101 protein-coding genes, 1 tRNA gene and 2 other RNA genes (1 of these 104 running past the window's edge) are annotated in these 115,343 nt (G+C 43.4%); 68 read left to right on the top strand and 36 right to left on the bottom strand.

Annotated elements, in window-relative coordinates:
* From atpA to JEY82_RS11340, 15 genes are all read left to right on the top strand, one after another.
* Window positions 1–1,407 carry the 3' portion of a F0F1 ATP synthase subunit alpha gene (gene atpA / locus JEY82_RS11410; RefSeq protein ID WP_304085520.1) on the top strand. The gene continues 102 nt to the left of window position 1, outside the view, so 1,407 of the gene's 1,509 nt are visible here — the last part of the coding sequence; the start codon falls outside the window, past its left edge; it ends in the stop codon at window positions 1,405–1,407.
* Window positions 1,408–1,422: 15 nt separating this feature from the next.
* Entirely contained in the window at window positions 1,423–2,301 is an 879-nt protein-coding gene (locus JEY82_RS11405) for a F0F1 ATP synthase subunit gamma (protein ID WP_304085518.1), read from the top strand.
* A gap of 17 nt (window positions 2,302–2,318) precedes the next feature.
* Window positions 2,319–3,722, top strand: a complete 1,404-nt coding sequence (gene atpD / locus JEY82_RS11400; RefSeq protein ID WP_304085516.1) for a F0F1 ATP synthase subunit beta — start codon at window positions 2,319–2,321, stop codon at window positions 3,720–3,722.
* 14 nt (window positions 3,723–3,736) lie between these two features.
* Window positions 3,737–4,165 carry a F0F1 ATP synthase subunit epsilon gene (locus JEY82_RS11395; protein WP_092158553.1) on the top strand — a complete coding sequence of 143 codons (429 nt, stop codon included), beginning with the start codon at window positions 3,737–3,739 and terminating at the stop codon, window positions 4,163–4,165.
* A gap of 364 nt (window positions 4,166–4,529) precedes the next feature.
* Window positions 4,530–5,912 (top strand): bifunctional UDP-N-acetylglucosamine diphosphorylase/glucosamine-1-phosphate N-acetyltransferase GlmU, encoded by a 1,383-nt coding sequence (gene glmU / locus JEY82_RS11390; RefSeq protein ID WP_304085513.1) that lies wholly within the window; start codon window positions 4,530–4,532, stop codon window positions 5,910–5,912.
* Between the two features lie 31 nt (window positions 5,913–5,943).
* Window positions 5,944–6,120 (top strand): hypothetical protein, encoded by a 177-nt coding sequence (locus JEY82_RS11385; RefSeq protein ID WP_170830301.1) that lies wholly within the window; start codon window positions 5,944–5,946, stop codon window positions 6,118–6,120.
* Window positions 6,121–6,217: 97 nt separating this feature from the next.
* Window positions 6,218–6,466 carry a cell division protein ZapA gene (locus JEY82_RS11380; RefSeq protein WP_092158557.1) on the top strand — a complete coding sequence of 83 codons (249 nt, stop codon included), beginning with the start codon at window positions 6,218–6,220 and terminating at the stop codon, window positions 6,464–6,466.
* Window positions 6,467–6,506: 40 nt separating this feature from the next.
* A non-coding RNA gene (ssrS, locus tag JEY82_RS11375) (6S RNA) lies at window positions 6,507–6,688 on the top strand.
* A 194-nt stretch (window positions 6,689–6,882) separates the two neighbouring features.
* On the top strand, window positions 6,883–8,439 hold the full coding sequence (gene rny / locus JEY82_RS11370) for a ribonuclease Y (RefSeq protein ID WP_092158559.1): 1,557 nt from the start codon (window positions 6,883–6,885) through the stop codon (window positions 8,437–8,439).
* Window positions 8,440–8,534: 95 nt separating this feature from the next.
* On the top strand, window positions 8,535–9,326 hold the full coding sequence (locus JEY82_RS11365) for a TIGR00282 family metallophosphoesterase (RefSeq protein WP_304085509.1): 792 nt from the start codon (window positions 8,535–8,537) through the stop codon (window positions 9,324–9,326).
* Window positions 9,327–9,391: 65 nt separating this feature from the next.
* Window positions 9,392–10,660, top strand: coding sequence for a tyrosine--tRNA ligase (gene tyrS / locus JEY82_RS11360; protein WP_304085507.1), 1,269 nt, complete (start codon window positions 9,392–9,394; stop codon window positions 10,658–10,660).
* Window positions 10,661–10,805: 145 nt separating this feature from the next.
* Window positions 10,806–11,249 carry a DMT family transporter gene (locus JEY82_RS11355; protein ID WP_304085505.1) on the top strand — a complete coding sequence of 148 codons (444 nt, stop codon included), beginning with the start codon at window positions 10,806–10,808 and terminating at the stop codon, window positions 11,247–11,249.
* 39 nt (window positions 11,250–11,288) lie between these two features.
* Window positions 11,289–12,173, top strand: a complete 885-nt coding sequence (locus tag JEY82_RS11350; RefSeq protein WP_304085503.1) for a 4-hydroxybenzoate octaprenyltransferase — start codon at window positions 11,289–11,291, stop codon at window positions 12,171–12,173.
* A 13-nt stretch (window positions 12,174–12,186) separates the two neighbouring features.
* Window positions 12,187–13,506, top strand: a complete 1,320-nt coding sequence (locus JEY82_RS11345) for a mechanosensitive ion channel family protein (protein ID WP_304085502.1) — start codon at window positions 12,187–12,189, stop codon at window positions 13,504–13,506.
* Window positions 13,507–13,852: 346 nt separating this feature from the next.
* The gene (locus JEY82_RS11340) at window positions 13,853–15,430 is read left to right on the top strand and encodes a methyl-accepting chemotaxis protein (RefSeq protein WP_304085501.1); all 1,578 of its coding nucleotides are present in this window, start codon (window positions 13,853–13,855) and stop codon (window positions 15,428–15,430) included.
* A gap of 121 nt (window positions 15,431–15,551) precedes the next feature.
* Here the strand turns inward: JEY82_RS11340 and JEY82_RS11335 are convergent, their stop codons facing one another.
* From JEY82_RS11335 to JEY82_RS11325, 3 genes are all read right to left on the bottom strand, one after another.
* A complete protein-coding gene (locus tag JEY82_RS11335) occupies window positions 15,552–16,871 on the bottom strand; it encodes a histone deacetylase (RefSeq protein WP_304085500.1) in 1,320 nt (439 codons plus the stop codon).
* Between the two features lie 12 nt (window positions 16,872–16,883).
* The gene (locus JEY82_RS11330) at window positions 16,884–18,548 is read right to left on the bottom strand and encodes a hydantoinase/oxoprolinase family protein (protein WP_304085499.1); all 1,665 of its coding nucleotides are present in this window, start codon (window positions 18,546–18,548) and stop codon (window positions 16,884–16,886) included.
* Window positions 18,549–18,791: 243 nt separating this feature from the next.
* Complete coding sequence (locus tag JEY82_RS11325; protein WP_304085498.1) at window positions 18,792–20,342, bottom strand: sigma-54-dependent Fis family transcriptional regulator; 1,551 nt, start codon at window positions 20,340–20,342, stop codon at window positions 18,792–18,794.
* A 320-nt stretch (window positions 20,343–20,662) separates the two neighbouring features.
* Here JEY82_RS11325 and JEY82_RS11320 point away from each other — a divergent pair, with 320 nt between their 5' ends.
* The gene (locus JEY82_RS11320; protein ID WP_304085497.1) at window positions 20,663–20,896 is read left to right on the top strand and encodes a hypothetical protein; all 234 of its coding nucleotides are present in this window, start codon (window positions 20,663–20,665) and stop codon (window positions 20,894–20,896) included.
* A gap of 223 nt (window positions 20,897–21,119) precedes the next feature.
* Here JEY82_RS11320 and JEY82_RS11315 read toward each other — a convergent pair whose 3' ends face one another.
* Window positions 21,120–22,001: a metal ABC transporter solute-binding protein, Zn/Mn family gene (locus tag JEY82_RS11315; RefSeq protein ID WP_304085496.1), complete on the bottom strand. Its 882-nt coding sequence runs from the start codon at window positions 21,999–22,001 to the stop codon at window positions 21,120–21,122.
* 405 nt (window positions 22,002–22,406) lie between these two features.
* Here JEY82_RS11315 and JEY82_RS11310 point away from each other — a divergent pair, with 405 nt between their 5' ends.
* The 6 genes from JEY82_RS11310 (at window position 22,407) to purE (ending at window position 30,036) form a co-directional block, all read left to right on the top strand.
* Window positions 22,407–23,609 (top strand): ammonium transporter, encoded by a 1,203-nt coding sequence (locus tag JEY82_RS11310; RefSeq protein WP_304085495.1) that lies wholly within the window; start codon window positions 22,407–22,409, stop codon window positions 23,607–23,609.
* Window positions 23,610–23,631: 22 nt separating this feature from the next.
* On the top strand, window positions 23,632–23,970 hold the full coding sequence (locus JEY82_RS11305; RefSeq protein ID WP_092158581.1) for a P-II family nitrogen regulator: 339 nt from the start codon (window positions 23,632–23,634) through the stop codon (window positions 23,968–23,970).
* Entirely contained in the window at window positions 23,970–26,492 is a 2,523-nt protein-coding gene (locus tag JEY82_RS11300; RefSeq protein WP_304085494.1) for an HD domain-containing protein, read from the top strand. Before JEY82_RS11305 ends, JEY82_RS11300 begins: the two co-directional genes overlap by 1 nt.
* Window positions 26,493–26,527: 35 nt before the next feature.
* On the top strand, window positions 26,528–28,204 hold the full coding sequence (locus JEY82_RS11295) for a methyl-accepting chemotaxis protein (protein ID WP_304085493.1): 1,677 nt from the start codon (window positions 26,528–26,530) through the stop codon (window positions 28,202–28,204).
* A 66-nt stretch (window positions 28,205–28,270) separates the two neighbouring features.
* A complete protein-coding gene (purD, locus tag JEY82_RS11290) occupies window positions 28,271–29,542 on the top strand; it encodes a phosphoribosylamine--glycine ligase (RefSeq protein WP_092158587.1) in 1,272 nt (423 codons plus the stop codon).
* On the top strand, window positions 29,539–30,036 hold the full coding sequence (gene purE, locus JEY82_RS11285; RefSeq protein WP_304085492.1) for a 5-(carboxyamino)imidazole ribonucleotide mutase: 498 nt from the start codon (window positions 29,539–29,541) through the stop codon (window positions 30,034–30,036). Before purD ends, purE begins: the two co-directional genes overlap by 4 nt.
* 96 nt (window positions 30,037–30,132) lie before the next feature.
* On the opposite strand, the gene JEY82_RS11280 is transcribed toward purE, so the two are convergent.
* The 4 genes from JEY82_RS11280 to JEY82_RS11265 all read right to left on the bottom strand — a co-directional run bounded on the left by JEY82_RS11280 (window position 30,133) and on the right by JEY82_RS11265 (window position 33,806).
* A complete protein-coding gene (locus tag JEY82_RS11280; RefSeq protein WP_304085491.1) occupies window positions 30,133–30,498 on the bottom strand; it encodes a response regulator transcription factor in 366 nt (121 codons plus the stop codon).
* A 105-nt stretch (window positions 30,499–30,603) separates the two neighbouring features.
* Complete coding sequence (locus JEY82_RS11275; RefSeq protein ID WP_304085490.1) at window positions 30,604–30,957, bottom strand: Hpt domain-containing protein; 354 nt, start codon at window positions 30,955–30,957, stop codon at window positions 30,604–30,606.
* Between the two features lie 191 nt (window positions 30,958–31,148).
* Window positions 31,149–33,047, bottom strand: a complete 1,899-nt coding sequence (htpG, locus tag JEY82_RS11270) for a molecular chaperone HtpG (protein WP_304085489.1) — start codon at window positions 33,045–33,047, stop codon at window positions 31,149–31,151.
* Between the two features lie 126 nt (window positions 33,048–33,173).
* On the bottom strand, window positions 33,174–33,806 hold the full coding sequence (locus tag JEY82_RS11265; protein WP_304085488.1) for a MerR family transcriptional regulator: 633 nt from the start codon (window positions 33,804–33,806) through the stop codon (window positions 33,174–33,176).
* A 465-nt stretch (window positions 33,807–34,271) separates the two neighbouring features.
* On the opposite strand from JEY82_RS11265, the gene JEY82_RS11260 reads away from it, so the two are divergent.
* The 3 genes from JEY82_RS11260 to folD all read left to right on the top strand — a co-directional run bounded on the left by JEY82_RS11260 (window position 34,272) and on the right by folD (window position 37,407).
* Window positions 34,272–35,057: a type III pantothenate kinase gene (locus JEY82_RS11260; protein WP_304085487.1), complete on the top strand. Its 786-nt coding sequence runs from the start codon at window positions 34,272–34,274 to the stop codon at window positions 35,055–35,057.
* A 90-nt stretch (window positions 35,058–35,147) separates the two neighbouring features.
* Window positions 35,148–36,440 (top strand): phosphopyruvate hydratase, encoded by a 1,293-nt coding sequence (eno, locus tag JEY82_RS11255; RefSeq protein WP_304085486.1) that lies wholly within the window; start codon window positions 35,148–35,150, stop codon window positions 36,438–36,440.
* Between the two features lie 109 nt (window positions 36,441–36,549).
* On the top strand, window positions 36,550–37,407 hold the full coding sequence (gene folD / locus JEY82_RS11250; protein ID WP_304085485.1) for a bifunctional methylenetetrahydrofolate dehydrogenase/methenyltetrahydrofolate cyclohydrolase FolD: 858 nt from the start codon (window positions 36,550–36,552) through the stop codon (window positions 37,405–37,407).
* 115 nt (window positions 37,408–37,522) lie between these two features.
* Here folD and JEY82_RS11245 read toward each other — a convergent pair whose 3' ends face one another.
* The gene (locus tag JEY82_RS11245; protein WP_304085484.1) at window positions 37,523–38,710 is read right to left on the bottom strand and encodes an iron-containing alcohol dehydrogenase; all 1,188 of its coding nucleotides are present in this window, start codon (window positions 38,708–38,710) and stop codon (window positions 37,523–37,525) included.
* A 101-nt stretch (window positions 38,711–38,811) separates the two neighbouring features.
* On the opposite strand from JEY82_RS11245, the gene JEY82_RS11240 reads away from it, so the two are divergent.
* Together JEY82_RS11240 and uvrA are read left to right on the top strand one after the other, a co-directional pair.
* Window positions 38,812–39,621 carry an HD-GYP domain-containing protein gene (locus JEY82_RS11240; protein WP_304085483.1) on the top strand — a complete coding sequence of 270 codons (810 nt, stop codon included), beginning with the start codon at window positions 38,812–38,814 and terminating at the stop codon, window positions 39,619–39,621.
* Window positions 39,622–39,787: 166 nt separating this feature from the next.
* Window positions 39,788–42,535, top strand: coding sequence for an excinuclease ABC subunit UvrA (gene uvrA / locus JEY82_RS11235; RefSeq protein ID WP_304085482.1), 2,748 nt, complete (start codon window positions 39,788–39,790; stop codon window positions 42,533–42,535).
* A 77-nt stretch (window positions 42,536–42,612) separates the two neighbouring features.
* Here the strand turns inward: uvrA and JEY82_RS11230 are convergent, their stop codons facing one another.
* From JEY82_RS11230 to JEY82_RS11205, 6 genes are all read right to left on the bottom strand, one after another.
* Entirely contained in the window at window positions 42,613–42,924 is a 312-nt protein-coding gene (locus JEY82_RS11230) for an Hpt domain-containing protein (protein WP_304085481.1), read from the bottom strand.
* 68 nt (window positions 42,925–42,992) lie between these two features.
* Window positions 42,993–43,787, bottom strand: a complete 795-nt coding sequence (gene budA / locus JEY82_RS11225) for an acetolactate decarboxylase (RefSeq protein ID WP_304085480.1) — start codon at window positions 43,785–43,787, stop codon at window positions 42,993–42,995.
* Window positions 43,784–44,329, bottom strand: a complete 546-nt coding sequence (locus JEY82_RS11220; RefSeq protein WP_304085479.1) for a chemotaxis protein CheD — start codon at window positions 44,327–44,329, stop codon at window positions 43,784–43,786. The genes budA and JEY82_RS11220 overlap by 4 nt, the downstream gene beginning before the upstream one ends.
* Window positions 44,330–44,374: 45 nt before the next feature.
* The gene (locus JEY82_RS11215) at window positions 44,375–45,163 is read right to left on the bottom strand and encodes a thioredoxin domain-containing protein (protein WP_304085478.1); all 789 of its coding nucleotides are present in this window, start codon (window positions 45,161–45,163) and stop codon (window positions 44,375–44,377) included.
* A gap of 16 nt (window positions 45,164–45,179) precedes the next feature.
* The gene (locus JEY82_RS11210) at window positions 45,180–45,515 is read right to left on the bottom strand and encodes an STAS domain-containing protein (RefSeq protein ID WP_304085477.1); all 336 of its coding nucleotides are present in this window, start codon (window positions 45,513–45,515) and stop codon (window positions 45,180–45,182) included.
* A 174-nt stretch (window positions 45,516–45,689) separates the two neighbouring features.
* Window positions 45,690–46,820 (bottom strand): MFS transporter, encoded by a 1,131-nt coding sequence (locus JEY82_RS11205; RefSeq protein ID WP_304085604.1) that lies wholly within the window; start codon window positions 46,818–46,820, stop codon window positions 45,690–45,692.
* A gap of 170 nt (window positions 46,821–46,990) precedes the next feature.
* Between JEY82_RS11205 and JEY82_RS11200 the strand changes: the two genes are divergently transcribed.
* Window positions 46,991–47,704, top strand: coding sequence for a M48 family metallopeptidase (locus tag JEY82_RS11200; RefSeq protein ID WP_304085476.1), 714 nt, complete (start codon window positions 46,991–46,993; stop codon window positions 47,702–47,704).
* Window positions 47,705–48,026: 322 nt separating this feature from the next.
* Here the strand turns inward: JEY82_RS11200 and JEY82_RS11195 are convergent, their stop codons facing one another.
* Window positions 48,027–49,214, bottom strand: a complete 1,188-nt coding sequence (locus JEY82_RS11195; RefSeq protein ID WP_304085475.1) for a pyridoxal phosphate-dependent aminotransferase — start codon at window positions 49,212–49,214, stop codon at window positions 48,027–48,029.
* A 25-nt stretch (window positions 49,215–49,239) separates the two neighbouring features.
* Window positions 49,240–50,796, bottom strand: coding sequence for a DEAD/DEAH box helicase (locus JEY82_RS11190; protein WP_304085474.1), 1,557 nt, complete (start codon window positions 50,794–50,796; stop codon window positions 49,240–49,242).
* Window positions 50,797–51,008: 212 nt separating this feature from the next.
* Between JEY82_RS11190 and JEY82_RS11185 the strand changes: the two genes are divergently transcribed.
* The 5 genes from JEY82_RS11185 to JEY82_RS11165 all read left to right on the top strand — a co-directional run bounded on the left by JEY82_RS11185 (window position 51,009) and on the right by JEY82_RS11165 (window position 53,429).
* On the top strand, window positions 51,009–51,497 hold the full coding sequence (locus JEY82_RS11185) for a MauE/DoxX family redox-associated membrane protein (protein WP_304085473.1): 489 nt from the start codon (window positions 51,009–51,011) through the stop codon (window positions 51,495–51,497).
* Between the two features lie 23 nt (window positions 51,498–51,520).
* Window positions 51,521–52,048: a rhodanese-like domain-containing protein gene (locus tag JEY82_RS11180; protein WP_304085472.1), complete on the top strand. Its 528-nt coding sequence runs from the start codon at window positions 51,521–51,523 to the stop codon at window positions 52,046–52,048.
* Window positions 52,049–52,256: 208 nt separating this feature from the next.
* Complete coding sequence (locus JEY82_RS11175) at window positions 52,257–52,559, top strand: hypothetical protein (protein ID WP_304085471.1); 303 nt, start codon at window positions 52,257–52,259, stop codon at window positions 52,557–52,559.
* Between the two features lie 15 nt (window positions 52,560–52,574).
* Window positions 52,575–52,832, top strand: coding sequence for a hypothetical protein (locus JEY82_RS11170; RefSeq protein ID WP_304085470.1), 258 nt, complete (start codon window positions 52,575–52,577; stop codon window positions 52,830–52,832).
* Window positions 52,833–52,880: 48 nt separating this feature from the next.
* Window positions 52,881–53,429, top strand: a complete 549-nt coding sequence (locus tag JEY82_RS11165) for an RHS repeat domain-containing protein (protein WP_304085469.1) — start codon at window positions 52,881–52,883, stop codon at window positions 53,427–53,429.
* On the opposite strand, the gene JEY82_RS11160 is transcribed toward JEY82_RS11165, so the two are convergent.
* Window positions 53,426–54,538, bottom strand: coding sequence for a response regulator (locus tag JEY82_RS11160; RefSeq protein ID WP_304085468.1), 1,113 nt, complete (start codon window positions 54,536–54,538; stop codon window positions 53,426–53,428). The genes JEY82_RS11165 and JEY82_RS11160 overlap by 4 nt on opposite strands.
* Window positions 54,539–54,936: 398 nt before the next feature.
* On the opposite strand from JEY82_RS11160, the gene ald reads away from it, so the two are divergent.
* The 3 genes from ald to JEY82_RS11145 all read left to right on the top strand — a co-directional run bounded on the left by ald (window position 54,937) and on the right by JEY82_RS11145 (window position 58,929).
* A complete protein-coding gene (gene ald / locus JEY82_RS11155; RefSeq protein ID WP_304085467.1) occupies window positions 54,937–56,043 on the top strand; it encodes an alanine dehydrogenase in 1,107 nt (368 codons plus the stop codon).
* Window positions 56,044–56,265: 222 nt separating this feature from the next.
* Window positions 56,266–58,083, top strand: a complete 1,818-nt coding sequence (locus JEY82_RS11150; protein ID WP_304085466.1) for a PAS domain S-box protein — start codon at window positions 56,266–56,268, stop codon at window positions 58,081–58,083.
* Window positions 58,084–58,173: 90 nt separating this feature from the next.
* Complete coding sequence (locus tag JEY82_RS11145) at window positions 58,174–58,929, top strand: OmpA family protein (protein ID WP_304085465.1); 756 nt, start codon at window positions 58,174–58,176, stop codon at window positions 58,927–58,929.
* Window positions 58,930–59,019: 90 nt separating this feature from the next.
* Here the strand turns inward: JEY82_RS11145 and JEY82_RS11140 are convergent, their stop codons facing one another.
* Window positions 59,020–59,424 carry a MucR family transcriptional regulator gene (locus JEY82_RS11140; protein ID WP_304085464.1) on the bottom strand — a complete coding sequence of 135 codons (405 nt, stop codon included), beginning with the start codon at window positions 59,422–59,424 and terminating at the stop codon, window positions 59,020–59,022.
* Between the two features lie 314 nt (window positions 59,425–59,738).
* Here JEY82_RS11140 and JEY82_RS11135 point away from each other — a divergent pair, with 314 nt between their 5' ends.
* From JEY82_RS11135 to JEY82_RS11090, 10 genes are all read left to right on the top strand, one after another.
* Window positions 59,739–62,219 (top strand): glycogen/starch/alpha-glucan phosphorylase, encoded by a 2,481-nt coding sequence (locus tag JEY82_RS11135; RefSeq protein WP_304085463.1) that lies wholly within the window; start codon window positions 59,739–59,741, stop codon window positions 62,217–62,219.
* A gap of 205 nt (window positions 62,220–62,424) precedes the next feature.
* Entirely contained in the window at window positions 62,425–63,195 is a 771-nt protein-coding gene (locus JEY82_RS11130; RefSeq protein WP_304085462.1) for an AMIN domain-containing protein, read from the top strand.
* 212 nt (window positions 63,196–63,407) lie between these two features.
* Window positions 63,408–64,169 (top strand): phosphate ABC transporter ATP-binding protein PstB, encoded by a 762-nt coding sequence (pstB, locus tag JEY82_RS11125; protein WP_304085461.1) that lies wholly within the window; start codon window positions 63,408–63,410, stop codon window positions 64,167–64,169.
* 64 nt (window positions 64,170–64,233) lie between these two features.
* Window positions 64,234–64,899 (top strand): phosphate signaling complex protein PhoU, encoded by a 666-nt coding sequence (phoU, locus tag JEY82_RS11120; protein WP_304085460.1) that lies wholly within the window; start codon window positions 64,234–64,236, stop codon window positions 64,897–64,899.
* 404 nt (window positions 64,900–65,303) lie between these two features.
* Window positions 65,304–67,052, top strand: a complete 1,749-nt coding sequence (locus tag JEY82_RS11115) for a 30S ribosomal protein S1 (protein ID WP_304085459.1) — start codon at window positions 65,304–65,306, stop codon at window positions 67,050–67,052.
* Entirely contained in the window at window positions 67,039–67,923 is an 885-nt protein-coding gene (gene sppA / locus JEY82_RS11110) for a signal peptide peptidase SppA (protein ID WP_304085458.1), read from the top strand. The genes JEY82_RS11115 and sppA overlap by 14 nt, the downstream gene beginning before the upstream one ends.
* 82 nt (window positions 67,924–68,005) lie before the next feature.
* Window positions 68,006–68,776 (top strand): MBL fold metallo-hydrolase, encoded by a 771-nt coding sequence (locus tag JEY82_RS11105; RefSeq protein ID WP_304085457.1) that lies wholly within the window; start codon window positions 68,006–68,008, stop codon window positions 68,774–68,776.
* A 42-nt stretch (window positions 68,777–68,818) separates the two neighbouring features.
* Window positions 68,819–70,147, top strand: a complete 1,329-nt coding sequence (locus tag JEY82_RS11100) for a tetratricopeptide repeat protein (protein WP_304085456.1) — start codon at window positions 68,819–68,821, stop codon at window positions 70,145–70,147.
* Window positions 70,148–70,238: 91 nt separating this feature from the next.
* Entirely contained in the window at window positions 70,239–70,484 is a 246-nt protein-coding gene (locus JEY82_RS11095) for a hypothetical protein (RefSeq protein WP_092158665.1), read from the top strand.
* Window positions 70,481–70,729: a hypothetical protein gene (locus tag JEY82_RS11090; protein WP_092158667.1), complete on the top strand. Its 249-nt coding sequence runs from the start codon at window positions 70,481–70,483 to the stop codon at window positions 70,727–70,729. The genes JEY82_RS11095 and JEY82_RS11090 overlap by 4 nt, the downstream gene beginning before the upstream one ends.
* 71 nt (window positions 70,730–70,800) lie before the next feature.
* On the opposite strand, the gene JEY82_RS11085 is transcribed toward JEY82_RS11090, so the two are convergent.
* A complete protein-coding gene (locus JEY82_RS11085; RefSeq protein WP_304085455.1) occupies window positions 70,801–73,470 on the bottom strand; it encodes a FecR domain-containing protein in 2,670 nt (889 codons plus the stop codon).
* Window positions 73,471–73,757: 287 nt separating this feature from the next.
* On the opposite strand from JEY82_RS11085, the gene JEY82_RS11080 reads away from it, so the two are divergent.
* The 3 genes from JEY82_RS11080 to JEY82_RS11070 all read left to right on the top strand — a co-directional run bounded on the left by JEY82_RS11080 (window position 73,758) and on the right by JEY82_RS11070 (window position 78,468).
* The gene (locus JEY82_RS11080) at window positions 73,758–76,076 is read left to right on the top strand and encodes a cache domain-containing protein (RefSeq protein WP_304085454.1); all 2,319 of its coding nucleotides are present in this window, start codon (window positions 73,758–73,760) and stop codon (window positions 76,074–76,076) included.
* 163 nt (window positions 76,077–76,239) lie between these two features.
* Window positions 76,240–77,091, top strand: a complete 852-nt coding sequence (htpX, locus tag JEY82_RS11075; protein WP_304085453.1) for a zinc metalloprotease HtpX — start codon at window positions 76,240–76,242, stop codon at window positions 77,089–77,091.
* A gap of 12 nt (window positions 77,092–77,103) precedes the next feature.
* Complete coding sequence (locus JEY82_RS11070; protein WP_304085452.1) at window positions 77,104–78,468, top strand: trypsin-like peptidase domain-containing protein; 1,365 nt, start codon at window positions 77,104–77,106, stop codon at window positions 78,466–78,468.
* Between the two features lie 16 nt (window positions 78,469–78,484).
* Here JEY82_RS11070 and thpR read toward each other — a convergent pair whose 3' ends face one another.
* The 4 genes from thpR to JEY82_RS11050 all read right to left on the bottom strand — a co-directional run bounded on the left by thpR (window position 78,485) and on the right by JEY82_RS11050 (window position 81,592).
* Complete coding sequence (thpR, locus tag JEY82_RS11065; RefSeq protein WP_304085451.1) at window positions 78,485–79,048, bottom strand: RNA 2',3'-cyclic phosphodiesterase; 564 nt, start codon at window positions 79,046–79,048, stop codon at window positions 78,485–78,487.
* Window positions 79,049–79,077: 29 nt separating this feature from the next.
* Entirely contained in the window at window positions 79,078–80,316 is a 1,239-nt protein-coding gene (locus JEY82_RS11060; RefSeq protein ID WP_304085450.1) for a carbohydrate porin, read from the bottom strand.
* A gap of 14 nt (window positions 80,317–80,330) precedes the next feature.
* Window positions 80,331–80,807: a CinA family protein gene (locus JEY82_RS11055; RefSeq protein ID WP_304085449.1), complete on the bottom strand. Its 477-nt coding sequence runs from the start codon at window positions 80,805–80,807 to the stop codon at window positions 80,331–80,333.
* Window positions 80,808–80,869: 62 nt separating this feature from the next.
* Window positions 80,870–81,592, bottom strand: a complete 723-nt coding sequence (locus JEY82_RS11050) for an ABC transporter substrate-binding protein (RefSeq protein WP_304085448.1) — start codon at window positions 81,590–81,592, stop codon at window positions 80,870–80,872.
* A 161-nt stretch (window positions 81,593–81,753) separates the two neighbouring features.
* Between JEY82_RS11050 and JEY82_RS11045 the strand changes: the two genes are divergently transcribed.
* Both JEY82_RS11045 and serS read left to right on the top strand, forming a co-directional pair.
* Window positions 81,754–82,161 (top strand): hypothetical protein, encoded by a 408-nt coding sequence (locus JEY82_RS11045; RefSeq protein WP_304085447.1) that lies wholly within the window; start codon window positions 81,754–81,756, stop codon window positions 82,159–82,161.
* 104 nt (window positions 82,162–82,265) lie between these two features.
* On the top strand, window positions 82,266–83,543 hold the full coding sequence (gene serS / locus JEY82_RS11040) for a serine--tRNA ligase (RefSeq protein WP_304085446.1): 1,278 nt from the start codon (window positions 82,266–82,268) through the stop codon (window positions 83,541–83,543).
* Between the two features lie 90 nt (window positions 83,544–83,633).
* On the opposite strand, the gene JEY82_RS11035 is transcribed toward serS, so the two are convergent.
* Window positions 83,634–85,082 (bottom strand): sigma-54 dependent transcriptional regulator, encoded by a 1,449-nt coding sequence (locus JEY82_RS11035; RefSeq protein ID WP_304085445.1) that lies wholly within the window; start codon window positions 85,080–85,082, stop codon window positions 83,634–83,636.
* 410 nt (window positions 85,083–85,492) lie between these two features.
* On the opposite strand from JEY82_RS11035, the gene JEY82_RS11030 reads away from it, so the two are divergent.
* The 6 genes from JEY82_RS11030 (at window position 85,493) to JEY82_RS11005 (ending at window position 93,697) form a co-directional block, all read left to right on the top strand.
* Complete coding sequence (locus JEY82_RS11030; protein WP_304085444.1) at window positions 85,493–86,221, top strand: amino acid ABC transporter ATP-binding protein; 729 nt, start codon at window positions 85,493–85,495, stop codon at window positions 86,219–86,221.
* Between the two features lie 72 nt (window positions 86,222–86,293).
* On the top strand, window positions 86,294–87,115 hold the full coding sequence (locus tag JEY82_RS11025; RefSeq protein WP_304085443.1) for an ABC transporter substrate-binding protein: 822 nt from the start codon (window positions 86,294–86,296) through the stop codon (window positions 87,113–87,115).
* A 102-nt stretch (window positions 87,116–87,217) separates the two neighbouring features.
* Window positions 87,218–88,999 carry an amino acid ABC transporter permease gene (locus JEY82_RS11020; RefSeq protein WP_304085442.1) on the top strand — a complete coding sequence of 594 codons (1,782 nt, stop codon included), beginning with the start codon at window positions 87,218–87,220 and terminating at the stop codon, window positions 88,997–88,999.
* 68 nt (window positions 89,000–89,067) lie between these two features.
* Window positions 89,068–91,143, top strand: a complete 2,076-nt coding sequence (locus JEY82_RS11015) for a glycosyltransferase (protein ID WP_304085441.1) — start codon at window positions 89,068–89,070, stop codon at window positions 91,141–91,143.
* Window positions 91,144–91,241: 98 nt separating this feature from the next.
* Entirely contained in the window at window positions 91,242–92,927 is a 1,686-nt protein-coding gene (locus JEY82_RS11010) for a glycosyltransferase (RefSeq protein ID WP_304085440.1), read from the top strand.
* Window positions 92,927–93,697, top strand: a complete 771-nt coding sequence (locus JEY82_RS11005; RefSeq protein ID WP_304085439.1) for a YkgJ family cysteine cluster protein — start codon at window positions 92,927–92,929, stop codon at window positions 93,695–93,697. The genes JEY82_RS11010 and JEY82_RS11005 overlap by 1 nt, the downstream gene beginning before the upstream one ends.
* A gap of 58 nt (window positions 93,698–93,755) precedes the next feature.
* Here JEY82_RS11005 and JEY82_RS11000 read toward each other — a convergent pair whose 3' ends face one another.
* Together JEY82_RS11000 and JEY82_RS10995 are read right to left on the bottom strand one after the other, a co-directional pair.
* A complete protein-coding gene (locus tag JEY82_RS11000; protein WP_304085438.1) occupies window positions 93,756–94,079 on the bottom strand; it encodes a hypothetical protein in 324 nt (107 codons plus the stop codon).
* Window positions 94,080–94,733, bottom strand: a complete 654-nt coding sequence (locus JEY82_RS10995) for a CPBP family intramembrane glutamic endopeptidase (RefSeq protein ID WP_304085437.1) — start codon at window positions 94,731–94,733, stop codon at window positions 94,080–94,082. It lies immediately after the preceding gene.
* 116 nt (window positions 94,734–94,849) lie between these two features.
* Between JEY82_RS10995 and rfaE2 the strand changes: the two genes are divergently transcribed.
* The 10 genes from rfaE2 (at window position 94,850) to JEY82_RS10945 (ending at window position 104,051) form a co-directional block, all read left to right on the top strand.
* On the top strand, window positions 94,850–95,356 hold the full coding sequence (rfaE2, locus tag JEY82_RS10990) for a D-glycero-beta-D-manno-heptose 1-phosphate adenylyltransferase (RefSeq protein ID WP_304085436.1): 507 nt from the start codon (window positions 94,850–94,852) through the stop codon (window positions 95,354–95,356).
* 130 nt (window positions 95,357–95,486) lie between these two features.
* Window positions 95,487–95,562 (top strand) — tRNA-Ile (locus JEY82_RS10985).
* Window positions 95,563–95,768: 206 nt separating this feature from the next.
* Entirely contained in the window at window positions 95,769–96,593 is an 825-nt protein-coding gene (locus JEY82_RS10980) for a Nif3-like dinuclear metal center hexameric protein (RefSeq protein WP_304085435.1), read from the top strand.
* Between the two features lie 144 nt (window positions 96,594–96,737).
* Entirely contained in the window at window positions 96,738–97,520 is a 783-nt protein-coding gene (locus JEY82_RS10975) for a zinc ribbon domain-containing protein (RefSeq protein WP_092158711.1), read from the top strand.
* 56 nt (window positions 97,521–97,576) lie between these two features.
* Window positions 97,577–97,947, top strand: an RNA gene (rnpB, locus tag JEY82_RS10970) — RNase P RNA component class A.
* Window positions 97,948–98,029: 82 nt separating this feature from the next.
* Complete coding sequence (gene ispD, locus JEY82_RS10965) at window positions 98,030–99,259, top strand: 2-C-methyl-D-erythritol 4-phosphate cytidylyltransferase (protein WP_304085434.1); 1,230 nt, start codon at window positions 98,030–98,032, stop codon at window positions 99,257–99,259.
* Window positions 99,260–99,263: 4 nt separating this feature from the next.
* Window positions 99,264–100,166: a hypothetical protein gene (locus tag JEY82_RS10960; protein WP_304085433.1), complete on the top strand. Its 903-nt coding sequence runs from the start codon at window positions 99,264–99,266 to the stop codon at window positions 100,164–100,166.
* Window positions 100,167–100,256: 90 nt separating this feature from the next.
* Complete coding sequence (gene cysS, locus JEY82_RS10955) at window positions 100,257–101,714, top strand: cysteine--tRNA ligase (RefSeq protein ID WP_304085432.1); 1,458 nt, start codon at window positions 100,257–100,259, stop codon at window positions 101,712–101,714.
* A gap of 113 nt (window positions 101,715–101,827) precedes the next feature.
* Window positions 101,828–103,558, top strand: coding sequence for a CHASE4 domain-containing protein (locus JEY82_RS10950; RefSeq protein WP_304085431.1), 1,731 nt, complete (start codon window positions 101,828–101,830; stop codon window positions 103,556–103,558).
* 262 nt (window positions 103,559–103,820) lie between these two features.
* Entirely contained in the window at window positions 103,821–104,051 is a 231-nt protein-coding gene (locus tag JEY82_RS10945) for a zinc ribbon domain-containing protein (protein WP_304085430.1), read from the top strand.
* 77 nt (window positions 104,052–104,128) lie between these two features.
* On the opposite strand, the gene JEY82_RS10940 is transcribed toward JEY82_RS10945, so the two are convergent.
* The 9 genes from JEY82_RS10940 to dnaE form a co-directional block, all read right to left on the bottom strand.
* A complete protein-coding gene (locus tag JEY82_RS10940) occupies window positions 104,129–105,799 on the bottom strand; it encodes a glycosyltransferase (RefSeq protein ID WP_304085429.1) in 1,671 nt (556 codons plus the stop codon).
* A gap of 9 nt (window positions 105,800–105,808) precedes the next feature.
* Window positions 105,809–106,555, bottom strand: coding sequence for an OmpA family protein (locus JEY82_RS10935; protein WP_304085428.1), 747 nt, complete (start codon window positions 106,553–106,555; stop codon window positions 105,809–105,811).
* Between the two features lie 14 nt (window positions 106,556–106,569).
* Window positions 106,570–107,325 (bottom strand): motility protein A, encoded by a 756-nt coding sequence (locus JEY82_RS10930; RefSeq protein WP_092158726.1) that lies wholly within the window; start codon window positions 107,323–107,325, stop codon window positions 106,570–106,572.
* Window positions 107,326–107,333: 8 nt separating this feature from the next.
* Window positions 107,334–108,446 carry a FapA family protein gene (locus JEY82_RS10925; RefSeq protein ID WP_304085427.1) on the bottom strand — a complete coding sequence of 371 codons (1,113 nt, stop codon included), beginning with the start codon at window positions 108,444–108,446 and terminating at the stop codon, window positions 107,334–107,336.
* A gap of 26 nt (window positions 108,447–108,472) precedes the next feature.
* The gene (locus JEY82_RS10920; RefSeq protein WP_304085426.1) at window positions 108,473–108,802 is read right to left on the bottom strand and encodes an STAS domain-containing protein; all 330 of its coding nucleotides are present in this window, start codon (window positions 108,800–108,802) and stop codon (window positions 108,473–108,475) included.
* Window positions 108,784–109,215: an ATP-binding protein gene (locus tag JEY82_RS10915; RefSeq protein ID WP_304085425.1), complete on the bottom strand. Its 432-nt coding sequence runs from the start codon at window positions 109,213–109,215 to the stop codon at window positions 108,784–108,786. The genes JEY82_RS10920 and JEY82_RS10915 overlap by 19 nt, the downstream gene beginning before the upstream one ends.
* Before the next feature lie 135 nt (window positions 109,216–109,350).
* A complete protein-coding gene (dtd, locus tag JEY82_RS10910) occupies window positions 109,351–109,818 on the bottom strand; it encodes a D-aminoacyl-tRNA deacylase (protein ID WP_304085424.1) in 468 nt (155 codons plus the stop codon).
* Between the two features lie 4 nt (window positions 109,819–109,822).
* A complete protein-coding gene (queD, locus tag JEY82_RS10905; RefSeq protein WP_304085423.1) occupies window positions 109,823–110,209 on the bottom strand; it encodes a 6-carboxytetrahydropterin synthase QueD in 387 nt (128 codons plus the stop codon).
* A 57-nt stretch (window positions 110,210–110,266) separates the two neighbouring features.
* Window positions 110,267–113,779: a DNA polymerase III subunit alpha gene (dnaE, locus tag JEY82_RS10900; protein WP_304085422.1), complete on the bottom strand. Its 3,513-nt coding sequence runs from the start codon at window positions 113,777–113,779 to the stop codon at window positions 110,267–110,269.
* 216 nt (window positions 113,780–113,995) lie between these two features.
* Here dnaE and JEY82_RS10895 point away from each other — a divergent pair, with 216 nt between their 5' ends.
* The gene (locus JEY82_RS10895) at window positions 113,996–115,195 is read left to right on the top strand and encodes an SLC13 family permease (protein ID WP_304085421.1); all 1,200 of its coding nucleotides are present in this window, start codon (window positions 113,996–113,998) and stop codon (window positions 115,193–115,195) included.
* The last annotated feature ends 148 nt before the right edge of the window (window positions 115,196–115,343 follow it).

Raw genomic sequence — 115,343 nt, 5'->3', positions numbered from 1 at the left:
GGTGACGGTATCGCTCGTGTACACGGTGTTGAGAACGCAATGGCTATGGAACTCCTCGAGTTTCCTGGCGGCCTCATGGGCATGGTTCTCAACCTTGAAGAAGATAACGTCGGTGTCGCTCTCTTGGGCGATGATACCGGCATTAAAGAGGGCGACCCAGTAAAACGTACTGGCAAGCTTTTCTCCGTTCCAGTTGGACCGGCTGTTATGGGTCGTGTTGTTAACCCACTCGGTCAGCCAATTGATGGACTCGGACCAATCGAATCTACTGAAACTCGTCCTGTTGAGCTTAAAGCTCCCGGTATCATCGCTCGTAAATCTGTACATCAGCCAATGTACACAGGCCTCAAGGCTATCGATGCAATGACTCCAGTTGGACGTGGACAGCGCGAACTCATCATTGGTGACCGTCAGGTCGGTAAGACCGCAGTTTGTCTTGATGCTATCCTCGCACAGAAAGATTCCGGTATTCATTGTTTCTACGTAGCTATCGGACAGAAGAAAGCAGCGGTTGCTCTTGTTGCTGACATTCTCCGTAAACACGGCGCAATGGAATACACCACAATCATTTCTGCAACAGCTTCTGAGCCAGCTCCTTTGCAGTTCATTTCTGCATACACAGGTGCTACCATGGCTGAATACTACCGTGACGGTGGTAATCACGCTCTGATCGCTTATGATGACCTTTCCAAACAGGCTGTTGCATACAGACAGATGTCCCTCCTGCTTCGTCGTCCTCCAGGCCGTGAAGCTTTCCCTGGTGATGTTTTCTATTTACATTCACGTCTCCTCGAGCGTTCTTGTAAAGTTAACGATAGCCTCGGAGCCGGTTCATTGACCGCATTGCCGATCATTGAAACTCAGGCTGGTGACGTTTCCGCATACATCCCGACCAACGTTATTTCTATTACTGATGGTCAGGTTTATCTCGAGCCAAATCTTTTCAACGCCGGTGTACGTCCAGCTATTAACGTAGGTCTGTCCGTTTCCCGTGTTGGTGGTGCAGCTCAGATCAAGGCTATGAAGCAGGTTGCCGGTACACTCCGTCTTGACCTTGCTCAGTATCGTGAACTCGCAGCTTTTGCTGCATTCGGTTCCGACCTTGACAAAGCGACTCAGCAGAAGCTGAATCGTGGTGCTCGTTTGGTTGAGCTTCTTAAGCAGTCTCAGTTCAAACCTATGAACGTCATGCAGCAGGTTATCTCCTTGTACGCCGGAACTCGCGGCCACATGGATGAAATTCCTGTTTCTGCTGTTCGTAAGTTCGAAGAAGAACTTCTCGAATTCATCGCCAGTGCCAAGCCTGAAATTATGGAAGGCATTAAGACTAAGCAGGCTCTTGATGACGAGATCGAAGGTAAGCTGAAGGCCGCTCTTGAAGAGTTTAAAAAAGGTTTCACAGCTTAATCCTGGGAGGTACTGATGGCTTCTCTTAAGGATGTCCAGAATCAAATAGTCAGTATTAAAAAGACTAAGCAGATTACCAAAGCGATGAACATGGTCGCGTCGGCTAAGCTGCGTGGCGCTCAGTCCAGAATTGACCGCTTCCGCCCTTACGCAGATAAGTTCTATGAAATGCTTGGTGATTTAGCAGCCGGAGCGGATTCTAGTGTCCACCCTCTGCTTGAAGTCCATGAAGAGATCAAGACTGTAGGCATTATGCTTATTACGTCTGATCGCGGACTTTGCGGTAGTTTTAATACGAATATGATAAACTCGGCCCTGAAATTGGCCGCAGAAAAGAAGGCTGAAGGTAAAACTGTAAAGTTCTACTGCATTGGTAAAAAAGGGCGCGCAGCTGCTAATAAAACCGAACATGAAATCGTTGAATCATATGCTGATGAAATGGGCTCATTCGATTTTAATCTCGCGATCTCTATAGGCAACAAAGTAATTGATGCCTACCTTGCTGAAGAACTGGATGAAGTTTACCTTGTTTATGGAAAGTTTGTAAGTGTCGCTTCTCAGGTGCCTACAAGACTTAAAGTTCTGCCCATGTCTTCGGATGTTGCAGCAGACGAAATTGAGTCTACATCTTCTGGCGATTACATTTATGAACCTTCTGTTGAAGGTCTTCTCGCGGAGCTTCTGCCCCGTTTTGTGAAAGTTCAGGTCTACCGCGGTCTACTTGATACGTCTACCAGCGAACATGCTGCACGTATGGCTGCTATGGATAATGCATCCAGAGCATGCGACGACATGGCTGAATCATTGACCTTGCTTTATAATAAAACTAGGCAGGCCGCTATTACCGCGGATCTTATGGACATTGTCGGCGGCGCAGAAGCGCTGAAAGGATAATATAGGGGGTTACTCGGATGAGTAAAATTATAGGTAAAATTGTTCAGGTTATCGGCGCCGTTGTTGACGTCGAATTCCCTGAAGGGCAATTGCCCAACATTCTGACTGCTGTACAGATTGACAACCCGAACAACTCCGATGCTCCTGACCTCATTTGTGAAGTCGCGCAGCATCTTGGTAACAATGTTGTTCGTACCATTGCTATGGACGCTACCGAAGGTCTTGTTCGCGGCATGGATGTTAATGCTTTAGGTATCGCAATCACCGTTCCTGTTGGTGATGCAGTACTTGGTCGTATCCTGAACGTTGTTGGTCGCCCAGTGGATGAACTTGGCCCGATCGCATCTGACAAGGTTATGCCAATTCATCGTGCAGCTCCTGCATTTACTGAGCTTTCAACTAAAGTTGAATTGCTTGAAACCGGTATCAAAGTTGTTGACCTTCTCGTTCCCTTCCCCAAGGGCGGAAAAATGGGTCTCTTCGGCGGAGCTGGTGTTGGTAAAACCGTTATTCTCATGGAAATGATTAACAACATTGCGAAACAGCACGGTGGTAAATCTTGCTTCGCTGGTGTTGGTGAACGTACCCGTGAAGGTAATGACCTCTATCACGAAATGAAAGACGCTGGTGTTCTTGAGAAATCAGCTCTCGTATACGGACAGATGAATGAACCTCCAGGGGCACGTGCTCGTGTTGCTCTGACTGCACTTACCATCGCTGAATACTTCCGTGATGTTGAAGGTGAAGACGTTCTTCTGTTCGTTGATAATATCTTCCGCTTCACACAGGCTGGTTCCGAAGTCTCCGCACTTCTCGGACGTATGCCTTCCGCTGTTGGTTACCAGCCTACTCTGGGAACTGACCTTGGTGGACTTCAGGAACGTATTACTTCCACGACTAAAGGTTCTATTACCTCTGTTCAGGCTGTATACGTACCTGCTGATGACCTTACTGACCCCGCACCAGCAACAACCTTCTCTCATCTTGATGGAACTCTCGTTCTTTCCCGCCAGATTGCAGAGCTTGGTATTTACCCTGCTGTTGACCCTCTTGACTCCACATCACGTATTCTCGACCCCAATATCCTTGGTGCCGAACATTACAATACTGCTCGTGAAGTTCAGATGGTTCTGCAGAAATACAAAGATCTTCAGGACATCATCGCCATTCTCGGAATGGATGAATTGTCAGATGAAGATAAGCAGACTGTTGCCCGTGCTCGTCGCATCCAGCGTTTCCTTTCTCAGCCTTTCCACGTTGCTGAAGTTTTCACCGGTACCCCCGGCGTTTACGTAAAGCTCGAGGAATCTGTTAAAGCATTCAGAGGAATCCTTGACGGCGAATACGATGATATGGCTGAAAACTCTTTCTACATGGTTGGCGGAATTGAAGAAGCCATCGAAAAAGAGAAAAACAAATAGCATAGGACGCGATTATGGCTAGTAAGCTCCTCTTGGAAATCGTTACTCCTGATCGCAAGGTCCTTTCTCAGGAAGTCGACTATGTCGGCGCCCCTGGGATTGAGGGTGAGTTTGGTATAATGGCCAATCATATACCCTTCCTTTCAGCTCTCGGCGTTGGAAACCTTTATTATAAAGAAGGTTCTCGTACTCACTATATATTCGTTTCCGGTGGCTTCGCAGAAGTTGGAAACAATAAAGTGACTATATTAGCGGAAGTTGCTGAAAAGGCCGTTGAGATCGATATCGCTCGGGCTCAAAAAGCTCAGGAAAAAGCGAAACTTCGTATGACGAAAGCTCAGGATCGCATTGAATCAGCTCGTGCACAGGCAGCTCTTCAGAGAGCTCTTGCTCGCCTAAGCTGTAAAGATGCGGCTCAGCATGCAGGAACAACAACTCACTAGAGTTTAGTTTCAGCCTCAAAAGCCCCATGGCTATTTAGGAGCAGACTGTTTTAACAGTCTGCTCCTTTTTTTCGGAAAATTTATATTTATGTGAAAATCGACATTTATTTGTGGATTAATATTTGATTATTAAGTTTTATTTATTTCAATTTATGTGTTGTAAAAAATATGAATGCAATTGAGGTTATATCTATTAAATATGCAAATCATTTAAATCGATCACAAGCACGTGTAAGTGCATGGAATTGTGTGGTTATATTTTGCAGATCATACCGAAAATAATTTGGATTTTAAATCTTTGTTCATTTACTCTGGTAATGCAACCTGATAACTAGTTGCCAGTAATAAATACGGAGAGATTATAATGCACGATTCATTTGCATGTGCCCTCGTCCTCGCTGGAGGAAAAGGAACACGTATGCACTCTGAGAAGCCTAAGGTTCTTAAGACTCTTTTAGGCGAATCTATGCTCTATTATGTTTACAACGCTTTGCGTCCATCCATCGGTGATGAGATATTTACAATAGTTGGTTTCGGTTCCGAATATGTTGAAGATTCTTTTCCTCAAATGAAGGAGAAGTTTGTTCTTCAAAAAGAGCAACTCGGAACCGGGCACGCCTTGCAGCAAGGTTGGGAGCGGATTAAAGCTTCCGGTCTTGAATACTGTCTGGTCATAAACGGAGATACTCCGCTTATAGGTGCAAAATCTGTAAGTGATTTTCTGGAAGCGGTTAAAGAAGACGGTGCCGACTTGTCTTTTGTTACAATCACGCCTAAAGACCCGTGTCAGTTCGGGCGGGTGATTCGTAATAAGGCGGGGCAGGTTACGGCAATTGTTGAAGCGAAAGATTATGACGAATCTGTTCATGGACCTGTCAGCGGTGAAGTGAATGCCGGAATTTACTGTCTGAAAATATCAGCTGTAGAAGAATTATTGTCCAAGCTTACCAATGAAAACAAAAGTGGTGAGTATTATATTACTGATTTGGTCGATCTCGCCGTTGAATGCGGAATGAATGTGACGGCCGTTGATTGCGGAGATTCAATTGATCTCATGGGTATTAATAATCCTTATGAGCTTGCAAATGCGGAATCTACGTTAAGAATGAGAATTGCAGAAAAATGGTTGCGTTCCGGCGTAATAATCCATAATTGGGAGTCCGCAGTTATCGGGCCTCGCGTAAAGATCAGGCCGGGTGTAGAAATTACTGGACCATGCGAGCTTTATGGTGAAACTTCTATTGCATCCGGTGTGGTAATTAAATCTCATGTTGTAATTAGTGATAGTAGTATTGCCGAGAATGCCGAAATTAAGGCATACAGTCATTTAGAAGAAGCAAATGTCGGCCCCAAGTGTGCAGTAGGTCCTTACGGTCGACTTCGTCCGGGGGCTGTTCTTGAAGAAGGGGCAAAGATAGGAAATTTTGTTGAGATGAAAAAGGCTGTCCTTGGAAAAGGAGCAAAAGCCAGTCATCTGACTTACCTTGGAGACAGTGAAATCGGGGCGGGGACAAATATCGGTGCAGGGACAATTACCTGCAATTATGACGGAAAAAATAAGTTTAAAACCATAATAGGTGAAAACGCATTTATCGGTAGTAACACAGCTCTTATAGCTCCTGTCACTATCGGAAACGGCGCACTGATTGCTGCCGGATCAACTATTACTAAAGATGTGAATGACGGTGATTTAGCTGTAGCTAGATCAAAGCAAGTCAACATTTCCCGGACTTCTCAGAAGTCTTGATTTTGTAAAGATAAGGTATTAGGTTAGAAGAATGGAAATAATCGCTCAATTGGAAGAACGTTTCGATAAAATGTTGCAAAAGATTAAACAACTCGAAGAAGAGAATGCTTTTCTTCTTGAAGAGATTGAACAGGAGAAACAGCGCAAGGACGAAGTCCGAGGGCGTATTGAGTTTCTTCTGAGTAAAGTTGAAGGAAATCTTGAATAAGAGTTTTTGTTTTTCTGTCCGGGATGTATGACAATTTGTTATTATATTCTAGGTGGTTTGATGTAAAATTCTAGAGGATGATGGTAGTCATACAAATATGCCTCGTTATACGATACCGGTTCTCGGCCTTGAAATTTCTTTCAAGACCGATGCGGACAAAGTTAGAATAGAAGCCGCAAAGGATGTGCTTGAAGACCGGTTCGGTGAACTTACGCGGGGCGGAAAGGATGTTAGTAGGGAAAAATTGCTGACTTGTTTAGCCTTAAGCCTTGCTGACGACTACCTTGAACACGGCCGCAAGATCGAAATGATGGAAGAGAAGATAAACGCGCTATTAGAGAAGTGATTTGTGATCGCTCAAGTGATCATAATTAGGATATAGATATATTTCCCTGGGGAGTACGTGATTGCCCTATAGATTCTGAACCAATATATTAAGAAAGGGAGCATGTATCTTCGGAGTGGTGTGCACGCCCGGTTTACCGGGAAGCCTGAAGCTCCGAGTACCGCGCCCACCTGTTAGACTAGGTTCTAACTTATACGGCAACACGGCATCTCCGGGGTCCCTAACAGGGATCCGCAGAATTTATAGCAATTAACAGGATACTAATTGCTATAAAGCTGTTTAATCCACACAACTCCTCTGCTAAAAGCCTCCGTCTCTTTTCTATTCTCCATGGAAGATTGTTACCTCTGATCGTTAGTTGATCGGTAGTGAAAAATCAGGTCTTAGAGGGCCTGTCAACATAAAAGGAGAATGGCATGTTTGGGGATTTTTTTCTGATATTATTTGGAATGGCCCTAGGTGCCGCAGGCGGATATGCCCTGCACCGTTATGTGAATTCGAAGCGTTTAGCCGATTCACAGGGTTTGGCTGATAGGATTGTGCAGGAGGCTCGGAAAGAAGCCGAAGCCATGAAAAAAGAACTCAGACTTCAGGCTCAGGATGAAGTATATGCTCTTAAAAAAGAGCAGGAAAATGAGTACAAAGAAATAGAACGCGGCCTGAAAAAACAGGAAGAGCGTCTTCAAGAAAAAGAAGAGCGTCTTGAGAAGAAGCTTGAAACAGTTGCCGGTAAAGAGTCTGAGGTTTTGGCTCTTGAAAAGCGCATGATCAAGCAGGAAAAGAAGCTCGAAGAACTTCGTGAAGGTCTTGAAAGAAGAAAAGATGAGCATGAACGTAAGCTGCAGGAAGTTTCAGGACTGACTGTTGAGGAAGCTCGCGAAAAACTCATGACGGAAATAGAAAGCCGGACTCGTCACGAAGCCGGAAAAATGGTTCGTGCTATTGAAATGGAAGCAAAAGAAGAAGGCAGCCGTAAGGCTCGCAAAATTCTTGCTCTTGCTATTCAGCGTTACTCCGGTGACTACATTAATGAGCAGACAGTTACTGCTGTTGCTTTGCCATCAGAAGATATGAAAGGGCGTATTATCGGTCGTGAAGGTAGAAATATCAGAGCGCTTGAAGCCGCTACAGGGGTTGACCTCATTATTGATGATACTCCTGAAACAGTTGTTCTTTCAGCATACAGTCCGCTTCGTCGCGAAATCGCAAAGCAGGCTCTTGAAAGACTTATTCATGACGGTCGCATTCATCCTGCACGTATCGAAGATATCGTGGCTAAGGTTGAACAGGAAATGGATGTTAAGCTTCGTGAAATAGGTGAACAGGCTACGTTTGATGTCGGCGTTCACGGCATCCATCCTGAGATTGTAAAACTTCTTGGGCAATTACAGTATAGAACCAGTTATTCTCAGAATGTACTTCAGCATTCTCTCGAAGTTGCATTCCTTTGCGGCATTATGGCTGCGGAACTCGGAATGGATGAGAAAATCGCTAAACGTGCAGGTTTGCTTCATGATATAGGTAAGGCTGTTGACCATGAAATTGAAGGTCCTCATGCTGTAATCGGTGCTGATATTGCTAAAAAACATGGTGAATCCAAAGAGATTATCCATGCAATTCAGGCTCATCATGAAGACATTCCTCCTCAGTCAATTCTGGCAACACTTGTTCAGGCTGCAGATAGTCTTTCCGGCGCACGTCCCGGAGCAAGAAAGGAACTTCTCGAAAACTATGTGAAGCGCCTTGAAGAACTTGAAAATGTTGCTACCGGATTTGATGGAGTTTCTAAGGCTTACGCCATTCAGGCCGGGCGAGAAATCAGAGTTATGGTTGATGCTGAAAAAGTTACCGACGATAACACACATATGCTTTGTAAAGACATTGCTACTAAGATTGAAAACAACATGACCTATCCAGGTCAGATTCGTGTAACCGTTATCCGCGAACGTCGTTCCGTAGGTTATGCAAAATAGATGAGTTTTATAGCGGCCCGGAGGGTCTGCCCCTTCGGGCCGACTTTCCTGCCGCTTTTTTCTACAAATTTCAGATCTACCGCTAGGTGAACACAGTGCGGATTCTTTTTCTTGGTGACATATTCGGCAGACCCGGAAGAAAGGGTATTGCTTTAAAGATGACTGACCTTCGTAAGAGGCTCAGTCTTGATCTTATTGTGGCCAATGGAGAAAACGCTTCATCTGGAGTAGGTCTTTCTCTCAAAAATGCTAAAGAGCTTCTCGGTTGCGGAATTGATATTTTAACGTCCGGCAATCATATTTGGAAATTTCAGAATCTTTATTCCTATCTTAATACCTGTGATAAAATCGTCCGTCCTGCAAATGTTGCAGAAGGTGCTCCAGGGAGAGGCTGGACTTCTTTTCAAATACGGGAAGGGTTATCTGTAGCTGTTGTAAATCTTCAGGGACGAACTTTTATGAGTGCGTGCGAGTGTCCTTTTCGAGGCGCGGACAAAATTCTTGAAGAGATCCCGTCTGAAATAAAGGTTATTTTAGTTGATTTTCATGCTGAGGCAACATCTGAAAAACAATGTCTCAGCCGCTATCTTGATGGACGGGTTTCAGCCGTTCTCGGTACGCATACCCATGTTCAGACTAATGATGCCCGAATTTTAGAAAACGGCTGCGGTTATATTACGGATGCTGGAATGTGCGGCCCTGTTGATTCCTGTCTGGGACTTGCTCCCGGCCCTGTTATCAAAAGGTTTGTGACTGGATTGCCTCAGAAATGGCGTGTTGCCGGAGGCCCGGTTGAATTGCAGGGAGTCGTGCTTGATATTGACGAAGACACAGGAAAAACAGTTTCCATTGATGTCTGGAAGACCGACCCTATCATCGGTTGCTAATAATTTTTATGTTTAAAATTGCTTTTTAATAAGGCAATCAGGATAAATTCAATAAAGAGGTAAAAATGAATATTTATGATGAGCTTAAGTGGCGCGGGTTGATTCATCAGGTTTCTGACGAAGACAAGGTGCGTGAATATTTGTCTACTCCCGGAAGAAGCATGTATTGCGGCTTCGACCCCACTGCCAGCAGTCTTCACATTGGTAATCTGGTTCCTCTCCTTTGTCTCGTGCGTATGAAAAGAGCTGGGCATAATCCCTTATTTCTGCTTGGCGGAGCAACCGGAAGGGTCGGTGATCCTAGCGGTAAAGATAAAGAACGTGAGTTTCTAAGTATCGAAAAGATTGAAGCTCAGGTGGAAAAAATTAAGACCCAGATTGAAGGGTTTTGTGAACGCAATACAGGTTCTAAAGCAGAAGTCGTTAATAATTATGATTGGATGAAAGATATTTCTTTTCTTGATATGCTCCGCGAGGTGGGTAAGCACTTCACTGTAAACTGGATGCTTGCCAAGGAATCTGTAAAAGGCCGTTTCGGACGTGAAGATGTCGGTATTTCTTATACTGAGTTCAGTTACATGCTCCTTCAGTCGTATGATTTTTATCATCTTTATCAGGAAAAGGGCTGCCAGCTTCAGATTGGCGGCGGCGATCAGTGGGGCAATATTACTGCCGGATGTGAACTTGTCCGTCGTAAAGCTGCGGGCGAAGGTTATGCTCTGACTTTCCCGCTTATTACCACTGCTTCGGGTAAGAAATTCGGCAAGAGTGAAAAAGGTGCCATCTTCCTGAATGCTGAAATGACTTCTCCTTACACATTCTATCAGTTCTGGATTAATACAGACGACAGGGATGTTATTAACTTCCTTAAGTTTTTCACTTTCCTGACTGAGGAAGAAATTTCTGAGCTTGAGAAGAGTCATGAAGAAGCTCCGCACATGCGTATACCGCACAAGCGTCTTGCCGAAGAAACCACAATCATGATTCACGGCAAGGAAGAGCTTGAAAAAGTTCAGGCTGCAACCGTAGCTCTTTTCGGCGGAGGCGACGTTAAATCCGTAGACTCTGCGACACTTCGTGAAGCTATGGAAGCCGCTCCGGGCGTAGAATATGCAGCTGACGCTATTCCTGACCTTCCGCAGATTCTCATGGATCTGGGACTTGTTAAATCAAAAGGCCAGGCTCGCAAAGATATTACCGCAGGCGGTCTTTATATCAATAATGAACGTGTCAGCGATTTTGGATACATTCCTGTTGATGCCGATTTTATAGGCGGAGAAGTTCTACTTATCCGTAAAGGTAAAAAGAGTTACGGCCTTGTAACCCGCAAGTAGTTTTATTGTTTATTATGTTTTAATTACGGCCCGTTCAAGCTCAGTGCTTTTTCGGGTCGTTTTTTTTATAAGGTGCCGGCTTAGCTTTGCAACAAAGGTGAAGAAAGTTATCCTGCATCGTTGTTGCTTAAAAACCGGAGAAAATATGCGGCTGTTTTTTATAGCTATCGCAGTCACTTTCGGAGCTCTGGCTCCGACTCAGGCTGGAATAAACATGAAATTGCGAAATTTTGTGGGTGATCCGGTACTGGCGGCAACTATCTCGTTTGCAGTCGGAACACTGACGCTGATAGCCTATTCTTTTCTTGCTAAAACACCGATTCCAGCTTTTGAGGCGACTTTAAAAGGGCCTTGGTGGATGTGGACCGGTGGTTTGATGGGGGCATTTTTTGTAGCCGCAGCTGTGATTGTTGCCCCTGTTCTCGGCGCTGGAACCATGATGTGCTGGATGGTGGCAGGACAGATGGCCGCATCCATTTTTCTGGACCACTTCGGGCTCATAGGATATGCCGTCCGGGAAGCTTCTCCCATGAGAATTGTAGGTGTAGTTTTAGTTGTTACAGGTGCTGTGCTTATTGAAAAATTTTGATGAAGTATAAATCTCAGGTTGACTGATAAGGAGTTCGTTTTGATCGATTTATTGCGCGATACTTTAAAATTGTTATGGGTAAATACTGTAATTGTCTGTCGTATGATTAAAATTGAGCATTCAATTTTCGCTCTACCATTTGCTTATATTGGTATTTTTCTTGCGGCAGATGGCTGGCCGGGAATTAAGCCTTTCTTCTTGCTGACAGTTGCAATGGTTGCGGTCAGATCTTTTGCAATGGCATTCAATAGACTGGTCGACATCAATATTGACAGTGAAAATCCAAGAACGCGCACCCGCCCTTTGGTTACTGGTGAACTTTCAACGTTTTTTACCTTTTGTTTTATTGCTGTTTGCGCTGTGATTTTTGTTGTTGCGTGTAAAAATATGAATGAGCTTTGTTATAAACTTTCTTATTTTGCTCTTGGTTGGTCAGCTTTTTATTCAATCACCAAGCGGTTTACAAAGCTGTGTCATTTCGTGCTCGGATCTGTTCTGGGACTTGCTCCTCTTGCGGGATGGCTATGTGTTGATCCTCACTTCACTTTACCTGCAATTTTATTTTTCTTCGGCGTTGTTTTCTGGGTGGCAGGGTTTGATATCCTCTACGCAACTCAGGACAGAAAATTTGATAAAGGGCGCGGGTTGTTTTCAATTCCTGCTTCTCTAGGAATTAATAAGTCGCTCACTATTTCGACTTTTTGTCACGTAAACACAGGGATTTTCTTTTTACTTGCTGGATTATCTGCCGGGTTAGGGTGGATCTATTTTACTACTACTGCTATCATTGCGGCGATTTTGGTGTACGAACATCAAGTCATATCTGCTGACGATATGAGCCGAGTGAATATGGCTTTTTTTGCTCTCAACGGAGTGATCTCAGTTCTTTTGTTCGCAGGTACTTTGTTAGATATTTTAATTTAGTACGGGGATTTTTATGGATATATCAAAGCTTGAGAATTTTTTTAGGTACGACCTGATCAAGTGGCTTCATGAGCTTCAGAGATCTATAGTTAAGGATTTTTTTTCATGGCATGGAGCTATTGAGGTAGTTCTGGTTCCTTTGATTTTTCTGATCGGCAGATTGTTTCATAAAAGAATTACCCCGAAGATCGAAGCCTCTATAAAGAACAAATTGCCGAAGATCGTGCGCGAAAGTCTTTTTATAAAAACTTTTTTGAAACAGATAGGGTTGATTTTTACAGTACTTCTTTTCAAAATGTCTGTTTTTATTATGGTATCTCAACATTATAAGCCGGGTTTGCTCGTCGTGGCGGGGTCTCTGACAGCCGCGTGGGTAATCATTAAGATTGCCTCCAGTCTTGTTATGAATCAATTTTGGGCCCGCGTGATTTCGACAACAGCCTGGGTAATGGCGGCTCTTAATGTTTTTGGACTACTTGGAAAAACAGTTGCTTTTCTTGATACTGTCGGGTTTGTTTATAATGATAAAAATCTGTCGATTCTAGTCATTTTTAAAGGGATTATTCTCCTCTTAGCTTTGATACAGGTTGCTACTTTTTCAAATAAAATTGCTCAGGAAAAGATCGTAAAGTCTCACTCTCTTTCTCCTTCATTGCAGGTGCTACTTTCCAAGGCTTCAAAAGTCGGACTTATGACTTTAGCGGTTTATTTGGGACTTAAAGGAATCGGGGTCGACTTTACAGGACTGACAATCTTCTCTGGAGCTGTCGGTGTCGGTGTCGGTTTCGGTTTGCAGAAGGTTATATCCAATCTTGTCTGTGGTGTGATTCTGCTTCTTGAGCGATCCATTAAGCCCGGTGATATTATTGAAGTCGGAAACGCCCGTGGTAAGATTAAGTCACTTAATGCCCGTTTTATCGCGATGGAAACATTTGATAAGAAAGAATATCTGATTCCGAATGATTCGCTCATAACCGGGCAGGTTATAAACTGGACTTACGGAGACAATTCCGTGAGGCTTAGAATCCCTTTTGGTGTCGCTTATTCAACTGATCTTCGTGAGGCTATGAAGGCCAGTGAAGAGGCTGCTCTTACTGTTTCCGGAGTTCTTATGACTCCTGCTCCTGTATGTCGCATGACCGGGTATGGCGCCAGTTCTGTAGATTTTGAGCTGAGGATATGGATTGATAGTCCTGAGAAAGGAACTGGCAGAGTTAAGTCGGATACAATGCTCGCCATATGGGATTCCTTTAAAGAGAAAGGTATTGAATTTCCTTTCCCTCAGCAGGATATTTATATCAAGAATCTTCCTCCGATGGTGGAAGAGAGTTAATATCTGTTTTTATAATGTAAAATTAAAGCCCGCAATTATTGGAATTACGGGCTTTTTTATTAAATTTTGAGTGGTTTATTATTGTGATTTCGAAATTTGTCGACACGGGACTATAAAGAGATTAACAGCTCTACATGCGAGGTAATGCTGTATTCAGCTAGGTGTTCGGTTTGGAGGTTTTATCAAGTTTTTGAGAGGTTGTTTGGGGCTTTCTGATTGTTCCGTTGTTCTTTTTTTAAGAATGTCGGTTTAATTTTAGAAATGCTGTCTTACAAGTCTCGATAATACTTGATGACAACCGAGTTTCTTAATTTAGGACTCGGCAACTTACCAAGGAGAACTGTTTATGAATGAAGGCATTGTTAAATTTTTTAGGTTGATTGTTGTCGCTTATTTAGGATTTCTGCTTGCTGCTTGCGGAATTTGTTCTTTGATCGTGTTTCAATACGATAAAGAGCCTTGGGCTATTGGATCTTTGGCTATTTCAGTGCTCGTTCTATTCTTGTTATTCGGTCTCGGATTGATTGCTATACTTAATATTTATATTAAGACTCCGATTTGTTCTATTACCTCCTTTACCTCTCGCATTCTTGAAGGCGATTATGCCGGGGCTGATAAGTGTACTTCTCCCGGCCTTCCAGAGTTGCGCAAAGTTGTGACCGGACTTGCTGATAACTACAAGGAACGCCTAGGCTTTAGTTTCAGTATTCTTAACGGCCTTCCTATGCCTTGCTGTATCGTTGGGCTCGACGAGAAAATAACATTTTTGAATAATGTGTGTTTGGACATGTTAGGTTCTGACGAGAATCCTGAATCCTATTATGGTCGTATGCTTTCTCAAGTTTTCTATAAAGATGACCGCAAATCTCTTATTGGTGTCTGTATGGATGAAGATCACAGTGAGAGGAATCGTGAAGCTGTCTTCAAGCATGTGGATGGAAGTGATATCAATGTGCTGGCCAATTTGTTTCCCCTGCATGATGTTGAAGGGAAAGTTATTGGCGGTTGCTGTTTATACATAAACACGACTGAACTTAAGCAGCGCGAAGCTTATATTGTAAGTCAAAATGAGCGTATTGCTAATGCCGCTGAGAAGGCGGAAGAAGTGGTCCGTGAACTGGGTGCATCTGCAGCTCTTTTGGAAGGATTGGTGGATGAAGCTCATAAAGGTGCCCTTGTGCAGACTGAACGCTCTACTGAAACGGCAACCGCAATGGAAGAGATGAATGCCACAGTCTTGGAGGTTGCCCGCCACGCTCAGGAAGCGGCTAATGATGCTGATAATGCTCGGACCAGTGCAGAAAATGGTGCTGGAATAGTTACTGAAGTGGTAGAATCTATAGATGAAGTTGCTGTTCAGGCAGCATCTTTAAAGTCTTCAATGGAAGAATTAGACAATCGTTCTGATACTATTGGAAAAGTACTTAGTGTTATTGAAGATATTGCTGATCAGACAAATCTTTTGGCTCTCAATGCCGCTATTGAAGCGGCCAGGGCCGGAGAAGCAGGTCGCGGATTTGCCGTAGTTGCTGACGAGGTCCGCAAACTTGCTGAAAAAACTGTGCAGGCGACTGCCGAAGTTCATGCAGCGATTCTTGGTATTCAGAATGGGGCTAAAGAGAATGTCCGGGCCACTGATAAGGCTGTTGAATCTGTGGAAAAAAGTACGAAATTGGCAGGGCGCTCAGGTGACGCTTTGGCACAAATTGTGTCAGTCGCAGAATCTACAGCCGATCGTATCCGGTCGATAGCCGCTGCCGTTGAACAGCAGTCTGCGGCTAGTGAAGAGATTAATCAGTCCACCATGGAAGTAAACCGGATATCCGGTGAAACGGAACAGGCCATGGTTGAATCGGCAGAAGCCATTGGGCGATTAGTCCGTTTGGCAGAAACATTGTCAGAAATTATTCAGGGGATGCGCTAGGGCTTGTCCGTAAAAAATATTAAGAAGTTTATAGGGGCTGGTCTTTTAAAAAAGGCCAGCCCCTTTTACTGTTGAAAGTGGCAATAAATCCTCAAAACCTGAGGAACTTTTTTTTCTTTTTTCAAAATCCGTAGCGCATGTACTCTTTATCTTTGCGGTTGATCATTTGCATGTAGCGATATTTGCTTTTGACCTGTGCTTCTTCCAGTAAAGAATATCCGGTGTTCCGGCATTTATCACAGGCTCCGATGGGAATTTCAATACCGAAGCCCATGGGGCCGTTTTCTTTTTGCGTTTCTACTTTCAATAAACCGCGACATTCGTCACAGAGTAATAATGATTCCGTCTGCGACTCTGTGAATCCTTCCGTGTCATAGAAAATGGTGCGGTGACGAACTGACCAGTTCCCGTTGATAATGCCTTCATTGCTTTCTTTGGGCGGATTGAAATAAATGTCCGGGATACTGTCACAAAGCATTCCAATATATTTCATTACATCATCTGGTTCTTTTAGCGTAATAGGGTTCCAGCCCGGTTCACGGACATGTGAATAATCAACTCCCGCCATTGCTAGGCTGATTCCCAGATTGACATAGGGCAAAGCTCCTTGAATGGCATATCCACCTTCCAGAACGGCAATGTCGGGCTTCAGCATAGAGTTCAGTGCGGCATAGCCCTGTGCGGAAAAGTTCATATTGGTTATCGGGTCGGTGAAATGATTGTCCTGTCCTGCGGAGTTTATGATCAAGTCCGGTTTAAAGTCATCCAGTATGGGCATGACTATTTTTTCCATGACCATCATGAATCCGGCATCGGAGGTTCCGGGTGGCAGCGGGATGTTGATAGTGCGTCCCAGAGCTTTAGGTCCGCCAGCGTCCTTTGGAAAGCCGGTACCCGGATAAAGTGTTCGTCCGTCCTGATGCATAGATATAAATAGAGTGTCAGGATCGTGCCAGTAGACATCCTGTGTACCGTCACCATGATGACAATCGGTATCTATAATGGCGATGCGTTTGTGGCCGTATTTTTCACGGATGTGTTCACACATAATCGCTTCAATGTTGATAGCGCAAAATCCGCGTGAACCTTGCACCGTTTTCATTGCATGATGTCCGGGAGGACGTACTAAGGCAAAGGCGCGGTCTCTTTCTCCCTGCATAACGAGTTCGGCGGCTTTAATGGCTCCGCCTGCTGAAATATAGTGAGAGCGGGTGGCGATGGCTTCGGCTTCAGGAAAGCAGAAGTGGACTCTTTCGATGTCTACTGTTTCTGCTACTTCGGGCTTATATTCGCGGATTCCTTCAATATCAAAAAGTCCCTCTTCACGCAGTTGATCCTGTGTATAGAGGAGGCGTTCTTCTCTTTCCGGGTGGGTCGGTGAAATTGCCCAGTCAAACGCAGGGAAAAATATGATTCCCAGACTGTTTTCTGCCTTGAGCATAAAAACTCCGTTTTATGAATATGTCCGGACCACGCCGGGTTTGATTTGACATTTAACTCTGATATTTCTGCCCACAGTGGTAGATCCGTTCATCATATTAAAAGAGGAAGATGATGTTATGAGCGCATTGGCCCCGTCTGCGGCAACGCTCATTTCGCCAAGATGGGCGAGCAGGTGGTTCATGGCGTCTTTTTCCGCATTTTCAAGTTTGTAGTTGCGGGGAACATTTTCTCTGTAGCCAAGTGAAGGGATGAACATTACGCCGCGTTCGGTGTCGGCGAAAAGTTCAATTTCAGTTGTGGTTCGAGTCAAAGCCGCGCCGATTGCATTTGCTACATCGTAGTTTTCCGGCACTTCCGTAGAAAGCCTGAATTTACGGAAAATATCCATTTTCATGGCTTTGGCTGGGCCACCCATCATATAAATTTTACGTGGAACTATGCGTCTGTTTTCAAGCAGTTCGTGAATGGTATAAACTGGTTGCTGATTAATTTCTTCCACAAGCTCACGGGTTGAGTCGTGAATTTTATTAATGGCATTTTCAATTGCTTTATCAGCCAGATCTTCAGGGTCTATGTCCATTTTAGAGGCAAAAACAGCAAAACCAGCTTTGGATTTGCCGATATCTCCGCAGTCGCATGAACCTTTCCAGATAAGAGCGTCTGTGAGAGTTGGAGTTTTCCCTCCGAAAGCAATAGAAGGTCCGAGTCTTGTCGGTCCAACTCGTACAATCCCTTCAAGGATTGAAATGGCGGAGTCACCTCCGACCCCGATGGAATGAACTTTTAGCGCACGCACCAGTGTCGGGTAAGAACCGATGTTGATTCCTTCCTGTTCGATAAGCGGGGTGCCTCCGACAAAGATGGCAATGTCGGTTGTTGTTCCGCCTATATCGTAGATGATGGAGTCGTGGGTGATTTTGCAAAGAGCTATAATACCCATTACACTTGCGGCCGGGCCGGAAAAAATAGATTGAACCGGAACTTTTCTGGATAAAGGCAACGGCATTGTTCCACCGTCAGCTTTAAGGATGTTGACCTTTATGTGGCCCAGTCCCATTTCCTCAAGTGTTCCTGAAATAGCGTCTGCAAAATTGTTGAAAATACGCCAGACAGCGCAGTTATAGAAGGCTGTTGCAATGCGTCTGGGGAAATTCAAGCGTCCTGTGATCTGGTGCCCGAGGGTTATAAAATCAGCGTTGTCACCCACGGCAAGCTCTATTGCTTTTTCGTGAGAAGGGTTCCGTGGAGAAAATTTGGTAACAGCAGCGTATACTTTAACACCGGACTTACGGCAGGAGGAAATCGCTTCTTCGAGAGCAAGGTTGTTCAGTTGTTTGGTTTCTGAGCCTCGGTGATCAAGCGATCCGGGGATGACATGAAAATCTTTGCAGGTCATAAAAGAATGCGGGTCGAGTCCGGGGCCGGCCGAAACAATTACTCCGACATCTTCAAGCTTCCCTTCAACAATGGCGTTTGTAGAAAGGGTCGTACTTAAATTGAGCTGTTTGATGCGTGCGGGGTCGGTTTGGCGGACAATTTCACCCAGCGCATTTCTGATAGAAGAGAGGAGGTCGTCATGGTTAGTTGCGACTTTAACTTGAGCTTCTATACGGTCCGGGCCTAAAGCCACTGCATCAGTATGAGTTCCGCCGACGTCTATTCCAAGAAGGAGCATTTGATAAATCCTTGAAGTGGGAATTCACCCATGAAGAAGTATGGGAAGCTTATAATCTCTTATTACAATAGGTTTTAACCCGATATACCTGCACATTCATAAACAGAATATGACTGGATTTCAGGAATTTTAATCAAGAGTAATAATAGCACCCCCGCAACTGAGCCGTCCAGATGTTTTACTGTAAGTGGTATGAACCTTCACGTAAGCGGCGTTATACTTTGATCGGGATGAATCTCAGGCTTACTGATCTATCTTTTTAGTAATGCCGAGCTTCTTCATGCGCGAATCGAATGTAGAGCGATTGAGATTGGCGGCTCGTGCAGCCTGACTGACGTTCCATTTATGTTTTTCTAAAAGTTTCAAGACATACGTTGATTCAAGTTCAGTCCATGTAAACACAGAAATATCCATTGCAGGGGCTTCTTTGCTGTTGGAGCGAAGAGCTGAACCTCGTTTCTGAGTCAGGGTTCTTATTGAGGGGGTAGTCACGGGAGAAGCAATGTGAGGGGGCAGGTCTGCCAGTTGAATAGTGTCTCCGGGAACCATGGCCTGAAATTGTTTAACTGCGTTTTCCAGTTCTCGAATGTTGCCCGGCCATTTATGATTTTTCATGGCGGTCCTAGCTTCAGGGGTTAATTTTTTAGGCAGCATGTGGCTGAAGGAAGCTTCTCTGGTTAAGAAGTATTCGGTCAGCAGGGGAATGTCTTCTTGTCTTTCGTTCAGGCAGGGTAGTTTCAGAGGCAAAACATTCAACCGGTAATAAAGATCTTCTCTGAAACGCCCAGAGCGCACTTCTTCTTCCAGTTTACGGTTCGTTGCGGAAATTATGCGAACATTTACCTTGCGGGTGCGAGTTCCGCCGAGCGGTTTTATTTCATTTTCCTGAAGAACTCTAAGGACTTTTGCCTGAAGATTGATGTCCATATCTCCGATTTCATCAAGGAAAACAGTTCCTTCGTCTGCTGCTTCAAAAAGCCCTAACTTGTTTGCGGTAGCTCCGGTGAAAGCTCCTTTTACATATCCGAACAATTCACTTTCAAGAAGGTTTTCCGGTATCGCGCTACAGTTCTGTGTTAAAAAAGGTTTATCAGCCCGTCCGCTTTGGGCGTGGATTTCTTGGGCGAAAAGTTCCTTACCTGTTCCGGATTCCCCGGAAATAAGTACAGGATAGTTTGTTGCGGCGTAATTTTTAACAAGCTTAAGAGCTTTATTGACTGAGGCGCTTTTGCCCACAATAGAGTTTTTTTCTCTCAGGCAGCTTAAAGTCCTGCTGAGTTGTGCGTATTTGCGCTGTTGCGTTTGAAATTCTAAAGAATTGCGCAGGGCTATAGATCCTATATCTACAACATCTTGAAGCATTGTGAGATATTCAGGATTCAGGTTTAAGTGATCTCCGTCCGAACTGGTATCAATGACCTGAACCGCCCCGTAGACTGCTTTGCCTTTAAGTAGAAGCGGAAAGCATAATATATTTTTACTTTTAACTTTAAAATTGTTTTCAAACTGGCTGTTATGTCTGGCATCTGCTCCAGCTTCAGCGATAGTCATTTTGCCGTTTTGAATGACCCACCCTACAATGCTTTTTTTGTTAGGATTAAGCTTGATACCCTTAAGTTCTTCACTTTGATGCCCTAGAGCTTCAACACATTCATACATGCTGTCCCGTTCAATCCAAAGCGAACCCCGCTCAACATTCTGTAGTTTCAAAAGTAGGTTGAGAATGGTTCTTTGTAATTTTTCAGGGTCCAGTTCTTGTGATAGAGCTTTGTAGTCGTCGATTGAAATAGTCATTTGTTTTTTCTTTTGTCACGTTTGTGTTATTTGGGATTTTTTATGATATATCGTAAAGTTGATTAATTATCAAGGTTTGAAAGAAAGGGATTGGATAGTTTTAAAATAACAAGAACGGTGACCTGTATAGTGTGGAGCTCTTTTTAACATAAATATCAAGTTTTGGCATGGATGGTGCTTTAAGGAAGTTAGCTTGTTAGTCAAGTATGGACCGGGGGGACCCACTCCACCTCCCCGACCCCTTCGGGTCTCCCCGGTTCACAATCCTCTTAAGATAATCCACTTGAATTGTTCAGTATATAAGATGGAGTGATTTTTTCATGAATAATATTGAAAGCCTGCTTACAGTTCACAGGCAAGATATGGAACTGCTTCGAGGCGAATCCCGTCAGGCCAGATCTCTCAGAACAATAAAAGACCGCGAAATGAATAGAGAATTTAAGGCTCTTCGGTCAAAGATTGCAGCGGAAATGCCTAAGTCTGTGACTGCTTCTTTTATGCTTCGCGGGCCTGTCACATTTATGCTCACTCTTCTGGCTGTGCTTAGTTTTTAATTCTAAAAGTTAGGGTTTCCCAAAAAGGCTCGATAGCTAAGTTGTTTCAAGGTGGGCAGTACCTTGCGTACAGGATGTAAGCTCGGGTTATGCCCGTGTTATTACTCCTGGCCCTCGAGTCTTTTTGAGTAGTTCTAATTTGTTCGTTATTTTAAATTTTTATGTCCAGTCTTGTTTTATTCTGTCTTGTCTTTTCTATTTGTCTTTATCCTTCTTTATAAGATCAGTGGGAGCCGTTAAGAAAGGCTTTGGCTGTTTTTCTGAGATTTTCATCCCAATCTGCGGACAGAGGGTCTGCGTCCAGAATTCTTGCACCTATTGAAGAGGCGATTGCCTGTGCGCTCTTTCTTGAGAATTGCGGCTGAATGAATATGGTCGAAACTGAATTCTTACGGGCAAAGTCAATTATATGAGTCATTTCTTTGGGGCTGGGTTCTTTGCCTTCCAACTCGATAGGTATTTGTCTGAGTCCGTAAGCTCTTGCGAAATATCCCCATGAAGGGTGGTAGACCATAAAGCTTTGCTGGTTAGTTGAGTCTTTGAAGGTGTTAATCAATTCATTATCCAGCTCATCAATTTCCCCGGCAAATGTATAATAATTTTTCCGGTAAATATTTGCGTTTTTAGGGTCTGCTTCTATCAGAGAGTCTCTGATTTGAATGGTTAGGATTCTAACCAGAGGCGGAGACAGCCATATGTGCGGGTCTGTAAGAAAGTTTTCGTTATGGTCGCGATGTTCTTTTTCCTCATGGAGATGTTCCTGCATTGGTTGTTTGACCACGCATTCACTGAGATGAACGATTTTTAAGTCCGTATTTGCAGATTTAAATCTTGGAAGCCACGCTTGTTCAAACGGAACCCCTATGGCAAAATAGATAGCCGCTTTGCTGAGCTGCGCCATCTGTCGAGGCTGTGGCTCGTATATGGCAGGGCTACGGCCCGGTCTGACCATTACATTTACATCAACTAGATCTCCTCCAATTTTTTTTACAAAATACTTTTGTGGAACAATAGAAACCGTCACTTGTAAAGGGGCGGTGTGCGCAACTGTGCCGATTAACAGAAGCGCAATTGTAAATATATATTTCAATTTGCAAGCGGGCATAAACTTCTCCGTGTAAAAGATAAGAAATCAGTTAGCTGTATATTCGATGAACAGGTAAGGACTAATGTTAACTTTTTATAAATGATTTGGATAAATTTATCCCATTTGGGCTGAAAAACAAGTAGAATGATGCGGTGTTTCTTTTATATGGAGACATCGCTTTCTTTTTGCTTAAAATGTATAAAACCTTTCATAGTCTTTGTGTTTAATGTGCGCCAAATGTCAAATATGTATAATTCGACTTATTTTGTTCACATTTGGCACGAAGAGTGCTCTATCTGTTTAGGATATGTGTATCTGAATTAGTTTTTTTGCAAAATTGGCAAATATTATGTTTTTTGACGATATCAAAATACATAAATGTAAAAAATAGTAAAATGTCGAGATGGGTGGGAGGTTTTAAAAATGAATGCAGCGGATACTTCATTTATTCTTATTTGTGCTGCCTTGGTAATGTTTATGACTCCGGGGCTTGCACTTTTTTATGCGGGCATGGCGCGGAATAAAAATGTTTTGGGCACTATAATGCAGAGTTTTGTGATGCTTGGTCTTGTTTCAATTATATGGGCCGTCATTGGTTATACTCTGGCCTTTGGCGATGATATCGGTGGGATTATCGGTGGAATGAACTTTTTCGCTTTGGATGGTGTCGGAATTGATACGCTGAACAGTCCGGCTGATAATCTGCCTCATCTTTTATTTATGATTTTTCAGGGTATGTTCGCTGTTATTACCCCTGCGCTTATCACAGGAGCTTTTGCTGAGCGTATGAAATTCAAGGCTCTTTTGATCTTTTCTTCTTTATGGATCATTTTTGTATACGCCCCCATGTGTCATTGGGTTTGGGGCGGAGGCTGGATGGGGGAAAGAGGAGCGCTGGACTTTGCGGGAGGAGCCGTTGTCCATATGAGTTCAGGAGCAGCAGCTCTTGCAGCCTGCTTAGTGATTGGAAAACGTAAAGGGTACGGAAAACGGTCATTCATTCCGCATAACTTGCCTATGACTTTGCTCGGAGCTGGGATTTTGTGGTTCGGGTGGTTCGGATTTAACGCAGGCAGCGCTCTTGCTGCAAACGGTATTGCGGCAAATGCTTTTGTGACAACTCATCTTGGAGCCGCCGCCGGACTTCTCGGCTGGTTGCTTGCTGAAAGTCTGCATGGTGGCAAGGCTACAACTTTGGGGGCGGCTTCCGGTGCTGTAGCAGGGCTTGTTGCTATTACTCCTGCTGCCGGATTTGTCACGCCGATGGCTGCGATTCTTATTGGATTCGGCGGCGGTATAATCTGTTATGGTGGCATTCTGCTGAAATCTATTCTTAAGTATGATGACTCACTTGACGTTGTAGGAATTCATGGTCTTGGCGGAACATGGGGCGCAATTGCAACGGGTCTTTTTGCAAGCATAGGGGCAGAAGGTTTGTTTTATGGAAATCCTGCACAGCTTTGGATTCAGCTTGAATCTGTTGTCTGCACATGGGGGTATTGCTTCGTCATGAGCTGGATACTTCTCAAAGCCGTTGATGCTGTTTGCGGCCTTCGTGTTAGCGAAGAAGCGGAATCCATCGGACTTGATGTCGCGGAGCACAGTGAAGCTGGGTATCAGTTCTAAATATTTTTAAGAGGTTATAATTATGAAAAAAATAGAAGCTATAGTCAGGCCGTTCAAGGTTGATGATGTGAAGGAAGCTATTGCCGCACTTGGTTTGAAAGGAATGACTGTCACTGAAGTTAAAGGCTTCGGTCGTCAGGGCGGTCATAAAGAAGTGTATCGCGGAGCTGAATATCAGGTTGATTTTATTGCCAAGACTAAAATTGAAATAGTGGTTGAGGCTGAGAGAGTTCCTGAAGTGCTTGAAGCTGTGCGCAACTCCGCACTGACCGGAAAAGTCGGTGATGGTAAAATATTTGTCACATCTGTTGACGAAGTGGTGCGTATCAGAACCGGCGAAACGGGGTTGGATGCAATTTAATGTCGAATTTGTCCGGCTCGGAAGCATCGATTGAAAATCTTCGTGCAGGGCGGGATGCTCTCCTTGCGGCATGCTCTAAGAGTATGCCGCAGGATTTCTCTCAGCGAATGGCTCTTCTGGTGGATTGTTATTTCAACGCCAGACTTGCAGAAGCCGTTGTAAGTGGGGTTTTACCCGACTGTACCGGGCTTTCTGTTTTGGCGGTGGGTGGTTACGGGAGAGGTAAGCTTTCACCTTTTTCAGATTTGGATGTTTTAGTACTTACAGATTTGTCAAAGGCGGATGTCCTTGAAAATCTGGCTGCCTTTTTGTTCCACCCTTTGTGGGATTTGAAATTTGAGGTAGGGCACGGCGTGCGCAGTGTTCCGCAGAATGTAGAGCTTGCAAAGAGTGATTTTAAAGTGTTGGCGTCGCTTTTGGATTTACGGTTTATCTCCGGAAATGAAGAATTGTTTAAAACTCTTTCGGGTGAATTTACTCAGAAGGTTTTAACCGTAGCAGGAGATTCTTTTTGCAGAACTCTGTGGGAGAATCGCAAGGCTGTGGGAGTTGGTATGGATTCGGTTGTTCTTGAGCCGGATCTGAAAAATGGATGGGGAACTCTTCGCGATGTTCAGTTTGTGCATTGGTGTGCAGGTGTAAAAGGCGATTACTTTCCGTTAAATTCTGATGATCTTGCTGATTTGCGCAGAGACGAGGCCTTATTAATAAGAGTCCGTTCGGCGTTACACCTCACAGCAAGGCGCAAGCAGGATCGTCTGGATATTGAAAGGCTTGCCGACGTAGCTTCGCTTTGCGGAGTAAAGGGATATTCTCCGGCAAAGCGGGGGAACGATCTTTTAAATGAGCTGCATGCGGCAATGATTCGCGTCCGGTCCATGGGAGATGCTCTCTACCGGGAATCATTCATTAAAGATTCGCAGCAGTTTATAAAATGGTCCGGCCCAATCAGTTTAAAATCAGCTCTCAATCTTTTTGAAATAAAATCTAGAAATGGTAATCCCTTAACTCGTGAAGCCAGACGGGCTGTCGCGAACATCAATAGTGAAATAGATATTTGTTTAGGTGATGCTCTAAATTTACTGATTAAAATTTTAGAAGCTCCATATGGCTGGCGGTCTTCGCTCGAAATGCTCGACAGCGGTGTGTTTAATTCTTTCCTGCCTGAATTTTCCAAAGTTGCGGCTTTGATTCCGTATGACGGATATCATCGCTATCCACCCGGAAGGCATTCGCTGCTAACTGTTCATAAATGCTGCGATATATATAAAGATGAATTTGAAGGGGAAACACTTACTCCCGCTAATCTCGATATATTGATGCTCGGAGCCTTTTTTCACGACATAGGAAAAGGTGGTCGTGATCACCATAAATGCGGTGCTGAAATAACGGCAGAAATATTGTCACGGACCACTTTCCCCTCTGAGTTTAAAGATGACGTCGTTTTCCTTGTACGGGAGCACCTGCTGCTTGTTAAGGGGGCAAGACGCATTGACTTAAGTGATGGAGACTCCTTGCTTGAAATTGCCCACAAAGTTGGAACCACGCGAAGACTGAAACTTCTTTTTATTCTTTCAATGGCTGACTCAATGGCGACAGGCCCGCGCGTTTGGAATTCGTGGAGTGAATCTTTGCTCAGAGAACTCTACTCAGGGCTTGAGCATATTCTGGCTGAAGCGTTTGTTCATGAGTTTGATAATGATCAAAAAATTGTTGAAACACGAGCTAGAGTTAAGATTCTTTCCTCCGAACTTATGGAAGGTTCATTAGTTGACTCAATGCTTGATGCAATGCCGGACAGATATCTTTTAAGTCTAGAGCCGGAAGAAATTGTTTGCCACATGGAGCAGGTAATTGACTTTAATGCGGCCTATGAAAAAGATTTGATTCGCAAGCCGAGCGGAAAGGGCGGGAAAGGATTGAATATTGTTCGTTCTGTTGAAAATATTGCTGACGGAAGAACAATAATTGTGATTACAGCCCGGGATCAGGATTTTCTTTTTGCTGCACAGGCCGGAGTGCTGGCACTTCATTCAATAAATATTCTTTCTGCGGATATTTTTTCATGGTCTGACGGGACCGCTGTGAACATTTTTACAGTTGAAAGTCCCTCAGCCGAAAGCGCTCCAACGGATCTTTGGGCGCGGGTGGAAAGGTCCATAATGTATGCCATGACCGGTCGGCTTTCACTTGATTACAGGCTGCATAAGAAACGAAATTCATTTTTTGCGAAGACAAATTCTCAAAAAGTTCCCACTCAGATTTCTGTGGATAATGATTCCAGTGAACTATGCACTATCATTGAAGTAAGAACTCAAGATCGTTCAGGAATACTTTATGATATGGCTGTAACTTTTTCACGGATGAATGTTGATCTGCGGATGGCAAGGATTTCTACCACCGGAAGCAGTGTGTTTGATGTGTTCCATGTGGAAAACGCGGGTTGGGGTAAAATTGAAGACAGCGAGCATGTAAAGGAGCTTGTGGTTGCTTTGGAATATGCAGTTTCGAGTGCTCAATAAAATAGCATTAAAAAGTTTTTTCAAGGGAGTATTGCGTGCTTTATAAGACGATAATTCATATGATTATAGACGCTTTGGTTGTTCTTATTCTTGGTGTTTTTCTAGTTTTCATGCCGGAATTGTTTGAGTCTGGCAGTGTGCTGCCTTTGGCAGGTCTTTTTGCCGGCGGGTTGGCAATGATTCTTGTCGTAGATTTTATCTTCGGTGCACGGGCATGCAGAGATTGCGCATCAGGAAATGAATGGATGAAATGTTTATCCGGCGGGCAAACATTTGAAGGTGATTTAGAAACAGTTTTTAAAAATTATCCCGAAGCTGTGATGCTGGGCGAGCTTGTACAAGATTTGACTGTTAAACTTTATGATGCCGAACAACATCTTAAGATACAAAAAGATAAGAAAAGGAAAGCATATCGGCTTGCTGACGAGGCCCGTGGTAAGGCTGAAGAGGCTCGTTGTAAGGGGTTACTTTCCGCTGCAAAAACTTTGGAAACTGCTGTCGAAGGAATCCGCAATGAGTCCGCACTCCTTGGCGATGCTTCTGTTCGAGCTCGTGACGGGGCAGGAAAACAGAAGTCATTGCTGGCTTCGGTTGTATCCTCAATGGAACAGATTGATGTATCCATAACTCAGTCTGCATCACGCGCGGAAGCTGCTGCTGACGATGCTGAAAGCGCTGCAACACAGGCTCAGTCCGGTGAAGTTGTGCTTAAGAAAACAATTTCATCCATCGGATCTGTTCTTGAAAATTCAAACGAGCTTAATGGGCTTGTTGCCGGTCTAGGATTACAGGCTGACGGAATCGGAAATATTATGAATGTCATTTCTGATATTGCCGATCAGACTAATCTTCTGGCTTTGAATGCTGCAATTGAAGCTGCCAGAGCCGGTGATGCAGGGCGCGGATTCGCCGTTGTCGCGGATGAAGTCCGCAACCTTGCTGAAAAGACTATGGACGCCACCCGCGACGTTGGAACCGAAATAGGTAAAATTCAGAAACATGTTGAGCACACAATTGCCGGAGTCGATTCTATTGCAGGTCTTGCCGGGGAAGCCTCTGATTTAGCTTCCATGTCCGGTGAAGCTCTTGTTGAAATTGTTTCGCTCGCAGGTAAAAGTTCTGAAAGGGTTCGCAAAATTGCGGAGGAAGCAGTTCAGCAGGCAGAGGCCAGCAACATTGTAAGGGAAGCAATCACTGAAGTTCATTCTATTTCTGATGAAACAGATGAAGCCATGTCCGGCGCAACTGAATCCGTGACCGTTCTTGGTGGACGCATATCGGACCTTGATGATATGATAGGTGTGTTTCAGTTGGTTGGTAATGGTAAAGTTCAGGAAGTTATCAGTTTGCTTGCCAAGTCGCCGGATGTTCAGTCACGTTCCCGTGAATTACAGGAACGTGCAATGAGGAGGGCTGTGCGCAGCAATCAATTTCTTGAACTTCTGTATATTACCGATCAGAGCGGAGTTCAGACAGTCAGCAATATTTCCGGTCATGGACAGAAGTATGAAGAAGATAAGTCTTCATTCGGTAAAAATTGGTCCAAACGTCCTTGGTTTTCTGGTCCGCTTGAAGATAAGACCTTGTATATTTCTGATGTTTATAAATCCGCAGCTTCCGGACATAATTGTATCACAGTGTCCGGGCCTTTTCTTAATTCAAAAGGTGAAGTGCTGGGAGTTATTGCCGCAGATGTGCGGATTACCGTATAGCTTTTCTTGCCAAAATGCCGATATTTATCTAAGTGAGGCCTAGCTTAATCAGTGGAGAGAGAAATCATGAAAGTACTTATAGTCGGTTCAGGCGGAAGGGAACACGCGCTTGCCTGGAAGCTCGGGCAGAGTCCAAAAGTTTCTGAAATTTTTATCGCACCGGGAAACGGGGGAACTCGTCTGGAAGGTACTAACGTTCCGATCAAAGACGATGATTTACCCGGACTGGTTAAATTTGCAAAAGAAAATAAAATAGATCTCGTAGTTGCAGGGCCTGAATTGCCGCTTGTTCTGGGCATTAAAGAGGCTCTCAGCAAAGAGGGTATTCCTTGCTTCGGTCCCGGAGCATACGCAGCTAATCTTGAAGGAAGTAAAGCTTTCTCAAAAATGGTTATGCGTGATTCCGGCGTTCCTACAGCTCCGTTTCAGGTTTTTGATGAATTTGAGCGTGCTAAATCTTTTGTTGAAAGCAAAGGCGCTCCGATTGTAATAAAGGCTGACGGGTTAGCCGCAGGTAAGGGCGTTGTTGTTGCTTCAACTGTTGAAGAGGCAATTGAAACCCTTGAATCTATGATGATTAAAAAAGAGTTCGGCTCTGCCGGTGAAAGAGTTGTCGTTGAGGAAGCGCTGAAAGGCGAAGAAGCTTCTTTTCTGGCATTCTGTTCCGGTGAAGATTACGCACTTCTTCCTTCCGCTCAAGATCACAAGGCTGTGGGCGAAGGGGATACCGGGCCTAATACCGGCGGCATGGGCGCATATAGTCCTGCTCCGATTCTGCCTCGTGAAAAATATGAAGAAACAGCAGAACTGGTCATCAAGCCGGTACTCAAACTTCTGGCGGATAGAGGAGAACCTTTTGTAGGTATCCTTTACGCCGGACTTATGTATACTCCTGACGGCCCTTCAGTTCTTGAATATAATGTTCGATTCGGTGATCCTGAATGCCAGCCGTTGCTTATGCGTCTGGACAGCGATATTGCCGAGATCATGCTTGCCTGTGTTGAAAACAGAATCTCAGAAGTGGAAGTTAAGCTGAAGCCTGAAACAACCATATGCGTTGTAATGGCTGCCGGAGGCTATCCCGGACCTTATGAAAAGGGAATGGAGATTACTGGATTTGATGAAGCTGAGCAGGTTGAAGGTGTGAAGGTTTTTCAGGCCGGAACAACGTACAAAGACGGCAAAACTCTTACCAACGGCGGACGCGTACTGGGAGTAACAGCTCTCGGGTCTGATCTTGCTGCGGCACAGGTCAGAGCATACGAAGCTGTATCAAAGCTCTCCTTCAAGGATGCGTATTTCCGTCGTGACATAGGAAATAAAGGTCTTAAAAAATGAGTGCAGTAAAAGTAGCAATCTTTATGGGGTCCATCTCTGACAGAGATACAATGCAGCCCTGTTCCGACTTGTTGACCAAACTTGGTATCCCGCATGCTTTCACGGTTTCTTCCGCACACCGCACACCCGAAAGGACTGCGAAACTTGTGAAGGATTTAGAAGCAGAAGGATGTCAGATTTTTATCTGCGCCGCCGGACTTGCCGCTCATCTTGCGGGAGCCGTGGCTGCTAAAACGATCAAACCCGTACTTGGAGTGCCTATTTGCGGCTCTGCTCTCGGCGGAATGGATGCGCTTCTTGCTACAGTCCAGATGCCTCCGGGATTTCCAGTCGGAACACTTGCTCTTGATAAAGTCGGAGCAAAGAATGCCGCATGGATGGCTGCTCAGATTTTGGCTTTGCATGATGATAAAATTGCTGAAAAGATTTATCAGGCTAGACGTGAATTTGTCGAAGCTGTTGAACAAGCCGCTGCTGAACTTGAATCAGCATAGCTTGTCAATATAGATAGATTAGTTTGTAATTAGAACTATTGGAAACCGGGTTTGATATTGTATCAAGTCCGGTTTCTTTTGTTGTTAAATATATGACTAATCAATCATCTTGTGTGCGGTTTTGAGGAATTCTTCCTGAGTAAACGGCTTTACCAGCGCTTCTTTAGCTCCGAGAGCTTTGGCCTGTTTAAGATATTCCAGCCCTGTGTACTCCCCGCCTCCTGAAATTACCAATATTTGGCTATCACTTTTCTTTTGTTTGATCTCAAGTATTGTCTGAATTCCATCCATATTGGGCATGAAAATGTCAATTATGACAAGGTCTACAGCATTAGCTGTGAATAGTTCCAAGCCTTCTTCTCCGTCAGGTGCGGATAGAATATATACAGACTCTTTTCTCAAATAGTGTTTGAGAAGATCCAGCATTTTTGGATCGTCATCAATGAGAAGGATAGTTTTCATTCTTGTTTCTTTTTATTTTCAGCTAAAAAATTATGAATAATTAAAATTATAATATTCTTTCAAAAAATGGAAGGGAATCCGTAAATAACGTCAGTTTGTCACATTTTATTCGATCACATCCGGCAATATTTGGAAAGCAATTGAAATCTCTTCCGAAACTTTTCTGTAAAGATCGTTAATTTTATCTTTATCTATGTTTTTAGCGGCTTTTTCTAGAGATGAACTTTCTTGCTGGGCAGCGATTGCCCCGACAGCTCCTGACTCGCCTTTTAACGTATGGGCTAGAATGCAAACTTTTTCCATATCGCCGACTTGAAGTGCTTCACCTATAGCTTTAAGGTGCTTAACGGCTTCTTCTTTGTAAATTGCGATTGCTTCACCGAGCAGTTCACTATCTCCAGAAAATCGGGCTAAAGCAGCCTCAATGTCAAAGCGGTCAGAATATTCTGCTAAATTCATATAAGCTACCTACAATTTTTGTATATTATACTTCTCGATATTGAATTCCGGTTCAATTATTCACTAATAATTTTTTTATAATAACATATCAATACATTGTATTCAATATGGACTTTGAAATGTTATCAAAAAAGGCCCTGATCGCAAATAAGCGGTCAGGGCCTTTTTAATTACAAACTTATATGAGAGAGCTAGTCTTTTTTCTCAAGCTCAGCATACCATCCGCCGGCTTTGGTCAGCAGGTTTTGAATTCTGCCTACAAGTGCATGCGGGTCGTTGAGGTAACCTTCAAGCAGGAGAGCGGATTCCAGTAGCTGTCTTGATGAAAGTTCAATGAATTCATCGTCAGCGTTCACTTTGAAAATTTCAAGCATTGAACGGAGCAGAGGATGGTCTGCATTGATTTCCATGGTCTTGGTAGGGACAGAGCTGTCCTTATTCATGACCTTCATGATTTTTTCCATGGAGGAAGTCATTGCTCCGTTCGGGCTGATCAGACGGCAAGGGCTGTCGCTCAGTCTTTCAGATATTTTGACTTCAGCTACCTGTTCGCCGAGAACTTCTTTCATTTTGGCGGCAAGAGCGTCCATGTCTTTAGCCTGCTCTTCACTTAGAGGAGTGGCTTCGTTTTCTTTTTTAGCTGATTCAAACTTATCCAGCTTTTCAAGGTCTGCGTATTCAGCGGAAACAAGCGCGAACTCTTTGTGCTCGCGGAGGCTTTCCATAACGAATTCATCAATAGGCTCGTAGAGATACAGAACTTCGATGTCTTTGTTGCGGAAGATTTCAAGATGCGGGTTCAGGTTGGCAGCTTCGCGGCTGGCAACGAACGCATAGTAAATTTCTTTCTGTTCGTCTTTTACGCGTTCAATGTAATCATCAAATGATACAAAAGTGTCACCGTCTGATTTAGATGAATCAAAACGGAGCAGGTTTGCATATTTATCTTTGTTTAAGAAATCCTGATGCCCGGCTTTGAATATTTTAGCATGAGCTTTCCAGAATTTTGCATATGTTTCAGGATCATCTTTCGCTATTTTTTCAAGCTGGGAGAGAACCTGCTTAGTCATTGTTGAACGAATTTTACCGATGAGCAGGTTGTCCTGAAGAGTCTCGCGGGAAATGTTCAGAGGCAGGTCTTCGGTATCCACAACTCCTTTGATGAAGCTGAGGTATTCAGGAAGCATATTTTTATTCTGGTGTTCAATTAGAACTCTGCGGACATAAAGATCAATTCCCCAATTGTCGCGGTCCATGCCGAATATATCGAGATCTTTTTCAGGCACGAAAAGAAGGCTGTTGAACTGCACAGGAGCATCAACAGAGAAGTGAAGTGTGCTGATGGGGGGCTTGGGATCGTATGTGAGGAATTTATAAAATTCTTCGTACTGTTCCTGCTTGATCTGGAATTTAGGTTCACGCCAGAGAGCTGTTACAGTATTGACTCTTTCTCCGCCGATCATGATGGGGAAAGATACAAAGTTGGAATGCTTGGATACGATGCCTTTGAGTGTGTCTTCGGAACCGAACCGTTTAACCATGTCTTCTTTAAGGAAGATCTCAATGGATGTTCCATGAGTCATTTCTTCATCAAGAATGGTTAGTTCGTAATTGGTCTTGCCGTCAGAAGTCCACTGAATAGCGGGAGCATCTTTTTTGAAAGATTTTGTGCGGACAATAACTTTGTCGGAAACCATATATGCGGAGTAGAAACCTACGCCGAAACGTCCGATAAGGCTGTCCAGACTTTCATTTGTATCCGCAGCCTGTTTGATAAACTCAGCAGAGCCGGAATGAGCGATTGTTCCGATGTTAGCCATGACTTCTTCTTTGGTCATGCCTATTCCGGTGTCGGCAACGGTGATAGTTTTGGCTTCTTCGTTGTAGGATATGCTGATCTGAGATTCAATCTCGTCATCAAGAGCTGGGTCGCGATTGATTTCAAAGCGCATCTTATCAAGTGCATCGGATGCGTTTGATACGAGTTCTCTAAGGAATATTTCGCGGTTTGTGTAAAGAGAGTGGACCAGGATGTCCAGAAGCTGGTTGATCTCAGCCTTAAATTCGAATTTTTCTGTCTGTTCAGTCATCAGTTTTCCTCCAATAATTAAATTCCTTCCGGCTGCCGGATTGACAGTCGGAAGGCTGAATTTGGTGTAAATGAGGGGGGAAGCCCTGCTCCGTGATAACGGCTGCAATTCGGGCTTGCACGTAGGCTATTTAGTTACGGCTTTCATCTTGTCAAGAAGGTACTTTTCAAGTTCCCGTCTGTCTTTGCGTAATCTGACGAGTTCAGCTTCCATTATGGACAGCTTATCTTTGAGGCATGTATTTTCTTCTTGAAGGGTTTGAATGTTCTCACCCTGTTCATTTAAATCTTTAGCTGTCTTTTCCATTCCGCAGCGGAGTTCTTCGGATATTGGCGCATCGGAAGGGAAGGAAAGTTGTGGTATATTGGAAAGTAACCCTCTCAACCCTTCAGTGATGGATTTAGAAATCTCTGCGCCCATAGCGGCCGCCATCTGAATAGCCGGCTCCATATTGATCTGCTGAAACTGGGTGGAAGCTGGTTGCTGTGTCATATCATACGCAGTCTGTTCAATGGCAACATTAACCGGATATTTTCTGGAAAGTTCAGCCATGACATCTTCAGTGGTATGGCCTTGTTTAAGCATGGAGGCTATGAGTGAAAAAATTTCAACAGCTCCAGGTTTAAATCTTTTTTGCCGGTTTCTTCCTGCGCTGGGCAGGTATTGGGCAAAACGGTTTTTCCAGTAATGAAGAGTTGATTCCGGGACTTCCAGTAAGCGGGATATTTCTGCTATGGAGAGAAGTTTCTTATCCGTCACGGTTATGCTCCGCAATGCTTTAGGTAATGTATTGAACAGTCTTTAATTGATCATTAATTGTTAGTTTTAATTTGTATTCAAGTCAATATGCTCTTTTTAAAACATCTATAGAATTAATGTATAATTAATCAAAATTACAACTACCGTAGTCAGTTAAGCGATCTTTCATTGATTAGTGTTACGGAATGAAGTAGGCGAAATTCAGTTCTTGTTTATGTATCTGCAAAATCGGCTTTATAAATTGTAGCTATATGTGTTTAGTTTTCTCTGATTGTGGTAATAGGCCGAGATGGGTTTGTTTCAATATTGTTTGTTAGCTACTTGCAATTCAAGATTGTTGTCTTATTGTTGTAAAAACATTCTTTGCTTTGGTTGTTATTTCTGCTGAAAGGGTTAAAAGTGCATGTGAAAGTATGCAGCATGGTCTGTCCGTAATTCGAATTTGTATCTATTCAGGAGATTTTGTTGAGTTCCGAAACTATTTTTCTTTTTGACGTGGGTAATACCAATACTAAAATTGGTTTTTCGACCCGTGATGAGATCGGCCCTTCTTTTGTTTTGCCTACTGATCCCGGCGGCACTGCTGATTCATGGGGGCTTAGACTTCTTGAAATATGCCGCATAGCCGGATATGCTCCCGAGGATATTGTCGGGGGCGCTGTTTCTTCTGTTGTTCCTCCTATGAATCCCATTTTGAGATCTGCTGTTAAGAGATTTTTTTCATGCGATTTGAATTTTTGTCCTGAAGATATCAAACTGAATATTGACAATAGATATGAACGCCCGTGGGAAGTTGGTGCGGACAGGCTTGTGACGGCCTTTTCAGCCCGCTGTATAAGTGATAGCGAAAATATTATTGTAGTTGATTTCGGAACTGCAACCACATTTGATTGTGTTGTGGGTAATGCGTATATGGGTGGTTTAATTTGTCCCGGAGTATTGTCGTCTACCAAGGCGCTTTCTTCCGGAACAGCAAAACTTCCGCATATTACTCTTGAGCTTGAATCAAATGTTATCAGGCCGGGTAAAAGTACCGCTGACAGTCTTAATCAGGGGCTTATTTTCGGATTTGCCGCTATGGTTGAAGGGCTGAGTCAGCGGTTAAGTGATACTTTGGGCGGTGAGGTTGAACTCATTGCCACCGGAGGCTTTGCCTCAAAAATAGCTGAAGTTTGCCGTGCTATTGACCGTGTAGAGCCGACCCTTCTTTTGGACGGCCTTCGCATGGGCTGGTTTGGCATTGAGGAATAAACGGTCGTAAGGTTTTTGTCGGAGCTTGTTACCGACATTTCGGAAGTAAACCGGAAAAGTAATGTTTATCTATTTTCAAGGAGAAATGTCATGAGCACTATCGTAGCTGTCTGGGCTAGAGAAATTCTTGATTCCAGAGGTAACCCCACAATTGAAGTAGAAGTGGTTCTTGAATCCGGCGCCACTGGCCGTGCTGCTGTTCCTTCCGGTGCATCCACCGGTACTCGCGAAGCTCTTGAACTTCGTGATGGTGATGAGGACCGTTACGGCGGAAAAGGCGTGCAGGTTGCTGTTGCCAATGTCCGTGAAGAAATCGCTGAAGCATTGGTTGGACAGGACGCACTGCGTCAGGTTGCAATTGATAACTTCCTGATTGATCTTGATGGAACCGACAACAAAGAAAGACTCGGCGCTAACGCAATGCTGGGTGTTTCCATGGCTGTTGCAAGAGCTGCTGCCAACTTGCTTGGAATTCCTCTCTATCAGTACCTTGGCGGCGTAAATGCAAAATTGCTGCCTGTTCCTTTGATGAATATCATTAATGGTGGTGAGCATGCTCCCAACAATCTTGATATTCAGGAATTCATGATTGTGCCTCTCGGCGCTGAAACTTTCGCGGAAGCTCTCCGCATGGGTTCTGAAACTTTCCACGCTTTGAAAGGTATTCTTGCTGCTGACGGTCATAACACCGCAGTAGGTGATGAAGGCGGATTCGCTCCGAATCTGAGTTCTCACGCTGAAGCTTTTGAATACATTATCAAAGCTATCGAGAAAGCTGGATACAGACCCGGTCATGACATTGCTCTCGCAATTGATGCTGCTGCTTCCGAGTTCTACAAAGACGGTAAGTACGTGCTGAAAGGCGAAAACAAAGAGTTCACAGCTGATGAATTGACTGACTTCTATGTTGACCTTTGTGATCGCTTCCCGCTTATCTCTATTGAAGACGGGCTTGCAGAAGGCGACTGGGAAGGCTGGGAACATCACACCGAAGTCCTCGGTGAACGCATTCAGATCGTAGGTGACGATGTATTCGTTACCAACCCTGATATCCTTGCTGAAGGAATCGAACGCGGTGTTTGTAACTCTATTCTGATCAAATTGAACCAGATCGGAACTGTTACTGAAACCCTCGATACCATTGAGCTTGCAAAACAGGCCGGTTACACCACCGTTGTTTCTCATCGTTCCGGTGAAACCAGTGATCACTTCATTGCTGATCTTGCTGTCGGTCTCAATTCCGGTCAGATTAAATCCGGTTCTTTGTGCCGCAGTGACAGGCTTGCAAAGTACAACCAGCTTCTTCGTATTGAAGAAGATCTCGAAGATGAAGGTATCTACTACGGACCTGCTCTTCGCGAAGCATTCTTCCCTGAAGGCTAGAGTCGCACTGTTTTATAAGATTATTCAAAGGGCCGGAGTGCAATTGCGCTCCGGCCTTTTGTATTATATGAAACCAGTGTCTTGAATAATTCAGCACGGAGTATGCACTATGATTATTTTAAACGGAAAAGAAACAGCACTCACTATTCGTGAAGAGCTTAAAATTGAAATAGATTCATTAAAATCAGAATACGGCAGAGCTCCCGGTCTGGCCGTCATTCTTGTTGGACAAGATCCAGCATCAGAAGTTTATGTTCGCAACAAGAAAATTGCCTGTGAAAAATCAGGGATTATCTCTTATGCACATCACATTGATGGCGGAGTAGCTCAGCAGGATCTTGAAGACCTGATCAAGACGCTCAATGCTGATGATAAGGTTGACGGCATTCTGCTCCAGCTTCCTCTCCCTAAAGGACTCGACAGCCAGCGTTGCCTAGAACTCATCGATCCCGGCAAAGATGTTGACGGTTTTCATCCAATGAATGTCGGCAAGCTCATGCTTGGATTGCCCGGTTTTCGTTCATGCACACCAGCTGGAATCATGACTCTACTGGAACGTTACAATTTACCTACTTCCGGCAAAAAAGCGGTCGTAGTGGGACGTTCAAATATCGTAGGTAAACCCCTCGCCATGATGCTGATGCAGTATGGTGATTTCGCAAACGCCACAGTGACTGTCTGTCATTCACGCACTGCGAATCTTGCGGAAGAAGTTAAGAGCGCGGATTTCGTATTCGCCGCTATCGGCATCCCTAAATTTATCACCAAAGATATGGTGAAACAGGGCGCGGTCGTTGTCGACGTAGGTATCAACCGCACTGATGACGGTCTGGTCGGTGATTGTGATTACGCTGCACTAGAAGGCGTTGCCAGCGCAATGACTCCAGTTCCCGGCGGAGTTGGACCTATGACTATCGCACAGTTGCTAATTAATACTGTTCAGGCTTTTCGGGAGCATAACGCTTAAGTGAGATTGAACTTTATTTGGAATATAGAATTTGAAAATCCCCTCCTTCGAATAAACGAAAGAGGGGATTACTTATTACAATCAATATTTTCTTAAATTAAATTTTATCTAAACCCTACGCATCAAAAGCACTCTCAAATATCCCCACAACTTCTTCTTTATTCATCTGGTAAGGATCAAGCGTGAACAAAAATCCCATGGCGGTCATTGCGTTATCGGCAAGTGCTCCAGCCTGTGATTTATCAAGTTTGTAATCGTTAAGATCCAGTCCGTCACAATCAATGTCTTTGATGAGCTGTTTTAGTGCAGTGATGAATGCCATAGGGCGTTCGCTTTCCGGCAGTTTGCTGACATCAACACCCATTGCTTCGGCAAGAGCGGGGAACCTTTCGGGCACTTTCTTTGCCATGAATGAGAAGTAGGAAACACTCAGCATGATCAGTCCTGCGCCATGCGTAACAGATGGGTCAAACGCACTTAGTGCGTGTTCCATTGAATGCTGTGATATACAGCTGGATGTTGATTCCACCATGCCGGACTGCGTGCTGGCCCATGCTAGGGCGGTGCGGGCTTCCATGTTTGAGCCGTCTTTTACTGCTGTCGGCAGGTGTTTTGTTATCAGCTTGACGGAATCCAGAGCGAACAGGTCGCTTGCTGGCTGGTGGACGTTGGCAAGGTATCCTTCTGCGGCGTGGAAAAAGGCATCCATGCCCTGATATGCTGTCAGGTGTGCGGGGACACTGAGCATCATTTCAGGGTCAACAATAGCAATTACGGGGAAAGTTCCCGCAACGCCGAAGCCGATTTTTTCCTTGGTTTCCAAGTTGGTGATAACGGTCCACGGGTCAGCTTCTGTGCCTGTTCCTGCGGTTGTCGGAATGGCGATCAGGGGTAATACTTTTTCAGTGACGGGTTTTCCTTTTCCTGTTCCGCCGCCGATGTAATCCCAATATGTTCCTGGATTATTCACCATCACCGCGATGCTTTTAGCTGAATCAATTGAACTGCCGCCCCCGAGTCCGACGATGAAATCACAGCCGTTTTCACGGGCCATCTGAGCGCCTTCCATGACGTGATCAACGATAGGGTTAGGGAGGACTTTGCTGAAAATTACAGTTTCAACTTTTTGTGCTTTAAGAGCCTTAACAACCGTATCAAGGTATCCGAAACGGGTCATTGACGTGCCGGAGCTTATTACTATGAGAGCCTTGGTTCCGGGCAGAGCTACTGTTGCCAGTTCTTTTATGCGTCCGGCTCCGAAAATAATATTAGTGGGTATGAAATAGTTGAATGAAGTATTCACTGAGATCTCCTTTATGAGTTAAGTAGTTCTTTTGCTATTTTTACGTTGTCACATTATATAGTTTCTTAAAAGAAATTAATTTTCAACAACGGATATGTCATATGGAAGGTTTAACTCATCTTCTGGCTTGTATTCAGGATATTTCGGGCGGAAGTTATTCAAATGATATTATGGAACTTACTACCGATAAGTATAGTCCGTATGTTCGTGAAGTAGCTGAATCTGTCGGTATGATGATGGTTAAAATTGAGGCTCGTGAGTTTGCTCTTGAGCAGGCCAATGAAGAACTTAAGCAGAATATTGTGGATACCGTTAAAGCCACTGCGCGCGGGCTGAGTCTGAGGGATAAGTATACTCGCGGCCACGGTGAGCGTGTGGGACAGTACGCTCAGAGACTGGCTCTTCGGGCCGGGTTTTCAGATGACGAAGTCTGGACAGTTGGACTTGCGGGAATTCTCCATGACATAGGTAAAATCGGGTTCAGCGACAGATTGTTTTTCAATGAAGATATTCACGTTGATGATGACATGCTCGCTGAAATAAGGCGGCACCCCGAAGCCGGGTTCCGCATGCTGAAAGGACTTAAATTTCTCGGTCCTGCAGTTGAATTTGTGCGCGCCCATCATGAAAGACTGGATGGAACAGGGTATCCGAACGGGCTTCAAGGTGATGAAATCTCTAAGGGAGCGCGTATTTTGAGTATTGCGGATGTATTTGATGCCATTACTACGAGTCGCACTTATCAGGATGCAATGGGACTTGATAAGGCCTTCCCCATTCTTAGAAAGCTAGCAGGGCCTTCTCTAGACCCAGAACTGGTTGAAATATTCATCAAAGAGATACAAGAGGGTGGCCTTGAAGTGGTGGATGAGGAGTTTTCGACCTGTTTAGGAGAGAATGATGGGAAATAAAATACTTATTGTTTTCATGCGGTAAAAAGATATTTAAGAATGATTCCTACTTAGCTTGCCTTTGATATGAAAATGCTTATTATTTCCACTCGCCGTTTTAGTCTTTAAATATCCTTGAAAAATTGAAGTTTGTTCCGGATCAAATAATTCGGACAGTGAGAAATATATGCAGAACAAGTCAATTCATATTGAAGGTGCGAAGCATCACAATCTTAAAGATTTGAGTTTAGATATTCCGCGTGATCAGTTGGTAGTTGTTTGCGGTCCTTCTGGATCAGGTAAATCTACTCTCTCATTTGATATTGTTTATGCCGAGGGACAGCGTCGATACGTTGAGTCGCTTTCAGCATATGCGCGGCAGTTTCTACCCCAGCTGGATAAGCCGAAAGTTGATAAGATTGAAGGTCTGTCTCCTGCTATTTCGCTTGAGCAGCAATCTACTTCCCGCAACCCGCGTTCAACTGTTGGAACTGTGACAGAAATTTATGATTTTTTACGCGTGTTTTATGCGCGACTAGGAAAATATCATTGTCCTAAGTGCGGTAAAGCTATTGAAGCTCAGACTTCGGATGAAATTCTGGATCGCATGATGTCTCTTGAAGCCGGTACAAAATTCATGCTCCTTGCTCCGCTTGTTGATCATCAAAAAGGTACTCATAAAGATCTTTTTATTAAACTTAAGCGAGAAGGATTTGTTCGCGTAAGGGTGAATGGAGAAATTTCTGCGATCGATGAAGTTCCGGAGCTTGAAAAGAACCGTAAGCACAGCATTGAGCTGGTGGTCGATCGTCTGGTCATAAAAAATGATATCAAGAAAAGGCTGGGCGATTCACTGGAGCTTGCTCTGCGCTATGGCGATGAATCAGTCATAGTTTCAATTGTCGGCGGTGAGGATATTTATCTTTCAACCATGTCGACCTGCACCTCCTGTAAAATAAGTATGCCGCGCTTGTCTCCGCAACTTTTTTCTTTCAACAGTCCTCAGGGAGCCTGTCAGACCTGTTCAGGAATCGGCAGTGTTGAGTATTATGAACCTGATTTGCTTGCACCGAATAAAGGTCTTTCTCTTAAATCAGGAGCGGTTATTCCTTGGAAATCTCCGCAAATGTTTGGGCGTTATGAGGCTGAATTTCGTGCTCTCGGCAAAAAATATGGTTTTAAGATCGATACCCCTCTGAATGAATTTTCCAAAGAAGCTATGAACGCGTTGTTCTACGGAGATAAGAAGCTTGATTGGGAAGGGATAATTAATCAGCTTGATGCCGGGCGTGACCTGGGACGCATTTGGCGTGATGAACTTGCTCGTTTTAGACAGAATATGCCTTGCCCCGCATGTAATGGCGCACGTCTGCGTCCTGAGTCGCTTGCTGTACGGGTTGAAGGCGAAAGTGTTTTCGACTTTTGTTCCATGTCTATCAAGCGGGCGCTTAACTGGTTGGAAGGGCTGGAATTTAAAGGGCATGATTCGCTTATCGCCGAGCCTTTGCTTAAAGAATTGATTCACCGCATCGGTTTTATGGCCAACGTCGGACTGGATTATTTAAATCTAGGTCGTAATATGGCGACTCTTTCTGGGGGAGAAGCTCAGCGTATCCGTCTGGCAGGACAGCTTGGTTCAGGGCTTGTCGGTGTAACGTATGTGCTTGATGAGCCGTCTATCGGGTTGCATCCTCATGATAACGAACGGCTTCTCAAAACGTTACGTTCATTGCAGGCTCGCGGGAATACCGTGCTGGTGGTTGAACACGATGAATCCACTATCAGAAATGCCGACCATGTTATTGAGCTTGGCCCCGGTTCCGGTATGCTTGGTGGTGAGATTGTTTTTCAGGGCAGCGTTGACGATCTGCTGGGTAAGTCGCAATCACTCACTGCAAAATATTTACGCGGAGAACTATCTCTTGATAAGCCTGAGGAAAGGCGCATTCCTTCCGACTGGATAAGGATGCGCGGAGTTACAACAAATAATCTTAAAAATCTGGATGTGGACATCCCGCTGGGTATCTTGTGTTGTTTCACCGGAGTTTCCGGCTCAGGAAAAAGCTCGCTTGTGGTGGATTCCATGTATAAGCATCTGGCATTGTCACGGGGGATAAAGGTTGATCAGCCGGGGCAGATTACCGGAATTGACGGCATTGATAAGATTGAAAAAGTAATTTCAATTGATCAGTCTCCTATTGGAAGAACTCCGAGGTCTAATCCTGCGACTTATACTAAAATATTTGACGAGATCAGAAATATATTTGCGGCGACAAAAGAATCTAAAAAGCGCGGCTACAAGCCGGGTAGGTTCAGTTTTAACGTTCGTGGCGGACGCTGCGAAGCTTGTCGCGGTGATGGTCAGATAAGAGTTGAAATGCATTTTCTACCGGATGTTTACGTGACCTGTGATGTCTGCAAAGGTAAGCGATATAACAGCCAGACGCTCGAAGTAGATTACAAGGGGCGCAATATAGCAGAAGTCCTTGATATGACCGTCCGGCAGGCGAAAGTTTTCTTTGAAAATCATCCTACTTTGAAGCGTAGACTCGAAGTATTAGAGCAGGTCGGGCTTGAATATTTACAACTCGGTCAGCCGGGAACGACTCTTTCGGGTGGTGAAGCTCAACGCATTAAAATATCACGTGAACTGGGCAAAAGACGTTTGCCCGGTACTCTTTATATTCTTGATGAGCCGACCACGGGATTGCATATGCACGAAGTCGGCAAGTTGATCAAAGTTTTGCAGCAGTTGGTAGAAAAAGGGGCAACGGTCATTGTTATTGAACACAATACCGATGTAATCCGCGCTGCTGATTATGTTTTTGATCTAGGTCCGGGCGGAGGCGAGTCCGGTGGAGAGATTGTTGCAAAAGGTACACCGGAAGAAATAATGGAAAATCCCGAGTCGGTTACAGGGCAGTTTTTATTATAGCTTGCGATTGCGGTAAATTAAGCGGTTTAAATAAAAAATCCGTACAAACTTCCAGAGGAAGTTTGTACGGATAATAATTAGTCCATTGGAACATATTCAATTTCGATGTTTTCAAGATAGCTGCGGACCTTGGCAGTGCACTCAGGAATTTCCGTCATGATTTTATCGCAAGCTTTATTTTCAATAAGACCACCAAGTCTTGTTAGCTCTTCAAAGCCGTAAGACGATCCTGTTCCTTTCAGCTTGTGTCCCAGTATCCTGATTTGGTCGAAGTTTTCGGCTTTTATTGCCTCTTCGAGTTCACCCAATTCTTTATGTCTGATTTCAAGATATCGTGGCATGATCTCTTCGAGATCTTCATCTACTTTGACAATTAATTTATTGCTCATGGTATTCCTCCAGAATAAAAAAGAAAGTCGCACTCCCGTGAAAAGAAGGCGTACTTGAACTTCTATTATTAATCCTTAATGGAATCTTTTTCTACTTTTTTTAATTCTTTTTCTTTGTCGTTACTGAGATCAGAATCTAGAAAACTCTTGGTTTTGGGTAGCTGTAAGAAGAAATTATTGTAAGATCCGACCTTTGCGATAAGGTTTTTGACTTGGCAGCCTAAAACATGTCCGCCGGCAGTGCGGTCCTTGGTAATGAAGTGCCAGTGGAATCCAGGAACTCCTATTCCTTTTACATAGGCAGGGCTTTTGATGCCGATAAGGGACCCTTCTATTTCTGTAAATTTGAAGATGCTTTGATGTTTTACGACATCAATGAGGGGCGGGTAAGGCTTCTTTTGTTCAGGAACACTTCGTGTCCGCATCATGTTGAATCTGCCGTCTATGCGGATGGCAAAGAAGATGTTTGAAGATGGAAGGGCATTGGTGATTTTCAGGTTCAATTCTTCAAGTGATGAAGCTGAGTCTATTTTCAGTATGGAATCTGTTTTAAAGATGAGGGCATCAGCAAAAGGGACTCGGGTAAGATTATCAACTGCGACAGCTTTACCATTATATCCGACTCTGTAGACTTCACCGTCGATAAAAACCATTTCACCGTTTAGACCGTTAAAGGTGCCTATTCCGAAATCTCCGTGTTTTTTCAGCTCGGAAACGGTCAAATCTCCATCATAGTTGCCAAGCAACAAAGAGTCGATAGTTGAATATTGGTAGATTGTTTCGTCTGCATAGGCTGGACTGAAAGATCCGATAAGAATCAGGAGAAAAAAAGCTATAGGGAAAATTTTTTTAAATAATTTCATTTTTTAATCGTGAGGTGACAGGTTGTTTTCAATAGGGTTTGTTTATCAAGTCTTTTAAGCCAGATGTTTCCGCTGTGTGTGGCGAATAAAATCTTTCTTCCTACATTTCCCCCCGTATCCATTGCTTTAGGGTGAAGTCCTATCGCCGATAAGGAATCTAGAGCCATTTGGATATTTCGCCCTCCTACGGCAAAGGAGGGCGGAGCTCTGACTTTTGATAAGGTTAGCCCGCTGGCTCCTCCAAATATTTTGACCTCAAGTTCATTTTTTCTGGTTCCGATGCGGAGCATGCATGCTAGCAAATGGTCAACGGCCGTGTCTACATATCTACAAATTTGGATTGATATTTGTTTATCCGGGTTAATTTCTTTTCGCGAGGGGAGAAATGCGTGGCAGATTGCGCCTTGTTTCATGCGTGGGGAAAACATTGTAATGGCTACACAGGAACCGAGCACAGTTGAAACTATTGTAGGGCTTACTCCGATGAAAGCGTCTCCGGTATGGAGAAAGACATGGGGTATGTCGGAGTTCTTCAAAACCATTTACTGATCCTTTTATGCAGAAGATTGGAAGATTATACGGGAAATTTATTTTGACATATGATCGCGTATTAGTTGGATCACTTCTTTAAATTCTTTAAGTGGAGCCGCTCCGGATATCGTCACGCCGTTGATAACGAATACAGGTGAAGCCGTAAATCCAAATTTTTTAGCTTCGTTGATATCACGGTCAACAAGGTTGAAAAGTCGAACTGACTTGATGTCGCGATGCAGAAGGGGCAGATTACCTCCGGCCTTTGACACAAGTGTGTCGAGTTCTTTCAGTCCGTCTTTATTAATTTTAGACCGATTTGCAAATAGCAGACTGTTAAATAGGATTGCTTTCTGGTGGTCCTGCCGTGCTAAAGCTTCATAATACAGTGCCGCAGGGCGGGACATCTTGTGAAAACCTTGAGGGTTATGCCGGTAGCGGTAATTAATTTTTGGGTCTTTTTTTAAAAGTTCCTGTATTATTTTGTTTGCTTTTGAACAGCTTGCTGATTGAAAATCAGAGTATGCAAAGATGGAAATATCACCATTGGGATTTCCCCATAGCGGGCGATTAGGCATTGAAAGCGGAATATTCGGATTATCCAGTTGTTTTTTCTGTCTGTTCCGTATTTTAGTTTTATTTTTCTTTTCAAGCCCGACCTGCATGAGGTCGTACAGTTTTTCCTCATGTCCTTTGAAAGCTTCTAAAATAAGTTCAGGGTTGTTTTGTAATACTGTTTTTATTTCTTTTTGGAGCGAAGTATCAAGGGGGGATTTAGCCTTCGCAAATGAAGAGAAGAGAAATAATGTTGTAATTGATAAAATTGAAATAAAAAATAGTCTCATTTGGCCCTCCTTCAAACTAAGACAGTTCTTTTGCGGCGAGTAGGGCAGAGCCATAGATATTAAACATGGAGCCAAATCCTGAAATTTCAAAAACTTCACTGATCATTCCGGTAATGTTAGCAAAAGCAATTGCTCCGTCTTCAGCTTTTAGTCTTTTTGCTGTCGAAAGAATAGCCCTTAAACCTGCGCTGGAGATGTAATCAAGGTCGCCGAGATCGAAAACAATTTTGATTTCACCTTCTCTGATGAATTTGCATATTGCATCTTCAAAATTAGGAGAAGTCAGCGCGTCGAGTCTTCCTTTCATACCGATAATAAGAGCATTTTCAATTTTTTTACTACTTAGTTCCATCGTGGATCCTTATAAACCTTAGGTACTATCTTTAGATTGCATATTTGATATTTAAAAAATTAATTTCGTTGATTTATTTCTTTTTGTAAAGGGGTGCTCCAATGAATTTTAAATAACACATGTTCAAGGAATATTCATTGGGAACATATAAATACTGTGAAATTGTTTTAGTTTTTAATTTAAGTTCATCTTCATTTTTAGTTCACGATCAATAAATTGAACAAGAATCAGTGAAATAGCAGATAATGCCGCGGCGCCTAGAAAGACTATGCGGTAGTCCTGCATCCACGCAATGCCTGCCAGAACGGGAATGGCTACTGCTGCAATGTGGTTGATGGTAAAGCCTACAGCCATACTTGGTGCAATGTCTTTTTTATCCGCTATTTTCTGGAAGAAAGTGCGGATACCCATGGCAAAGTTGAAAAATATGTTGTCTAAAATATAAAGAATCCCACCGATTAAAGGGCTTTCAATGAAGGCATATGCCGTAAATATCAAAACTAAACTTGCGTATTCAAGACTCAGTACTTTTCTTTCACCATATTTATTGACAGCCTTGGCAATTAAGGGATTTAAAAAGTAGTTAATAACGTTGTTTACTACAAATAAAATGGTGATATCCTGGATGGAATAATTAAACTTTTTGACTAGTAGAAAAACTGCAAAAGCTACAAATATTTGTCTCCGTGCACCGGCCATGAAGGTGAGGGCGTAGAAAAGCCAGTATCTTGACTTCAGGATCATTTTTTTATGTTGAAGAGGTATTTCTTTAGATGAAGGATCTTGAAAAGAGCAGTATATGCCGCCTAGAATTGCACATGCGCCAGCAGCTATGAACATTTCTTTGTAGTCAAAAATACCGGAGACTGCGAAGATTGCCATCCCTACACAAATGTTAGTAGCTGCTCCGAGACTTCTAAGTCTGGCCATTACAATTGGTGCTTCCGAGTATCCGAAATATTGTAGGGTTAAAGACTGATTAAGTGTTTCATAATAATGAAACCCGAAGGACATGAGTATCGTTGTGAACGCAATGCCTATGAAAGAAGGCATGAACCCTGTTATTGCAACACCTACGCCCATGAGAATGACAGAAAGAGCCGCAAGTCTGTGTTCTTTAATGATAAAGAGAAAGTAGATTACAAATAAAGCCAGAAATCCCGGAATCTCGCGGATTGAGCCTATCAGGCCGAATTCCCCGCCGTTTAGGCCGGCAACATCTATGGCGAAGTTATTTAAAAGAGTTCTCCACCCCTGAAATCCTATTGCTGTTGCTATAGTCAGAATGAGAAGAAAAATATACATTTTGCGAGAATTCAGCGCAGATTTGGTCACAGGGGAGTCCTTGGGGGATGGAATGTTGGAAAGAATTTTGTCTCAAAATCAGAGTGCGAATGCTAGTCCTGAAGATTTTGCAATACAAGCAAAAACTTCGCTTAGCAGAATTGAAAATTTTATTCTCAGGGAGTTTTTTTATGGCTGATTTTCCGCCACCATATTCAATAAGGGTGAGTGCGCGGGCAAAAAATGTAATTATTAAGCTGATCCCTGATAAAGGATTAGAAGTCGTTTTGCCTAAAGGTGTACGGAAGGTTGAAGTTCCGCGGTTTCTTGAGAACAAGCGGGAATGGATTTTATCCGCAATTAAGCATCTGGAACAGAAAGGATTTTCACTTTCTCCGCCGGAGCTGGTTTTGCCTGAAAGTCTGTTTTTTGTTGCGACTGATACCGAAATTTATATTCATAGAGTGCGGACCAGAAAGCCCGGTTTGCGAGTCCGCAAAAATGTGGACAAATTGATGTTGAGCGGTGCGGCTTGGACTGAGCAGGAAGATCTTGTTGCTCTGACAGAGTTTGTCCGTACACAGGCTCGCTCTTTTCTGCTCGCAGAACTTACGAAAATTTCAAAAGAAATAGATATGCCTTTTAAAAAATTGTTCATCCGTTCTCAGCGTAAACGATGGGGGAGCTGTTCTTCAAAGGGGAATATTAATCTTAACATGAAGCTTATGTTTCTGCCGTTCAGACTGGTTCGCTATGTCTTGATTCATGAGCTTTGCCATACCGTTCATCTTAATCACTCTGCTAGATATTGGCAGCTTGTGCAGCAGGTGGAGCCAGATTTTCAATCGCTCGAGAAAGAACTTAGTGAGGCAAGTCCGCTTGTTCCCGATTGGATTAATTTTTAGGTGATTTCGCCTTCAGCTGGACCAGAAGGCCCGTGGCCCTCTGGACTCCCTTTTAGGGGGAAGGTTTTATTGCTTTATGAACAAAGGGTATAAAAAGTTTTCCACAAGTGTGCAGAACATGACCATCTAATTAGAATTACAGGTTTAGTTCTGAACATAGGAAGTTCATATTTTGTGGAAAGGTCTTAAGTCGGTTCGCGACTGGCGATGAGATCTAAATGATATTTTTTTGCTGGAAGGGATTTGTATAGATATGACTGTCTTTTATCAAGAAAAAAAGAGGGGAGACTTTTATGGTCTCCCCTCTTTTTAAGTAAGCTGATTAAAACTGTGCGATGGCTTTTTTGAACCCTTCGGTTGAGCGTTCGATTACGTTTACGCCTACGCAGAAAGCAAGTCTGAAGTATCCGGGGAAGCCGAAGCCTGTTCCGGGTACTGCGAGAATTTTTTCTTCCTGAAGAGCGGCGCAGAACTTTACATCATCGCCACCCGGAGCTTCGGGGAAGAAGTAGAATGCACCTTTTGGCAATGTGTATGAATATCCCGCATCATCAAGGACTTTGGCCATTGCGTCGCGTCTTTCAAGGTAGATTTTTTTATCAACCTGAGCGCCGAGTGCTTTTTCAAGCAGCTTTTGTCCGACAGCCGGAGCATTTACAAAACCGAGAATGCGATTGGCGAGAACCAGTCCTGCGAGCAGGGTCTGTTTTTCAGGCATTTCCGGGTTGATAAGTGCGTAGCCGATTCTTTCTCCAGCCAGAGAAAGGTTTTTGGAAAAAGAACTTACCACGACACTGTACGGATACAGCGGTAAAATGGAAGGCACTTCTACGCCGTCAAATGCGAGGAATCTATATGGCTCGTCGGCAACCAGAAAGATAGGTCTTTCGCGGCCGGCGTTGGCTTTTTTAAGGGTATCTGTGAGTTTTTCAAGATCTTCTTTTGAGTAAACAACACCTGTGGGGTTGTTCGGGGAATTGATAAGCACAACACGGGTTTTTTCGTTGATGGCTTTTTCGATTCCTTCAAAGTCCAGCTCAAAAGTCAGCGGTTTGGAAGGAACTGTTACCAGTTCTCCGCCGTAGTTCTGTGCGTAGAATCCGTATTCCACAAAGTAAGGAGCCGGGCATAAAATCTGATCGCCCGGATTAAGGATGGAGCGATAGAGAGCATTGATTGCTCCTGCTGCTCCGCAGGTGATAATTAGATCACTTCCTTCGACAGGAACACCTTGTTCTTGCGAAACTGTTTTTGCCAGTTTTTCGCGTAAAGAGGGGTAACCGAAGTTCGGCATGTATCCAAATGCAAAAGGTTCTCCTGCACACTCGGCCAGTTCTTTGAGGCCGTCAGCAATGGCTGCCGGAGCTGGAACGTCTGGATTGCCGAGAGAGAAGTCACATACTGCGTCTTCACCGAATTTTTTCTTTAGGACCATTCCGGTTTCGAACATTTTGCGAATCCAGGATGAGCTGTCAAGGTATCCTTCTACCTGACTTGAGAGCAATTTCATCTTCTATACTCCGAATATTTTTCTGTTAGTATCTACGGTTTCCACCAGAATTTCTGCCTTGTGGTCTACCACCTTTGCCGTGGCCTCCGGGCCTGTTGCCGGACTGAGGAGGTCTTTTCGCAGGACGTGGCCTGTTACCGCTTGTATCCTGTCCTTCGGACGGAGGCTGCGGTGGGCGGGCGTGGAGCGAGTTTTGATACAGTTCGTCCATGAGCATCCCAACCAAGGTGCATTGCTCATCATCTTGCGCAAGCTGGCGAACAAGTTCTTTGTAACGGTTGATGCGTTCTTTTTCAAGAATAGTTGTTGAGCGGTATTTGGCTTCCAGAATGGTGGTAAGCCGTTCATTGATAGTCTTCAGAATTTCTTTGTCATCCGGCAGGGTGCGGCAGTCAAAATTTATACTGTAAGTTGTCGCAATTCTCTGTAACTCCAGTTTTTGAATAACATCTACAAGAGAAATCGCGATTCCCGATGATCCTGCTCGTCCTGTGCGTCCGGCCCTGTGAATGTAAGATTCTTTTTCTTCGGGTGGTTCATACAGAATAACGTGCGACAGGTCTGGAACGTCAATTCCGCGTGCAGCAATGTCCGTTGCCACGAGAAATTTAATTTTACCGGATCTGAGATCTCCAAGAATGCTTTCACGTTTGTTTTGTGAAAGGTCGGAGGTTAATTCGCCGGCGTTGAATCCGAAGTTGTTCAGCACTGCTGTTACGAAATTTACGTTGGCCTTGGTGTTACAGAAGATGATAGCCGAGGTTGGATTTTCCATCTCCAGCACTCGCATGAGCTGTCTTTCTCGGCCCATGGCGGGAACCTCGTAATATGCGTGTTCTATTTCTGCTACATGGACATGTTTGCTGCTCAGGCTCAGCAATTGAGGCTTGTACATGAACTCTTTTGATAACCGCAGTACGTGCTCAGGGAAGGTCGCTGAAAACATGTATGCGCTGATCGGGCGGCGGGGCAGATATGATTTTACCTGCTGCATATCGGGATAAAAACCGATGGAAAGCATGCGGTCAGCTTCATCAAAGATAAGTGTTTTCAGGTCATTCAGGGAGAATGTTCTTCTCATCAAATGGTCAAGAATTCGGCCCGGGGTACCCACAACCATGTGTGCGCCTTTTTCCAGTTGTTCTTTCTGTCTGCCGTAGCCGACTCCGCCGTATACGGAAAGAACCCGGAGTCCTGAACCTTCGAAAATTATTTCAGCTTCACGTTCAACCTGTCTGGCAAGTTCCCTTGTAGGAACGAGGATCAAAGCCTGTGTGCGATTAAGTGACGGGTCGAGTTTTTCAAGCAGCGGCAGGACAAATGCGCCTGTTTTCCCGCTTCCTGTTCTTGCCTGAACCATCAGGTCTATTCTGTCTAATTGATAAGGAAGGGATTTTGATTGAACCGGGGTCAGGCTGTCCCATCCGGTTTTTTCCAGCGCTTTTTTTATTGAATTAGGCAGGTCTTCTATGGCGATTTCTCTAAGGGCCTCTTCTGGCTCAACCACTTTGTCAGGTTCTTGATGGGCATAGTCGTTTTTTAGTTCATCGCCCACGGGGTGGTCGTCTTTCGAATTTTTCATATTCTTTTATCCTATAATATTTATGATGTAACCTTTATTACTTAAGCTAGAATAACACATTTGTGCAAAGGGTATTTTGGCCGCAAAAAGTTGCTATAAGTTTAGGCTATGGAATGTTCCTTTTGTAATAGTTTATAACGATTTGATTTGAATCACTTAGTAAGGATAGTGATTGAGCATTAAATTATTATTCAGTGGTTAAGGGAGCACGAATGGTGAAGGCGCAATTACTTGGAAAGCTTATGTCCGAGCATGCTTATTTGATTATCAGATGTCTTCTTGCTGTTGTCTTTTTTTATGCAGGGGCAACAAAGATTATGAATACTGAGGGTTTTGCAACGGTTATCAGCGGGTATGGGTTACTGCCTGATTCTTTGGTCAGTTTGTCCGCAATAGTTCTTCCCGTGGCGGAAATATTAATTGCGACTGCGCTTGTCTGGGATCTTAAAGGATCTTTATTTCTCTACTCGGTTCTGCTGCTCGTCTTTATGGGCGTCCTTGTTCACGGAATAAATATGGGACTTGATGTCGATTGCGGTTGTTTTGCTCCGGGGGATGCAGAAGGCGAAGCGTATCATTCACTTCGCGAAGCTCTTTTTAGAGATCTGTTTTTATTTTCCGGCTGTGTATATCTTTATTGGCTTAGGGGAGCGAAAGATTACAGACCTAGATCGATTTTTGCTTTTATTTCAAAAAAATAAAATTTGTTTTTGGAGGTTTTTCAATGAAATTTGTAAGAAATGTTTTCTCACTTGCCGCAGTATGCGCATTGATGTTTTCACTGGTCGGCTGTCTAGGCAGTGACAAATTTGAGCAGGAAGTTTCAAAAGAAACAGGCGCAATCAAACTTGTTCGCGAAATACAGCGCGGTGATTACGATGTGATCTCAACTGCCGAACTTAAGGCTCTTCTGGACAGTAAAGCGGAAGTGCTCGTTATCGACACCATGCCGTATGAAGCCAGCTATAAAAAAGAACATGTTCCCGGAGCAAAACAGTTCCTCTTCCCGATTCCTGATATGGATGAATGGGACGTGACCAAAACTGACGGCAAAACTCAGGAACAGTTTGTCGAAATGCTCGGACCTGATAAAGATAAAGAAATCATTGTTTATTGTGGATTCGTTAAATGTTCCCGCAGTCATAATGGTGCAGCATGGGCGAGAAAGCTCGGTTACACCAACGTGAAAAGATACCCCGGCGGTATTTTTGCATGGAAGGGAGCTAAGTATCCAGTTGGTTCTGTTAAATAACATCCTTTAGTCTGAATTGTTTTATAGCCCCGACGCATTATGTGTAGGGGCTTTTTTTTGATCTTTTTTCAAGCCGGACCTGAGTCGGCTTATTCATGTCCGCTTTGTTTCATATCCTTATCTTTATAAACGACAGTTAATGCCTTGTCTTTTAAGCGTAGAATAGGTCTATGCTTTGTAGAGGGGCAATAAAGAACGGGAGGACCTTGTGAACAGATTAAACTCTTATTGCTTACGTAAAAAAGATCGCGGAGAATTATCAGCAGGTGCTCGCTTGTATGGCAAATCTATGAAGCCGGAAGCGCAGCTCGAAGAAATGTATGAGGTTATGCAAAACGTAGGACTTGGTGAAGAGCTTGATCCTGAAGACATGTCTAGTCTTTTTGCAGAATTCTCCAATGATGAAAAAATGTACCCAAGCATGATGCCACCTGAACGCCGAAACCTTTGGGAACAAAGAAAAAGACAGATGGAGCAGATTCAGGAAAGACAGAAAAAAGCTAAGCGTTAGCTTCATGCGCAGTTCATGATGAAGAATCCTAAGCTTCCACTTGCTCAGGAACTTCGGAAAACTGAGGACGGCAGAATTATTCAAAAAGCATTAGCACTCGCCCCTAAAGCCATAATGCGCGAATATGAATACGAGAATGGTGGTAGACTCAGCAAAGTTCTTTGTGATGAATCCATCATCGAGCAATATCAGTACGGCAAATACGGTGAAAGACTTACCTTGGAAAATCGGCACACAAAACCGCAACTGTTAAAGTATAACAGCAGATTATAACTTATCGCAGTTGGCAATGTAAAATATTTCTACGACAAGCAAGGCCGTATGATCGAAAAAAACGAGTTTGGAAAGATTACTCGTTATTCATACTTGGAGTCAGGACCGTTGCATGAAGTTGTTTTGTCGGATGGGCGCAGGGTTGAATATACCTCTGATCCTGCGGGAAAAAGGATTTCCAAATCTATCAACGGTAAAACTGTAGAAAAATATCTCTGGCAGGATTTGACTACTTTAGTTGCTGTCACGGATGCCGAAGGGCTACGTCCCAAAGTTTTCACTTATGACGAAGAAGGCGATCCCGTTGCAATGACTTACGAAGGAAAAACCTTTTATTTCGCAACCGATCAGGTCGGTTCAATTTTCATGGTTGCGGATGAAAGGGGTAATGAGGTAAAGCGGATTATATATGATTCGTTTGGCAATTTATTGTTCGATAGTAATGAAAAATTTGATACTTGCGTGGGCTTCTCCGCAGGATTGACCGATAAAGACACGGGATTAATTCACTTCGGATATTGTGAATACGATCCAGCCATCGGCAGATTCATAACCCCCGACCCAATCGGCTTCGCTGGCGGGCCTTTTTTTATTTAAGCTTCAACAGCAATAAGTATCCCCTCCAGTGTAGCCTTGCCTTTCAGCAGCATTTCTCCCGCGGCCTGACATGCGGTTTCAATATCTACCCCCGCAGAAAGTTCGCACGCTTCTTTCAGCTCTTTTATTCCTTTACCCGTGGAATCGAACGCGGACAGCATCTCTCTACTATATATGAACAGTCGGCTGTTTTTTTTCATTTCAAACGTTGAGCAGGGGAGTAAACCTTTTCCCAGTTCGCCAAGCGGTCCGCTTTGGGGTTCAATGAAAACAGTTGATCCGTCAGGTTGCAGCAATATAGCCGGAAGTGATCCCGCATTTACCAGAGTAAGTGTGTCGGTTTCACGATTTATATGAGCATATATCCCGTCAATTTCCATCATTTGATCAATGTCTGACCGGAATGTTTCGCGTAGTGCAGTCCCGACATTTCTGAAAGTTTCAGCAGGAGTATAGAGTGGCCCTGTGTTAAGCGTTAAAGCCTTTCTGATGTTGTTTGCTGTTCTGTTGTCCAGTTGCGGAGGCGTGAAATTCAGCAACAGAATACTTTCAGATTTATTGGGCAGAATGACAGATTCATAAATATATGTTTGTGCTTCTTCTTGTTTTGCCGGGAATATAGACTTGTTTTTTCTTTGCGGGGAGGTGTCGTCGTGAGCAGGTAAGGCTGAGTTCTGCTCTAAAAGTTCTACTTGATTATTCATCATGAACTTATCGCTTGCTGCTATTTTCAAGTGTAGTCTTATTCGGTGTAAAACTTCTCTATATTCGAAAGGTTTTGTAATAAAATCTACGGCTCCGGCATCAAATCCTTTTTGGGTACTTTTTGCATCATCCAGAGCAGTTAAAAAAATAATCGGAATCTCAGAAGTTTCAGGCGACAGGCGCAAAATGGTTGCGCATTCGAAACCTGTTTCCCCCGGCATCATGATATCCAGTAATATAAGGTCTGGTTGATTTTTTACGGCGCACTCAATGCCTGTTCTCCCGTTGTTTGCTGTAACAATTTTGTAGCCCTGCTGACGAAGAACCAATTCGAGAAATTCCAGATTGAAAGGCTCGTCATCAATGATCAAAATTTTCGGTATATAGTTTGGCTTTAAGGACATTGTTGTGAACCCTTTGCGGATATTTGTTTGATGTTAAGGTTGTTATTCTATATAACAATAAAAAATAGAATAAAAATCTTTAAACAGCTTTGAAATAGTACATTATTTTCAATTCTTTGTTGCCAGAAAACCCCATCAGGGTAAGTATGTGTTTACTCTGTGAGTGCTGTCTTTAGAGTTTTGTACGTTGCATGGTAATCAATTCAGTTTACACGGTAACAGTACATCAATAAAGCTTAGGTTTGCAGAAAGATTTATGTGAAAATTCGAGCGCAACGGGTTTGATACTTTTGTTGTACGGAGTTTCTTTCGTTGCATGGTTCATTGGTGCATAATGACTTATGGAGTCATGCTGCATAAGATTTTATCATAACGTATATTCCCCGGGAGTTGATGAAATGCTTATTGGTATTCCTAAAGAAGTTAAAACTATGGAAAACAGGGTCTCAATGACTCCTGGAGCAGTTGAAAGTCTTGTCCGTCGCGGTCATACCGTTGTTGTTGAAAAAGAAGCCGGCATTGGAAGTGGGCTTCCGGATGACGAGTATCTTTCTGCCGGTGCTAAGATGGTAACGGCCGATGAAGCCTGGGCTGCTGAAATGGTCATCAAAGTTAAAGAACCAATTGCTTCCGAATATAAATATCTCCGAAAAGGTCTTTTGCTTTTCACATATCTCCACCTCGCTGCGGACAGAGCTCTTACCGATATTCTTCTTGAAAGCGGAACCACCGGCATTGCATACGAAACAGTTCAGCTTCCCGATCGTTCGCTCCCTTTGCTTACTCCTATGAGTGAAGTTGCAGGGCGTATGGCTGCTCAGGAAGGCGCTTTACATCTTGAAAAACCCAAAGGAGGCAGAGGCGTTCTTTTGGGTGGGGTTCCGGGAGTTGCTCCTGCAAATGTAATGATTCTCGGTGGGGGTGTTGTCGGAACAAATGCTGCTAAAATTGCTGCGGGCATGGGTGCAAGAGTTACTATTTTTGACGTAAGCCATTCAAGACTTCAGTATCTTGATGATATATTTAACGGCAGAGTTACAACCATGACTTCTACCGAGCCTAATATTCGTGCTGCGGTTATGCAGGCGGACCTCATAATCGGTGCTGTTTTGATTCCGGGGGCCAAGGCTCCTAATCTGATTACCCGCGGTATGCTTTCAACAATGAAAGAAGGGGCCGTGATTGTTGACGTGGCAGTTGATCAGGGCGGATGTGTTGAAACCATCAAGGCTACGACTCACACTGATCCCACTTATGTGGTCGATGGTGTTATTCATTACGGCGTAGCAAATATGCCCGGAGCTGTTCCCAGAACTTCTACCTTTGCTCTGGTTAATCAGACACTTCCTTATGCAATGCTGCTTGCTGATAAGGGGCTTGATGCTTTGCGTGCCAATAATTCATTAAAACTCGGCCTTAATACTATAAATGGTAAGCTTACCTTTGCAGCGGTTGGCGAGGCTTTCGGGCTGGAAACAATTACTCCTGATGAGGCTCTTGCTTAATTTTATTGATTAATATGTTTTTAGTGATCTTTAGGGATTACGCGGAACTGGAGGTGAAAGCAGATGCTTTCACCTCTTTTTTTTGTCCTTTTAAATTTGGAAAGATTAAATTCAGTTGAACAAATTTAATTAGAAGTCTTTTGTTTTATTTGTATGGATGATAACTTTAACTATATTTTTGAGTTTTAGATTCTTTATATTGGCAGAAATATGGAGGAAGGCATGACCATACGGACAGGGGTTACTGGAAAACATTTGTTGTATGCCTTTGCTTTGGTAATATTTTTATTTTGGATTGGTGAAAGTCTTTTTGAGTTTATTTGGTTTAACCCCGAAGGGACAAGTTTTATTTCACAGTTAGTTCCACTTCATGATTCTCATGAAATGTTTATGCGGATAACGACTTCCTTTACATTCTTAGTATGCGGATTTGTTGTTTCAAGGATGTATACCAATCTTGCCGATTCAGAAAGTCAGGCTCGGGAGAGTGAGAATAATTTACGGATAACATTTGATTCAATCGGGGATGCTGTCATTGCAACCGATGTTGAAGGAAATATTGTGCGAATGAATCCGGTCGCGGAAACATTAACCGGATGGGATTTTGCGCAAGCTGAAGGTTCTGCTCTGACAGATGTAGTTAAGATGATGAATTCCAGCACAAAGGGGCTGTCCGATAATCCGCTTGAGGGAGTCCTGCGGGATGGAGAAGCCCGAGGGCTTTCAAATCATACAATCTTGATTTCTAAGCAGGGAAAGAAATTTCATATAGCTGATTCCGCTGCCCCGATCAGGCGGGATGACGGGGAAATGTCCGGAGCTGTTTTTGTTTTCAGAAATGTCACTGAACGATATAAAAATGAGGCAGAGCTTCGCAGTTTGCGTAATTATCTTTTTAATATCATTGATTCTATGCCGTCAGTTTTGCTTGGAGTTAGCGGTGATGGGCAAGTGACTTTGTGGAACCGGGCCGCAGAGCAGGCAACCGGTATTTCTGCTGAAGTTGCGCAGGATAAAAAATTGTTAGAGATTTTCCCCCGAATGGAAAAGGAGATGGGCAGAATTTTTGAAAGTATCAGGTCTAAGGAAATAAGCCGGGAGCAAAAAAAGATTCGTCATTCGGAGACAGGGGTTTGCTATGAGGATGTGACAATCTTTCCTTTGGCGTCCAATGGGGCTGAAGGAGCGGAAGGGGCTGTGGTCCGGATCGATGACGTGACAGAGCTTATCAGGTTGGAACAGGCTATGATTCAGAATGAGAAGATGATGTCTGTCGGCGGGTTGGCGGCAGGAATGGCTCACGAAATAAATAATCCTCTGGCTGCAATATTAGGGCATACCCAGAATATTAATAATCGGGTTTTCGGAGATCTTGAGAAAAATGAGGAGATTGCTCTAGCATGTGATGTTTCTCTTCATAAGGTTAGGGAGTACTTAGAAAAACGGGGAGTCCCTAGGATGCTGGATGGAATTTATTCATCAAGCAGTCACGCTGCAAAAATTGTCAGTGATATGATCAGGTTCAGCCGTAAGACGGAAAGTAATATGGGGCGACACCACCTTTCTGAACTGTTGGAAGATACGTTGGAGTTGGCAGCAAATGATTATGATTTGAAGATGCATTATGATTTTCGCAAGATAGAAATTGTTCGCGAGTATGACAATACCGTTCCTTCTCTTTATTGCGAAGGGAGTGAAATTCAGCAGGTATTTTTGAATATTCTCAAGAATGGCGCACAGTCTATGATGGAAAAAGAGTATCGCGGTGAGCATCCCCGGTTTATTCTCAGAGTTCGGAAAGAAGAGGATGTGGCTGTAGTTGAAATAGAAGACAATGGTCTAGGTATGGATGAAAATGTTATTAAACGGATTTTTGAGCCTTTTTATTCTACCAAAAAATTGGGGCGGAGTTCCGGTCTCGGGTTGTCTGTCTCATATTTTGTTGTAACCGATCAGCACAATGGAAGCATGGAAGCACATTCTTTGCCCGGAAGCTGGGCACGTTTTATTATTAAACTGCCGTTAGCCGTTGAGGTGTAGTTCTTTTGTCGTTTTTATACAGTCTTGCGGCTTCGTGTTTATTAGCATATTTATGATCTTCCTTTATTTTGAGATACTCGGGGAGAGACAGTGGCTAAGAAAAAAGAAGAAGATATTATATATGTTATCGGTAAACCAGACACCGAACCGCCGCATGAAGAGGGGTTGCCTCCATGGATGGCCACTTTTGCCGATATGGTTACTTTATTGCTTTGTTTCTTTGTTCTTCTTTTGTCTTTTGCCAATCAGGATATTGCCAACTTTGAAAAACTGAAAGGTTCAATGAGGGATGCTTTCGGTGTGCAGTTTGAAGACAGAACAGGACGTAAGGTTGCTTACTCTGAAAGTCCTTTTTCTGCCAGTTCCGAAAAAAAAGCGGCTAAAAAAGATATGGCGGCTTTGGAACTTGATATAAGAGCATTTATTAATGCCGGTAAGGTTTCAAAGCTGATGTCGGTAAATACTGATCAGCAGGGAGTTTTAGTTCGTGTCCCTTCCCGTGCTATCTTTAAGCCCGGAACGGCAACACTGGACCCCCGTATTTATAAAGTTCTGGATAAAATTTCGAGTATAATGAAGACAAAAAATTTTAATCTGGTAGTCAGAGGACATACAGATGACCGGGCTACACACAATAATGTTTATGATTCAAACTGGGAATTGTCCTCTGCAAGAGCAGCATCTTGTTTGAGGTATGTTTTGCAGAAATCAGGAGTTTCTCCGACTAGAGTCAAGGCTGTCGGTTATGCCGGGACAAAGCCTTTGGTTCCAAATACCTCCGACCGTAACCGGGCAATTAATCGAAGGGTTGAGTATTATTATCAGCCACCATCAAAAATTTGGTAATTAAGTGTTCAAAAGCCCGAAATTCAACTCGCATAAGCGGGCATGAATTTCGGGCTTTTATTATAACTGATATTTTCAGCTATATAAGATTTAATTTTCTACCTTTTTCCGCCTTTCCCAGAGCCGCATTTCTTTCATTTTTTTACGACGTTCGCGTTGAAGCGATTTACAGACTAAAGGCGTTTTTTTTGCGTATCCCCATTTTTCCCGGTATTCTTCAGGCGTAATATCATATTTTGCAAGGTGTCTTTTGGTGAGAACTTTAAATGGTTTTCCAGATTCCAGACAGATGATAGTTTTTTCTCTGATAGCCTTCTTGGGATCCACCGGAGCAACCTGTGCAGTAGTAGAAGACTTTTCTGTCAGTCCTTCCCCTATTTGCATGATGCCGAATGCCAGTTTTTGAACCATGGAAGTGATTTCATCTTCGGTCATGGTTCTGACACTTGCTTGCGCTTTAACAATTTCCAGAGCTGCTTTTAAATGGTCTTCCATTCTCCTCCCCCTATGGTTTGTCAATTGTGTTATTCAAGAAGGTTCCGTTTTTTGTAGTGTTTTAATAATACATAAAACAGCTTTTAGCCTATTTTAAAGATTAGACCAGTTTAGCATTATATACGCATAAAGGTGAAGAAGAATGTTAAAAAAGATTTGTATGCTGAACTAAATGTCAATTTGTATTGAATGATGTGTAAATATGAAAAAGTTAACTGCGTTGAAAATATAAAAACAATTTTTATTACTTTCTTATGAGTTGTGCGCTATATTGATACAATAATTATATTTCTTGAAATCAGCGAGGTTGTATCATGTCGACAAAAGATTCCGACGTAGTATTAGAAGAAATGGGCGGACTGGATTCCGAATCATTAGTTGAAAGTATTTGCCAGCATCATCTTTCGAATCTTGGCAGGGATTACGGTAGATCTGACAAGTTTTCACTCTATCAGGCTCTGGCGTATTCTCTGCGGGATAGGCTGGTGGGTAACTGGATAAAGACGCAACGCTCTTACTATAATCGCAGTGCAAAAAGCGTTTACTATCTTTCACTTGAATTTTTAGTAGGTAAATCTCTTACAAGTAATGCTATTAATCTCGGGATTGAAAACGAAACAGAGGAGGCTCTTGGTAAATTCGGAGTTACTCTGGAAGAAGCCGAAAGTGCAGAGGTGGATGCCGGACTCGGTAACGGTGGACTCGGAAGGCTCGCCTCATGTTTTCTCGATTCAATGGCTACACTCGGGATTCCGGGTTACGGATATGGCATAAGATACGAGTACGGAATTTTTAAACAAGCTATTGAAAACGGTGAACAGGTTGAACTGCCCGATGACTGGCTCCATTCGGGAAATCCGTGGGAGTTCCGCAGAAGGGGATTTGTTTTTACTATCGGACTGTACGGCAGAGAAGAAAAGTATACTCATGACGATGGATCTTTGAGACATCGCTGGACAGATACGGCAAAAGTGATGGCAATGCCTGTGGATATGCTTATTCCGGGCTATAAAAACGGTAATGTAATAAATATGAGACTTTGGGAGGCTCAGCCTGCCAGAAGATTTAATCTCGATCTTTTCAACAGCGGTGACTACATCCGCTCAATGGAAGATGCCGTTAAGACGGAAACAATTTCCAAGGTGCTTTATCCGAGTGACAAACTCAGTGAAGGACGTGAGTTGCGTTTGGTTCAGCAATATTTCTTTGTTTCGGCAACTATTCAGGATATGCTTCGTCGGTTTGAGAAAATAAAACTGGACTTTTCAGAGCTTCCGAACAGAGCGGTTGTTCATTTAAATGAAACTCATCCGGCAATAGCAATACCTGAATTGATGCGTATTTTAATTGATGAACATATGCTCAACTGGGATCAGGCATGGAGAATCTGCCGGAGAACTTTCGCTTATACTAATCATACAGTAATGCCGGAGGCCCTTGAAAAATGGTCTCTCGATATGATGCGCAAGGTTCTTCCCCGTCATGTTTCGATCATTTTTGAAATTAACCGCCGTTTTCTCGACGAAGTAAAAAACAGATTTCCGGGGGATGATGAAAGGCTTTCCCGTATGTCCATAATTGAAGAGGGAGAATATCCGCAGGTTCGTATGGCCTGGCTTGCTGTGGTGGGGAGTTTTACCGTGAACGGAGTTTCGACTCTGCATGGAGAATTGATTAAGAAAAATATTTTTTATGATTTTGTTGAAATGTTTCCGGGAAGATTTATTTCGGTCACCAACGGAATTACTCCACGCAGATGGCTTAAACAGTGTAATATCCCGCTTTCAGAATTGATAACGGAAAAGATAGGTAAAGGCTGGGTAACCGATTTATCAAGACTGCATCAGCTTGAGTCTTTGGCTGAAGATGAAGAGTTTCAGATTCGCTGGTATGATTGCAGATTGAAGGCGAAAAAGAAACTCGTAGAATATGCTCAGAAGGAATATGGGCTGTATATGCCTGCCGACTGGATGTATGATGTTCAAGTAAAAAGAATTCACGAGTATAAGCGGCAGGTGTTGAATGTTCTTCACGCGATTACTTTGTACTGTCGTCTGAAAAAAGATCCGTCGAGTGTGGCTGTGTCGAGAGTTAAAATTTTTGCGGGTAAGGCCGCTCCGGGATATTTTCTCGCCAAGCGGATTATTCGGCTGATTAACTCTGTCGGAGCTGTTATTAATTCCGATAGTGCAGTGAATCATAAATTGCGCATTGCTTTTTTGCCCAACTATAGGGTTTCACAGGCTGAGTATATTATTCCGGCTACAGACCTTTCCGAGCAGATTTCGCTTGCAGGAACAGAGGCTTCCGGAACCGGGAATATGAAATTTGCTCTTAACGGGGCTTTGACCATAGGAACCTTGGACGGGGCAAATATCGAAATTATGGAAGAAGTCGGTAGAGAGAATATCTTTATATTCGGCATGAATGCCGACGATGTTGAAAGGCGTAAACGTGAAGGTTATGTTTCCGGTGATGTTGTCGGGGGAGATTCAGAGTTGGCCGAGGCCCTCAATCTGCTCGCCGATGGCACTTTCTCTGAAGGTGATCGTGATTTCTTTGCTCCTATATTAGATTCTTTATTTGCCGAAGGAGATCAGTACATGACTCTGGCAGATTATAGAGCTTATGTTGATGCTCAGGATGCACTTGAGCAGATCTGGCTGGACCGTAAGAAGTGGCTTAAAATGTCCATTTTAAATACTGCCGGTTCGGGGCATTTCTCCAGCGACCGAGCTATAATGGAATATGCCACAAGTATATGGGGTGTTCACCCTATGGAAAAAGAATCGTAGGCGGACATAATCGTTTTGTTAATTAGAGCTCGAAAGTGAAGTCCGTTATCGGTTTCATTTTCGAGCTTTTTTTATGGAATAATATTGTTAACTGCTGCGTTGCAGGGAAAAAAATCTTGATTCGCATGAAGCTTTGCGTTCAACAGAAAATTCTCATATATTGCGTTTGCGGAATTAAATAAGATTGAAACTTAAAAGGATAATAATGTCTGTACGTCCTCTGACTATCGCTTTGCTTGTAATACTCCTTCTGGTGACGGCTTCTTATGCTTTGTTCCATTTCGGAGTGCTTGATCCTTTTCTTTCCGGATATTCAGAGGTCAGTGACAAGAGTGAGAATACCGGTCCGGTTGTTCGCCATCCGGTGAGTAATCTTGTTTTGCCGTTGCCTTCATCGAAACAGCAGGTTGCCCAGTCCGTGAGTGGTTCTTCCGAGATTGCGGGCGAAAAAGAATCTGCACCGGAAGTTGATTTTGAGGTTGGTGCTGAAACAGATACTGAGGCCGGAACCGACGTTGTTATCGAGGTTCAAAATGGAGGGGATACTCAGCCTGTGCAGGTTTCTGCTGTTAAAAAAGTTGCGGCAATAGCTGTTACAGAAGTTGTCAAAAAAGATGTCGTCCCAAAAAAGAGCAAGGTTGAAAAAGTCGTTGCCGGAACTCTTAGTAATGTGAAGCTTGATTGTTCGAGTGATTCCTTAACCTTGAAAATATCTCTCTCACAGCCAAGTGACAGAATCACATGGTTTAATCTCAATGATCCCAAAAAATTAATTGTGGATATTCGTGGACATTGGAAAAACTATGCAAAATCAATTTACAGACTAAAAGACTGTGCTGTTGATAAGGTTGTTCTCGGAGAGAATTCTGATAGATTTCGTCTTGTTTTTTATATTAATAAAAAAGATTTGCCTGTTAGAATCCGTCCCGAAATTAAAAAGCTTTCTGACGGGATAGAAATTAAAATCAAATTATAGTCTGAATATTTTATTTTTCCTCCCTTTTTTCCCTCTCTGTTGTCTCTCAATACTCTCTCCTTTTGATCAAATATTCTCGCGTAACTGAAATGTAACAAACGAGTCATTGCTTTGTAACGCTTAGCGGCTAGGTAGTTGTTGTCGCGCTGTTACGGAAAGTCTTTGTTTGGCGCATATTGTGAGAAAGTCTTTTTAGAATGGAGAGTGTTCCAATGGGGCAAGCTGTTAAAATCGCTTCCAGACATCTAGATTTTTATTATGGAGACTTCAAAGCTCTTGAAGATATCACCATGGATTTTGTTGAAAACAGAGTTACCTCGCTTATCGGGCCTTCCGGTTGCGGTAAGAGTACTTTTTTACGCTGTCTAAACAGAATGAATGATCTAATTCCCGGCACAAAAGTAGACGGGGAGCTTACTCTGGATGATGAAAATATATATGCGCAAGGTCTTGATGTAGTGACTTTGAGGAGACGCGTGGGGATGGTTTTTCAGAAACCGAATCCTTTCCCGAAGTCTATTTTTGAGAATGTAGCTTACGGGCTTCGTGTCAACGGCATTAAAGATAAAGAATATCTGGCTGTAAAAGTCGAAGAAAGTTTGAAAGGCAGTGCTCTTTGGGATGAAGTTAAAGATCGGCTTCATGCTTCCGCATTGGGGCTTTCAGGCGGGCAGCAGCAGAGGCTTTGTATTGCAAGAGCCTTGGCTGTGGAACCTGAAATTCTGCTTATGGATGAACCTGCGTCTGCTCTTGATCCTATTGCTACTCAGAAGATCGAGGATTTGATTCACGAACTTAAAAAGAAATTTACTATTATTATTGTCACTCACAGCATGCAGCAGGCGGCCAGAGTTTCTGACCGGACAGCCTTTTTCTATATGGGCCGTCTGATTGAAACCGGCAAGACTGAAACAATGTTTACTAAGCCTAAAAATAAACAGACGGAAGATTATATCACCGGACGTTTCGGTTGATAATTGCAGCATGTGTGCGCTTGATGAGTTGTATTAATTTTAAGTTATTTTGAGGAGATATAGTATGGAGCAGCGTGGTCATTTCACCAAAAAAATGGATGATCTTAAGGTTCAGATTCTGCGTATGTCGAGCATGGCTGAAACCGCGATGAATAATTCGGTTAAAGCGCTTCTCGAGAATAATGCAGAGCTAGCTGAAGAAGTCATAATGAATGACATTAAAATTAATGAGCTGGAATGCGAACTTGATAAATTCAATATCGGATTACTGGCTTTAGATCAGCCTATGGCTAGAGATTTAAGATTCATTGTCGGTTCGATGCGTATCAGCAGCAATCTTGAAAGAATCGGAGATGAAGCGGTTAATCTTGCTCAGCGCAGTGTGTTTTTAAGCACTAGGCCTCTTCTTCCTTTTAATCATAAGCTTGAGCAGATGACTGTGATTGCGAGAGATATGGTTACGCTGGCTGTAAAGGCATTTGCGGATGAAGATCCCGTTCTTGCCGGAAAAGTCTGCGGTATGGATAATGATGCTGACAGTCTTAACTTAAGAATTTTAAAAGGGCTTATTGAAGACATGGTTTCTGAGACAAGACTCGTTGAAAGAGGAGTTCATCTGATAATGGCTTCAAACCACCTTGAACGTGTGGCTGATCAGGCAACAAACATTGCTGAATCTGTGATATTTATTGCTCAGGGAGTGGACATAAAACATCATTTCCGGGGCTGACTTACGTCTGCTCACCGCAGAGTCTATTTCGTTTTAAAAGTAAGGCCGGATTTATTCCGGCCTTATTTCATTTTGGCATTGCCATTGTTAAGATTTGAGTCTGCGGATTATGAAAGGAAGGCGAATTTTGTTTACATATGTATTTTTTTGAGATAGAAGCAGTTCTCTTAATCTCAAGAGGAAAATCCGCATAGTTGGTAGCCGCGAACAAAACGTTGTTGCCGATTGGATCAGCTCTTGGGAGACCCTTTTAGGGCATTAGGGATAAAGTGTGGCTTCAGAGCCAATGGTCAATTTGTGTATCGGCTGCCTCGGAACGCATGCTCAGGTTGATTTCAATGCACTTGTCTCATTTTAATATATGCCGAAATTTTGTCCGAGGACATCGTTGTTGGAGGTAACTTATGGAAAATAATGAAAACTTGAACTCCGAAATGGAGATGGACTTTGAGGCTGCCCTTGAAGACTATCTGAATGCCGATTTCGGAAACCTGGATGAAGGAAGTATTGTTGTCGGAGAAGTTGTTAAGGTTGATAAGAATTTCGTTCTTATTGATGTTAACTTCAAATCTGAAGGACAGATTGCTGCATCTGAATTCCTTGATGTTGATGGTGAGATGACCGTAAAGGTCGGTGACAAAGTTGACGTTTTTGTTTCAAACAAAAACGAAAACGAAGGAACCATCAATCTTTCCCGTGACAAAGCCAAACGCATGCAGCTCTTCGACAAACTCGAAGAAATTCAGGAAAATGAAGGCATTGTCGAAGGTAGAATTGTTCGCCGTATTAAAGGCGGTTACACTGTCGATCTCGACGGCGTTGAAGCATTCCTACCTGGTTCCCACGTTGATCTTCGTCCCGTCCCAGATATGGACGCTCTCGTTGATCAGACATACGAATTTAAGATCCTTAAGATCAACCGTCGTCGCAGCAATGTTATCGTTTCAAGACGTGTTCTTCTCGAAGAACAGCGTAATGAAATGCGTTCCAAGCTGCTTGAAACTCTCGAAGAAGAGCAGACCATTATCGGTAAGGTTAAGAACATCACTGAATACGGTGTGTTCATCGACCTCGGCGGTCTCGACGGACTTCTCCATATTACCGACATGTCTTGGAAGCGTATTAAGCATCCTAAAGAAATGGTATCTCTCGGTGACGAACTTGAGCTTAGAGTTCTGAATTTTGACCAGGAAGGACAGAAAGTCTCTCTTGGACTCAAACAGCTCGTTCCAGATCCTTGGGAAGATATCTCCGGTAAATACCCTGAAGGTTCCAAGTTCTCCGGCAAAGTTACTAACCTTGCTGATTACGGTGCTTTCGTGGAACTCGAAGCCGGTGTTGAAGGACTTGTTCACATTTCTGAAATGTCCTGGACCCGCAAACTCCGTCACCCTTCACAGATGGTACGTGTAGGCGACGAAGTTGACGTTATTGTTTTGGGTGTTGATCCCGACAAGAAGCGCATTTCTCTCGGTATGAAGCAAGTTAAGCCTAATCCTTGGGATGTTGTTGCAGAGAAGTTCCCTGAAGGAACTGTTCTTGAAGGCCAGATCAAAAATATCACTGAATTTGGTGTATTCATCGGTATCGAAGACGGTATTGACGGACTTATCCACGTTTCTGATATCTCCTGGACAAGAAAAGTACGTCACCCTTCAGAAGTTTACAGTGTTGGCGATTCCGTTCAGGCGAAAGTCCTCACTGTTGATAAAGAAAACGAAAAGTTCACTCTTGGTGTAAAACAGCTTTCTGATGACCCATGGTCTCAGGTACCTTCTAAGTACCCCGTCGGCTGTACCCTTGAAGGACTTATCACCAATATCACTGACTTCGGTCTCTTTGTTGAGGTTGAAGAAGGTATTGAAGGCTTGGTTCACGTTTCTGAAATCTCTCATAAGAAGATCAAGAATCCTTCTGAGATGTTTAAAGAAGGCGTTACTATCCAGGCGAAAGTCATTCACGTCAGCGCTCATGAACGCAGACTCGGTCTGTCCATCAAACAGCTGAAAGAAGAAGACGACAAGCGTAAACCTAAAGAATTCCGTTCAGGCCCTGCTGATGCAGGTAACACTCTGGGCGAACTTCTTAGACAGAAGCTTGAAGATGCAACCGAAGCTAAAGCTGCAGCAGAGACTGAGGATGACGAATCCTAAGCTCAGTTTCTCTGTAAGGCATCCGTTTTTATTCGGTTTCAGCCTAGTTATAATGGCTGTGGTCCTCCTATGGGGGGCCGCAGCCTTTTTTAATGGGAAAGCTGGGCTTATGCTGGGAGCTGATTCAATCGGGATTGTCACGGTACAGGGAACTATTACGGATTCATTGCCTACGGTAAAATTTTTGCGTGAACTTCGCAAAGACGATTCAGTTAAAGGTGTTCTTTTGAGGGTCAATTCTCCGGGTGGAACCATTGCTCCTTCACAGGAATTATATCTTGCGGTAAAGCGTTTTGCAGAAGTTAAGCCTATCGTTGCGTCTTTCGGAACTGTTGCGGCGTCCGGCGGATATTACGCTGCGGCCCCGGCAACCCAGATTATTGCAAACTCCGGTTCAATTACCGGAAGTATAGGTGTTAAGGCTGAGTATGCGAGTTTCAGACAGTTGATGGACAGAGTCGGCATTAAGCCTATTATGATCACCAGCGGAGCATTGAAAGGTGCAGGATCTCCATTCACTGAATTGACTCCGGAGCAGCATAAATATCTCATGGGCCTCATTATGGACATGCACAATCAGTTCGTAAGTGATGTTGCTACAGCTCGTAAACTTGATCGAAAAGAAGTTGAGAAAATTGCAGACGGAAGAGCTATTACCGGGCGGGAGGCAAAAGAGTTAGGTCTAGTTGACAGAATCGGCGGATTCGAAGACTCGATCACAGTTTTAAAAGCTCTTTGCGGTATAGAAGGTGACGTTGCTGTCAGGGAAGGCCCTGAAAAAGATGAGCCATTTCTTAAAGAAATATTAGGCATGTTAGGTATTAAGCCTTCCGGCTCTTTTTCTGGCGACGGTTTTACCTTTTCATATTAGTTATTCAACTTGTAAATTATATTATAAGCAGACTGAGAGTTACTTTTAAGTAATTGATCAGTGTGTTCTCAGAGAGGTTACCATGGAATGTAAATTCATAGGGGTAGGTGACGCTTTTGATGGAAAACACACTAATACAAGTCTGTACGTCAAAATAAAAAACAGAACTTTATTATTTGACTGCGGATTTAATTCAGCTCATTCCTTTTTTCAGCTTATCCCGAATGCTCTTGATTTAGATATCGTTTGGATCTCTCATTTTCATGGAGATCACTGTTTCGGATTACCAATGCTTTTGGGCAGTTTTCATACTTCTGATAGGAAAGACCCCTTAACTATTTGCGGTCCGGTGGGAATAGAAGAGAAAGTTCGAGCTTTGACAACTCTTGCATTTCCTAGATTATTATCAAAACTTTCATTTGAACTGAAGTTTCAAGAATGTTCTCCTGAATCTATTCAGGATGTTGGCGGAATAAAATTGAGTTCTTTTGAGACTGATCATACTGAAATGGCAGGCCCCGCTCTTGCTGTTCGGGTTGATTACGAAGGATTTTCTTTTTTTTATAGTGGTGATGGAGCCGTTTCTTCGCAGTGCCTTTCACTGGCAAGCGGAGTTGATCTGGCTGTTTTTGAAGCCTACTATCTTGAAGAAACAGCGAATGGGCATTCGTCAGTTAAAGGGTGTCTTGATTTTGCTCTTAAGGCAAAAATCAATCAAGTAGCCCTTGTGCATATTAATCATTTTGTGAGAACTTACCATTTAGACGAAATATTGAAGCTTATAAAAGATGTTGAAGTGGTCAGCGTCTTACTTCCGGAGGAAGGGCATTTGTTGCGAATTCCCGGCAATTAGGAAGTAGCATTAGGCGCATTGCGTTTTGAAGCGAGGGAATAAGTGGCAACAAATTACGATCAAATTGTTCGCGAATATTTTGATGGACGTTCAGGATATACAATCCTTTTAAGTGATGAACCTTCATTTTATAAGCTTCTGAGAGGAACTTTATATAAAATTCTGGCAATTCGCAGAGATTGTTTAAGTTATTTTCAAGAGCAAGCACCTGCTTTAAGTGAGATTAAAGATAAGGCCGGAGAGGGAGTTCCTGTACTCGTTTTTGTCGAGAGAATTTTAAAAGGCAGGCCGTCTGCTGATTTTATTTTGAATGTTCGTAAGCTTTTTCCAGATGTTAAACTGGTTATTTTGACCGGAGAAATCGGTGAAGATGAGCTTATTTATCTTCATGAAATCGGTGCAAATAATATAATTACCAAACCTGTTTCTGTGGACAGTCTTGTGCAGAAGCTTGCTTTTACGATTAAGCCGCAAGGTAAATTGAATCAGCTGGTTCAGGTCGGTAAGGAATTACTCCGAAAGGGTGATCTCGAAAAGGTCATGCTTGTCAGCGCTAAGATCCTGGAAATTAAGCCTGACAGCCCCGCTGCGTTAATGCTACTTGGTGATGCTTTAAGTGGTCTCGGGAGGCGGGACGAGGCTCTCAAGGCTTTCATGAAGGCTCACGAACAGTCGACTGTGTTTATGGAGCCGATTAAAAAGTTGGCTGAATTCTATAAAGACAGCGACGACAACCAGTATCTATTATACTTAAAGAAGCTCGATAAAATCAGTCCTCTCAATACTGAGCGCAAGTGCGAAATAGGTCGAGTTCATCTTGAGCGCGAAGAGCTTGACGATGCTGAAGTCTTTTTTGATCAGGCAGTAAAATGTGCAGTAAAAGAGGCTCATAGTTATCTTTCGCAAGTTATGAGCGGTATTGCTGAATCTCTTTTTGAAGTTTCCCCCTCAATGGCTGAAAAGTATTACAGTAAGCTTCTTTCGGTTAAATCTGCTAATCTTACCAGTGAGGATCTTGAGACTTATAATCGTCTCGGGATTGCCATGCGAAAACAGGGTAAGTGGGAAAATGCTGTTGCTAATTACAAGGAAGCGCTCAGAGTTGCACCGAAAGAGGCTGGCCTATATTACAATATAGGGATGGCTTATACGGACGGCAAAGAGTATGCTAAGTGCGCGCAGTCTTTTAAGAGAGCTCTTAATTCCGGTCAGGATATTCATAAATCTTCGGCAGCTGTTGCCCGGAATATAGCCGGTATTTTTTTGAAAGTAGGTATGACTGATGATGCGCGAATCATTATTGAAGAAGGGCTGACGGTTTTCCCTAATGATTCCGGGTTAAAAACGTTACTCAAAAAAGCGGTTTCTTAAGTTTAATTATCTGGGCGGTTTTGTTAAAAAATAAATCAATAATTACTGATTCTAGCTGAAATACTTGAGTCGGTGTCAGGGGTAATTATAGATGTATTTAATTTCTGCACTTGTTTTAGGATTCATAATCTTTATGATTATTTATGCCCGCTACATGAATGTCAGTGGGGATATTGCCAGACGCAAGATGCAGCTTGATAATTTTCGTGATCAGGTCGAATTCCGGGTGAAGAGACTCGTAATCGGAACGCGGCAGATAAACGAAGACATAGCTCTGGAGAGTGAGAAGCTTGAAGATTTGAAGAGCGAGTTAAAAAATATCGGTGGCAGTAAATGATAATATTTCTCGTTCTTTCAGGCGGGTTTATGATTCTGGCGCTGATTATCAACAATATGATTACGACATGGCATGCCGACAGGCTTAAAGCTTTTAAGATCGAAGAAGTTAATTTGAGAAATCGACTTGATGGGGCCATTGACAGACAGAGAAGTGTCTTGATTGAGCTTAGAAATATTAAGTCTGAAATTATTAATTATGAGAATATGATAGAAAGCCAATATATGGATGAAGGTTTTGATTAGAAATTTCGGTAGATAGCATTTTAAAGCCCCCTCAGATTTTGGTCTGAGGGGGCTTCTCTTGTTGAAAGTCGTTAGAAGTGAATGTCATCAATAGTTACATTCGTATCAAGATCTGCAATTAACGTATTTCCTCCGGCTTCATCACCGTTTGAATCATACCAGAGTTTCTTACATTCTTCGTCAAAAATAAAGTGGGCGTTTGCGTCACCGAATGAACCGTTAGTCCCATCGTAAGAAGATATAATGGTAGTTAAGTGATCACCTTTGGCAGAAGGGTCAAAATCACCACTGAATTTAAAATAGTCTTGTCCGCTTTTGAAGTTTTGGATTTGATCGTAATTATTCTCGCCGGAACTTGCAATAGACGTATATTCAAGTTCCGATACTGCGATATTATCGAGATTAATGGTGTCAATTCCTTTGCCACTTTGGAATGTTTCAGACCCGGAACAAGTCAGACCATTGAAGGTGTCACCGTTTGCTGTTCCGATAACATGATTTATATTGGAGAAATTATCTGTGAAAGTCTGCGAGCCATTATCATTAGCGTTTCCTGTGCCGTCAGCTGTCATATTAATGGTCATGATTTTGTTGAGCGAAGCATAGCTCAGTATATCATGACCGCTACCGCCACCTCCGTCATAAACATCGCTGCCCATACTACCATTGAAGATTTCATCTCCTTCACTACCCGTGATGTTGTCGGCTTTAGCTGTTCCGGTGAAACCTTCGATGTTTGAGAGAGTGTCTATACCGTCGCTGTGGGTGACGTCATATATATCTCCTGCAGCGACTGTGAATGTTACCCCTGAAGTAGATCCGGCAAAAGAAACAGTATCAATACCGTCTCCGCCTCCGCCGTCAATTACGTTGTCTCCCTTTCCACCGAAGAAATGTTCGCTTCTCGTGCTTCCTATAAACTCGTCATTGTGGTCAGATCCAATGAAACTTTCAATGTGCGCGATTGTGTCCGTTCCTCCGCAATGAGTGGCAACTCCTGTTACTGCATTTATTGTGACGTCGGTTGTTGAATGGGCATAAGAAACCGTATCGAATCCATCCCCGCCATCAATAGAGTTATCCCCGTTTTCGCCAAAGAGAAAATCGTTCCCGCCTTGACCGAAGATTGTATCGTCTCCGTTCAGCCCGTGAATAATATCATCGCCGCTGTTACCATAAAGGGTATTTTCGTCATCTGAACCAGTAATGTTATCCGCGTGTTTGGACCCGAGAACATTTTCGATGTTGTTCAAAGACGAATTATATTGCTCACTTTCATCAGGTTTCATTATGATTGCAATCTTATCAGCGAGGTTTACGGTCAAGTTGTAGTCATTACTAAGTGTTTCATATTGCACCCAGTTGGAGCCACCGCCTCCATCAATAACGTCATTTCCAAGTAACCCTTCAAATCTATTGTCGCCGTCGTCTCCGGTCAGTATGTCATCAAAATTGGACCCGATGACACCTTCGATATTAACCAGAATATCATTTCCGTCAGCGCCTGTAGCAGTATGGTTGGCTAGATTTACAGTGACAGAAGCTGTGGCGCTTGAATATGAGGCGAAGTCTACATCGTGACCGGAGGTCCCACCATCCAGATAGTCATTTCCAAGGTCTCCGCGAAGCAGGTCTTCTCCGGTTCCACCGTAGAGGGAATCTGCGCCATCCATTCCATAAAGTTCGTCATCTGCGCCAAGTCCTAAGATAATGTCTGTGTTGGAAGTTCCTGTGAGGGTGTTAGCGTTATCATCTCCGGTGATGGTGCCGGAATTTGAATTGTCGGGAGTGTTGTCGTTGTCATCTCCACCTGTGGTGGGTTTAGGTTTTTCTATTGGGTCGTCTTTTGGGTCTTCCGGCAGATCTTTTGGAGGCCCAAGGCGTATAAGACCGTCGGGTCCGGGTCTTTCGTGTGGTTCTCCGCCGTGTGGAAGTCCTCTTACTATCGGCTCAATTCCTTGTCCCGGTAATAATCCATTAGTTCCTTGCAGACCACCTTCGCCTCCCTCTGGCTCTCCGCCTCCGGGGGTGACATCTTCCGGAAGAGCGTCGCCGTCCTGTCCTTCACCTTCATCCTGCTGGTCATCGTCTGGAGTGTCTTCGTCCTCTTCTTGCTGTTCAAGGATTTCCTGCTCCTGTCGGATGTTGGCGGGGGCTATTTCGCGGAATTCACGTAATTCTTGCATAGAAAGAGGGCGTACTAAGCCAAGAGCGCCGGATGCGGAAATTTCTACTATTCCTTGCGGCTGTGCGATTTGGCGTATTCCGCCTGTGATATTACTTTGAATAATAAGCGCCTTACCGCTGTGAATTTCTTCAACCCCGTGTTTTTCAGCGCCTCCGGCAATAACCTCATGAACCGTAATGGTGCCGCGAATGCCGATGGTGGCAAGCGGAGATCCTACTTGAAATCTTTCAGGATTTTGTTCGGCAATTTTACCTGTGACTACGCGGAATGTGCCTTCGGTGATTTGAAGTAGTAGTTCGGAAGCAGAACTGTCGCTTGTATCATATATGTAGTCATCAAGAGTGATGCGGGAATTGGCACCCTGCGATAAAAGCGTATCGTCGATAAATCTTACTTCGACATTCCCGGCAGGGCCGGTGATCAGATCCTCTCCTTCAAATATCGGGCTTCCAGGTTCAAGAGCGCGCGAACCTGATTCGGACTCAGCGTAAGCTTGTCCTGTTAATCCGGTTACGACACCTATTTCATTTGTTGAGGGCTGAGAATCTGGCATTGCTGCTCCGAATATAGTGTGAAAAGTATAAAATTTAATTTAATACAAGTTGATTTTTTTATCATTTTTTATAACGGATGTCATCCTTAAATGATTTTAAAGCATTGGCTACAGATGTCATATATCTAGTTAATATTATACGTAACTTACTTAATATGACTTGTGCGTAAATGAAAAGGGGTTGTGTTTGTTTGATTGCGCTATGTAGCTTGTCTAAGAACGTGAATATAGTGTAGAGTTCTATTATCGGTTTAAATTTCGTCTACATATCTTTGCTGGAGGGCGTGATGGGGATTTTTAAAAATAGTGCATCATCAGGGGGCGGAATCCCTGTATGGCTCAGGATTGCAATTCCCACAGTTGCCTCTCTCCTGTTGTTTACTTTTGTTTTGTTTGTTGTGCATATGCCCGCCGTGAAAGAAGCGATGGTTTCTCAGAAGAAGGCTTCTTTAAAGCATATGACGCAAGTCGCAATAAGTTTGCTGGAGCACATTCGCACTCAGGAAAGAGAAGGTTTGCTTACTGCTGAAGAGGCCAGGAAAAAAGGATCAGATTTATTGCATTCTTTACATTTTGGGCCTGAAGATAAAGATTATTTTTGGATTACAAATGTTGATATGCAAATGGTTATGCACCCATACAGGCCGGATCTTGAAGGTAAAGATTTAACCGATTTTGTGGATCTCAGGGGTAACCATCTTTTTCAAGATATGAAGAATGCAACTGAAAAAACAGGCGAAAATTATATTACTTATTATTGGCAATGGAAAGACAAATTGGGAACGGAGGCTCCAAAGCTTTCGTATGTAAAAAGATTCGAGCCGTGGGGATGGATAGTAGGAACAGGCCTTTACCTGAAAGATGTTGAGGAGGAAGCAGAAGCTCGAAACAGAGAACTTGTTTTGTTGACTCTGGCTGTCCTTGCTGTGATTAGCTTACTGTCGGTGTATTCAATAAATCAAAGCAGAAGGGCGGGCGAACAAATTCAAGATAGTGAAGCTCTTTTCAGAGGAGTTTTTGATAACAGTTTCCAATTGATGTGTGTGCTTAGTTCTGATGGCATTTTGCAAAGGGTAAACCAGACAGCTTTAGACCTTGCAGAAATTGAAGCTGAAGATGTATTGGGAGAGTATTGCTGGGAAACACCGTGGTGGAGTTATTCTTCTGACGTTCAACTTAACTTGAAAACTTTAATTCAGAAAGCTTCTCTTGGGGAAGTTTGTAAAGATGTTGTCATACATTATGATAGTGAGGGGAATCAATTTTTTATTGATTTCTCTATTACGCCTGTATCCGATTCTGTCGGGGAAGTGCGCTTTATGATCCTGGAAGGACATGACGTTACAGCCTTGAAGGAAGTTCAAGAACAACTTGCTATAAGTGAAGCAATGTTTAAGGGCGTCTTTGATCAATCATTGCATTTTATGGGAGTTCTTTCAGTTGATGGAACTCTTCTCGAAGTCAACAATGCCGCACTACTCATTAGAAATGTGTCGGTTTCGGATGTTCTTGGCAAACCTTTCTGGGAAGGTCCATGGTGGCAGGAGCCAAAGGCTTTGATTCCAATGTTAAAGGATGGCGTCAGGCGTGCAGCGGATGGGCAGACTATTCGTCGTCAGATAGCGACGCATTCAGAAGAAGGAGAAGCCAGATACATTGATTTTTCACTTAAACCGGCCTTCGGGGCCAACGGAGAAATGCTTTTTCTTATTGCGGAAGGACGCGATATCACCGAGCTCAAAATGGTTCAGGACCAGTTGAAGGATTTAAATGCAGAGCTTGAGCAGAAAGTTGAAGACAGGACCAAGGAGCTGCGCGAATCTGTTGAGCGTCTTGAGAGTGCTCAAACTCAGTTGATTCAATCTGAAAAAATGGCGGCTCTCGGTGATCTTGTGGCAGGAGTTGCTCATGAAATTAACACGCCTATAGGTATCAGCGTAACAAGCATCAGTTATATGGAAGAAAAGCTGAACGCTCTTGTTGAGAAAGTTAAAAATGGAGAACTGCGTAAATCAGATCTGGATAAATTTGTATCAATTGCTCAAGAAGCTACAAAGTCCAGTATGCTTAACCTACACAGGGCTGCGGAGTTGATCGGTAATTTCAAGCAGGTGGCTGTTGACCAGACTTCCGGGCAAAAGCGCAAAATTAATTTGCATGAGTATCTTGATGAGATTTTGCTCAGTCTTCGCTCAAAATATAAGAGGACTCAGCACAAAATAAATGTGACCTGTCCTGACGATCTTGTTCTTAATACGTGGCCCGGCGCGTTTATGCAGATTTTTTCAAATCTGATAATTAATTCGTTGCTTCATGGATTTGAAGGAGTAGAGGCTGGAAGTATATCCATAAGAGCTGAAGTGACTGAGGATTCTCTTGTGCTTCAGTATAGTGACGATGGTAACGGCATGCCCGAAGAAAGCGTTTCTAAAATTTTTGAGCCATTTTTTACCACCCGTAGAGGAAAAGGCGGCACCGGGCTTGGCATGAGCATTGTTTATAATCTTGTGACCAGCCGTCTCGGCGGCTCAATCAGCTGTACAAGTGCCGCGGGACAGGGGACAGCTTTTATTATCAGTCTGCCTTTAGATATTGTAGAAGTATAATATTGATCGCTTCTCCACTCTTGACGGTTTGATATTAATAAATATCTTTTGAAGACCGCGTTTATTTAACGCGGTCTTTGTTGTTAGAAAATTAATAGGAGAAGCCGCATTGGCTTCGTTTTTTCATAATATTTATTCGATAATTATCGGAGGGTTCTCTTACATGACCAGTCAAATTAAAACTTTTTTTCTTCTTGCTGCGCTTACAGCAATTATTCTTTTTTTAGGTGGCATGATGGGAGGCCGGACCGGGCTGATTCTGGCTTTCGGGTTAGCCATGTTTATGAATGTGGGTAGCTATTGGTATTCAGATAAGATTGTGCTTTCAATGTATAAAGCAAGACAGCTTTCCAGAAATGATGCTCCGCAGGTTTTTGCCATGGTTGAAGAGCTTTCCGCCAATGCGGGTATCCCCGCACCCAGACTTTATGTCGTTGATCAGGATTCACCCAACGCTTTCGCAACAGGCAGAAACCCTGAAAATGCCGTGGTTGCGGTTACCAGTGGCATCATGCGTATCCTTACACCGGAAGAGTTGCGTGGTGTTATCGCTCATGAAATAGGGCATATCGCAAATCACGATATTTTAATTCAGTCGGTTGCGGCAGTGCTTGCAGGAGCAATCATGATGATTGCGAATATGTTGCAGTGGGCCACTCTTTTCGGTTTCGGCGGCAGTGAAGATGATGATGGACCAAGTCCAGTGGCAGCTATTGCGCTTGCCATTATCGCACCTATTGCCGCGTCTGTTATTCAAATGGCTATTTCGCGTTCCAGAGAATATCTGGCGGATGCCACCGGTGCCAGAATTTCTCGTGATCCCAAGGCACTGGCTTCCGCTTTATACAAGCTTGATGCAACTGCCCGTAATATTCCTATGGATGCTAATCCTGCTACTGAAAACATGTTTATTATCAATCCGTTCAGTGGCGCGAGTATGGCTAAGTGGTTCAGCACGCATCCTTCTACTGAAGACCGTATTTCCAGATTGATGGATATGTCCCGTAATCTTTAATTCAAAAAAGATATGAATCCTGTGTATAGAAAAATACCGTTTACTTTTTTTGCCATAGTTGCTGTCGTTATTTCAGTTTTGTCGGCAGGTGATGCCCGCAGTGAAAATCTGCGGGTAACGCCTGTTGTCCGCGCTGTGCAAAAAACGTCACCTGCGGTTGTGAATATAACTGTTACACGCATCGTTGAACGGGGCGTTTCTCCATTTGCTCAGTTTTTTAAAAACGATTCTTTTGATATGTTTTTTGAAGGAGGGGTCGGCGGGCAGACTCGTAAGTTCCGTTCTTTAAGCACCGGATCCGGCGTGATTATTAATGGACAGAAAGGGTTTGTGCTTACTAATGCTCATGTGATTGCGGGCGGAAGCGATATAAAAGTCAGGATGATTAACGGCGATGAATTTGAAGCTGAAATCATCGGTTCTGATGCTGATTTTGATCTGGCTGTTCTGAAAATAAAAGGCGCGGAAGGCTTGCCGCAGGTTGAGATGGGGGATTCCTCTGATATCTACATAGGGGAAACAGTCATCGCAATCGGTAATCCCTTCGGCTATACGCATACCGTTACGACCGGGGTTGTTTCTGCTCTTAAACGGACAGTGAAGTCCGAAGACGGCGCGTTCACAGATTTTATTCAGACCGATGCCGCGATTAATCCGGGCAACAGCGGCGGTCCTCTGTTAAATATCATGGGGGAATTAATCGGCATTAATACTGCCATGCAGGCCCGAGCTGAAGGTATTGGTTTTGCCATCCCCATTAACAGGGCAAAACGGGTTGTTAAGGAGCTGCTTGCTTCCGGTAAAGTTTCCCCTGTCTGGCTGGGACTCAGTGGGCAGGATTTAGATCAGAGTTCAGCCAGCTATTTCGGACTGCCCCGTGTTTCCGGACTGCTTGTCAGTGAGGTTTACCGCGGTATGCCTGCTGAAAAATCAGGCCTTGCTCCCGGTGATGTTATTTTGACCGTGAATGGTATAGAAGTCGAAGATAAGGATAGTTACGTAGCTTTGCTTCGTGCACAGACTCACAGTGATGATGTTGTTCTGGACGTTTTGCATAGAGGTAAGAAAGTAAAGGTCAAAGTTCGCCCTGATACCCTTGCTCCGCAACAGGTTACAAACTTTGTCTGGTCGAAGTGGGGCATTGCTACAGGAAAAGACAGCCGCGGATACGGGCTGCTGGTTTCAGCGGTTAAAAAGAATAGTCCTGCCGCAAAGCTCGGTCTCAAGCCCGGAGATAAAATTCATCAGATAGGGAATAGGCGCATTAATACACAGCAGGATTTTCTTGATTCTTTCCTGCGCTATCGACTTAACGGAAATGTTCTGATGAAAGTTCAGCGTGGTAGAAATTACTATCACGTAAAATTGAATTCGTAGCCCTTGTATATGGATCTTAGTCGCGCCCTTTGTATGCCTTAAGTTTTGTATAGATTGGGCCTGAAGGCATCAGTGTGCTTTGGTACAAGGCAAATTCGGTTACAGTGCATGTAGGAAGGGGGATTCGGCTGATTCTTTCCGCAAGATCCGCCCAATTATCTTTTGCCCGTTTTTTTACTCTGCCCAGCGTTAGATGAGCGTGATAGGGCTTGGTATTCTTTTCGAAGCCAAGTTCTGCAAGCTTATTGTCTATTGTGATGGCATTGTCACAGATTTCTTTGGAACCATTCGTTAAACCAATCCAGATAATGCGCGGATTTAGCGGGTCAGGAAAAAATCCGGCCGGACCGGCACTTATTTCAAATGGTTTAAATGGAATTTCTTTTAGCGCGGAATCTATTTGTGGAACAGACTCTTCTGATATCTCTCCGATAAATTTCAAGGTGAAATGTATGTTTTCAGGTTTTACCCATGCTATTTTGGACTGCAAGTTTTGATTTAACGTTTCAGCACTTTCTAAAAACTTATTTTTCCATTCTTCGGGAACGGGATGTGCAATAAATGTTCGTATCTTTTGCATATAATTACAGCCTCTTAATAAAGTTATGATCAGGGTGTGGAAAAAGAGAAGAAAAATTTCAACATTCCGAACACAATATCATCATTACCATTAGTTGCCAGAGAGTTCGATACATAAGTTAAATCCGGAACGATTGAGAAATTGTTGCTGATTTTGATCTGGTAGAATGTTTCATAGTGGAATTCCATGTCGCTGTTTGCGGTGTGTTTGTTTCCTTGCACGCCGCCTGCTGCAACTCCCCATACATCTTCATCTCTGCCCGGAATACACGCTTGCCAGTTCGTGCCGAGTGACCAACTCCATGTGATGTTGTTAACAGCGCTGTTGCCCTTCCCTACTCTGGCAAATATACCGAAGTCTTTGGTCAGATTCTGGTCCATGTTGAAGGCGAATCCCCAGTTTGCAGAGTCGCCGTTTCCATCAAGGCGAGTTTGTTTATATGTATTGGTCCAACCGAAAAGACGATAGTTACCCGGTAAATTGCCAAATGATGGAGAGTAGGTCAGTTGCCCGCCTAAAAAGGGATCGTCTAACAGGTTATCAAATCCTTGTTTTTGCTGATCGCGTGGCAAAGCTGATCTGCTGATGGATTGGGCAAGGAATGTGAATTTGAACTTTTCAACAGGGCTGTAGCCCACAGCAATGATAGGATGGTTTTCATCAACTAAGTCAAAAATAGGTTCGTTGTTGAATATCGTATTGGTGAACTGTGTTCGCCCGTTTCCGGCAAAACGGTTGGCATCAAGAAAAGATTCAGGTTCACTCCAACCTAGAGTTACGAAAAATTTATCTTTTGCAAAATGATGGGTGTACAGGACATCGGAGATGGAAGCCTGTCCACCTGCTGTTGTACGTGAGGCGAGCGAGTTCAGAGGGGTGGCAACCATTCCGCGGCTTGACGGGTTGCTGCCTGTATCGGCTTGTCCGCCTTGCAGCTGTATGAATAGTTGTCCATTTTCAACAGGCTTCCAATTGAGCCTGAGGCGGGCCTTGAATCCTCCGTAGTCTCTGCCTTCTTTTTTATCTCCGGCAATTTTTGAATCTGCATAGCCCTGCCAGTAACCGAGCACATCCCCGTCTATGACCAGCGGGCCTGTTGCATTCTGCACTTCCGCCCATGATTCGCGGAACTGATTCATAAAACCAATTTCCCGATCATCAGCGCGTCCATAAAGGTCGAGTTGTTTATGCAGGTTGTTTGAGGTGTAAGCCAGACATGTTCCGGGAGTGAGAATGAGCAGTATCAGTATGGAGAATATTCTTGTCATTGAAAGTTCCAGGTTCAGCTTTTTTTAAGGATTTCGAGGAGTCGTTCAAGTACCTTATGCAGGCTTTGCTGTTTAACACTCATGCGGTCTCCGGGGAAAATAAATTTTTTTGAATAGGTAGTTCCGTTAACATGCCAGCCCATCCATACCGTGCCGACAGGTTTTTCCGGGGTACCGCCGGTTGGTCCTGCAACGCCTGAAAGGGATACTCCTACGTTTGTGCCAACCGTTTTGCAGACTCCCTCAGCCATAGCTCTAACTGTCGGTTCGCTGACTGCTCCATGTTCTATTATAATTGATTCCGGGACGTTTAGAAGGGATATTTTGACTTCATTTGAATAGGCTACGATAGCTCCTGTGAACCAGGATGAGCTACCGGAAAAGTCTGTAAGAGTTGCTGAAACAAGTCCGCCGGTGCATGATTCCGCCGTTGCCATGGTCCACTTTTTATCAACAAGAATATTTCCGATTGAGGGTACTGTATTTATCATGCAGGAACTCTATACTTTATTTAATGATATTTGAAGAGGGAAAGAGATAGGGGTGATTTCAGTTATTTAATCGGTTTTATGAATTTGTACTTATTTGTAATTTTTTCGTATGTCCCGTCATGTTTCATTTCTTGAAGTGTTTTTACTATCTGCGGGATTATAGAGATATGAATTTTATGAATGTAAAGGTATAAATTACTTAAAACTATTGGGGGAGATAAAGGATAAACATTGGTGATGCCTAATTTTTTAAGCATTGCTGATCCTGTATTCAGGCCAAAAACACCTACATCAGCCCGTTTTTTTGCTAAGAAAGAAAATAGTGCTTTTTCACTCCTGACTCTGGTTACAGTTTTAGCCTTGCTCAGCTCACGATCACAATTTTTCCAGCCGCTAACCCATGCCACGCTGTAAGGAAGTAAACTTTTCCACCCGTCTATTTTGATATTTTTATTGTGTGAAAAGGCTACGATTGTGTTTACATAAAAAGGCTCTGGAACCATGATTAAATTAGGGTAGGTTTTAGAAATACCTTCAGTTCGTAGAAAATTGCCATCTTGAGTGCCGGCATTTGCATTATATAGAGAGCGTTCAGATGGCATGGGGATGATGTTTATTTTTATATCCATGCGATTGAAACAACGAGTCAGTATTTCTTTCATTGCTTTGGTACGGGCGTCATCTCTGGCATCTCCCGTTGTGAAAGTCAGGGATTTGTTTTCTGCATTTGCTACCGGCACTGCTAAGAGTAAATTAAAAATAATGAGTATAGCTAAATAACGCATGACTTAATTTCCTCCTAAATGGGTAACAAGTTGGTTTGTTTTCTCTCTAATGGGGAGCTTGCCAGAGAAAGTGATAGGGCTTACTTACTAGAAAGTTGTGTTGTGAATCATTTATTATTTTGTAGTAAAATGGTTAACCTTGGTATTATTATAATAAACAAATGAACTTTAGAAAACATATAAATTTTTATTGGCAGAGACATCAGAGCCATTGGAACTGGATACTTGGAGTTCTCGGGTTTGGTGTTTTTCTTATGGCTTTGTGGCATCGTTCTTTTTTTATTTTTTTTATTTCAATGGGCGGCTTGTGGGGATCACTGATAAAACTTCCTGATCCTACGCCGCCTTTTGCCTATATTGAAAAAATTATTGACACTGAAAGGTCATGGATTGCTAAACCTTGGGGATGGAAAAAAGGATTTCAGGTTTTCGGGATTGTTGCCGGGTTTATTTTTGTATTAGTTGCCTGCTGGTCAGGAAGTTTAATGTCATTACTTCTGTTTATCGGGCTTTGTGTTAATATATGGTGTGTTCATGACAATAAACTTATGGGCATTGATGATTTGTAGGTTGGGTTTTTCCGCCGATGTTTAAAAAATCCCCTTTATTACTGTGCTGACATTGGTTACAGCAAAGGCAATGACCAATATGGGGAGAATATGAGGAGAACTAAATGCTCGATTTAAAATTTGTTCGTAATAATTTGGATGTTGTTCGCGAAAGTCTGAAAAACAGAAATTCCAAGCTGAACGTTGAAGAGTTCAATGAGCTTGATGGACGTCGCAGAGAGCTTGTTCAGGAAGTAGAAGTCTTGAAAGCTGAGCGCAACACCACTTCCGCTGATATTGCCAAGATTAAACGCGAAGGCGGAAATGCTGATGAAATTATTGCCCGCATGGGTGAACTTGCCGGCAAAATCAAGGCTCTCGATGAAGATTTAAAAGATATTGAAGTCGCAGAACATGACTGGCTTGTATCTGTTCCTAATATTCCCGACGACTCCGTTCCTGTGGGAGCGAGTGAAGATGATAACCCCGTCATAAGGGTGTGGGGCGAAAAGCCTGTACTCGATTTTGAACCGCGTGAGCATTGGGATCTTGCTGTTGAGCTTGGCGGAGTTGATTTTGAGCGTGCCGCAAAGCTTACCGGGGCGCGTTTTGCCGTTCTGCGTAAATGGGGTGCAAGGCTTGAAAGAGCTTTGACATCTCTTATGGTCGATATTCAGACTATGGAGCACGGTTACACTGAAATAATTCCTCCATATATTGTTAACCGTGATTCTCTTTACGGAACAGGACAGCTTCCCAAATTTGCGGAAGATCTGTTCAAGCTTGAAAATTCAGAATACTTTTTGATTCCTACAGCGGAAGTTCCGTTGACTAATCTGCACAGGGATGAAGTGCTGGACGAAGCGGAGCTTTCCGTTGCCTACTGTGCCCCTACTCCTTGTTTCAGATCAGAAGCCGGCTCATACGGTAAAGATACAAAAGGGCTGATTCGTCAGCACCAGTTCCATAAAGTTGAAATGGTTCGCTTTGCACATCCTGATAAATCTTTTGAAGAGCTTGAGTTGATGACTTCTCATGCAGAAGAGATTCTTAAACGTCTTAATCTTCACTATAGGGTAATCACTCTTTGCACCGGAGATATAGGGTTCGGCGCAAAGAAAACTTATGATCTCGAAGTCTGGCTTCCCGGTCAGGATAAATATCGTGAGATTTCGTCCTGTTCAAACTGCGGTGATTTTCAGGCCCGCAGAGCAAATATTAAATTTAAGCCCAAAGATTCCAAAAAAGCACAGTATGTACATACATTAAACGGGTCGGGACTTGCTGTAGGGCGTACTTTTGTTGCGGTGGTTGAAAACTATCAGCAGAAAGACGGTACTATTTTAATACCTGAAGCTTTGAAACCTTATATGGGCGGACTTGATGTCATTAAGCCTGAATAGTTAATTTTGTTTTATTTTATAAAAATAAAAATGGTCCATCTGCTCAATATGCAGGTGGACCGTTTTTTTATTTGTAAGGCTGGGGCGTTTTTAGAGATTGAGCCCTGTTTTCTTGTAGTCGTTCAGCTTGTTTCGCAGTGTGCGGACTGAAATCCCGAGCAGGTCGGCTGCTTTGGTTCTGTTCCCGCTGGTTTGATCCAGACTTCGTATTATGAGCTGTTTTTCCATTTCTGAAATAGTCACAACTCCTGAATGCGCTGAATCCCCGACGGGTATCGCCGTGTTCGCTGTCTGCTCTGATCCGGTGGCAGATGCTCCCGGTTCTGAGGTTTCAGATATAGGTTGGAACGAGTCTTCCGGCATCCATGCATCCGGGTCATTCAGGAAGTGTTTGGATTCTATAGGGCCTGCTCCAGAGAGGAGAACGGCGCGTTCCATAAGGTTTTGCAGTTCACGGACATTACCGGGCCATTCATATCCAAGGAGCCATTTCACAGATTCATCTGAAAAAGCAAGCGGGGTTATTCCATATTCCCGGCAGTATTTATCAACGAAAAATTTTGCAAGCAGCATTATGTCGTCACCGCGCTGGGCAAGGGCCGGAAGTTTTAGCGGGATGACATTTAATCTGTAAAAAAGGTCCTGCCTGAAAGATCCTTCTTTTACTGCACCTTCAATATTGCGGTTGGTGGTGGCAAGAACTCTTACGTCTACTTTTACTGTTTCTACTCCGCCTACACGGTCAATTTCACCTTCTTGTAAAACTCTTAGAAGTTTGGCTTGAAGGCCGAGTTCCATTTCAGTGATTTCATCAAGAAGTATTGTTCCGCCCGAGGCCAGTTCAAATTTACCCAGCTTTCGGCTTATTGCCCCCGTGAAGGAACCTTTTTCGTGTCCGAAAAGCTCAGATTCCAAGAGATGTTCGGGAAGGGCTGCGCAGTTGATGGCTACAAATGCACGGTCACTCCGGTCTGAATGATGATGTAGAAATCTGGCGAACATTTCTTTACCGGTACCGGATTCGCCGGAAATAAGAACTGTCGCCTTTGATTTAGCAACCTGTTTGGCAAGGCCGAGGACCCGCTGCATTGCCGGATGGTTTCCGATAACCTGATAGCGGCCTTGAGTTCCTTGTGAGCCGCTTTTTGCGGGAGGGACAATTTCGTCAGGTAACTGAGCCGGATGTTTTTTTTCAGGAAGCATGAGCTTGATTTTTTCCCATGAAAGAGGCTCAAGCCAGTAGTCGCGTGCTCCAAGTTCTAGAAATTTCTGAGCTTCATCCGCAGAACCGTTACGGGAAAAAATAATTACAGGAGGGAAATTTTCAATATTGACTGCTTCTGCCAAAAGGGCCTGAGCTGAATATCCCTGCATAACCGGTCTGGTGAAAATCAGACACGGTTTTGATTTTTTTATAAAATTTATTGCGCCTGCGAGGTTGTCAGCAAGTCCAGCCTGAAACCCCGCTTCTTTTAGTGGAGAGAAGACGGAAGTCACGGATTGTGGTTCGGCGATGAATAGTAAAGTATTATCAGGCATGTTTGAACTCATATCCGTAACTGGCAACCTTTTCAACTCCATTATATTATAGATATGAATAAAAATTGAGTTGAAAACAGTGACAAAGATAGTTTCGAAGAGGCTAACATCTCTTGTTTACTGTAAAAAATATAGCCATCATGTCTATTGTGATGAAGTATTTTAAAGAAAACGTAAAAAAATGTAATTAAATTTCTTTTTTCGAAATGGACAAAATTGTCAGAAATGATGGTTTAAGTAAAAAGTTAGGCATCTTTTGATTATTCAGTATTTTTTGCGTGAAATAATTCCTAAAAACGTCAAAAGAAGAGTTTTCAGTTAAAAAGGGAGAGGGCTTGCCGAATTTTTGTCCATTTGATAATTGCTCAAGCTCTTTTCAAGAATAAAATTTACAACGGGTTTATACAAAAGTGATAAAGTTTAATAATGTTAATAAATACTATGGTGAGTATCACGCCCTGCGTGATCTTAATATTCATATTAAGCAGGGTGAAGTCGTTGTTGTCTGCGGGCCTTCCGGGTCTGGTAAAAGTACCATGATCCGTTGCATTAATCGTCTCGAGCCGATTCAGGAAGGCGAGATTATTGTAGAAGGGATTGATGTCAACGGGCCGAGAGTAAACCTTCCTTTGCTTCGAGCAGAAATCGGGTTTGTTTTTCAGTCGTTCAACTTGTACCCGCATATGACTGTTTTAGAAAATATAATGTTAGCGCCGACCATGGTGCGCAATATGAAACGCAAGGATGCAGAAGATCTTGCTATGGAATTGCTGTCCAAGGTCAATATTCCAGATAAAGCCAGCGATTATCCTGCACAGCTTTCCGGTGGACAGCAGCAGCGTGTGGCCATTGCGCGCGGTCTTGCCATGCGTCCTAATATCATGCTTTTTGATGAGCCTACTTCTGCTCTTGATCCTGAAATGATTAATGAAGTTCTGGACGTTATGAAGGCTCTTGCCCGTGAGGGCATGACCATGGTTTGTGTTACGCATGAAATGGGTTTTGCCCGTGAAGTTGCGGACAGGGTTATATTTATGGACGAAGGCGCTCTCATAGAACAAAATACTCCGGATGAATTTTTTAATAATCCGCAGCATGAACGTTCTAAATTGTTCCTGAGTAAGATTCTCTCACATTAGCTGAAAGCGGTTTCCTCTTGTAGGGGAAGCCGCTCTTTTTTTGTTTTTTTATTTTTATATCTGGAGGAAAAAATGAAAAGATTGATGATTATGGCTCTTGCGGCTTCTCTGGTTTTGGCTTTTGCGGCTTCTGCTTTCGCCGGAGCAACTTATGATCAGGTAATGAAAGACAAAGTTGTTCGCGCCGGTATCATGACAGACTCTATCCCCGGAGCTTTCTACAACGCAAAGAAAGAATGGGTTGGATTTGACGTTGATATAGCTAAAGCTATTGCAGACAAAATGGGTCTTAAGCTTGAAATGGTTCCTGTTAACAACAAGACTCGTATCGGATTCCTGCAGCAGGGCCGTATCGACATGTCTCTTTCCAACATGACCCACAAACGCTCACGCGACAATTCCATCGACTTTTCCATTACTTACTTTTTCGACGGACAGAAAATGCTTGCTCCTAAGGGCAAGTTCAGCAGTCTTAAAGATTTCGTAGGCAAAAGAATTGCTACCATGCAGGGTACAACTTCTGAGCTGAACGTTGTCGCAGCACTCAAAAAACTTGGTGATCCAGCTCCTAAAGTTATTTCTTTCCAGAAAGAATCTGAGTGTTTTCAGGCTTTGCAGATGGGACGTGTTGACGCATGGTCTACTGACTCCACCATCCTGCTCGGCTACGCTGCACAGGTTCCCGGCAAGTTTGAACTTGTAGGTGAATTCTTCTCCAACGAGCCTTACGGTATCGGTCTTCCTGAAGATGATTCCAAATGGCGTGATTCAGTTAACTTCACTTTGCAGGATATGTGGAACGACGGAACTTACCAGAAGATCTATGACAAATGGTACGGTCCTGACACCAAATATTATTTCCCTATGACTGATAAAATTGAAATGTGGCCTTAGCGGACACATAAATCTCACTTAATCGCGAGATCAGACGGGACCGATGCAAGTTATCGGTCCCGCCATTTTTTTTAAAAATCGAATCAATGAGAAAATTCAGCAATGATTAATCGTTATCTTGAAAAAGCTTGGGTGCAGTACCTGTGTCTTGCAACACTGACAGCTCTGCTGGTTTATTATTTCGGCTGGGTTTTTGACTTCGGCTATAAGTTTGACTGGAGTGTTCTTTATAAAAAGGATGCGTCTTATGGCGTTGTGCTGGGCGACATGCTCATCACCGGACTGGGAAACACCATAACCATCTCCCTTATCAGTTCGGGAATTGCGTTGGGACTGGGTGTTTTGTTCGGTCTAGGCCGGTTGTCACAGTTTAAGCCTGTTAATTGGTTCGCATCCGCATATGTTGAGTTTTTTAGAAATACACCACTTTTGATTCAACTTTTCTTTTGGTATTTTGCGCTTCCTATGGGGCTGCCGGAAGAATTACGTAATAAACTTTTCGATTATAACTATGAGATGGTCGCGGCGACTCTTGCTCTCGGTATATACACCAGTGCCTTCATGGCTGAGGTTATTCGCGCGGGTATTCAGTCCATTCCTAAAGGGCTTCTGGAAGCATCATATTCATCCGGCCTTACGCCGTTCCAGACCCTTAGCAAGATCGTTCTGCCTCTGGCTTTCAGAGCTATTATTCCGCCGCTCGGCAGTGAGTTCTTAAACAATATGAAGAACTCCTCACTTGCTATGGTTGTTGGTGTTACAGAGCTTTGCTGGGCTTCTCAGCAGATAGAATCTCTTACATTTAAAGGCTTTGAAGCGACTACCGCGGCGACGATTGTGTACCTTTCACTTTCACTGATTATTGCCGGAATTTTGAATCTGGTGAATCTTAAGCTTCAAATTATTCCTAAAAAAGACAAAACAATCGGTCACGCTTTTGCGGATATCTTTTTCTGGCCTTTCCTGGCTTCTCTTTCCTTATTATCAGCGCTCAGCAGTTGCTGTTTCCGCAGACGTTCAGAAGATTTCAATCTTACCCGTGCTCAGGCTGCCAGAAAAGCTTTGTTGAATAAAATTAAAAAGATTTTCTCTCTGATATGGAAAGCTACTTTTGTTTCATTTTTGTTATTTGTAGTTATTATGGCGGGAGTCGGTTTATCCGGATTTAATTTTCAGGTTATATGGGACAATCTCGGAACACTCATTTACTGGAGATTTCCTAACGGCGGTCCTAACGAAGTTTTATGGGGACTCGGCGGATTATCCTTCTCGATCCTTATGTCTGTCATCGCTATTTCAGTAAGTTTCTTTATTGGGCTTATTGTCGGCGTCGGCAGAACTTCCAAGAATAAATTGTTTTTTATACCCAGCACTCTTTATATTGAACTTATCCGCGGTAACCCGCTGATCATGGTTATCTTCTGGATTTATTTCTTTATTCCCATTTTGACTGGAACATTTTTGAATGTTTTCTGGAGTGCGACTATTGCTCTGACTGTTTTTACCGGAGCTTATCTCGCTGAAATTGTGCGAAGCGGTATTCAGAATATTCCTCCGGGGCAGCTTGAAGCCGCCGTGAGTACCGGGCTGACCTATCTTCAGGCCATGCGTAAAATTATTCTTCCACAAGCCTTGAAACAGATGCTTCCCGCTATTGTCGGACAGTTTATTGCGATTTTTAAAGATTCTTCTCTGGCCTTTGTTATCGGAGTCCTTGAGCTTACTTTTGTCGCACAGGGGCTTAATAACAGGCTTATGATTTATCCTTTTGAGATATACACAACCGTGGCAGCTTTGTATTTTATCTGTTGCTACATGATGAGCATCGTGGCAAGACGCCTTGAGCGGAAGTTGTCAACGGATACCTTCCGGTTGCAGATGTAATTGATTTCCTCCCCCTTGTGTTTGTTGTTTGCAGGGGGGATTCTTAATTGAAGCGTCCGGAGAAGCTCATGTTTGGTAAGAGTATACCTGTTTTTTGTTATCATGCCGTCTGCGAAGAAGACGGTCATTCGCCTGAAACCTTTGCTGCTCATCTCGATACTATTGTTGAGATGGGATTTAAAACTATCAGTGCGAGTCACCTGTATGACATATGTTTGGGTCGGCGTAAGCTCGATAAAAAATATGTAGTTCTTACTTTTGATGACTGCCACATCAGTAATTGGCTGAATGTTGTTCCTATGCTCGAAGAGCGTGGAATGACCGGAGTCTTTTTTGCTGTCAGTGATTTTATCGGTGAGGGAAAAATTCGATCAAAATCGGATGTTCCTGAAATCCTGCCTATACGCGAAGCTTTCATCAAAGCCTTATCCGAAAAAGACACCTCACAATTCATGAATGAAGCTGAACTTAAATCTCTTGTCCACGACAAGGGAATGGAAGTTTATGCTCATACCTGCAATCATCAGGGATGCTTTAAAGATTTTCGGTCCTGCGGTAATTTTTCTGCTGATTCCCATTGGTCCACTTGGGGTATTTATCGCAGATTTAATCCAAAACTTTCTGTTTTTGATAATGGCAGTGCTTTTGCGTACAATGGTTTCTGGCCTATTTTCCGTAAAGGGCGTGTGCTTTTCAAAAAGCGCACCGATGAGGAAAGAAGACAGTTCTGTCGAGAAGATTTCAGCCGTTGTATGGAAAAAATTAAAGAAATAAATGGGGCAAAGCGTCAATTTTTGTGCTGGCCTTGGGGACACTTTGATTCTCTTTCCATGCAGGAAGCTTCGGCTTGCGGTTTTGAAGGAACTTTCACGCTAGAGCGGTCTGCTAACATGCTTGGAACTGATCCCATGCGTATTAACCGCATAGGTGTCGGATCAAGTAAAGACGCTGCGTGGATTCGCAAACGTCTTCTCATGTATTCGAACGAAGCGGTTGCTCTGGGATGTTTTAAATTTTTCAGCAAGAAAAACGATATCGGCCGGGTTTTATATATTACTGATACCGGAAAACTTTCCGGCGGCAGCAGACAGCTTATCAATAGTGCCAAAGCAATGCGCTCGGCAGGTATGGACGTTGTGGCAGTGTTGCCGCCAGAGTCCGCTCTTATTGCTGAACTGGAAAATATCGGAGCCGAAGTCGTTGTACTTGATGACTTTAAGAATCTGTTTACAGCGGCGAACTTCCTCTCTGATCTTATTTCTGAAAAGAATATAGATGTCGTTCACACTTATCATAATCGGGCTGTTAAAATTGCGTGTATTGCAAAAGGGTTGTCTCTGTTCGGAAGGAAGAAGTTCAAACTCTTTTTTAATCGGGGCGTAATTTATAAGCCGAATCCGCTCGCTCCTATTTTTTCAATGATAGGTAACGGATATATTTGTAATTCCGTGAAATGCCGTGATGTGCTTTTGAAACATGGAGTTCCTTCCAAAAGGGCGCATGTTGTGTACAACTCCTTTACTGGAGGTGGGCGTAAGCCCCGTCGTTCCGTTACTACATCTGTTATCTATGTAGGTAACTCAGGGTACGCAAAAGGGCCTGACGTTTTCATCAAAGCTGTTGATACTCTCCTTTCACAAGATTCGTGCGAAGGCGTGCGTTTTGTAGCTGTAGGCCTAGAAGACCTTTCAGCTTATAAAGATATCGTTTCGCCTGCGACGCTTGAGCGTATTGAATGTCCGGGCTACGTCAGTCATGACGATACGGTTCGTTTACTCGCTACTTCTCATATTTACGTTATGAGTTCCCGTCAGGAATCAATGCCGAATACGCTCATTGAAGCTTTTGACGCAGGACTTGCCACGGTGTGTACTGATGCCGGTGGAACTTCCGAGCTTATCCGTGACGGGGTGAACGGTTTTATGTGTCCTGTCGAAGATGTTTCTGCCATTTCTGACGCAATTAAAAAATTGATAGAGGATGGCGATCTCCGCAAAAACATGGGCAGACTGAATCGTAAAATTGTCAGAATCCTTATGAGTAACTCCGCAAAGTCACGCGCTCTACTCGGTGTTTACAGTTCTTACACTAAGGATGAGCCGAAGACCGACCCTCTTGATATTGACACTATTATGGAAGAATAGGCTCGATTTAAAGCTGTTTTGACACTTTTATGATGCGTGCTGTATGCCTTTATGGTCAGCATGCGGCAGTTCGTAATAAGTGAGGAGTGGCATTAGTAATGGAAGTATCCGCTATTGAAAATTATTGGGACGGAATAGACTGTTCCGTCCGGCCGAAGTTGCTTTTAGGTTCAGTCGGTGGAAAACATTTATTAGAAACCGGAATACGGTGTCTGGAATCAGATCCACAGCTTGCGGTTGAAATTCTGCTCGCGGCATATGCTGCGAACCCTTTTGACGGTAATACTGCGCAGCAGCTTTTGAATATTGAAACGCTTGTTTCTTTTTTTCCTATGTCTGTTGCTCGATGTATTTCAGCTGTTGCTGAAAACTGGGCACGACCGGATAATATTTCTTATTTTTTACGAATCACTTCCAAGCGAGACAACCGGAAAATCAGCTCTTATATTCTTTCCTGTATTGAGAAAGAACCGCATAATTTATTCTGGATTCAGCAGGGCCTTATCTATGCCGGAGCCAGTTCTGATTTTGATTTCGGCGTAAAATTACTTTCCGCGGAATTCAGTTCTGAACTTAAGCCTGCTGTTAATGCGGCCAAATCATTTTTTCTTTTTATGTCCGGGGATAATGTTCAGTCCTTCAAGTCCTTGCGTTCCGCTTCCGAGTCCTTCGGTATTGAAAATTTTGCAAACTTAGCCGCTTCCGTTGCTTTGGCTCTTGATGACCGGGAGTCTGCCGTGAGCCTTCTTTCCGGTTCTGTGCAGGTTCAGCCTTGGCGAAGTTCCGAGACTTTGCGTTTGCACGATCTGGTGCGCGGTTTAGATGTTCAAAAGGTGCAACTTGCCGGCAGTGTTGCAATACTTTTATATTCTTTCAATAAATTTGAGGAGCTGGATGCAACCCTTGGGTCTTTGCATCGCTCTGAATTAAATGATTCCAAAATTTTTATGCTTGATAACGGCTCAAGCGATTCCACTGCTGAAGTTCTTGATCGCTGGCAACAGGAATTCGGGGACCGGATGGTCCGTATTGATCTGCCTGTTAATGTCGGAGCCGCTGCTGCGCGGAACTGGCTGATGAATGAGCCTGAAGTCAAAGAATGCGACTTTGCGGTTTATCTTGATGATGATGTGGAAGTTCAGCCGGACTGGCTTATGTATCTCGGGTCCGCTGTTCAGGAATATCCTGATGCCGGAGTCTGGGGTTGCAAGGTTGTTGATTATATTTCGCCTGCGGTAATGCAGTCCGTTGATTTGCATCTTATTCAGCCGCCGGGAGAGGAAGGAGCCGGACCGGAAGTTGATTTGACCAGAATTGCTCCTAATCCGTTTAAAGTTTCCGATCTTCACCACCAAGTGCTTGATGGTGGGTATTTCGATTACATGCGTCCCTGTGCTTCCGTCACGGGGTGCTGCCACATGTTCAGAACCGAGAAGCTTCTTGACAACGGGGGCTTTTCCCTGTTCCTTTCTCCGTCTCAATACGATGATATGGAACATGATCTGCGAAGTTGTCTTAAAGGCGAGTTTGCCGTGTATCAAGGGCATCTTCGTATACTGCATCGGAAAAATACCGGCGCGGCAAGCCGTGTTTCCGTTATGCAGGAAGGAAATGCACTTGGTAATAAATATAAAATGCAGGCCATGCACCCACGAAGTGAAATATTGGGAATTATGGCTGATGAAGAAAGGCTTCTTCAGCGTGACCTTGAGAAAAAGATTAAATATCTGGCAGAGAATGGCTTTTTAGAAAGCCTGTTGCCGGAATCCGATACGGAGGAATAATGTCTGATCACGATAAGACCCAAGATTTTTTGAATAATTTGCCAGAACTTGAAGCCGGCAAAACTTTTGCTTTTTCATGTCATCCCGGAATTTCCTGTTTCAACGCTTGTTGCGGCGACTTGAACTTGATGCTCACTCCCTATGACGTGCTCAGACTGCGTAAGGAACTTGGTCATGATAGCAAAAAATTTATTCATAACCACGTAGATATCAGCCGCACTCCCGGTATTGGTTTTCCCATGACTAAGCTCCGTATGCTGGATAATTCAAAGCGCAGTTGTCCTTTTGTGCGTGATGAAGGTTGTTCTGTTTATCCGAACAGACCCGGTGCATGCCGTACTTATCCACTGGGCAGAGCTTCCAGAATGGGTGAAGAAGGCGAGATGATCGAGCAGTTTTTTATTGTAAAAGAACCACACTGTCGCGGGTTTGAAGAAGAAAAAGAATGGACCAGCGATGAGTGGCTGAAAGATCAGGGCCTTGAAGATTACAACGAAGTTAATGACCGCTACATGCGCATCATGACCCGTGCCCGCAAGGCCGGAGTTGTTCTTGATGATAAAAAACTGAATATGGTTTTTCTTGCACTGTATCAGGTTGATAATTTTACGAATTTTGTAAGAGATATGAATGTATTTGCCAGACTTGAAGTCTCTGAAGAAAGACAGGCTGCCATTCTCAGCGATGAGGAAGAATGTCTTAATTTCGCCCTCGACTGGGTGGAACTTATTGTTCTCGGTTCTTCTGAGAATTTACAGCCTAAGAAATAGTTTTAAAGCAAAAATGATTTTGACGACCCCGGTAATGGCAAAGGCTGTTGCCGGGGTTTTATTTTTTTATTTTCTTACAATAGTAATATAAGTTCTGATCCTCTGAAATTAAGTGACAATTCCCGTCTGCGAGCGCCCGCCAGTTACGATCTATGATTTGATCATTTTCTCCGGTGCAGTAATAATACATGTTTTCATTTTCTATTAAGCTGCACTGTCCTTTTGCCAGATAGCGTAAGTCCGCATTCTTAATAAGCTCAGGCTCTTTATTGCAAAGGTGATAAAGATCTGAATCGATTATCTGGTTGCAGTAATCTTCACATAATCCTGTTCGGGCAGTAATTAATAAAAGTAGAATTGCAGCAAGGATTATTTTGTACATTTATATTCCCCATAAGTTCGAAGCCAGCCCTGAAAAGGACAGATAGTTTATAATATAATGAGCAACGATGGTAGGCAGGATTGATTTAGTTTTCCACATGCAGATCATAAGTCCAGTCCCTGTGAGGGCGGTGGCAACAACTGCAACAGGTCCGGCGGACCAATGGATTAAACCGAAGGCTATGCCGGAAATTATGAATATTGCGGCGGGTGAAAATCCTTTTTCTTTGAGCATAGTGAAGGCTAGTCCACGAAATATTATTTCTTCTGCAATCGCCACAAGCATGAGGCCAACCGTCATATCAAGCGTGTATAGCGGAGAACCCGGTCCTATGGGGATTGTACCAAGTTTGAAGGATGGCAGTATTTTGCTCCAGATTGCAAATCCCGGTTCATCAAGGCAAAGTCCAAGAAGTGTAATTCCTATGGTCCATAAAATAAATTTTATTGGTGAAAGGGCAGTTAAACCTAAATCTTTCAGGCTCAGATTTTTTTTTACGATCATGTAGAAAATTAAACACAGCGGGATTAATTTAAGTGAATAATCGATGAGAAGCCACGGCAGTTCGGCATTAATAAAAATATTTGAAAAGTCGTTAAGATAGAACGGGATAGCTGTGATAATGAAAATGAGAGATTTGTTTTTGATATTCACAAAAAATTCTCCTTGCCAACCTCGTTAAGCTGATTATTATCTGTGTTCTTGAGAGTTTGTTTTTTATGCATTAAAACTGAATTTATATTTTTTAGAAGTAAATCGGAGATATGGCATTGCCGGAAAAATTAAATATTGATCTTAACAGCCCGAAGATACTCTCTGTTGATGAGTTTGAAAAGATCAGATCAAACATTGGTGCGGATCAAAAAATAGTTTTCACCAACGGGTGTTTTGATATCCTTCATGCCGGACATGTTGACCTGCTTGCACGGGCAAAAGAGCAAGGTGATATTCTTGTTTTGGGGTTGAACAGTGACCAATCTGTACATTCCATTAAAGGTGAAAAAAGGCCTGTTATTTCTCAGCAGCAAAGGGCGTTTGTTTTAGCCGGGCTTGCCAGCCTTGATTTTGTAATATTTTTTGACGAAGATACTCCCTATGAATTAATTAAAAAAGTTCAGCCCGATGTGCTTGTTAAAGGCGGCGACTGGACTGTTGATAATATTGTCGGGCGGGATATAGTTGAAGGACGGGGCGGCGTTGTGCTTAGTCTTCCCTTGCTTCCCGGATATTCTACTACCTCTGTCATCCGCTTTATCAGAGAGAATGAGGTTGAATAGACAGTCTCTTGTTTAAGTCTTTGAGTAATTGTGTTAGGTAGTTATTACGTTTTTTGTTGGTTTAATCTTTCTGAACACTTGACAAGGTTGTCGAAGTTGGGCTATTTAGCTCGCCTCTCTTGGGAAAAAAGGGCCAATAGCTCAGTTGGTAGAGCCCCCGGCTCATAACCGGATGGTCCCAGGTTCAAGTCCTGGTTGGCCCACCATCAAAATATCATATGGATGCATCTCAAAAAATATCCAGAATTTTACGACTTTCTTTTTTAGAAAGATGTTGTGCTCCCAGGGGGTAGCCCCGAGGGAGCATCTTCTTTTCTTCAAAATTGATATTTTGTGGTATTTGTAAGCGAGAGACCTTTTCATCTTGAAAGTGCATTTGTTAGTAACGGCGCGAGAGTGTACGGTGGTTTTTATGAAAACATCGAATGTCATCAGTCTTATCGAAACGCTTGCACCCTCAGGCTTTGCTGCATCGTGGGACAACTGCGGTGTGCAGGTTGCCGGGCCTGAGAAAGAAATCAGAAAGGTGGCAGTGGCTCTTGATCCTCTGCCGCAGGTTGTTTCTGATGCCTTGGAATGGGGCGCGGATTTTATTTTGACGCATCATCCATTGGCTATAGACCAGAAGCTTCCTGCTGAACTTGGCTGGTTTCGTGATGTGATGAAACAGGTGCTTTGCGCAGATGTAACTCTTTGTGCCGCACACACATCACTTGATGTGCAGTTTCGTGGAGTTGTTTCATGGCTTGGACGTGAACTTGAGCTTTCGGAACTAAAGGTTCTTGATCCTGTTGCAAAAGATGATTCGGGTGAAATTCTCGGGTATGGTTGCATAGGTGATCTTGAATCTGCTTTGCCTTTTGAAGATTTTGTAGAGCGGGTAGCTCAGGCTACGGGATGTGAGGTTGTCGCTCTTTGCGGGCCTGCTCCTGAAAAAGTCAGAAGAGTTGCCATGTGCCCCGGTTCAGGGTCATCGTTTATGAGTAAGGCTTTTGCACAGGGTGCGGATGTTTTTATTACCGGCGATGTTAAATATCATCCGGCACAGGAAAGTGTCGGAGCCGTTCTCGATGTGGGGCATTTTTCTCTTGAAGAGGAGATGATGCGTCGCTTTTCTGTGGTTTTAGGGCAGAAGTTAGAAAACGGAATTGAAGTAAAATTTTTTAACGGGCACAATCCTTTTGCATATCATTTGCTGGGGAAGGGTGTCTGTAAGTCCTCGGCAGGACTTTTATAGCGCAAGAAAAATTAAGGTTTCGTATAGGCCTTACGAAACCAGAATGTGTTTTTATTACGGGACAGACCAGCATAGCCGGCTCATAGTTTCCGAACATCGATGCGGTGTAGATTTTTAAGAATCATTCGCAAAAGGGGACCCATAATGTATGAAAAACAGGTAGAACAGCTTGTAGTTTTGCAGAAGGTTGATGATGACATTCTTCTTCTTGAAGCAGAAATCGACCAGGCTCCCAAGGATGTGGCAGCTTTAGAATCTCGTCATGCTTCGCTTGAAAAGCGTAAAGAACAGCTTGAAGAGAAACTTGCCCTTCTTAAAGAGCAGCAGAAAAAGCTCGAATTTGAAATCGAAGAAGACGGCGTAAAAGTTAAGAAGAGCAAAAGTAAGTTGATGCTGGTTGGCACAACTAAAGAATATCATGCAATGATGCGTGAAATGGACAGCCTCGAAAAGCTCAACAGATTGCGCGAAGAAGAAAAGATAACCGTTCTTGAAGAAACAACTCGTCAGAACGAAATGTATGAAGAAAACAATACGAAGATCGAAGCTTTGAATGTTGAGCTTGGCGAGAAACGTGTTGGACTCAAAGCTAAGCTCACAAGTGCTCAGAGTAAGCTTGATAAGCTGAACAGGCAGAGAGGCAAGTGCGGACTGGTTGTACCGGCGCCTATCCTCGGCAGATATGAATTTATCCGCTCACGCCTTGCTCATCCGGTAATTGTTCCCGTTATTGATTCCTTTTGTACCGGGTGTAATATCATGATTCCTCCTCAGGTTTACAATAGCCTGCAAGAAGGAAAACAGATTATCAGCTGCCCTAACTGTCAGCGCTTGACTTACTGGATACCTAGTGAGCCTGAGCCTGAACCTGTTAAGCCTGAAAAGCCTAAAAGAGCTTCAAAGGCGAAAAAAGCTGTTAAAAAATAATAAAGTTTTGATATTTGAATAAAGTACAGGGGAGTTTCGCTCCCCTTTTTTTTGATGGAGTTGGACGGATCATCGCCGCGGTTGTAAAACCGGGGAGGAAAGTCCGGGCTCCGCAGGGCAGGACGCTGGGTAACTCCCAGCGGAAGTGATTCCGGGAAAAGTGCCACAGAAAACAGACCGCCCCGGTGTTTTATACACCGGAGTAAGGGTGAAACGGTGGAGTAAGAGCCCACCAGCGGCCATGGTGACATGGTCGGCTAGGTAAACCCCGTCCGGAGCAAGACCAAATAGGGAAGCGTTTGAGGCCGGCCCGGCTGAAGCTTTCGGGTAGGTTGCTTGAGGCGTATGGTAACATGCGTCCTAGAGGAATGATGATCATCCCGATTTTTATCGGGAACAAGACCCGGCTTACAGTCCGACTCCATCTTTTTTTTTTGACTCTTCCCCTGGCCATATTTTGATTTTATCCTGCGGTCGCGGGAGGAGTGTGGGTTGAAGGGAGTATTTTTATGAGCGCATCCGGTGAAGTCTGGGCTGTTATTTTAGCCGCAGGCAGCGGTACACGCCTTGCTGCAACTGTCGGCGGGGTTAAAAAACAGTTTCTTTTATGGAAGGGCTTTCCGCTCTTTTGGCATTCTGCCATTACTTTTTCAAATACACCTCGTATTTCAGGGATTGTTTTTGTTTTTCCGCCTGATCAGGTTGAAGAAATGAAAACAGTTGTCTCCGAACTTGACGGATCAGATTCACTCGGCTTGCCTTTTAAGGTTGTAGCCGGTGGAGCAAGACGGCAGGATTCCGTTTTTAACGGACTTAGCGTTTTGTCTGCCAGATGTGAACATGTTCTGGTTCATGATTCCGCTCGTCCTTTTGCTTCCGGCCCTCTTGTTTCCAATATTATAGATATGCTTAAAGACGGACTTCCCGCAGTTATTCCGGCTGTTGAAGTAACGGATACAATTAAAGAAGTTGACGGTGATATCGTTAAACAGACTTTGGTCAGATCTAATCTTCGAGCTGTTCAGACTCCGCAAGGTTTCTCGCTGCCTGTTCTTATTGCCGCACATAAGATGGCGGATGAGAATAAGTGGGATGTTACGGATGACGCGTCTATGGTTGAGATGTTTGGGGTTGAAATGCTCGGGGCTGAAATGTCAAAAGTTAAGGTCCATATTTGTGCCGGAGAGGAGACAAACGTGAAGATCACAAATCCCGAAGATTTGGCAAAGCTTGAAGAAAAAATTCAGCCTGTTCCCTGTGTCGGCTGGGGATATGACGTACACAGGTACGGTCCCGGTAGACCTATGGTAATTGGTGGGGTTCCTATTCCCGGCGGACCTGAAGTTGTCGCTCACTCAGACGGCGATGTTCTTTTACACGCTCTTGCGGACGCTATATTAGGTCTTTTCGGTGGCGGAGATATCGGATTTCATTTTCCTGATACGAGTGCAGCCTGTGAAAACATGTCCAGCGGCATAATCGTTACAGAAGTGCTCGCCAAGGCTGATGAGGCCGGAGTAGAAATAGTTCATGTTGATTTGACCGTAATCGCCCAAATACCGAAACTTTCTCCTCATAGGAACCTTATTCAAAAGAATATTGCTTCACTTATGGGGCTTGATAAATCTCAGGTTAATGTCAAAGCTACCACCGAAGAAAAGCTCGGCTTTACCGGCGAAAAGAAAGGAATTAAAGCTGTTGCTGCTGTGACTGGTCTTAAGAGAGTAATTAAAGGCTGAGATTATGAGAGGAAAGAGCACAAAGTCATATTTTAAAGTTTTTATCTTGAGTGTCTCGGTAATCGTTATTGCCGCAGTCGCAGGATATTTTAAACTTCAAGATTATTCCGCGCAAAAAGTAAGAGAAGTCACTGATAAATATTCAAGTATTGTTAATATTGATTTTGAGCGGGCTATGATTAACCCGTTTGACCGCAGTATAAAAGTCTGGAATGTTCAATGCGACTTTGCTCTTGGCGGAACTTGCTCGGTAGAGAGCGTTTCAGTTAAAAAATTTGATGACACTCACCGGTTTCCATATTTTTTCGTGGGAGAAGCCAAAGGTATAACAGTTCCTGTTGATTTTATGAGCATGGGGACTCTCACTCGTGATTTTCGTAAAATGGGCTATGAGGCCCTGTCTTTTGACCTCTCCGCCGACTATATATATGAAGATGAAGCAAAACGGATGTCAGTGCGTAAACTCCGCTTCGACGGTAAGGATATTTGCAGGCTGGATGTAGGCTTTAATCTTGGTGATGTTAAGCTGGACAGCTTCGGGCTAAGCGGTTTAATCGGAGTTAAAGTTTTAGACGGAGGGGTTGTTTTGCATGACAACACCCTGGTTACCAGAATGATTGATTCTTCTGCTTCTTCAGCGGAGATCAGTCCTTCAGCATACCGCGATGGGATGCTTGAAGACCTTCAACTCAAAATGCAAAAATCCAGAAGTCTTGGAAATGGCTATGCCGAAGATTTTTATGGAGAAATGATAAAATTTATTGATAATCCCGAGCACTTGGTTGTTCGGGTTGAGCCTGTGAAATCTGTTCCCCTTCTCTATCTTTTTATGGGTAACAGTTTTGAGGAGCTGCTTAGTTTATATGAGGTTACGGCTTCAACCGAGCTGTTAACGCAAACTAACTGATCGGCATGTTTATGAGTTATGATTGAAGTTTTTAATCGGCAATTACATAAATTGAAATTTTAGGATCAGCAAAGAGAATAAGGAGTGGCTATGCGCCTTTATAATACACTTGAACGTAAAAAAGAGGAATTTGTTCCTTCTAACGGCAATAAGGTTAGTTTGTATGCCTGCGGTATTACTGCTTATGATCTTTGCCATATAGGGCATGCCCGCTCCTCTGTTGTTTTCGATGTTTTGGTTCGTTACCTGCGTTACAAAGGGTATGATGTAACATTTGTACGCAATTTTACCGATATTGATGATAAGATTATCAATCGCGCAAATGAATCCGGCGTTTCTGCTGCTGAACTTGCTGAAAAATTCATCGGTGAGTTTTATGTGGATATGGATAAGCTTAACATTCTCAGAGCCGATATTGAGCCGAAATGTACCGAGCATATCCCTGAGATGTTGACTCTGACTCAAACTCTCATTGATAAAGGGCACGCTTATTCCACTCCTTCCGGTGATGTATATTTCAAAGTCCGTTCTTTTGAAGGATACGGCAAACTTTCCGGTAGAAATATTGAAGATTTGCAATCCGGAGCACGTATTAAACCGGGCGAAGAGAAAAAAGATCCTCTTGATTTTGCACTTTGGAAGGCTGCAAAACCGGGTGAACCTTCATGGGAAAGTCCTTGGGGACAAGGTCGTCCCGGTTGGCATCTTGAATGTTCAGCCATGAGTGAAAAATATTTGTCACTTCCATTTGATATTCATGGTGGCGGGCAGGATTTGAGTTTTCCTCATCATGAAAATGAGATTGCTCAGAGTGAAGCTGCGACAGGAAAGCCTATGGCTCGTTTCTGGGTGCATAACGGCTTTGTTCAAATTAATTCAGAAAAAATGTCTAAATCTCTTGGTAACTTTTTTACCATCAGAGATATCATTGCAAAATTTCTCCCTGAAACACTGCGTTATTTCTTGCTGACAATGCATTACCGAAGTCCACTTGATTTTTCATTTGAAGCTCTCGAAGAAGCTGAAAAAGGTATTCGCCGCGTCTATTCTGCCATGGAGCAGATGGAAGAAGCTCTTCAAAAGGCTAAATGGTCCAAAGCTGCTTTACCTGCCGAAGTTCTTACCGAGCTTGAGGATGCAGAAAAGGGTTGGGACGCCGCTATGGAAGACGATGTGAATACAGCCGGAGCAATGGGGTATATTTTCACACTTGTCCGTCTTGCCGGGCGCATTGCCGAAGATAAGGCATGGCGTAAAAGTGAAGGTGGACGCGATGCTTGGACTCGTATCCTTGCTGATATGAAGAAATGGGGCGAAGTTTTAGGAATTTTCACTGAAAAACCTGAGACTTTTTTAGCCGGGCTTAAGCTCTGCATGCTTGAACGCAAGGGAATTGAAGTTTCAAAAGTGGACGAGCTTGTTGCTGCACGTCAAGATGCTAGAAAAAATAAAGATTTTGCGGAATCTGATAAGATCAGAGATGCTCTTACTGAGCTTGGGGTTGAGGTTAAAGACACTCCTCAAGGCCCAGTTTGGGACGTAATTTGAAATAACAACACGACATAAATCAGTTATTAAAGAAACCGGGTATTAATCCGGTTTCTTTTTTTTTATATAGTTAGTACGTGAGTAGGAACGTTTCATATTCTAAGGAGTTATGAATGAGAGTTAGTTTAAAAACTAAGACTATGGTTGGCGTTTTGCTTATGTGCGCAACTATGCTGATAGGATCATGGGGCGGCATTTCTCAGTTTATGAAGCACAGTTCATATCTGATCGAGAAGTCTTTGGTTGAAGAAAATTTTGATCGTGTTTTTTATGCGGTATCAAAATCAATAGAAGAGCTAGGTCGTTCATGTAGTGACTGGGCATGGTGGGATGGATCTTTCCAATTTATGAAAGATCATAATGAAAAATTTATCAGCTCGAATCTCGTTCCAGAAGTATTTAATACTTTGAATGTGGATTTTGTCTTATTTATCGATAATGACGGGAAGATCTTTGACGCACACTCCACTGTTAGTACTGATGATGTTCAACGATGTTTCATTCACGAGGGAGGCAATGGAAAGGCTTTAATTGAGGCTACAGGAAAAGAAGGTAAAAGCGGTCTGCTTAGAATTTCTCACTCAATTGTTATGATTTCTTCTCATAAAATAATGAACAGCTTAATGGATAAAGAGCCACGCGGAACGTTGGTCATGGGCCGTTTTTTTGGAGACGAAGATATCGTAGAATTAGGAAAAAATCTTCATATGCAGCTTTCATTAACTGAGTTGCAGGATAATAAGGAAGACGGAGTCTTTTTTGATTCTTCTTCTTTTGTGGGCGTTCCCGCTGTAGGCTATAAGGTTTTGAAGGATGTTCTCGGTAAACCTCTTGTTTCGCTTAAGTTGAAAATGGGACAGGATATTTATGCCATATGCTCGTCTATGACCTTTAATTTTATGTATTTTTCTTTGGCAATTTTGATTGTTATCGGGGCTTGTACTTATTTTTTTGTGAATTATTTTTTTGTATCACGTGTTGAAAATCTTAAAGCTCAACTTTTTGCGGACGGGACCGAAGGCGTTACTGAAGGTATTACCGGAGGAGAGAGGCGTTTGCAGGTGAGACTAAATGGTGATGACGAATTGACTGATCTTTCGGATTCAATAAATGCTACTTTGGACCTCGTGCAGGAAGAGAAAGAACGGGCTGAAGTTGCCAATAGAGTTAAAAGTGAATTTTTGGCGAACATGAGTCATGAGATACGTACACCTATGCACTCGATTATTGGAATGGTTGAATTGCTTAAAGAGACAAAGCTGGACAACGATCAAAAATATTTTTTGGAAGTGACAGGGACTGCGGGGGAGTCGCTGCTTGAAGTTATAAATGATGTTCTTGAAATTTCTAAGATAGAAGCGGGATATTTAGAAATTGAGAAGCATCAATTTATTCTTCGTGAAATGATAGAAAGGGTTGTGTCTGTGCTTAATGTAGAAGCCGCTAAAAAAGGGCTTACAATTCTCTGCAAGGTGACAGATGCAGTTCCTGAAAAAGTGATCGGGGACCCGACACGCATCCGGCAGGTTTTGACAAATTTAATCAGTAATTCCATAAAATTTACCGGCGAAGGAATTGTTGAAGTTTGTGTTGCTGTAGATGATGCAGCAAGAATTGTTTTTTCTGTTTCAGATACAGGGATAGGGATACCGCAGGATAAGATTAGCACTATTTTTGAAAGTTTTACTCAAGCGGATTCGTCAACTTCTCGAAAATATGGTGGAACCGGTTTAGGTCTTCCTATTTCACGTAAGTTGGTTGGAATGATGGGTGGGGTCCTTTCGGTAGAAAGTCTGATGGGTGAGGGGTCAACTTTTTCATTTTATGTAGATCTAGAATATTAAGAATGGTATCATTATTCGAGATTGGTTCTTTGTCTTGCGATTGACTTTTTCGATGCAATCGTTACTTGGTATATGAACCAGAAATAATCTTGTGAGGTCTGATATGATGGATTTACTAGGTCTTCTTGCCGTTGTCGGTGGAGTCTTTATTTTACTTAAGTTTGTTATGCCTAAACTTGGAATTCAGCCGTGACGTCCTGCTGGAGGCTGCCGTGCGCAGTCTGATGTAAAAAAGAAGACAGGACGTAAGGGAAAATAGTTTATGCCTATTTATGAATATAAATGCAATAAATGCGGGCATATTTTTGAGGAGTTGGTTTCAGTTTCAAATTCTGAATCTCCTGAATGTTTATCCTGCGGAAGTCAGGATACTATCAAATTGATTTCGGCTTGCATTGGTCATTTGTCTGACGGAAGTTCCGGAAACGGTTCATATTCTTCGCCATCCGGAGGTTCCGGAGCGGGGGGATGTGGGGCTGGCGGATTTTCATGAGGTTAGACTAAGCTTTCCGGGCGGAAAGCAAAAATGTAATTTAAGCCCTTGAATTTTGTTCAGGGGTTTTTTTTTATCTAGGTATATGCTTTGCGCATGTATTTAATAAGAGTTTTGATACGGCAGTCGTATGTGTGTTCGGCCATGATTCTTTTTCGCGCTGCTTTTATTATTTTCGTCCTTGAATCCGGCTCTGCAGAGTATTTTTCTATCATCTCTGGTATTTCTTCGGTGTTGTAATAGACAGCGATTTCTTTGCCGGGTTCAAATAAATTTTCCATCTGATATCTATGGTCTGTAAGAATAAAACCGTTACAGGCCGGAACGTCGAAGACTCGTTGATTTACTGCACCTTTCATTTGCTGGCTGGTGCAATTGAAATTTATTTTTGAACAAGGGTAGAAGCGAGGGAGATCTTCATAGTATGAAAGTTCAGAATGATATTCCCATGTCTCTTCATCTTTCAGTAGTTCATTCCAACCGCTATCCCCTACTATCATAGGTAAATAATTCAGCGTTTGTTTTACACATGCGAGGCGGTATTCAAGTGTTGCCTGCCAGATGATAAGAGTTTCAAAAGCAAGTTTGCGGTATGGGGAATTGAGATTATCATAATGTGGAATTAATTCCGGGTAATCAGTTTTTAAAAAATTAAAGACTGAGGGCTCTGATCTTTTTCCAAATTCATGCGCGATTTCTTTCCAGCGAAGTCTTAGCGGGCCGGAAAGTCCTGCTGCTTCTAAGCGGCGCGCTGTTTTGTGAACCATTGAATTGCCGACAAAAGAAATATCTCTGGCCCATTCGGGATTGCTGCAACCATTACCGGGGTTGAATCTGGTTTGATCTGTTCCAAGCGGAAGATGAAATATGTTTTGGAACCCCAAGTCCTTAAGAGAATCCATGCGGTCGGCATCCCATGTAAAGAGAGTGGTGTTGCTGTCGGCCTGAGCTTTGTAAAGGGGGAGCAGAAGTAGCGGATTGTCGACAAACCATGAAGCCATAGGGACATCAAATTTATGGAGTAAGGTGTTTAAGACTCCTTCCTGATCGACTCCCAGATGATTTACCGTCAGCACAAAGTCTGGCCTGAAAATATTTATTGCTGAAGATATTCTGGAGACAAAGATATCAAGGTTCATTTCTTTGGCATCCATATTTATGAACATATGCGGAATGGATTGTCTTTCGCATGCCGCGACAATTTCACCCATCAAAAAGTATTGGCTGGTCAGAAGCAGTATTCTGGGATTTTCAGATTGAAATTTCGGCCATGACGGATGTTGCGGCTTAGTAGTTGCTTCGTTCAGAAGTAGCTGAGTTACTTCTGTATAAAAAGGGGAAAGTCTGAGGTAAAAAGGTATGGTCAGCAGTTGAATATCAAGTTTATATTGCCGTTTGAGTTCTAAAATATGGCGGACTGCTGTGGTCGGGGAGGATGTGTTTATCCAGCAGACATTCTGATGATTTTGAAATTTTCTTTTTAAGTCGGTCACGGCGAGAATAGGTTCTTCGCAGTCCAGTATGAGCAGAGGACGGTTTGTCTGTTCCAGTAAAATTTCTGCGGTAACCCCTATTCCGGACCCTATGAGTAGAATCATTTTTTGGGGATCAGCTTCTGATGAAAGCTTCGTTTCATTGCGGGGGCCGTATTTTCCCCACATATGCTTTGTTTTGTTGTCGGAGGAAATGCATATATCCTGCAATCTTGAATCTTTCTTAATAACCTGAGCAATGTATTTTTCAGTCATTTAAATGTCCTACCATGAGTCGCGTGCAGGTTTGTGATAGAAAAATTCAATCCTTCTGTTTTTTGCTCTGTTGGCGGGGGTGTCATTTTTTACTAGTGGCTGAGTGTCTGCATATCCGACAGCTTTGAGTCTTTTGGTCGAAATTCCGCCATGTTCTGCGATGTAGCGTAAAGCTCTGGCCGCTCTTGCGGCTGAAAGCTCCCAGTTTGTTGGAAATTTTTTCGAGCTGGTTTCTATGTTGTCGGTGTGTCCTCGAACAACAAGGTTGTAATTATTTTCTTTAAGGATACTGATGACCTTGTTTAGAACCTTGTTCGCACCCGGTTTTAACTTCGCTGTTCCGGGCTCAAATAGTGACGCGCTGTCGGTGCTCATGATTACGCCGTCCTGATCAGCATTTACGCCGGAGGATTTTCGGGTGGACTCGTCATCATCCAGAAGGGCTTTAATACGCAGGACAAGACCAAGTAGTCTTTTATCATTGCTGTCCATTTTTATTTCTTTGCGCTGTAGGTCCGACGGAGCAAGTGCAAGGTGATCCGCTTCGGGCCTTTCAATTTTAACTCCGAATGCGTCTTTAATTGAGCCTAAGAGTTCTTTAAATTTTTCAGCGTCATTGGATGCAAAAGATAAAAGAAGCACGAAAAAGCAGAGCAAAAGAGTAACCATGTCCGCAAATGTCGCCATCCACGGAGGTAACCCTTCCTCTGGAGGTGGATCATTATTTTTCGGCTTAAGAATTACTATTTTTGCCATGACAGACCTTTATGCTAGGCTGCCGCGTCGCGCATTGCCGGTGCAAGGAATGATTGAAGCTTTTCTTTTACAATCGATGGGTGTTCCCCTTTCTGAATAGCGACAATTCCTTCAACCATGATTTCCATATACAGTGACTCTTCAAATGAGCGTTCTTCAAGCTTTTTAGCGAGAGGAAGGAAAACGACGTTGGCAAGAACTGATCCGTAAAGAGTTGTGAGCAATGCAATCGCCATTGCAGGTCCGATTGCGTCAGGATCACTGAGGTTGGAAAGCATGTTAACCAGGCCGATGAGTGTACCGATCATACCGAATGCAGGGGCCATTGCTCCCATGCCTTTCATAACTGACTGGCCTTGAAAGTGTCTTTTTTTCATGAAATCAATTTCAATCTCCATGATAGCCCGAACTATCGTGGAGTCAGTACCATCTGCGACAAGGATGACACCTTTTTTTAGATAAGGATCATCTATTGCAACTTTTTCAAGGGCCACTAGACTTTCTTTCCTTGCTGTTTCAGCAAGCGCTACGATTTGATCAATAATAGCTTTGGGGTCTCTTGATTTTGAGAAGAATCCTTTAAGAGCTATTTTGAATGCTTTCAGAACTACGCTCATGGGGAACATAATAAAGACAGAGGCAAAAGTACCTCCGAGAACAACAATAGCAGAAGGAGCGTCAAGAAAACCTGCAGCATTACCCCCCATCATAATCGTTGCGACAATAAGACCAAATCCGCCGACAATACCTATTAAAGTTGCAATATCCATATATGTATCTATTTCTTTAGCGCGGGAGATCCCACTTTAATTTCATGGTTTTCATAATAGAAGAAAACATCTTCCAAGGGTTCATTAACCTGTAAAAAAGCTTGTCCGATACTTATTTCTACACCTGCTTTGACAATACCTGAAACCATTATTCTGCAAGATTCAAGTTTTGCAGTCTGTTCCAGTGTGTTCCACAGCTCTTTCTTTTTGTTTTTTAAGAAACGGACTTTTATCTCATACTTATCAATTTTTTCTCTGTATTCAATCGCATTGCTTGCATCGTTTGACAGTTTACCTGTCAATTCTGCTATAAGGTCGTTCAGCTTGTCTATTTGTCCAGATATTTTGTCTATGTGCAGCAGTACCAAAGGACTGTATCCAACTATTAATTGAGCCGGGGTGCTAAGTCCGCCACCGAGTTGTTCCCCTACATAGATGTACTGGCTACTGTAGCAAGGGCCGCCGCATAGTCTGCCTTTAACTGCAAATTTACCTTCGGAATAAACTTTACTGTGCATGCAACTTTTATCAATGATAATATTTTTACCGCTTACAATTGTTGCATTTTCACAGAAGTTTGCCCGTAGACTTTCTTTTGCTTCAATCTGAGCCCGACCATGTCCTTTGATGCCTCCGTCACATTTCAAAAATCCACCAGCCTTGACATAAGCCTGCTCAATAATACCTTTTACATTAACGTTAAAGGCATTTACCTCCAATCCGGATTTGATTGAACCATGTACAACCAAATCTCCAATGAAAAAAATATTACCAGTGGACAAACCCACATCTCCTCTGATGTTGAGCAGTTCCTTGACCATGATCAGACCGTCTTCGTTATAAAAAACGTAGCCGTTGCGAGTCGCAATTAATTGATCTGAGTCGTCTGGATTGATTTTTGTGTTTGGGCCTTTTGGAAATTTTTTTTCAGAATAGTGCCTGTATCCATTTGCACACTTTCCCTCTTCTTCCTCTTCCTGCCACTGGGCAAGAATTTGCCCTATGACAACGCTTTGAACGTATCCCATATTATAGAAATCGGTACTTCCGTCATTTTTCTGAGTTGGTTTCAGGTTCTGATGATTAAAGTCCGGGTCGAAGAAGTGCTTCAGGCAGGGCATGGCAGGCTCCGTAGGTAGCTGAAAAACTAAGAAATTTCTCTTTCGTCTTCAATTATATCGAAAAAAGAAATCAGCCTGACGAGTTCCAATGTTTTACGTATGTGCTCGCTTGGGCGTAATAGATACATATTCTTATTGAGGCTTTTCAGTCTGGAATTCAAGGACACGAGGAAGCCTATTCCTGAACTGTCTAAAAAGAGGGCTTCTGAAAGATTGGCAATAACAATTTTTATTTCAGAAGAGTTGCTTTGCTTTTCGACTTCATTTTTGAAATCATAGATAGATTCGATGGTGATTTCTTTTCCGAATTTAAGAGTAAGCACTCCGTCGGAAATGGTTATTCTTTCGTCTGCCATTGATCTTCCTCTATCCTGCGAGTTAACCTGATTATGTTCTTATCATTTTCTTTAATAAGTTCGAAAGAATCCATTAGTTTGGACATAATAAACATGCCGCGTCCTCCAACCGCTTCTGGCGAAGGCATTGAGAAATCAATGGTTTCAGAACAAAGTCCTTTTCCCCAGTCCGCAATTTCAAGGACAATGTATTCTGGCGGAAAGATTGATATTTTCAGTTCCAGCCTGTTGCAGTCAGCTACTTTTTCATAAGCGTGTCTGGCTACATTGGAGCATGCTTCTGTTAAGACTAGGTCTATGTCATGAAGTATGCCTTCATTCGAGATGAACTTTTTAAGTATAAGAATTGCTCTTCTGGCAATTTCTCTACTTTCTTCAGGGTTGGGAACCGCTTCCAGCACAAAGCTATGCATGAATGCTCCGGATGTCCTTACTGATAGGAAGTATAATTCCGGTCAGTTGTTGCAAGTGTTGTCGATATGAGTGACTGATTTAATAAACCTAATCCTCCCTTTTTCGCAAAATAAGTCAAGCTAAAAGCTGAATTTTTAGGCGAAATCTTTGGAATCCAAAAAGATTGTAACAGGCCCCCAGTTAACAAAGTCGATATTCATAAGGGCTCCGAATTCACCTGTTTCGACTTTTCCCGGCGCTTTGGTCCTGACTGTTTCAGTAAACTTTTCAAATAAACTGTTTGCAAGAGCAGGCGCAGCCGCGTCTGTAAAAGAGGGTCTTCTTCCCTTGCGGCAGGAGGCGTAGAGAGTGAACTGCGAAATAAGAAGGATGTCTCCTTCGAAGTCTTTCAGTGAATGATTCATGCGTCCTTCGGTGTCTTCAAAAATTCTGAGACCTATCATTTTATTAATGATTGTTTCCCATGATTTTGAAACCGGAAGCTTTGCTGTATCTTCTTTTCCGAATCCGACCAGTACCATTATCCCCGGCCCGATGGACCCGACAGTACGTTCCGCAACATCAACTTTTGCTCTACTGGTTCTTTGTATCACTAAGCGCATAGGACTAAGCTTCGCTGTATGTCGCTACGGAAGAGTCATTTTCTGAGACAGAGGCGTAGACAAGTTTAATCCCGTCTGTTTCGACTCTTTTTTTCATTTCTTCATAAACATAACGGGCCAGATTTTCTGACGAGGGGTTTCTGTGCTTAAAGTATTCAATCTCGTTGAGATGCTTGTGGTCCAGTGTTTCCAATACTGCGGAAAGTTCATTCTTAAGTACTTTGAAGTCCATGAGTATTTCGATCTTGGAATCAAGTTTGTTTCCTTCAATCTCAACTTCAACCCCAAAATTATGACCATGTATATTTTCGCATTTTCCACCGTAGTTTCTTAACTGGTGCGCTGCAGCGAAATCTTTTTTTACTTTAAGTCTCCATGTCCCTTTGTTCATTATGTTCTCCTTGAGTCTAATCTTATTGTCTTTATTTATTGATCGTTGTTTAGTCTTTTACGCAGAAGCTTTTTTGCGCCACATATTGAATTCTTTCCAGAAATCTCCATTGGGTCTTATCATATAAGATGGTCCAAGTCGCAAAGAGCATACTGCTTCTTCCAGGAAAAGTTGAAGAGTTACGGGCGCCGATCCGGGATATCCGCCAAGGATGGCTTTAAGTTCTGTTATTCCTTCTTCGGAGCAGAGCTTGTGGTGAACCGGAAGAGGAACAGCTTCCTGACATCCCGCTTGAGCATTGGCTAATAGAGAAACTTCTTCCGCCAGAACTTTTGCCTGCTTCGGTGCATCTGAGTCTCCGTCTTCCTGATCGCGGAGATCTATCTTGCCCTTTATCAACAGAGGTTGATCCTCCGATAAAAAATGTTCGGCAACGGCAAAAGTGTTGGGCAGCATGGTCAGTTCACCGGAGCCGGTCATATCTTCCATCTGACAGAAGGCCATTTTGTCGCCTTTTTTGGTGACATATTCTTTATAGGTCGGAATTATTATACCGAGTCTGACCTGTGCTCCGTTGGACATCTGCTTGCACTCATCAATTGTGACGAGGCCCAGTCTTTTCATTTCGTGATGGTAGGCGAGAAGCGGGTGGCTTGTTAAAAAGAACCCGAGAGCTTCTTTCTCAAGTTTAAGCTTTTCGTCGTCATCCCATTCTTCTGTATTGAATTCTTCAAAAGTTACGGGGGTAGGTGCGCTGTCTGATTCTTTTGAACCTCCGAGCATATCAAGCATATTGAGCATGCCGGATTCTTTCTCTTTAGTTTTTCTTTGACCGTAGGAAACAGCCTTATCAAGACCAGCCATGAGACCGGCACGCGTAACGTCGAGGCAGTCCATAGCTCCTGCCCGGATCAGATATTCGATTACTCTTTTCGTAACTCTGCGCAGGTTTACCCGTGAGCAGAAATCAATCAGGCTGGAAAAAGATCCGTTCTTTTCGCGTTCGATAACAATTTCATCGATAGCCTCTTCCCCAACGTTCTTAATTCCGGCCATGCCGTAAAGAATGTCCCCGTGATGAACAGAGAACCTTGCTTTACCTAAGTTGATATCCGGCTGACGGACAGTAACTTCCATGTCGCGACAGGCATTGATGTACATGATGGTTTTTTCGGTATTATTCATTTCAGTACTCATCAGAGCTGCCATGAATTCTACAGGGAAATGCGCCTTAAGGAAGGCCGTATAGTATGAAATAAGTGCGTAAGCTGCGGAGTGGGATTTGTTGAAACCGTAAGCCGCGAATTCTTCCATAAGGTCAAAAATCGCGTTAGCTGTTTTTTCCGGAATCTCATTTTCCCGTGCCCCCTCGAGAAATCTAACCCGCTGTTTGGACATTTCTTCAGGGTCTTTTTTACCCATTGCACGTCGGAGCAAGTCACCTTCTCCGAGTGAATAGTTGGCGATGATCATGGCTGCCGCCATAACCTGTTCCTGATAAACAATAACTCCGTAAGTAGGGGACAAACTGTCTTCAAGGGTGGGATAGAGGTAGCTGACTTCTATTTCACCGTGCTTACGTTTAATAAACTCGTCAACCATTCCCGAACCGAGTGGACCCGGGCGGTACAGGGCGAGCATTGCGATAATATCTTCAAAGCAGTTCGGTTTGAGCATGCGCAGATATTTACGCATCCCCGAAGATTCAACCTGAAAAACTCCGTCAGTATCCCCTTTACAAAAAATATCATAAGTGGCCTGATCGTCCAGAATAAGGTTGTCGAGGTCTGGAGCTTCTTTGCCTTGTTCCCGTATAATATCAAGACAGTCTTCAACAACGGTCATGGTTCTCAGGCCAAGAAAGTCAAACTTAATCAGGCCGACTTTTTCGACCTTTTTCATGTCGTACTGGGTAACAACTTCGCCCTTTTTACCACGATAAAGGGGAAGGTAGTCAGTCATGGGTTTGTCGGAGATAACAACACCTGCCGCGTGAGTGGAGGCATGGCGGGACATTCCTTCCAAACGGTTGGCGATATCTATCAGCTTGGCAATTTTCGGATCGAAATCCACCATGTTCTGCAATTCAGGGATGGCCTTAACTGCATTTGCAACATTGATTTTAGCTTTATTTACACCGAGCATTTTTGCCAGCAGGCCCGGATCATCAGGTATAAGTTTTGCGATCTTGTCCGTTTCAGCAAAAGCCATGCCCATTGCACGGCCAACATCCTTGATTACAGCTTTGGCTTTCATGGTTCCGAATGTGGTGATCTGAGCTACGTGATCCCATCCGTATTTTTCGGAACAGTACTTAACAACCTCAAGTCTTCTACGCTCGCAAAAGTCGACGTCGATATCAGGCATGGAAATACGTTCAACGTTGAGGAATCTTTCAAAGAGCAGATCATAGGGGAGCGGGTCGATGTTTGTGATTCGCAAGGACCATGCAACTATAGAACCCGCCGCCGAGCCTCGACCCGGGCCTACTGGAATTCTGTTGTCCTTGGCCCAGTTGATGAAGTCCTGAACAATAAGAAAGTATGCAGGAAAGCCCATCTCGATAATGATACCCAGCTCGTAATCAAGCCTGTCCCAATATTTCTTTTCATCAACTTCGTAGGGAACATTTTCCAGTTTTTTTTTCAGACCTTCGCGGCAAAGCTTTTCGAATTCGGTGTTGATGGTCATGCCTTCGGGGAGGTCATATTCCGGGAAGTAGTAGTTGCCGAGTTCAATTTCAAGATTACACATCTCGGCTATGCGCTGAGTATTGGCTACAGCTTCCGGTACATGCGCGAAATATTGTTCAATTTCCTCAGGCGTTTTAAAGTAAAGTTCATTGGTGTCCATGCGCATTCTTTTCTCAGCATCCACAGTTGTCTGGGTCTGAATACAGAGCAGCAGGTCATGAGCTTCATAGTCATCTTGAGTCAGGTAATGGCAGTCATTGGTGGCAACAAGCGGTAAGCCTGTGCGGTTGGCGCATTCAATGAGCAGCTTGTTAGCATCTTCCTGTATATCAAGGCCGTTGGCTTGAACTTCGATGTAGAAGTTGTCGGGGAACATTTTGGCGTATGTCTGCGCCATTTCAACGCCCGCATCGATCCCTTCGTTCATTAGAGATTTACTGAGCTCACCGGCAAGGCAGGCCGAAAGGCAAATAAGCCCTTCGCTGTATTTGTTTAGCAGGTATTTACTTACGCGTGGTTTATAGTGAAAGCCTTCAAGGTATCCGAGGGATACAAGCTTGATAAGATTTTTGTATCCTTGTTGATTTTTTGCCAGAAGTATAAGGTGAAACCTTTCTCTGCGATCTTTTTTTGTGTGTGCATCCTCATCATCTACGTCGCCGGGAGCCACATACACTTCACAGCCTATGATCGGCTTAATGCCCATGTCGAGCGCAGTCATATAGAATGCCACGGCTCCGAACATGGTTCCGTGGTCGGTTATGGAAACTGCCGGCATTCCGAGATCTTTAGCCCTTTGACATAAATCTTTGATGCGGATGGCACCGTCCAGCAGGCTGTACTCGGTGTGAACATGTAAATGGACAAATTCTGACATTTATTATTCCTGATAATGGGATAGTTTTCTAAAGTTGCTTGAAGTGGTAGTATTTGTATTAAGCTGGACTAGTCAACACGATTTGGGCAATTTATAAAATCAGTTTTCATAAAGTTTGAGTTTGAGTTTAAAATATATAAATTTGTCGGGACGTTGAACGGAGTGGATGCCGAGCGTTGTCTCAACTAATAATAACTGCACAGGTAGAATTTCTGAATGAGCTTCCTACTATATATATATGAAAGAGCACCGCTCCTGTTACTTTTCGTTACCGGGTACATTCTGTACCAGGTGATGGCCTCTGTGAGGCTGCCCGAATATTTTTCTGCAAAAGCCGTCAGCTTCAGCCGTGGAAGAGCTGACTATCTGTTATTGTCATTGATATTCGTTTCAGCGGGAATGTCCATGTTCATTCCAAATGCTGTAACAGTGCTGGCCATGATTCCTGTCATCCGTAAACTGGACGCAGAACTTGAATCCATGACCACACCTCTAACTCTATCTATTATATATGGAGCAAATATCGGAGGGATGGGGTCGCTTATTGGAAGTCCTGCAAATATACTGCTTATCGGTGCGATGGATTTCTTCAAAGTTGCGGGCAGAGAGCAGATTACCTTTTTCAACTGGTTCATATGGGCATTGCCGCTGGTTATTCTGTTCCTCTTGCTTTCATGGTTTGTAGTCCGTTTTGCTATTCCAAAGGGAGAGCAGGCAATCCCGTCAAAATTTTTAAATAAAGTGGAACGGATAACCATAAAGCAAAAGCGGGGACTGAGCATCTTCGGAATATTCCTGGGGTTCTGGCTGGTCAGTTCGGTTATAAGAGAGTTCCTTCCGTTTTATGCGGAGTTCGAACCTGTCGTCGCTCTGATCTTTACGGTTGTGTTTCTTAAGTTGATATTTGGGAAAGGGAAGTTGATGAGCTGGGGGAGCTTACTCGAAGGGGTACCAAAGCGGGGACTCTTATTGCTTTTAATTTTAGGGGTATTCATTGTCGCAGTGAAGCTTTTAAATCTTGACGAGTATGCGGCAGAAGAGTTCAAAGACCTTTTAACCTTGATGGCTGTGGATGGACAAAGAGGATACCTGCTCTATCTGGTAACAGCAGCGGTTGTGATTCTACTTACAGAGATACTCAGCAACACGGTAGTTTCAACGGCCTTCTTCGCAGTGGTGGTTCACACAGCTTTTTCATTCGAAACCAGCCCTATGCTACTTATGATACTGGTTTCTATAGCTTCAACCTGTGCGTTCATGACTCCGATAGCCACTCCCTGCAACAGTTTGGCCTTTGGAGAGATGAAGAGAGTGTCATTACGGTCTATGTTGGGGTTGGGAATGGTTCTGAATATATGCGGAGCTGTTCTGCTTTCGTTTTGGGTCTGGAAGGTCATCCCCTATATATATAGATAGCAACGAGCTCTGCATTACTTTAAAATCTAAGGTTAACGGCGTTAAGTGAACTAATATGAGGGGATGCCCATAATAATTCAAAAACCTATTGACTGTTTGGTTGGATTCTCATAGAACCTCTTTCTCGGGTCGGCAACGGCTGAACGCC

This window comes from Maridesulfovibrio ferrireducens (assembly GCF_016342405.1).
GTDB lineage: Bacteria > Desulfobacterota > Desulfovibrionia > Desulfovibrionales > Desulfovibrionaceae > Maridesulfovibrio > Maridesulfovibrio ferrireducens_A.
Note: the sequence above shows the minus strand (reverse complement) of the source record. Positions and strands in the feature narration are given on the sequence as shown.

Excerpts from the sequence above, each read along its gene's own strand:
- JEY82_RS11405 (WP_304085518.1), top strand. The coding sequence starts at position 1,423 with ATGGCTTCTCTTAAGGATGTCCAGAATCAAATAGTCAGTATTAAAAAG.
- atpD (WP_304085516.1), top strand. The coding sequence starts at position 2,319 with ATGAGTAAAATTATAGGTAAAATTGTTCAGGTTATCGGCGCCGTTGTT.
- JEY82_RS11395 (WP_092158553.1), top strand. The coding sequence starts at position 3,737 with ATGGCTAGTAAGCTCCTCTTGGAAATCGTTACTCCTGATCGCAAGGTC.
- glmU (WP_304085513.1), top strand. The coding sequence starts at position 4,530 with ATGCACGATTCATTTGCATGTGCCCTCGTCCTCGCTGGAGGAAAAGGA.
- JEY82_RS11385 (WP_170830301.1), top strand. The coding sequence starts at position 5,944 with ATGGAAATAATCGCTCAATTGGAAGAACGTTTCGATAAAATGTTGCAA.
- JEY82_RS11380 (WP_092158557.1), top strand. The coding sequence starts at position 6,218 with ATGCCTCGTTATACGATACCGGTTCTCGGCCTTGAAATTTCTTTCAAG.
- rny (WP_092158559.1), top strand. The coding sequence starts at position 6,883 with ATGTTTGGGGATTTTTTTCTGATATTATTTGGAATGGCCCTAGGTGCC.
- tyrS (WP_304085507.1), top strand. The coding sequence starts at position 9,392 with ATGAATATTTATGATGAGCTTAAGTGGCGCGGGTTGATTCATCAGGTT.
- JEY82_RS11355 (WP_304085505.1), top strand. The coding sequence starts at position 10,806 with ATGCGGCTGTTTTTTATAGCTATCGCAGTCACTTTCGGAGCTCTGGCT.
- JEY82_RS11345 (WP_304085502.1), top strand. The coding sequence starts at position 12,187 with ATGGATATATCAAAGCTTGAGAATTTTTTTAGGTACGACCTGATCAAG.
- JEY82_RS11340 (WP_304085501.1), top strand. The coding sequence starts at position 13,853 with ATGAATGAAGGCATTGTTAAATTTTTTAGGTTGATTGTTGTCGCTTAT.
- JEY82_RS11335 (WP_304085500.1), bottom strand. The coding sequence starts at position 16,871 with ATGCTCAAGGCAGAAAACAGTCTGGGAATCATATTTTTCCCTGCGTTT.
- JEY82_RS11330 (WP_304085499.1), bottom strand. The coding sequence starts at position 18,548 with ATGCTCCTTCTTGGAATAGACGTCGGCGGAACTCATACTGATGCAGTG.
- JEY82_RS11325 (WP_304085498.1), bottom strand. The coding sequence starts at position 20,342 with ATGACTATTTCAATCGACGACTACAAAGCTCTATCACAAGAACTGGAC.
- JEY82_RS11320 (WP_304085497.1), top strand. The coding sequence starts at position 20,663 with ATGAATAATATTGAAAGCCTGCTTACAGTTCACAGGCAAGATATGGAA.
- JEY82_RS11315 (WP_304085496.1), bottom strand. The coding sequence starts at position 22,001 with ATGCCCGCTTGCAAATTGAAATATATATTTACAATTGCGCTTCTGTTA.
- JEY82_RS11310 (WP_304085495.1), top strand. The coding sequence starts at position 22,407 with ATGAATGCAGCGGATACTTCATTTATTCTTATTTGTGCTGCCTTGGTA.
- JEY82_RS11305 (WP_092158581.1), top strand. The coding sequence starts at position 23,632 with ATGAAAAAAATAGAAGCTATAGTCAGGCCGTTCAAGGTTGATGATGTG.
- JEY82_RS11300 (WP_304085494.1), top strand. The coding sequence starts at position 23,970 with ATGTCGAATTTGTCCGGCTCGGAAGCATCGATTGAAAATCTTCGTGCA.
- purD (WP_092158587.1), top strand. The coding sequence starts at position 28,271 with ATGAAAGTACTTATAGTCGGTTCAGGCGGAAGGGAACACGCGCTTGCC.
- purE (WP_304085492.1), top strand. The coding sequence starts at position 29,539 with ATGAGTGCAGTAAAAGTAGCAATCTTTATGGGGTCCATCTCTGACAGA.
- JEY82_RS11280 (WP_304085491.1), bottom strand. The coding sequence starts at position 30,498 with ATGAAAACTATCCTTCTCATTGATGACGATCCAAAAATGCTGGATCTT.
- JEY82_RS11275 (WP_304085490.1), bottom strand. The coding sequence starts at position 30,957 with ATGAATTTAGCAGAATATTCTGACCGCTTTGACATTGAGGCTGCTTTA.
- htpG (WP_304085489.1), bottom strand. The coding sequence starts at position 33,047 with ATGACTGAACAGACAGAAAAATTCGAATTTAAGGCTGAGATCAACCAG.
- eno (WP_304085486.1), top strand. The coding sequence starts at position 35,148 with ATGAGCACTATCGTAGCTGTCTGGGCTAGAGAAATTCTTGATTCCAGA.
- folD (WP_304085485.1), top strand. The coding sequence starts at position 36,550 with ATGATTATTTTAAACGGAAAAGAAACAGCACTCACTATTCGTGAAGAG.
- JEY82_RS11240 (WP_304085483.1), top strand. The coding sequence starts at position 38,812 with ATGGAAGGTTTAACTCATCTTCTGGCTTGTATTCAGGATATTTCGGGC.
- uvrA (WP_304085482.1), top strand. The coding sequence starts at position 39,788 with ATGCAGAACAAGTCAATTCATATTGAAGGTGCGAAGCATCACAATCTT.
- JEY82_RS11230 (WP_304085481.1), bottom strand. The coding sequence starts at position 42,924 with ATGAGCAATAAATTAATTGTCAAAGTAGATGAAGATCTCGAAGAGATC.
- budA (WP_304085480.1), bottom strand. The coding sequence starts at position 43,787 with ATGAAATTATTTAAAAAAATTTTCCCTATAGCTTTTTTTCTCCTGATT.
- JEY82_RS11220 (WP_304085479.1), bottom strand. The coding sequence starts at position 44,329 with ATGGTTTTGAAGAACTCCGACATACCCCATGTCTTTCTCCATACCGGA.
- JEY82_RS11215 (WP_304085478.1), bottom strand. The coding sequence starts at position 45,163 with ATGAGACTATTTTTTATTTCAATTTTATCAATTACAACATTATTTCTC.
- JEY82_RS11210 (WP_304085477.1), bottom strand. The coding sequence starts at position 45,515 with ATGGAACTAAGTAGTAAAAAAATTGAAAATGCTCTTATTATCGGTATG.
- JEY82_RS11205 (WP_304085604.1), bottom strand. The coding sequence starts at position 46,820 with ATGTATATTTTTCTTCTCATTCTGACTATAGCAACAGCAATAGGATTT.
- JEY82_RS11200 (WP_304085476.1), top strand. The coding sequence starts at position 46,991 with ATGGCTGATTTTCCGCCACCATATTCAATAAGGGTGAGTGCGCGGGCA.
- JEY82_RS11195 (WP_304085475.1), bottom strand. The coding sequence starts at position 49,214 with ATGAAATTGCTCTCAAGTCAGGTAGAAGGATACCTTGACAGCTCATCC.
- JEY82_RS11190 (WP_304085474.1), bottom strand. The coding sequence starts at position 50,796 with ATGAAAAATTCGAAAGACGACCACCCCGTGGGCGATGAACTAAAAAAC.
- JEY82_RS11185 (WP_304085473.1), top strand. The coding sequence starts at position 51,009 with ATGGTGAAGGCGCAATTACTTGGAAAGCTTATGTCCGAGCATGCTTAT.
- JEY82_RS11180 (WP_304085472.1), top strand. The coding sequence starts at position 51,521 with ATGAAATTTGTAAGAAATGTTTTCTCACTTGCCGCAGTATGCGCATTG.
- JEY82_RS11170 (WP_304085470.1), top strand. The coding sequence starts at position 52,575 with ATGATGAAGAATCCTAAGCTTCCACTTGCTCAGGAACTTCGGAAAACT.
- JEY82_RS11165 (WP_304085469.1), top strand. The coding sequence starts at position 52,881 with ATGATCGAAAAAAACGAGTTTGGAAAGATTACTCGTTATTCATACTTG.
- JEY82_RS11160 (WP_304085468.1), bottom strand. The coding sequence starts at position 54,538 with ATGTCCTTAAAGCCAAACTATATACCGAAAATTTTGATCATTGATGAC.
- ald (WP_304085467.1), top strand. The coding sequence starts at position 54,937 with ATGCTTATTGGTATTCCTAAAGAAGTTAAAACTATGGAAAACAGGGTC.
- JEY82_RS11150 (WP_304085466.1), top strand. The coding sequence starts at position 56,266 with ATGACCATACGGACAGGGGTTACTGGAAAACATTTGTTGTATGCCTTT.
- JEY82_RS11140 (WP_304085464.1), bottom strand. The coding sequence starts at position 59,424 with ATGGAAGACCATTTAAAAGCAGCTCTGGAAATTGTTAAAGCGCAAGCA.
- JEY82_RS11135 (WP_304085463.1), top strand. The coding sequence starts at position 59,739 with ATGTCGACAAAAGATTCCGACGTAGTATTAGAAGAAATGGGCGGACTG.
- JEY82_RS11130 (WP_304085462.1), top strand. The coding sequence starts at position 62,425 with ATGTCTGTACGTCCTCTGACTATCGCTTTGCTTGTAATACTCCTTCTG.
- pstB (WP_304085461.1), top strand. The coding sequence starts at position 63,408 with ATGGGGCAAGCTGTTAAAATCGCTTCCAGACATCTAGATTTTTATTAT.
- phoU (WP_304085460.1), top strand. The coding sequence starts at position 64,234 with ATGGAGCAGCGTGGTCATTTCACCAAAAAAATGGATGATCTTAAGGTT.
- JEY82_RS11115 (WP_304085459.1), top strand. The coding sequence starts at position 65,304 with ATGGAAAATAATGAAAACTTGAACTCCGAAATGGAGATGGACTTTGAG.
- sppA (WP_304085458.1), top strand. The coding sequence starts at position 67,039 with ATGACGAATCCTAAGCTCAGTTTCTCTGTAAGGCATCCGTTTTTATTC.
- JEY82_RS11105 (WP_304085457.1), top strand. The coding sequence starts at position 68,006 with ATGGAATGTAAATTCATAGGGGTAGGTGACGCTTTTGATGGAAAACAC.
- JEY82_RS11095 (WP_092158665.1), top strand. The coding sequence starts at position 70,239 with ATGTATTTAATTTCTGCACTTGTTTTAGGATTCATAATCTTTATGATT.
- JEY82_RS11090 (WP_092158667.1), top strand. The coding sequence starts at position 70,481 with ATGATAATATTTCTCGTTCTTTCAGGCGGGTTTATGATTCTGGCGCTG.
- JEY82_RS11085 (WP_304085455.1), bottom strand. The coding sequence starts at position 73,470 with ATGCCAGATTCTCAGCCCTCAACAAATGAAATAGGTGTCGTAACCGGA.
- JEY82_RS11080 (WP_304085454.1), top strand. The coding sequence starts at position 73,758 with ATGGGGATTTTTAAAAATAGTGCATCATCAGGGGGCGGAATCCCTGTA.
- htpX (WP_304085453.1), top strand. The coding sequence starts at position 76,240 with ATGACCAGTCAAATTAAAACTTTTTTTCTTCTTGCTGCGCTTACAGCA.
- JEY82_RS11070 (WP_304085452.1), top strand. The coding sequence starts at position 77,104 with ATGAATCCTGTGTATAGAAAAATACCGTTTACTTTTTTTGCCATAGTT.
- thpR (WP_304085451.1), bottom strand. The coding sequence starts at position 79,048 with ATGCAAAAGATACGAACATTTATTGCACATCCCGTTCCCGAAGAATGG.
- JEY82_RS11060 (WP_304085450.1), bottom strand. The coding sequence starts at position 80,316 with ATGACAAGAATATTCTCCATACTGATACTGCTCATTCTCACTCCCGGA.
- JEY82_RS11055 (WP_304085449.1), bottom strand. The coding sequence starts at position 80,807 with ATGATAAATACAGTACCCTCAATCGGAAATATTCTTGTTGATAAAAAG.
- JEY82_RS11050 (WP_304085448.1), bottom strand. The coding sequence starts at position 81,592 with ATGCGTTATTTAGCTATACTCATTATTTTTAATTTACTCTTAGCAGTG.
- JEY82_RS11045 (WP_304085447.1), top strand. The coding sequence starts at position 81,754 with ATGAACTTTAGAAAACATATAAATTTTTATTGGCAGAGACATCAGAGC.
- serS (WP_304085446.1), top strand. The coding sequence starts at position 82,266 with ATGCTCGATTTAAAATTTGTTCGTAATAATTTGGATGTTGTTCGCGAA.
- JEY82_RS11035 (WP_304085445.1), bottom strand. The coding sequence starts at position 85,082 with ATGCCTGATAATACTTTACTATTCATCGCCGAACCACAATCCGTGACT.
- JEY82_RS11025 (WP_304085443.1), top strand. The coding sequence starts at position 86,294 with ATGAAAAGATTGATGATTATGGCTCTTGCGGCTTCTCTGGTTTTGGCT.
- JEY82_RS11020 (WP_304085442.1), top strand. The coding sequence starts at position 87,218 with ATGATTAATCGTTATCTTGAAAAAGCTTGGGTGCAGTACCTGTGTCTT.
- JEY82_RS11015 (WP_304085441.1), top strand. The coding sequence starts at position 89,068 with ATGTTTGGTAAGAGTATACCTGTTTTTTGTTATCATGCCGTCTGCGAA.
- JEY82_RS11010 (WP_304085440.1), top strand. The coding sequence starts at position 91,242 with ATGGAAGTATCCGCTATTGAAAATTATTGGGACGGAATAGACTGTTCC.
- JEY82_RS11005 (WP_304085439.1), top strand. The coding sequence starts at position 92,927 with ATGTCTGATCACGATAAGACCCAAGATTTTTTGAATAATTTGCCAGAA.
- JEY82_RS11000 (WP_304085438.1), bottom strand. The coding sequence starts at position 94,079 with ATGTACAAAATAATCCTTGCTGCAATTCTACTTTTATTAATTACTGCC.
- JEY82_RS10980 (WP_304085435.1), top strand. The coding sequence starts at position 95,769 with ATGAAAACATCGAATGTCATCAGTCTTATCGAAACGCTTGCACCCTCA.
- JEY82_RS10975 (WP_092158711.1), top strand. The coding sequence starts at position 96,738 with ATGTATGAAAAACAGGTAGAACAGCTTGTAGTTTTGCAGAAGGTTGAT.
- ispD (WP_304085434.1), top strand. The coding sequence starts at position 98,030 with ATGAGCGCATCCGGTGAAGTCTGGGCTGTTATTTTAGCCGCAGGCAGC.
- JEY82_RS10960 (WP_304085433.1), top strand. The coding sequence starts at position 99,264 with ATGAGAGGAAAGAGCACAAAGTCATATTTTAAAGTTTTTATCTTGAGT.
- cysS (WP_304085432.1), top strand. The coding sequence starts at position 100,257 with ATGCGCCTTTATAATACACTTGAACGTAAAAAAGAGGAATTTGTTCCT.
- JEY82_RS10950 (WP_304085431.1), top strand. The coding sequence starts at position 101,828 with ATGAGAGTTAGTTTAAAAACTAAGACTATGGTTGGCGTTTTGCTTATG.
- JEY82_RS10945 (WP_304085430.1), top strand. The coding sequence starts at position 103,821 with ATGCCTATTTATGAATATAAATGCAATAAATGCGGGCATATTTTTGAG.
- JEY82_RS10940 (WP_304085429.1), bottom strand. The coding sequence starts at position 105,799 with ATGACTGAAAAATACATTGCTCAGGTTATTAAGAAAGATTCAAGATTG.
- JEY82_RS10935 (WP_304085428.1), bottom strand. The coding sequence starts at position 106,555 with ATGGCAAAAATAGTAATTCTTAAGCCGAAAAATAATGATCCACCTCCA.
- JEY82_RS10930 (WP_092158726.1), bottom strand. The coding sequence starts at position 107,325 with ATGGATATTGCAACTTTAATAGGTATTGTCGGCGGATTTGGTCTTATT.
- JEY82_RS10925 (WP_304085427.1), bottom strand. The coding sequence starts at position 108,446 with ATGCCCTGCCTGAAGCACTTCTTCGACCCGGACTTTAATCATCAGAAC.
- JEY82_RS10920 (WP_304085426.1), bottom strand. The coding sequence starts at position 108,802 with ATGGCAGACGAAAGAATAACCATTTCCGACGGAGTGCTTACTCTTAAA.
- JEY82_RS10915 (WP_304085425.1), bottom strand. The coding sequence starts at position 109,215 with ATGCATAGCTTTGTGCTGGAAGCGGTTCCCAACCCTGAAGAAAGTAGA.
- dtd (WP_304085424.1), bottom strand. The coding sequence starts at position 109,818 with ATGCGCTTAGTGATACAAAGAACCAGTAGAGCAAAAGTTGATGTTGCG.
- queD (WP_304085423.1), bottom strand. The coding sequence starts at position 110,209 with ATGAACAAAGGGACATGGAGACTTAAAGTAAAAAAAGATTTCGCTGCA.
- dnaE (WP_304085422.1), bottom strand. The coding sequence starts at position 113,779 with ATGTCAGAATTTGTCCATTTACATGTTCACACCGAGTACAGCCTGCTG.
- JEY82_RS10895 (WP_304085421.1), top strand. The coding sequence starts at position 113,996 with ATGAGCTTCCTACTATATATATATGAAAGAGCACCGCTCCTGTTACTT.